General features: G+C 61.6%; 77 protein-coding genes and 3 tRNA genes (1 of these 80 running past the window's edge). 42 read left to right on the top strand and 38 right to left on the bottom strand.

What is annotated here, in order from left to right; genetic code table 11:
• From C8D82_RS04485 to C8D82_RS04460, 6 genes are all read left to right on the top strand, one after another.
• A protein-coding gene (locus C8D82_RS04485) for a prepilin-type N-terminal cleavage/methylation domain-containing protein (protein WP_116883075.1) crosses the window boundary here: on the top strand, positions 1–100 show its 3' end. It extends 605 nt beyond the left edge of the window; only the last 100 of its 705 coding nucleotides appear in the window; the start codon falls outside the window, past its left edge; it ends in the stop codon at positions 98–100.
• 56 nt (positions 101–156) lie between these two features.
• Positions 157–2,727 carry a beta-galactosidase trimerization domain-containing protein gene (locus C8D82_RS04480; RefSeq protein ID WP_116883074.1) on the top strand — a complete coding sequence of 857 codons (2,571 nt, stop codon included), beginning with the start codon at positions 157–159 and terminating at the stop codon, positions 2,725–2,727.
• Positions 2,724–5,807 carry a hypothetical protein gene (locus tag C8D82_RS04475; protein WP_116883073.1) on the top strand — a complete coding sequence of 1,028 codons (3,084 nt, stop codon included), beginning with the start codon at positions 2,724–2,726 and terminating at the stop codon, positions 5,805–5,807. The genes C8D82_RS04480 and C8D82_RS04475 overlap by 4 nt, the downstream gene beginning before the upstream one ends.
• 751 nt (positions 5,808–6,558) lie before the next feature.
• Positions 6,559–7,296, top strand: coding sequence for a DUF1559 family PulG-like putative transporter (locus C8D82_RS04470; RefSeq protein ID WP_116883072.1), 738 nt, complete (start codon positions 6,559–6,561; stop codon positions 7,294–7,296).
• Positions 7,297–7,308: 12 nt separating this feature from the next.
• Positions 7,309–8,400, top strand: coding sequence for a substrate-binding domain-containing protein (locus C8D82_RS04465; protein WP_116883071.1), 1,092 nt, complete (start codon positions 7,309–7,311; stop codon positions 8,398–8,400).
• 8 nt (positions 8,401–8,408) lie between these two features.
• Entirely contained in the window at positions 8,409–13,103 is a 4,695-nt protein-coding gene (locus C8D82_RS04460; protein ID WP_116883070.1) for a hypothetical protein, read from the top strand.
• Positions 13,104–13,113: 10 nt separating this feature from the next.
• Here the strand turns inward: C8D82_RS04460 and C8D82_RS04455 are convergent, their stop codons facing one another.
• The 4 genes from C8D82_RS04455 to C8D82_RS04440 are packed head-to-tail and all read right to left on the bottom strand — an operon-like array spanning position 13,114 to position 18,703.
• Entirely contained in the window at positions 13,114–15,999 is a 2,886-nt protein-coding gene (locus tag C8D82_RS04455) for a sugar-binding protein (protein WP_116883069.1), read from the bottom strand.
• Positions 16,000–16,560, bottom strand: coding sequence for a hypothetical protein (locus C8D82_RS04450; protein WP_116883068.1), 561 nt, complete (start codon positions 16,558–16,560; stop codon positions 16,000–16,002).
• Positions 16,557–17,690: a type II secretion system protein gene (locus tag C8D82_RS04445; RefSeq protein ID WP_116883067.1), complete on the bottom strand. Its 1,134-nt coding sequence runs from the start codon at positions 17,688–17,690 to the stop codon at positions 16,557–16,559. The genes C8D82_RS04450 and C8D82_RS04445 overlap by 4 nt, the downstream gene beginning before the upstream one ends.
• Positions 17,691–17,713: 23 nt before the next feature.
• Positions 17,714–18,703: a LacI family DNA-binding transcriptional regulator gene (locus tag C8D82_RS04440; protein WP_116883066.1), complete on the bottom strand. Its 990-nt coding sequence runs from the start codon at positions 18,701–18,703 to the stop codon at positions 17,714–17,716.
• Positions 18,704–18,995: 292 nt separating this feature from the next.
• On the opposite strand from C8D82_RS04440, the gene larC reads away from it, so the two are divergent.
• Genes larC through C8D82_RS04425 form a run of 3 tightly spaced genes read left to right on the top strand, consistent with a single transcriptional unit; the run spans position 18,996 to position 21,641 of the window.
• Positions 18,996–20,237 (top strand): nickel pincer cofactor biosynthesis protein LarC, encoded by a 1,242-nt coding sequence (gene larC, locus C8D82_RS04435; protein ID WP_116883065.1) that lies wholly within the window; start codon positions 18,996–18,998, stop codon positions 20,235–20,237.
• Between the two features lies 1 nt (position 20,238).
• Positions 20,239–21,057, top strand: a complete 819-nt coding sequence (gene larE, locus C8D82_RS04430; RefSeq protein WP_116883064.1) for an ATP-dependent sacrificial sulfur transferase LarE — start codon at positions 20,239–20,241, stop codon at positions 21,055–21,057.
• A complete protein-coding gene (locus C8D82_RS04425) occupies positions 21,054–21,641 on the top strand; it encodes a nucleotidyltransferase domain-containing protein (protein ID WP_116883063.1) in 588 nt (195 codons plus the stop codon). The genes larE and C8D82_RS04425 overlap by 4 nt, the downstream gene beginning before the upstream one ends.
• 127 nt (positions 21,642–21,768) lie before the next feature.
• Here the strand turns inward: C8D82_RS04425 and C8D82_RS04420 are convergent, their stop codons facing one another.
• On the bottom strand, positions 21,769–25,257 hold the full coding sequence (locus C8D82_RS04420; protein ID WP_116883062.1) for a beta-galactosidase trimerization domain-containing protein: 3,489 nt from the start codon (positions 25,255–25,257) through the stop codon (positions 21,769–21,771).
• 40 nt (positions 25,258–25,297) lie between these two features.
• A complete protein-coding gene (locus C8D82_RS04415) occupies positions 25,298–25,984 on the bottom strand; it encodes a DUF1559 family PulG-like putative transporter (protein WP_165832824.1) in 687 nt (228 codons plus the stop codon).
• Between the two features lie 214 nt (positions 25,985–26,198).
• Between C8D82_RS04415 and C8D82_RS04410 the strand changes: the two genes are divergently transcribed.
• The 9 genes from C8D82_RS04410 to C8D82_RS04370 all read left to right on the top strand — a co-directional run bounded on the left by C8D82_RS04410 (position 26,199) and on the right by C8D82_RS04370 (position 38,651).
• Complete coding sequence (locus C8D82_RS04410) at positions 26,199–27,575, top strand: extracellular solute-binding protein (protein ID WP_116883060.1); 1,377 nt, start codon at positions 26,199–26,201, stop codon at positions 27,573–27,575.
• Positions 27,576–27,884: 309 nt separating this feature from the next.
• Positions 27,885–28,940, top strand: coding sequence for a substrate-binding domain-containing protein (locus C8D82_RS04405; RefSeq protein WP_116883059.1), 1,056 nt, complete (start codon positions 27,885–27,887; stop codon positions 28,938–28,940).
• A gap of 37 nt (positions 28,941–28,977) precedes the next feature.
• A complete protein-coding gene (locus C8D82_RS04400) occupies positions 28,978–30,015 on the top strand; it encodes a hypothetical protein (RefSeq protein ID WP_116883058.1) in 1,038 nt (345 codons plus the stop codon).
• A gap of 1 nt (position 30,016) precedes the next feature.
• The gene (locus C8D82_RS04395) at positions 30,017–30,769 is read left to right on the top strand and encodes a sugar isomerase domain-containing protein (RefSeq protein WP_116883057.1); all 753 of its coding nucleotides are present in this window, start codon (positions 30,017–30,019) and stop codon (positions 30,767–30,769) included.
• Between the two features lie 445 nt (positions 30,770–31,214).
• Complete coding sequence (locus C8D82_RS04390) at positions 31,215–31,844, top strand: DUF1559 domain-containing protein (RefSeq protein WP_207776069.1); 630 nt, start codon at positions 31,215–31,217, stop codon at positions 31,842–31,844.
• Between the two features lie 14 nt (positions 31,845–31,858).
• Complete coding sequence (locus C8D82_RS04385) at positions 31,859–35,554, top strand: glycoside hydrolase domain-containing protein (RefSeq protein WP_116883055.1); 3,696 nt, start codon at positions 31,859–31,861, stop codon at positions 35,552–35,554.
• 3 nt (positions 35,555–35,557) lie between these two features.
• On the top strand, positions 35,558–36,196 hold the full coding sequence (locus C8D82_RS04380; protein ID WP_116883054.1) for a Gfo/Idh/MocA family oxidoreductase: 639 nt from the start codon (positions 35,558–35,560) through the stop codon (positions 36,194–36,196).
• On the top strand, positions 36,193–37,305 hold the full coding sequence (locus C8D82_RS04375) for a Gfo/Idh/MocA family protein (RefSeq protein ID WP_116883053.1): 1,113 nt from the start codon (positions 36,193–36,195) through the stop codon (positions 37,303–37,305). Before C8D82_RS04380 ends, C8D82_RS04375 begins: the two co-directional genes overlap by 4 nt.
• The gene (locus C8D82_RS04370) at positions 37,302–38,651 is read left to right on the top strand and encodes an MFS transporter (protein ID WP_116883052.1); all 1,350 of its coding nucleotides are present in this window, start codon (positions 37,302–37,304) and stop codon (positions 38,649–38,651) included. The genes C8D82_RS04375 and C8D82_RS04370 overlap by 4 nt, the downstream gene beginning before the upstream one ends.
• Before the next feature lie 8 nt (positions 38,652–38,659).
• Here C8D82_RS04370 and C8D82_RS04365 read toward each other — a convergent pair whose 3' ends face one another.
• The 3 genes from C8D82_RS04365 to C8D82_RS04355 all read right to left on the bottom strand — a co-directional run bounded on the left by C8D82_RS04365 (position 38,660) and on the right by C8D82_RS04355 (position 44,609).
• Positions 38,660–39,982: a Na+/H+ antiporter NhaC family protein gene (locus C8D82_RS04365; RefSeq protein WP_116883051.1), complete on the bottom strand. Its 1,323-nt coding sequence runs from the start codon at positions 39,980–39,982 to the stop codon at positions 38,660–38,662.
• A 65-nt stretch (positions 39,983–40,047) separates the two neighbouring features.
• Positions 40,048–42,201 carry a protein kinase domain-containing protein gene (locus C8D82_RS04360; RefSeq protein WP_116883050.1) on the bottom strand — a complete coding sequence of 718 codons (2,154 nt, stop codon included), beginning with the start codon at positions 42,199–42,201 and terminating at the stop codon, positions 40,048–40,050.
• Positions 42,202–42,302: 101 nt separating this feature from the next.
• On the bottom strand, positions 42,303–44,609 hold the full coding sequence (locus C8D82_RS04355) for a protein kinase domain-containing protein (RefSeq protein ID WP_116883049.1): 2,307 nt from the start codon (positions 44,607–44,609) through the stop codon (positions 42,303–42,305).
• Between the two features lie 260 nt (positions 44,610–44,869).
• Between C8D82_RS04355 and C8D82_RS04350 the strand changes: the two genes are divergently transcribed.
• The 3 genes from C8D82_RS04350 to C8D82_RS04340 all read left to right on the top strand — a co-directional run bounded on the left by C8D82_RS04350 (position 44,870) and on the right by C8D82_RS04340 (position 50,445).
• On the top strand, positions 44,870–45,970 hold the full coding sequence (locus C8D82_RS04350; protein WP_165832823.1) for a substrate-binding domain-containing protein: 1,101 nt from the start codon (positions 44,870–44,872) through the stop codon (positions 45,968–45,970).
• Between the two features lie 718 nt (positions 45,971–46,688).
• Positions 46,689–47,429: a DUF1559 family PulG-like putative transporter gene (locus C8D82_RS04345; protein ID WP_207776068.1), complete on the top strand. Its 741-nt coding sequence runs from the start codon at positions 46,689–46,691 to the stop codon at positions 47,427–47,429.
• A 19-nt stretch (positions 47,430–47,448) separates the two neighbouring features.
• A complete protein-coding gene (locus C8D82_RS04340) occupies positions 47,449–50,445 on the top strand; it encodes a sugar-binding protein (RefSeq protein WP_116883046.1) in 2,997 nt (998 codons plus the stop codon).
• 73 nt (positions 50,446–50,518) lie between these two features.
• Here the strand turns inward: C8D82_RS04340 and C8D82_RS04335 are convergent, their stop codons facing one another.
• The gene (locus C8D82_RS04335) at positions 50,519–51,640 is read right to left on the bottom strand and encodes a hypothetical protein (RefSeq protein WP_116883045.1); all 1,122 of its coding nucleotides are present in this window, start codon (positions 51,638–51,640) and stop codon (positions 50,519–50,521) included.
• Between the two features lie 208 nt (positions 51,641–51,848).
• On the opposite strand from C8D82_RS04335, the gene C8D82_RS04330 reads away from it, so the two are divergent.
• From C8D82_RS04330 to C8D82_RS04315, 4 genes are all read left to right on the top strand, one after another.
• Positions 51,849–53,543 carry an alpha-L-fucosidase gene (locus C8D82_RS04330; RefSeq protein ID WP_116883044.1) on the top strand — a complete coding sequence of 565 codons (1,695 nt, stop codon included), beginning with the start codon at positions 51,849–51,851 and terminating at the stop codon, positions 53,541–53,543.
• A gap of 233 nt (positions 53,544–53,776) precedes the next feature.
• The gene (locus C8D82_RS04325; RefSeq protein WP_116883043.1) at positions 53,777–54,922 is read left to right on the top strand and encodes a GntR family transcriptional regulator; all 1,146 of its coding nucleotides are present in this window, start codon (positions 53,777–53,779) and stop codon (positions 54,920–54,922) included.
• A gap of 20 nt (positions 54,923–54,942) precedes the next feature.
• Positions 54,943–55,635 carry a prepilin-type N-terminal cleavage/methylation domain-containing protein gene (locus tag C8D82_RS04320; protein ID WP_207776067.1) on the top strand — a complete coding sequence of 231 codons (693 nt, stop codon included), beginning with the start codon at positions 54,943–54,945 and terminating at the stop codon, positions 55,633–55,635.
• Positions 55,636–55,668: 33 nt separating this feature from the next.
• Entirely contained in the window at positions 55,669–58,758 is a 3,090-nt protein-coding gene (locus C8D82_RS04315) for a hypothetical protein (RefSeq protein ID WP_116883042.1), read from the top strand.
• Positions 58,759–58,761: 3 nt separating this feature from the next.
• On the opposite strand, the gene C8D82_RS04310 is transcribed toward C8D82_RS04315, so the two are convergent.
• The 5 genes from C8D82_RS04310 to C8D82_RS04290 all read right to left on the bottom strand — a co-directional run bounded on the left by C8D82_RS04310 (position 58,762) and on the right by C8D82_RS04290 (position 66,568).
• Positions 58,762–59,835, bottom strand: a complete 1,074-nt coding sequence (locus C8D82_RS04310) for an SGNH/GDSL hydrolase family protein (protein WP_116883041.1) — start codon at positions 59,833–59,835, stop codon at positions 58,762–58,764.
• Positions 59,832–60,614, bottom strand: coding sequence for a hypothetical protein (locus tag C8D82_RS04305; RefSeq protein ID WP_116883040.1), 783 nt, complete (start codon positions 60,612–60,614; stop codon positions 59,832–59,834). Before C8D82_RS04305 ends, C8D82_RS04310 begins: the two co-directional genes overlap by 4 nt.
• Positions 60,615–60,711: 97 nt before the next feature.
• The gene (locus C8D82_RS04300; protein WP_116883039.1) at positions 60,712–64,188 is read right to left on the bottom strand and encodes a hypothetical protein; all 3,477 of its coding nucleotides are present in this window, start codon (positions 64,186–64,188) and stop codon (positions 60,712–60,714) included.
• A 17-nt stretch (positions 64,189–64,205) separates the two neighbouring features.
• Positions 64,206–65,447 carry a type II secretion system protein gene (locus C8D82_RS04295; RefSeq protein WP_206212465.1) on the bottom strand — a complete coding sequence of 414 codons (1,242 nt, stop codon included), beginning with the start codon at positions 65,445–65,447 and terminating at the stop codon, positions 64,206–64,208.
• Entirely contained in the window at positions 65,441–66,568 is a 1,128-nt protein-coding gene (locus tag C8D82_RS04290; RefSeq protein ID WP_116883037.1) for a GntR family transcriptional regulator, read from the bottom strand. Before C8D82_RS04290 ends, C8D82_RS04295 begins: the two co-directional genes overlap by 7 nt.
• A gap of 325 nt (positions 66,569–66,893) precedes the next feature.
• On the opposite strand from C8D82_RS04290, the gene C8D82_RS04285 reads away from it, so the two are divergent.
• A complete protein-coding gene (locus C8D82_RS04285; protein WP_116883036.1) occupies positions 66,894–67,439 on the top strand; it encodes a hypothetical protein in 546 nt (181 codons plus the stop codon).
• Positions 67,440–67,448: 9 nt separating this feature from the next.
• Here the strand turns inward: C8D82_RS04285 and C8D82_RS04280 are convergent, their stop codons facing one another.
• Positions 67,449–68,288 carry an AraC family transcriptional regulator gene (locus tag C8D82_RS04280; RefSeq protein ID WP_116883035.1) on the bottom strand — a complete coding sequence of 280 codons (840 nt, stop codon included), beginning with the start codon at positions 68,286–68,288 and terminating at the stop codon, positions 67,449–67,451.
• Between the two features lie 153 nt (positions 68,289–68,441).
• Between C8D82_RS04280 and C8D82_RS04275 the strand changes: the two genes are divergently transcribed.
• On the top strand, positions 68,442–70,364 hold the full coding sequence (locus C8D82_RS04275) for an ADP-ribosylglycohydrolase family protein (RefSeq protein WP_116883034.1): 1,923 nt from the start codon (positions 68,442–68,444) through the stop codon (positions 70,362–70,364).
• A 30-nt stretch (positions 70,365–70,394) separates the two neighbouring features.
• On the opposite strand, the gene C8D82_RS04270 is transcribed toward C8D82_RS04275, so the two are convergent.
• Positions 70,395–71,765, bottom strand: a complete 1,371-nt coding sequence (locus C8D82_RS04270; protein ID WP_116883033.1) for a GH39 family glycosyl hydrolase — start codon at positions 71,763–71,765, stop codon at positions 70,395–70,397.
• A 21-nt stretch (positions 71,766–71,786) separates the two neighbouring features.
• The gene (locus C8D82_RS21545; RefSeq protein WP_116883032.1) at positions 71,787–72,926 is read right to left on the bottom strand and encodes a prepilin-type N-terminal cleavage/methylation domain-containing protein; all 1,140 of its coding nucleotides are present in this window, start codon (positions 72,924–72,926) and stop codon (positions 71,787–71,789) included.
• A 274-nt stretch (positions 72,927–73,200) separates the two neighbouring features.
• Between C8D82_RS21545 and C8D82_RS04260 the strand changes: the two genes are divergently transcribed.
• Positions 73,201–74,340 (top strand): GntR family transcriptional regulator, encoded by a 1,140-nt coding sequence (locus C8D82_RS04260; protein WP_116883031.1) that lies wholly within the window; start codon positions 73,201–73,203, stop codon positions 74,338–74,340.
• 3 nt (positions 74,341–74,343) lie between these two features.
• Here C8D82_RS04260 and C8D82_RS04255 read toward each other — a convergent pair whose 3' ends face one another.
• The 6 genes from C8D82_RS04255 to C8D82_RS04230 all read right to left on the bottom strand — a co-directional run bounded on the left by C8D82_RS04255 (position 74,344) and on the right by C8D82_RS04230 (position 79,990).
• Entirely contained in the window at positions 74,344–75,879 is a 1,536-nt protein-coding gene (locus C8D82_RS04255; RefSeq protein ID WP_116883030.1) for a glutamate ligase domain-containing protein, read from the bottom strand.
• 78 nt (positions 75,880–75,957) lie between these two features.
• The gene (locus tag C8D82_RS04250; RefSeq protein WP_116883029.1) at positions 75,958–76,143 is read right to left on the bottom strand and encodes a hypothetical protein; all 186 of its coding nucleotides are present in this window, start codon (positions 76,141–76,143) and stop codon (positions 75,958–75,960) included.
• A 26-nt stretch (positions 76,144–76,169) separates the two neighbouring features.
• Positions 76,170–78,026 carry a peptidoglycan D,D-transpeptidase FtsI family protein gene (locus C8D82_RS04245; RefSeq protein WP_116883028.1) on the bottom strand — a complete coding sequence of 619 codons (1,857 nt, stop codon included), beginning with the start codon at positions 78,024–78,026 and terminating at the stop codon, positions 76,170–76,172.
• A 25-nt stretch (positions 78,027–78,051) separates the two neighbouring features.
• Entirely contained in the window at positions 78,052–78,480 is a 429-nt protein-coding gene (locus C8D82_RS04240; RefSeq protein WP_116883027.1) for a hypothetical protein, read from the bottom strand.
• A 48-nt stretch (positions 78,481–78,528) separates the two neighbouring features.
• Positions 78,529–79,473 (bottom strand): 16S rRNA (cytosine(1402)-N(4))-methyltransferase RsmH, encoded by a 945-nt coding sequence (gene rsmH, locus C8D82_RS04235; RefSeq protein ID WP_116883026.1) that lies wholly within the window; start codon positions 79,471–79,473, stop codon positions 78,529–78,531.
• Positions 79,474–79,480: 7 nt separating this feature from the next.
• Complete coding sequence (locus tag C8D82_RS04230; protein WP_116883025.1) at positions 79,481–79,990, bottom strand: division/cell wall cluster transcriptional repressor MraZ; 510 nt, start codon at positions 79,988–79,990, stop codon at positions 79,481–79,483.
• A 1,404-nt stretch (positions 79,991–81,394) separates the two neighbouring features.
• On the opposite strand from C8D82_RS04230, the gene C8D82_RS04220 reads away from it, so the two are divergent.
• Positions 81,395–83,377 (top strand): glycosyltransferase family 39 protein, encoded by a 1,983-nt coding sequence (locus C8D82_RS04220; RefSeq protein WP_165832822.1) that lies wholly within the window; start codon positions 81,395–81,397, stop codon positions 83,375–83,377.
• Positions 83,378–83,445: 68 nt separating this feature from the next.
• Here the strand turns inward: C8D82_RS04220 and C8D82_RS04215 are convergent, their stop codons facing one another.
• The 3 genes from C8D82_RS04215 to C8D82_RS04205 all read right to left on the bottom strand — a co-directional run bounded on the left by C8D82_RS04215 (position 83,446) and on the right by C8D82_RS04205 (position 88,381).
• Positions 83,446–86,127: a glycoside hydrolase family 38 N-terminal domain-containing protein gene (locus C8D82_RS04215; RefSeq protein ID WP_116883022.1), complete on the bottom strand. Its 2,682-nt coding sequence runs from the start codon at positions 86,125–86,127 to the stop codon at positions 83,446–83,448.
• Positions 86,128–86,543: 416 nt separating this feature from the next.
• Positions 86,544–87,416 (bottom strand): class II fructose-bisphosphate aldolase, encoded by an 873-nt coding sequence (locus C8D82_RS04210; protein WP_116883021.1) that lies wholly within the window; start codon positions 87,414–87,416, stop codon positions 86,544–86,546.
• A gap of 95 nt (positions 87,417–87,511) precedes the next feature.
• On the bottom strand, positions 87,512–88,381 hold the full coding sequence (locus C8D82_RS04205; RefSeq protein ID WP_116883020.1) for an AraC family transcriptional regulator: 870 nt from the start codon (positions 88,379–88,381) through the stop codon (positions 87,512–87,514).
• 90 nt (positions 88,382–88,471) lie between these two features.
• On the opposite strand from C8D82_RS04205, the gene C8D82_RS04200 reads away from it, so the two are divergent.
• A complete protein-coding gene (locus C8D82_RS04200; RefSeq protein WP_116883019.1) occupies positions 88,472–89,173 on the top strand; it encodes a D-lyxose/D-mannose family sugar isomerase in 702 nt (233 codons plus the stop codon).
• Positions 89,166–90,167 (top strand): carbohydrate kinase family protein, encoded by a 1,002-nt coding sequence (locus C8D82_RS04195; RefSeq protein ID WP_116883018.1) that lies wholly within the window; start codon positions 89,166–89,168, stop codon positions 90,165–90,167. Before C8D82_RS04200 ends, C8D82_RS04195 begins: the two co-directional genes overlap by 8 nt.
• A 47-nt stretch (positions 90,168–90,214) precedes the next feature.
• Here the strand turns inward: C8D82_RS04195 and upp are convergent, their stop codons facing one another.
• Complete coding sequence (gene upp, locus C8D82_RS04190; RefSeq protein ID WP_116883115.1) at positions 90,215–90,835, bottom strand: uracil phosphoribosyltransferase; 621 nt, start codon at positions 90,833–90,835, stop codon at positions 90,215–90,217.
• Positions 90,836–90,976: 141 nt separating this feature from the next.
• Between upp and C8D82_RS04185 the strand changes: the two genes are divergently transcribed.
• Positions 90,977–92,794: a ribonuclease catalytic domain-containing protein gene (locus C8D82_RS04185; protein WP_165832821.1), complete on the top strand. Its 1,818-nt coding sequence runs from the start codon at positions 90,977–90,979 to the stop codon at positions 92,792–92,794.
• Positions 92,795–92,870: 76 nt separating this feature from the next.
• On the opposite strand, the gene C8D82_RS04180 is transcribed toward C8D82_RS04185, so the two are convergent.
• Complete coding sequence (locus C8D82_RS04180; RefSeq protein ID WP_116883016.1) at positions 92,871–93,563, bottom strand: polysaccharide deacetylase family protein; 693 nt, start codon at positions 93,561–93,563, stop codon at positions 92,871–92,873.
• A gap of 184 nt (positions 93,564–93,747) precedes the next feature.
• Between C8D82_RS04180 and C8D82_RS04175 the strand changes: the two genes are divergently transcribed.
• Positions 93,748–95,361 carry a hypothetical protein gene (locus tag C8D82_RS04175; protein WP_116883015.1) on the top strand — a complete coding sequence of 538 codons (1,614 nt, stop codon included), beginning with the start codon at positions 93,748–93,750 and terminating at the stop codon, positions 95,359–95,361.
• 374 nt (positions 95,362–95,735) lie between these two features.
• Here C8D82_RS04175 and nadA read toward each other — a convergent pair whose 3' ends face one another.
• From nadA to C8D82_RS04155, 4 genes are read right to left on the bottom strand one after another with little or no spacing between them, the layout of a single operon-like run.
• The gene (gene nadA, locus C8D82_RS04170) at positions 95,736–96,641 is read right to left on the bottom strand and encodes a quinolinate synthase NadA (protein WP_116883014.1); all 906 of its coding nucleotides are present in this window, start codon (positions 96,639–96,641) and stop codon (positions 95,736–95,738) included.
• Positions 96,622–97,716, bottom strand: coding sequence for a cysteine desulfurase family protein (locus C8D82_RS04165; protein ID WP_116883013.1), 1,095 nt, complete (start codon positions 97,714–97,716; stop codon positions 96,622–96,624). The genes nadA and C8D82_RS04165 overlap by 20 nt, the downstream gene beginning before the upstream one ends.
• Positions 97,713–98,825, bottom strand: coding sequence for a radical SAM protein (locus C8D82_RS04160; RefSeq protein ID WP_116883012.1), 1,113 nt, complete (start codon positions 98,823–98,825; stop codon positions 97,713–97,715). The genes C8D82_RS04165 and C8D82_RS04160 overlap by 4 nt, the downstream gene beginning before the upstream one ends.
• Positions 98,826–98,827: 2 nt before the next feature.
• Positions 98,828–99,601, bottom strand: coding sequence for a thiazole synthase (locus C8D82_RS04155; RefSeq protein WP_116883011.1), 774 nt, complete (start codon positions 99,599–99,601; stop codon positions 98,828–98,830).
• 1,043 nt (positions 99,602–100,644) lie between these two features.
• Here C8D82_RS04155 and C8D82_RS04150 point away from each other — a divergent pair.
• Together C8D82_RS04150 and C8D82_RS04145 are read left to right on the top strand one after the other, a co-directional pair.
• Positions 100,645–101,817, top strand: coding sequence for an efflux RND transporter periplasmic adaptor subunit (locus tag C8D82_RS04150; RefSeq protein WP_116883010.1), 1,173 nt, complete (start codon positions 100,645–100,647; stop codon positions 101,815–101,817).
• A 15-nt stretch (positions 101,818–101,832) separates the two neighbouring features.
• Positions 101,833–104,976 carry an efflux RND transporter permease subunit gene (locus C8D82_RS04145; protein WP_116883009.1) on the top strand — a complete coding sequence of 1,048 codons (3,144 nt, stop codon included), beginning with the start codon at positions 101,833–101,835 and terminating at the stop codon, positions 104,974–104,976.
• Positions 104,977–105,080: 104 nt separating this feature from the next.
• On the opposite strand, the gene C8D82_RS04140 is transcribed toward C8D82_RS04145, so the two are convergent.
• From C8D82_RS04140 to C8D82_RS04130, 3 genes are all read right to left on the bottom strand, one after another.
• The gene (locus tag C8D82_RS04140; protein WP_116883008.1) at positions 105,081–105,956 is read right to left on the bottom strand and encodes a class I SAM-dependent DNA methyltransferase; all 876 of its coding nucleotides are present in this window, start codon (positions 105,954–105,956) and stop codon (positions 105,081–105,083) included.
• A gap of 81 nt (positions 105,957–106,037) precedes the next feature.
• Positions 106,038–106,418, bottom strand: a complete 381-nt coding sequence (locus tag C8D82_RS04135) for a hypothetical protein (protein WP_133245055.1) — start codon at positions 106,416–106,418, stop codon at positions 106,038–106,040.
• Positions 106,419–106,532: 114 nt separating this feature from the next.
• On the bottom strand, positions 106,533–107,297 hold the full coding sequence (locus C8D82_RS04130) for an SDR family NAD(P)-dependent oxidoreductase (RefSeq protein WP_116883006.1): 765 nt from the start codon (positions 107,295–107,297) through the stop codon (positions 106,533–106,535).
• 144 nt (positions 107,298–107,441) lie between these two features.
• Here C8D82_RS04130 and C8D82_RS04125 point away from each other — a divergent pair, with 144 nt between their 5' ends.
• The 4 genes from C8D82_RS04125 to C8D82_RS04110 all read left to right on the top strand — a co-directional run bounded on the left by C8D82_RS04125 (position 107,442) and on the right by C8D82_RS04110 (position 112,658).
• Positions 107,442–108,761, top strand: a complete 1,320-nt coding sequence (locus C8D82_RS04125) for an efflux RND transporter periplasmic adaptor subunit (RefSeq protein WP_116883005.1) — start codon at positions 107,442–107,444, stop codon at positions 108,759–108,761.
• A 17-nt stretch (positions 108,762–108,778) separates the two neighbouring features.
• On the top strand, positions 108,779–109,483 hold the full coding sequence (locus C8D82_RS04120) for an ABC transporter ATP-binding protein (RefSeq protein ID WP_243402505.1): 705 nt from the start codon (positions 108,779–108,781) through the stop codon (positions 109,481–109,483).
• Positions 109,480–110,838 carry an ABC transporter permease gene (locus tag C8D82_RS04115; RefSeq protein ID WP_116883004.1) on the top strand — a complete coding sequence of 453 codons (1,359 nt, stop codon included), beginning with the start codon at positions 109,480–109,482 and terminating at the stop codon, positions 110,836–110,838. The genes C8D82_RS04120 and C8D82_RS04115 overlap by 4 nt, the downstream gene beginning before the upstream one ends.
• A gap of 173 nt (positions 110,839–111,011) precedes the next feature.
• Positions 111,012–112,658, top strand: coding sequence for an alpha-L-rhamnosidase-related protein (locus C8D82_RS04110; protein WP_243402506.1), 1,647 nt, complete (start codon positions 111,012–111,014; stop codon positions 112,656–112,658).
• A 66-nt stretch (positions 112,659–112,724) separates the two neighbouring features.
• Here C8D82_RS04110 and recJ read toward each other — a convergent pair whose 3' ends face one another.
• Positions 112,725–114,434 (bottom strand): single-stranded-DNA-specific exonuclease RecJ, encoded by a 1,710-nt coding sequence (gene recJ, locus C8D82_RS04105; protein WP_116883002.1) that lies wholly within the window; start codon positions 114,432–114,434, stop codon positions 112,725–112,727.
• A gap of 205 nt (positions 114,435–114,639) precedes the next feature.
• Here recJ and C8D82_RS04100 point away from each other — a divergent pair.
• The 3 genes from C8D82_RS04100 to C8D82_RS04090 all read left to right on the top strand — a co-directional run bounded on the left by C8D82_RS04100 (position 114,640) and on the right by C8D82_RS04090 (position 114,967).
• Positions 114,640–114,725 (top strand) — tRNA-Leu (locus C8D82_RS04100).
• Between the two features lie 78 nt (positions 114,726–114,803).
• Positions 114,804–114,877, top strand: a tRNA-Gly gene (locus C8D82_RS04095).
• Positions 114,878–114,882: 5 nt separating this feature from the next.
• Positions 114,883–114,967 (top strand) — tRNA-Tyr (locus tag C8D82_RS04090).
• A 76-nt stretch (positions 114,968–115,043) separates the two neighbouring features.
• Here C8D82_RS04090 and C8D82_RS21540 read toward each other — a convergent pair.
• The coding region (locus C8D82_RS21540; protein ID WP_207776066.1) for a hypothetical protein at positions 115,044–115,343 on the bottom strand (300 nt) is incomplete at its 5' end.

Genomic DNA, 115,343 nt, shown 5'->3' with positions numbered 1-115,343 from the left:
CGGAGAACGCTGGATCAACTCGACCGGAGTCATTTCTCCGATTATCCGCATGATCCGCCCCGGCGCGATCATTCCCGATGAACTGACGCAGGGGGACTGAACGGGAGCCGATCCCGAAGCGGCCGCCTGCGACGATAAACCTCTGAGGTGGTAATTATGAAAGACGGCAATATCAAAATCATACAGACCAGCCGCCGACGCTGCTTTTTCCGGAATGAACAACCGCTGATGCGCTTCGATGTGATGAACTTCGAGCCGCACAACTTCCACAACTGCTCGCTGACGCTGGAAATCGCCGGAATCGGGATCGTCGGCCGCCGGGATATCCCGAAGCTGAACCACCATGTCGGCGATCTGGAGTTCCGGATCGATACGGCCCGCCTCTGCTGCGGCAGCCACCTGATGGCCGCGGTGCTGGAGTGCGGCGGGAATACGCTGGTCCGGCAGGAGTTCCTGATCGACGTGGTGCCCGCGCCGGAGCCGGACCGCATGGAGTTCTGGCACTGGCCGTCGACGGTTCACTACGATGCGCTGGAAGCCGGCGGGGAGACCGCCGAGCGCGAACTGGACAAGCTCGAAGCCCTCGGCGTGACCTGGAGCCAGTTCCGGGCCGGCTGGGCGGTCGAGCACCCGGACGGCGCGGTTGCGCTGATTGAAAAGGCGATGAAACGCGGCATCCAGCTGGGAATCCTGATCGAAAACACCGCCGGCGGAATTTTCCGGGCCGGGCCGGACGCCCCGGCGGAAGCGCACCGGATCAATCCCGACGGCTCGCGTTCGGAATTCCTGAATCCGTATCATCCTTATACGCAGGAAAAAGCCCGTTTCCTGATCCGGCGGCTGATGGCGCTTTTCGCGGAGTTTCCGGCCTGTTCGACGATGTTCATGAACAGCGAACTGGAGGACAAGCTCAAGCTGCCCTGCGATCCGGAGTCGGTGGCGCATCATGAAGCGGCGATGGGCGTGAAGCTCTCCCGGCTGCGTTCGCTGGAACGGGTGTTCGCGGAGAGCTATCCCGACATTCCCGAACTGGCCCCCGGGGTGGTTTCCGCTTCCGACCCGGAGCTGAAGTACGCCCGTTACTATTTCGAGGAGGGCGACGGCTGGACCCCGATCAACCGGCTGATGGCCGAAACCGCCCGGCAGGCGCGGCCCGACCTGGCGACGATTGCCGATCCGCTGCGGCTGGCGCCGCTGCCCGCGCGGTTCGACGGGCTGGGGACGGTCAGTTCGTGGACCTATACCAATCCTGACCCGAAGCTGACGCTTTTCGTCGAAACCCTCGCCGCCGCCGCCCGGCGGGGGAACCGGGAATTCATCCATACGATCACCCTGTGGAATTACGCCGGGACCTTGACGCCGTGCGGCAGCGACCGGTTCGCGCGGGAGTTTACGTTGCGCATGGGGCCGGACCGCTGGAAGGAGTGCGCGTGGATCAACTTCTCTCGCGGCCCGCAGGCGCTCGGTTGCTACTTCGGCAGTCCGATCGAAGCGTTCTTTGAAGGCGGCGACCCGGCGATTTTTTCACCGGCCACCGAATCCGCGATTGCGGAGTTCAACCGGGAGGTGCTTAAGCCTTTCGGCGCGTTGGCCCGCGCCACTTGCAATTTGCCGCGCCGGGCGGCGGTATTGGACTGTTTCACTTCGAGGGTGTACGGCCGGGTGCCGCGATCCCACGCGCACTACCAGAACTATCAGATTTACGACTTCTATACCATGATGAATATGGCGCAGATTCCCGCCGACGTGATCTTCGAGGAAGATGTGCTTGAGGATGCGCTGGAACGTTATGAGCTGCTGGCGCTGCCCGCCGCCGACACGCTGCCGGAGCCGGTTTACCGCCGGATCGTCGAATTTGCGCGGCGGGGCGGCACGGTGATCGCCGACCGCTGGCTCCGGGCGGAGGTGCCGGGGGTGATCCGGTTCGGCTTCGATTTCTCCTACCGGCGCAATGTGAACGCCAACGCGATCTGCCGGGGCAGTGATTTCGCGGTGGCCGACGACACCAATTTCCGCTCGGAGTGGGGCGGCGAAGTCGCGGTCGACGGCGTGACCGCGGACGAGGACCAGCGCCGCCTGGAAACGTTCGCCGCCGAGATGCGCGAACGGCTCGACGGCGTGGTGCGGCGTGACTTCGATTGTTCTTCGCCGCGCATCCTCTGCAATATGCGCACCGGCGGGCGGCTCCGCTATTTGTTCGCGGTCAACGACCGCCGCACCTGGGACGAACGTTCCGGCAAATACCGGGCGATGATGGAAAAAGGCGTGCCGGAGCATGGCGTCTGGAAAATCGGTCCCTTTGCACAGCCTCCCTTTGTCCGGGAGCTCCTGACCGGACAAACTCCGGATTGCCGGAGCGTGGGCGGCGGTTTCTATGAATTCAAGCTGGAGCTTCCGGCAGCCGGAGGCAGGATTATGGCGATCTCCGAAACGCCGCCGGGAGAGCTTGTACTCCGGGCGGCGCCGCTGCCGGAAGCTTTCAGTCTTGATCTTCGGATCAAAGATGGCGAGGATACCGTAAGGCCGGTCCGGCTTGACATTTACCGGCCCGATGGTATTTTGAGTGAATACAGCGGAGTGCGGCCGGTCCGGGACGGAGTGCTGTCGCTGACGGTTCCGCTGGCGGCGGGCGACCCCGAAGGGCCGTGGCGGATCGAAGCCGCCGACCTGGCCGGAAAAGGAATGTGTTCGATCATCTGGGAAAGAAAGAAGGAGACGGAGCGATGAAGCATCTTCCGTTATTATTGATCGGCTGCATCGCATTGGCGACGGCGGCGCGGGCGGATAAGATCAGCCGGTGGGTGCCGGTTTCGGGCGACTGGGAGCAGACGGACGGCGTCGTCGCCGAACTTTCCGACTCCGCCGACGCGGGAAACCGGCCGCTCTGGATCGTGGCTCCCGGCCCGGAAACTCCGGGAGGAGAGAGCTTTTCGGCGACCGTGACCACGCGGGACGGCGTCGGGGATGTGTTTCTCGCGATCCGCTGGCGGAACCGGGATAATTTCTACGCGCTCCGCTACGGTGACCCGCACCGGCAATTGGAGTTGTTCAAGGTGGTCGACGGGCGGGAGACGGTCCTGGCCAAAACCGAAGGCGCCGGAAAGGCTTCGCCGCAGCAGGCTCCGCTGACCCTGTCGCTCTCGGTGTCGGGGAATGAGCTTACCGCATCCGCCGGCGGAACCACTCTTACCGCCCATGCGGAGAATTTCGCCTCCGGCTCGGTTGCGCTCGGCGTCCGCTACCGTCAGGCGGCTTTCCGCGATATGGAGCTGCGGAAACTGCCGGTTCCGCCGCCTCCTGCCGCAGCGGCAGTGGTCCGCGAAGGGTGGCGCACCGTCTTCCTGAACGATGAAAAGGAGGCGCCGCTATTGTTTCAGGTGAAGAACAACTCCGGGACGGAGTGGAAAGGCATCGAATTCTCCTTCCGGTTCGACGATGCGTTTCCGCCGGAAATCCGCACGGTCGCGGCGCTGAAGCCGGGGGAGCAGAGCACCGTGACCGTCAACTTTCCGGCCGCTTCGCTGCGGGTCGGCGACTACCGCGCCGTCTACCGGCTGACCGATGCCGCGAAACAGGTGCTGGCTTCGGGCGAGCTCGACCTTTCCGTGGCTCCCGTGCCGCGCGCCGGGCGTTTCGAGATGATCCTGTGGGACGGGATCGACTCATATTTGGAACTGGAGCGGCTCGGCTTCACCGCATCGTCGGCGCCGTTCTTCTTCGTGTCGAAGTATGTGCAGGAAGCCGGCTATCTCGAATCGGTGGCCGCCGCCGTGCGCCGTGCCGACGCGGGGCTGAAGCACGGGGTGCGTTCGCTGCTCAAGGTGGATACCCGGCGCTACTGGGACAAGAAGAAATTCGACGCGATGATGATGAAGGATGCCAGAGGCGGCAATCAGCTCTCCGGCGACATCTGCCACAACCACCCTGAATACCGCGGCCATCTGGAGAAATCGGTCGAGGCGCTGGGCGAGGCGGTGCGGGATGCGAAATCCCCGGCTTATCTGCTTTTCGACTCCGAAACCGAAAACGAGGAGCGCAAACTTTATCAGTGCTTCCATCCCGCCTGTCTGGAGCAGGCGAAGCAGGCCGGTTTCGGGCAGCCTCCCGCCCATGTGAACCGCACCTGGGGCATGGTGGGCGTGTCGCTCGGGGCGCAGGCGAAGCAGGCGAAGGAGGGTGTGCTGCCGGCCTCCACGCCGGAGCTGGACTATATCAGGTGGTGGTGGCTGCACGGCTCCGGCTATGTCGACAGCCGTGCGCTGGCGGCGGAGCGGCTGAAGCGGTATCTGCCGAAAGCCCGCGCCTTCCACGACCCGATCCTGCGCAATCCGGCCTTTCTCGGACGGGATCGCGGCATGGATTTCGTGAGCCACTGGACCTACACCAATCCGTCGCCGCTCGGTTTGCTGGAAAACATCGATGAAATGCGCGCCGCCGTGGACGGCAGAAAGCCGGTGGTGCCGAATATCCAGCTCTTCTGGTATACCAACGAAGTGGTCGGCAAGCTTGAAAACGCCGCCGATCGGGCCAAAGCCGCCAAAGAGGCCGACTCCTTTGTGGAAGCGCGCGACGCGGTGCATTTCGGCCGTTTCGTGACGATTTCGCCGGACCATGTGCGTGAAGCGGTGTGGCTGGCGATGTCCCGCCCGGTCGATGCGATCATGCTCGACGGCGGCAGCAGCATCAGCACCACGCCGGGAACCTACGCGAACACCAATCCCGACACCGCCGAGGCGCTGGCGGCGGTGTCCGATACGCTGGTCAAGCCCTACGGGCCGATGCTCAAGGCGATGAACCGCGGCCCCGGCCGGGTGGCGGTGCTGCAGTCGGCGGCAAGTTCGCTCTACGGGCGCACCGGCAACTACGGGAACTCCAACAAGCTCTTCGCGGATGTGTACAACAGCATCCTATTCGCGCAGCTCCAGCCGGATATCCTGTTTGACGAATCCGCCGGGCAGTTGGAACGTTACGACGTGCTGATCGTGCCGGACACCCGCTTCCTGACCGGGAGCGTCCGGGACGCGGTGGTGAAATTCGCGGCAGGCAAGGGAAAGCTTGTGATCGTCGACCAGACCTTCGGGCTGAACGTGCCGGGCGCGATCAAGATGATGTTCCCCGTCACCGAAAAGCTGAGCGCGGCGGAGCAGCAGAAAAGCTGGATCGCCTCCGGCAGGAAACTGAAGGAACTGTTGCTTGCGAAGGGGTTCCGCTATCAGGTCTCCTCGCCGGCGGAGGATGTGATCCTGAGCCGCCGCATCGGGGACGGCGATCAGGCGCTTTTCGTGATCAACGATGCCCGCCGCGCCGGAACCTACGTCGGGCAATACGGCAAAGTGCTGGATGCGGGAGTGCCGCAGACGGTCGCCGTGGAGTTTGCCCCGGAGCTGCTCGCCGGGGGCAGGGCGGTCTACGATGTGCTGACCCGCCGCCTGCTGACGCCCGGAAAGGACGGCGGAATCGACGGCCTGTTCCTCGGCGCCGGCGCGGGACGGCTGCTCTATGTCGCACAGAGTGAAATCACCGGAATCCGCGTGCAGGCCGAGCCGGAAGTGAAGCGCGGCGAAGCGGCCCGGCTTCGGATCACCCTCCGGAGCCGGAAAGGGGCCGCCGGAACTCAGGCGGTCCGGCTGAAAGTAGCGGACAGCTCCGGCCGCCCCAACGCCCTTTCCGGGTACTACGCACTCAAAGACGGCGCATTGGAGCTGCCGCTGCCGATTGCCCGGAACGATGAGCCGGGCCACTGGCAGGTGACGGTTGAGGACCTGATCGCCGGACACACCGCCGAAACCGCCTTTCTGGTGAAATAAACCGCTGATTCGAGAAAGGCGACTGCAATACGCCGGGGCATTGGCCCCGGCTTTTTCTTTGCTGATTCGGAGAATTCGGAAAATTCGGAAAATTTTTTCCCGGCATCTTGACATTTGCGGTTTTCTTTGTCATAATATAAACTGTAATATATCTGTAATATAGCAATCGCTGCCGGCGGCAAGGTGCCGCTGCCGGGTGCGCCCGCCAATGCCCCTCCGGGGGGCGTGCGGCGTCCAGCACAGGCAAGGCGAAGGTTGGTCTCCAAAACCTTTTATGCGGCGCACAACAAGCGCGGTCAGCGCCGCGAACGAATGTGAGGGAATTATTTTGCGGCAGCAAAATAACGAGGAACGATAGTGACGAAGCCGAACGTAGAGAGCGAAGCCTCCCTGGCGTAGTGAGCGTAGCGAACGTTGAAGGGTTGGCGGGCGCAGCCCGACAAGTAAGCGGCAAAGCCGCGCCCGCGAGCGGAAGTGCTCTGAAAGTTCGCGTGAGTCCAAATTCGGACGGGGAGGTCCGGAGGGCGCAACCGGGCCCTCCGGAGCCATCCGCAAATGACCGGCATTTAGTTTGTGGCCTGCAATGGTATGGAAAGGTAACGAAACGTATGAGTGACTGTATGGTCACGTGCGATTGGAAAGCGGAGCTGAAGTCGGCTTCGCCGCCCCTTCGGGCTCCGCACTCCAAGGTTGACGTCGGACGGCATTGGATTGGAGAGAAACCATGTACAATTCAGGAAAGGATGGGCAAATGCGGTACGGAAAGAACGTATGGTACGGGAAGCACCGCCGGAATTTTACGCTGATTGAGCTGCTCGTGGTGATAGCGATCATCGCGATTCTGGCGAGTATGCTGCTGCCGGCGTTGAACCGGGCGCGGGCTTCCGCGCGGGGGACGCAGTGTAAGAACAAGATGAAACAACTCGGCATCGCCCATCAGCTTTATGCGGCCGACCATCAGGATTTCGTGGTGCCGACCCGTCAGACTTATGCTTCGGGGGGCAGGCAGGATTGGGAGACGAGCCTTGGACCCTATGCGTCCCAGCTCTTTCTGGAGCGGTACAACAAGGGGGATTTCACGCCGGACAATCCTGAAGTGGAGAAGAACCGCTATTCGGTGCCGGTCTGCTCCGAATACGTCCCCGGCCCGACGCTGGACAACAGCCTTGAGCAGACCCGCAAACTGGCCGGCTGCGGCGGCATCGCACAGAACAATTTTCTCGGGAACGAACAGCCCGCCGTGAAATTCCCGGGCATCCGTCATGCGTCGAGAATCCTGCTGGCTGGCGAAGGACTGTATTTTTCGATCACCAAGTGGACCGGCGAGTGGGACGGGGCGTGGAATTCAGCCCGTTTTCCGCACCCGGACGGGATGGGGATGCTGCTGGCCGACGGCCACGTTTCCGCGCTGTACGGCAAATATCCCTCCGACGGCCTGCAGCACCGGATCAGCTGGAATCCGGACGGCTCCGACCTCTCCAAATACTGAAGGATACCTCCGATGCCTGATATCAAATACACGCAGCTCTGCATGGAGCTGGAGGAACGGCTGCTCGACGGCGCTTATTCCGGCAAGCTCCCCGGCGTGCACAAGCTCGCCGCCGAATTCAACACTTCGCCGGTCACGATGGGCAAGGCGCTGAAGCTGCTGGAGCGGCGCGGCTATATCGCGATCCTCGACCGGCGCGGCGCTTTCGTGACGCTGCGCAACCGGAACCGGCCCTGCCGGCGGCTGATCTGCCTGGTGAACAGCCTCGGCCATCCGGGGCCGGAGGATTTCATGTACCGGACCACCCTCGACACCGTCGAAAAAGCGGGCTACCGGCTGCTGGTGCTCGGCGCGGGATCGCTGGACATCCTGCGCAACGAGGATTTCCTGACCGCGATCAACGTGGACGGCTACGTCTTTTCCAACTCGGTGCTCGACCTTGAAATCGCCCGCAACCTGCAATTGAACGGGATTCCCTTTGTTTCGGTCAACCAGATCAATGAGCCTTCCACTGTGAATCTGGTCGAATTCGACCATGTGAACAGCCGTCCGGTGCTTTACCGCCATCTGTACGGGCTTGGACACCGCCGTATTGCCGAGATTATCCCGGCCAACCGGCTGGGGTTCTGGACGGAGCACTTCCGCGACATCTACCGCGATTTCATGACGGCGCACCGGATTTTCGACCCTTCGTACTATGTCGGGTATGACCGGCTGCTGCCGGAGCGCGGCGCGCCGGACGAAGCCGCCGCATTGGAACGGTTCAACCTCGACTGCATCGACCGGCTGCTGAACCTTCCTGCCCCGCCGACCGCGATCGTGGTCAACGACCTGCGCACCGGTGAAAAGCTGCGGCAGGTGCTGGCGGAACGGAAACTGCGCGTACCGCATGACATCTCGGTCGCGCTGGTCACAAGCTGGGATTCGGAGGTGCCGTGCGATCCCTTCTACACCCGGCTGATCGGCGACTGCCTGGAGCGGCAGCGGGCCGCGTGCGAGCTGCTGATCCGCCAGCTCGAACAGCCCGCCCCGTCGGTCAAACTCAGATGGCTTGACATGAAATTCCAGCCGGGAGCCGCGACCGGCCCGGCGTCGATGCAATGAGGTGCTCCATGAAACCGTTCTTGTTTCTCTCCATGCTGTTTCTCACCGCCGCCGCGTTCGCGGCGGAAAATCTCGCCTGTTCCCTTGACGGCGGCGGCAGGCCGCGCTGGTGGAACGGCGCCGGCGACACCCGGATCACCGCTCCGGGCGGCAGCCTGACCATCGCGATCGACGGCCCCGGCCACGCTTCGCTGCGGATTCCGGTCAAGCCGGAGTGGAAATTCCTGAAGCTCACCGCTTCGATCCGCACTGTGAACCTCGTCCCCGGCGGACAGAGCTGGCAGAACGGGCGGCTGGCGATGCGCTTTTTCAACGCGAAAAACGAGGCGGTCGGCCCATGGCCGGAGGTGTTCGGCTTCAGCGGCAACACCTCCGGCCGGAAGTGCGCGCGCCTCTATCCGATCCCGGAAGGGGCGGCTTATCTGGCCTTTACGCCGAGCAACTTCGGCAAGTCCGGGCTGGTGGAGTTCTCCGAAATCCGGGTTGAAGCCGTCACTGATCCGGCGGCGCTGGACAAGGACGCCGACCCGCCCGGCGGCGCGGCCGAAGCCGCCCTCTGGTCGCTCGACGACGCCGCCCGCGACGTCAACCGGCACCGCGAAACGGTGTCGCTGAACGGGTTGTGGCGGTTTTTCCCTGCGGCCGGAGCGAAAATTCCGGTGAAAGAGAGCGGCTGGGGCTGGTTCAAGGTTCCCGGCATCTGGCCGGGGCGCACCGGCTGGCTGGCGGCGGAAAGTTCCCAGAAAATCCACCTCTCGCCGCTTGCTCCCCCCTTCGATCCCGCCCGGCTCAACACCGCGTGGTATCGCCGCAGCCTCCACATACCCGGCACGTGGAAGGAACGCCGGATCGAGCTGGAAATCACGATGCTCCAGACCTGCGCGCAGGTGTTCGTCGACGGCAGACCCGCCGGCGAATTTTATTATCCGGGCGGCAGGCTCGACCTGACCGGAGTTCTGACGCCGGGACGGACGCACGAACTGGCGCTGCGGGTTTCGGCTGTTCCCGACGAGAGTGCGAAACAGGTTTTCATGGCGCCGGGGCGGCTGATCGACGCGACGCGCGAACTGAACTGCCGGGGCATCACCGGCGATGTGTTTCTGCACGCGTTCCCGAAAGCGGGCCATCTGACCGACGCCCATCTGATCCCGCTGCTGCGCGACCGGAAACTCGCGGTCGACGCGGGGCTGGCCGGAGTGAAGCCGGGCCGCTACTTTCTGGAGGCGGAGATCCGCGACGGCGATCAGCGCGAAACGGTGTTCCGTTCCGCCGAATTTTCCGTTTCCGCAGCCGATCCGGCGTTCCGCCGCGTCCGGTTTGAAACCGGCTGGGTCGCGCCGAAGCTGTGGGACACCGATGCGCCGCAAAACCTCTATTTCGCCGACATCCGGCTCAAGGCCGCCTCCGGCGAAACGGTCGACCAGTTGTTTGCGCAGGAGTTCGGCTACCGGGAGTTCCGGGTGGAGGGGCGCAACTTCCTGCTGAACGGTTCGCCGATCCACCTGCGGTCACTGGTCAACAACACGATCCGGCAGGGGGCCGAGATGTGCTGTGCCGCCCGCCAGAAAAATCTGGCCGAACGCGCCCGGGATGCCGGTTTCAATCATCTGATCGGCTACGACTACGATTTCGCCCCCGGCACGGTCGGTTACATCGACGCCTTTTACCGCGAAGCCAGCCGGGCGGGAGTGCTGACCTCCCTGACCATGCCGCACGCGAAGGATTTCCGCTGGAAGCTCGACGATCCCGCCGAGGCGGAACGCTACCGGGTTTACGCCGAATCGCTGATCCGCCGGTTCCAGAACCTGTCCGGCGTGGTGCTCTACGCGATGAACCACAACGCGACCGGTTACTTCGGCGACCAGAATCCGCGGAAGCTCGACGGCGTCTACTCTCCCGACGAGCGCATGAAAACCGAAGACCCGCGCCGCCGCGACCTCCAGCGCAGGCAGGCGCTGCTGGCCGCCGGGATCGTCCGCGGCATCGACCCGACCCGCCCGGTCTACCACCACGAATCCGGCAACCTCGGCGAAGTCTCCTCGCTCAACTGCTATCTGAACTGGGTGCCGCGCCAGGAGCGCAGCGACTGGTTCGAGGAGTGGGAACGGCACGGCACCAAGCCGCTGATGCTGGTCGAATGGGGCATGCCGCACACCGCGAGCTGGTCGAGCTTTCGCGGCCCCGCCTTCATCTGGAGCAGTCCGGCGGTACAGTGCGTGTGGCTCAACGAATTCAACGCCGCGCACCTCGGCGAGGAAGCTTACCGGATCGATGCGGCCAAAATCACGCTGTACCGGCTGGAGGAGGAGCTGTGCCGCGGCAACCGCCCGGTGCTCTACAGCCGGCTGCACCGCATGGGCAACAGCCTTGACCCGGACAAGGTGCGCGCGTGGATGACCGCCGACAACTTCCGCGCGATGCGGGCGCGCGGTCTTTCGGGGCTGCTGCCGTGGGACCAGTCGCTGCTGTGGAGTCACCGGGCAAAGGGGAACTTCCCGGCGCTCGATCCGCTGGCGGATCTGAAGCGGCCCGGCATTGTGCCCGATTACTTCGGCTCCAACGGCGGGCAGATGATCGAATCCTTCGACCGTTTCGTCCCCTCCGGCACCGGCGCGGCGGCGCTGCCCGCGCTGCGGGAGCTGACCGGCTGGATCGCGGGCAGATCCGGCGACTTCACCGAAAAGGGACACAACTTCCGCCCCGGCGAAACCGTCTGCAAACAGCTGCTGGTGCTGAACGACACCCGGCGGCCCCAGTCCGTCGAATGCCGCTGGAAACTCCCGGCGCTGAATCTCGCCGGAAGCGCGACGCTGAATCCCGCCCCCGGCACCCGCGCGGAAGCGCCGGTTGAATTCACGATCCCGGAGGGGACCCCGGCGGGGGAGCTGGAACTTCTGGCCGAATTCCGGTTTGCGGACGGTTCCGGCATCACCGACCGGCTGGCGCTCCATGTGATTCCGAAGCGCGCCGAACTGCCGCGGAGCAGAGTCGGGCTTTACGATCCGGCGGGCCGCTCCGCGCCGCTTCTGGCCGAACTCGGCGTCGCGGCCCGGATTGTCCGCACGCAGGCCGACCTTGCCGGAGTGGAACTGCTGGTGATCGGGCGCGAAGGGTTGAAGGAGTTTCCGCTCCGGCTCTCCGGGGCGCTGCGCGGCGGGCTTCGGGTGCTGGTGCTGGAGCAGGACTATCCGGAGCTGGCCCGGCTCGGCTTCCGCGCCAACATCCACGGGCTGCGCGAGGTGTTTGCGCTCGACGGCTCCGCGGTGCTGCGCGACTGGCGCGGCGCGGCGACGCTGGTGCCGCCGGTGCTCGAAACCCCGGAGCTGGAAACCGCCGATCCGACCTGGAACTGGAACGGCTTTGAGAACACCCGCGCGTGGCGCGCCGGCCATCGCGGCACCGTCAACTCGGTATTGTTGGAAAAGCCCTCCGTCGGCGATTTCCTGCCGTTGTACCACGGCGGCTTCGACCTTCAGTACGCGCCGGTGCTGGAGTGGAATAAGCAGGTGATCTTCTGCCAGCTCGACCTCTCCGGCCGCACCGAATCCGATCCGGAGGCGGCCGAACTGTTGCGTTCGCTGCTGCTGCGCCTCGACCGGAGCCGTCCCATTCCGCCGCTTGCGACTTACTATGCGGGCGATCCGCGCGGCGCAAAGCTGCTGGAACAGCTCGGCATCTGCTTTGTGCCCGCTCCCGCGCCGCTGCCCGACGCCGGCGTGCTGGTGCTCGGCCCCGGCGCGAAGCCGGAAGGCGTCGCCGCCGCGGTCGAACGCGGCCTTGCCGTGCTTGCCGTCGGCCTGAACCATGAGGAGCTGGAACGCCACTTCCCCGGCAGATTCAACGCTGCACAGGGAAAGTTCTTTTCGGATTACGTGGAGGGGCTTTCGCGGATGCCGGAGTTCGCCGGGATTTCCAACGCCGAACTGCACTGGCGCACCGAACTGCCGATGGCCGCCTTCGACGCCGCCTCACCGGGGGGGCGCGCACTGTCGCTGTACCGTTCCGGCAAGGGGAAAGCGGTCGCGGTGCAGATCGCGCCGTGGATGTTCGACGAAAAGGAGCAGGCGTTCCGCACCACCCGCCGCCGGACCCAGTTCCTGATTTCGCGGCTGCTGCACAACCTCGGCGCGGAGCCGAAAGCGGACGGCTTCGAGCTGCTCGACGGTTCCGCCGCCAACGGGGGAATCCTGCCGCTCCGCGCCGGCTGGACCGGTAGAGCCGACCCGGAAGCGCGGGGCTGGAAGCTCGGCTGGTTCCGGCCGGGGTTCCAACCGGATTCCGGCTGGAACCCCGTCAGGGTGCCCGGCAACTTCGAGGACCAGTTTGAAGAACTCAAAGAGTACGACGGGCTTTTCTGGTACCGCCTGACTTTCGACCTGCCGGAGGAGCCGCGCCCGGACCGCGATTACCTGCTCCGCCTCGGCGTGATCGACGATGAGTCATGGGTCTGGATCAACGGCCGTTTCCTCGGCGAACTCTCCGAGAAAACCAACCCGGTCGATCACTGGTCGCTGGACCGCAGTTATCCGGTCGGCGGCCGCGACCTGAAGCGGCGCGGCAACGTGCTGACCGTCCTCTGCAACGACCTGCGCATGAAAGGCGGGATGCTCGGCAAGCCGGAACTTCGGAGCGCCCCCGCGTATCCGCTCTACGCGGACACGCCGCAGGCCGTCGACGATCCCTACCGCTATTACCGCTGGTGAGGACGGGGGCTTATTCCGCCAGCACGGCTTTTTGGAACAGGGCGGGGCATTTGCGATCCGCGATTCCGCCGCCGAAGGTCATGTAGCGGCGAACCTTGCCCTCGTCCGCGTCGTTGAAGCAGAGCGCCGCGCCGAAGACTGTTCCGGGTTTCAACTTGAGGGGAGCCAGCAGCTTCCGGGGGATGGCGATCCGGTAAACGGTGGTGCCGCTCTCCTCAGAACGGGTGATGAACTGCCGGACGCCGGAGGCTTCCGCCGGAGTCCGGCGGGTCGGCGGGGCGTGATGGTTCCACGGCTTCTTATTCAGCGCGAAGGTGAATTCGGTGTCGTCGGAGCCGTAGCTGTTCCGGCCGTCGGCGTCGTTGTGCGAATCGATGCCGATCTGGATCGAATCACCCCGCCACGCGGCGTGGTCCGGATTCCGGTTCCGGTGCATATCGTCCCGCACTTCGCTGAAGATGTAAAGGTTTTCTTCGTCCCAGCCGAGCAGTGTGCGGTGCGACAGGTCCGCCGGGCCGCTCCACGGGATCGACGGGTCAGGCGGGAACAGGTGTTCGCGCGTTTGCTGAACGATGCTTCCCGGCCCGTTCAGTTTCGATACGAAATCGAACTTTTCCAGATCGGAAACCGCCAGTTTCGGAATCTCGAACGGCGCGGGCAGTTCGACCGGATTCCGGTACTCTTTGCCGTTCTCCCCCGCCAGTTTCACGGCGAACGCCGCCGGGATCGCGGCGGCGGTTTTCACCGTGACCGTTTCGGCGGACTGGCGCGGCACCGCCAGGATAGTTGCCTGAAGCACACCCGGAATCGCCACCGTCCCTTTCCAGTCGGAGAAGCTGCGGTTTTTCACCTCCAGTTTGAGGTGGTTGCGCTCCCGCAGCCAGGCGCGGACCGTCAGCGGCGGGCGCGAGTCGATCGCACGGAGCAGCGCCGCAAGCACCGTTCCGGCTGCGTTTTCCGAGAGGTAGAGTGGCGCTTCCGTGATCGCGGCTTCGCCCGGCCTGACCGCAGTTCCGTAGATCGAACGCGGCGCGGCGCCGGCGGGCAGCTCCCGGAGCGCCGTTTTCTCCGGCTTTCCGCCGGAATCCCACACGGCATAGGAGGTATGGTTTCCTCTGCGAAGGCGCAACAGCTTGATGTCGCCGTCCAGCAGCAGTTCCGCCGCGTCGGCGCGGTCGATTTCATGGGCGGCCTGCGCGCAGGCCGCGACCGCGGGCAGCGGCCGGATGCCGTTTTCGGTGCGCCAGATTCCGTACAGGAAAGGGCCTCCCTCCCAGCGGTCCAGCCCGGTGAACCAGACCAGCCGGCGGCACTCCGGGTAGCTGCGCGCGATCAGGAACATCCGCGCCAGCCACGCCGCGTGCCGGTGGGCTTCGGGGGCGTGGAACGGAATGCTCTCCTCCAGCGAATAGCCCAGTTCCCCGATCAGGAACTCCTTGCCGTACTTCCGGGCCAGTTCGCTGTGATAACGCATCGATCCGGCGAACTCTCCCTGTTCCGGCGGCGCGCAGTACCGGCCGTCCGCCGCGATGGAGCGGGGCGAACAGTACGGGTGCGGCCCGAGGATGTCGATGGAGCTGTGCGCCTCTGTCAGCACCTTCTCGGTGAAGTCGGAGCGGTTCCCCGATACGCCCGCCAGCAGCCTGATCCCGTATTTCCGGGCGATCGGCGCGGCGGTTTTCAGGAGTTCGCCGTAATACTCCGCGCCGTCCGGCATGTTGCGCAGCTCCAGATCCGGTTCGTTGATGAAGTCAAGGTATTCCGTCTTGCCCCGGAGCTGCCGGAACAGCTGTTCCATGAAAAGCGCCGCCTTCGCCGGATCGGCCTGTGTGCTCCCCGGCTTGCAGCCCCACGCCGGAACCCGTCCCGGCGTAAACTCGCTCTGGATGGTCGGGTGCCAGAACAGTTCCGGCGGCGGCAGGAACGCATACTCCCGGAACTCTCCTTCGCGCGGTTCCATCGCCTTCCAGACCGTGAAACCGCTGCGCAGGTACGATACGCCGATCCGGGGCAGCACCGACTGCGGCAGCGAACTGTCCTGCATCCCGAAAAAGCCCTCCCGCGACGGCGGCGGGAACGGGGCGGTGACCACGAACGGAGCGGCGGAGCTCTTTACTGTCCTTCCGGCATTGTCCAGCACTTCGACCTCTGCCGGATAGTAACCCGGCTCCGCCGCTTCGGCCAGCTCAAATTCCATTACGGCGGTTTTCCCCTTTTCCAGCCGGAAGCTGCGTTCGCGGCGGATTTCCGTACCCGGCACGCCGACGCGCAGCGTGAAGGGCTGCCCCTCCGGCGGAACTCCGGCGTTGAAGGCGTTCACCGCAAGGCGCGGAATCTCCGGCGTATGCACCACGCTTCCCGCGCCGTTCACTGACGGAAAAATGCTGAATGCTTCCGAATGGCGGTAGGGCGTCGCTTCACTCCCTTCTTCCAGCTGGATCGCGTCGATGCGGAACACGATCTCCCCCTGCGGCAGGAATGCCGGGTACAGCACCGTTCCCGCCCGGTCCGTGCGGATGCGGCAACGGTAACGCCTCCACTCGTCGGTGAGCCGGAACTGCGTGAAGCCGACCTGTTTCCAGTCGAGCACGCCGATCAGCGCAAAGGCGATCGTATCGCCGCCCGAAACCCGCCGCGCCGAGAAGCTGACCGTGTAGTCGGTATCTTTCCGGATCGCGTAACCCCAGCGCCCGTGCGCCCACGACACCGCCGAATCGATCTCCAGCGATGAATTTCCCGAGGCCGCGTCGCCGGAAACGGTGCGGATCGGCTCCGCCGAACGGTAGTAGCGGAAGTTCTGCGTGCCGGTCTCGAAGTCGGTGTCCTCCGGGAAGAGGTTGTTTCCCCATGCGGCGACGGCGATGCCCGCCACCACGGACAACAGCAGTTGCTTCATCTATTCGGTCTCCCACACGATATCGTCGAGCAGGAAAACCGACGGCCGCTCCGAAACCGCCCCGTAAAAACGCAGCGAATAGACCGCTCCCGGCTTGAACGGGAACGCCTTGCCGCGTTCCGGCCCGGAGCCGTATTTCATCGAGGCGAGCGGCACGGTGATCTTCTGCCAGTCATCTCCCGAAATTTTCAGATTGGCAACCGCCGTGGCCAGATCCTTGCCGTACCGCTCCTTGCGTTCGGAGAGCGCCAGCGCCGTCGGCGGCGGGCCCGATACCGGCTTGACCAGAAAGGAGACCGCCACCGCCTTTTCCGGCATCACCGGAACCTTGAAGAACTGGATTCCCTGATACCGGGTGCAGCCGCCCAGCATCACTTTCAGCGCGCCGTCGCCGCTGATCGCGTCATCCGTGACGGCAAGCTGCGCGGCGGGGCTTTTCGCGTCTTTGTAGACGGTCCAGCCGTCCGGTTTGCCCTTTTCAAAATCGTCGATTACGACCGGAGCGGCGGCAAGCCGCAGCACGCTCCCCGACAGGATGGCAGTCAGAAACAGTTTTTTCATCGTTCGATCACCCATGTAAATGTGCTGTAGGTTCCGGTATCGGGCGAGAGCCGCTTCGCCGGGATATTGGTCATCCCCGCCGAACCGTCGCCGAACAGCAGCGACAGCCGCCGGTTGTGGAACGCGCCCCCGAATGCCGGGTTCAGCGGATTTTCGCTCTTGTCCCCGAAGCCTTCGATATTGCACCGTACCGCGCCCGAAGTATAAGGCGCCGCACAGTAGAGCAGCGCCACGCCGCTGCCGTACATCATCGCCAGCCGGGGAGTTTTATGACCTTTGGAATTGTATTCCAGATACGCCTGGCTCTTTCTGCCGATGTTGTTGTTGGCCAGCGTGGTGTAGCTGTAGGTACAGCTCCATTTCGTCAGGTTCGTGACCGTCGCGGCGCGCGCCGCCGGACAGACCAGCGGATTCGACGCCGGACGGTACAGGTCGACTCCCCCCAGATAGGAGGCAAGGTTGTGCCGGTACGTGGTTTCAACCGTGATCATATTGTAGCTCTTGCCGTCGGAAGTCGGCTTGGAAGCCGGATTCGGCAGGAAATCGGCGTTGTCCGCGCCATAAAGCGCCAGCGCGGTTCCGGCCTGCTTCAAGTTGGAGGTGCATTGGATCGCCCGCGCCTTCTGCCGCGCCGAGTTCAATGCCGGAAGCAGCATACTTGCGAGTATCGCAATGATCGCTATCACCACGAGCAGCTCAATCAGAGTAAATCTTGCGGTAGTCGGCCTTAAGCGGCGGTATGCGGGGGGCGTGTCCGCCTCGTGCCGCGCCCCCTGCGTCCGGCAAGGTGCCGGTGCCGGGTACGGGACGGTCGACTGGCGGGAGCGCGGTCGGCCGGCGGGGAAGGAAGATCCGCAGTAACGTGAAGTTGTCTTCCCGCTTTTCTGCGGAAAGGCAACTTCACGTTTTTGCTCCGACTTGCCGCTTGCAGAGCATTGACGGAGGCGTGAGAGCTTGCGGAGAATGAGAGAGATGTTCAGATTGCTTGGTACGGGGAGAAACGCGGCGCAAGTCGCCGCTTTCTCTCCCCCGAACCCCTCTCTTTTACGCAGAGCGGTATATGGAAAGAGATTGTATATTTGACAGGTTTTAATAATGAGCAGCTCAATCAAAGTGGATTTCCGTTTCATGTTTGTTCTCCCTGAGTAAGGTTTTATTGCAGCGGACGGGGGGCCTGCAGCACGAACGCTTCCGGGATGCCCGGCTGCTCCATGCGCCAGAACAGCATCTCCAGCGCCCGCTTCGCCATCAGCGGCAGGTCGAGGTCGATCAGGGCCGGATTCGGCCAGAAGTCCCGCAGCAGGACGCTGTTGTCGCAGACGATCACATTTGTCGGGCTGTACTTCTGGAGCAGCCCGAGGCTGTCCAGCCCGCAGCAGAGCTTCACGCCGCAGCGGGCGTTGAAGCCGAAAAAGCCGATCCGCTCCGAGCCTGCTTCGATGTACTGCTTCAGCCGCCCGGTGAAATCGGTGTCGTACTTGCCGAACCGGAACTCCGTCGTCTCAATGCCGAGCGCGTTCATCTCCGCCAGAAACCGGGTGATGCGGGGATGGTCCGGGATTCTCACGATATCGTCGCGCCAGAAAATCGCGCTGCGTTCAACTCCGGCTTTGCGCAGAAACTCCACCGCAAGCGCGACGATCTGCCCGTCGTTGGCGGTGATGCGGTCGCAGTTCCGCCGCTGCTTCTCCCAGCCGAACACCTGTACCGCCGGAATCCGCTCCGGGATCAGCTCCAGCACCGGCGGGTCGTTGTAGAAGAAAAGCGCGTCGAACTTTTCCAATGTCTCCGGTTGCGCCGCCAGCTCCCGCTGGTTCACCACCTGGAAGTCGACGCCGTACTCATTCATCATCGGCCCGAGCGCCGCCAGCAGCGCCGCCCCGATCGGATCGGTTTCATCGACGCTGTTGTCGAGGAACAGCACCGGGCCGAGGTGGGAAAAACGCTTGCCGGGTGCGTTTTCCTGCTTGCGGTTGTAGCTGCGCGGCGTGAAGCCGTCCTTTTCGGCGATCCGCCGGATCCGCTCCTTGACCGCTTCGGAAAGGCGCGGCGAATTTCGCAGCGCCATCGACGCCGTCGCCGCGGTCACGCCCGCTTTTTCCGCAAGGTCGTGCAGGTTTCTGGTTTTTCTCTGGTACGCCATCGTCGTCTCAACTCCTGATGATTGCTTTTATTTTTATTATACCAAAAAACGGCGGCGATGTCAATAGTTTAATAACCGATTTTATAAATTAATTTTTAAACATATTTTAAACAATTGCCGTGATGCAAGTGCGTTATTCGGGACTTCGCCTTCGGCGAGCAGGGGCGAAGCGCCCTGCTCGCTCCAACAGGAGCGAAATCCCGAACGCCGCTTGTATTTCCCTGCCCAAGCCATTATATTTTCCAAACAACCTACCGTATTGTATGAAGTGAATCCGGGGAAAGAAACTGCGATGAAAAAAATACTGTATCTCGATTGTGCGTCCGGCATTTCCGGCGACATGTTCGCCGCCGCGCTGCTGGATCTGAAACTTTGCGACGGGCGGCAGGTGCTCGATGAGCTACGCGCGCTGAATGTGGATGGATTTGAACTGGAGGTTTCTCCGACGCGGAGTTACGGGCTGGCGGCGCTGAATTTCGACGTGAAGCTGGAAGAGCATCACCATCACCATGAGCATGGACATGAAGAAGACAGCGGGCATCATCACCACCATCACGAACACCGCCATCTCGCGGATATTTTCGCGATTTTCGACCGTTCCGGGATGAGTTCCGGGGCGCGGGAACTGGCGAAGCGGATCTTCACGATCGTCGCGGAGGCCGAGGGCAAGGCGCACGGTCTGCCGGTGGAGCAGGTGCATTTCCACGAAGTCGGCGCGGTCGATTCGATCGTCGATATCGCGGCGGCGGCGATCCTGATGGATAAGATCGCCCCCGATGCGGTGGTGATCCGGGAGATTTCGGAGGGGAGCGGTTTTGTGCATTGTCAGCACGGCGAACTGCCGGTCCCGGTTCCGGCGGTGGTCAACATCGCCGCCGCCCATGCGCTGCCGCTGCGCTTCACCGATGCGAAGGGCGAGATGGTCACGCCGACCGGGGCCGCGATCGCGGCGGCGATCCGCACCGCGGACCGGCTGCCGGAGCGGTACACGGTCGCCGCGGTCGGTCTCGGCGCGGGCAAGCGCGACTTCGGCCGCCCCAACATCCTGCGCGCGATGCTGTTGCAGGTGGAGGAAGCCGAAGTCCCCGCCGAGGGGAACGGTATCTGGGTGCTGGAGAGCAATCTCGACGACTGCACCGGCGAGGCGCTGGGGCTGACGATGGAGCGGCTTTTTGCCGCCGGTGCGCGCGACGTGCATTTCCTGCCCTGTTTCATGAAAAAGAACCGCCCGGCGCAGCTGCTGCGGGTGATCTGCGACGAAGCGTTGATCGGCAGGCTGGAATCGGTCATTTTTGAAACCACCACCACCATCGGCATCCGCCGCTCCCGCTGGGAGCGCACGGTGATGGCGCGTGAATCGGTCACGGTCGAATCGGGATACGGCCCGGTCGCGGTCAAACGCTGCCGTCATGGCGAACTGGTGCGCTGTTACCCGGAGTTCGAGAGTGTGCGCGCGGTCGCGGAGGCCTCCGGCGTACCGTACCAGACCGTCTTCGACGCCGCCCGGTGCGAAGCGGAAAAACGGGAGCGTTGAGATGGAGCGCCTGACGGAGCTGCGGACCGAAATCGCCCGGCTGGTGAAGCAGGGTGTCTGCCTTGCGTTTTCCGGCGGGGTGGACAGTGCGCTGCTGCTGGCGCTGGCGGCGGAAGCGCAGCGTTCGGGCGGCGGCGAAATCCAGGCGGTGACTTTTTCCACCCGGCTCCATCCGCAGTCGGATATCGACAATGCGCGGCGGATTGCCGGCGAGGCGGGAGTGCCGCTTCACGTGATCGAGATCGACGAGTTTTCCGACCCTGAGATCGTGCGGAATCCGCCGGACCGCTGTTACCGCTGCAAGAAACATCTGTTCAGCCGTCTGAAGGAGTTCGCCGGGGCGCTGCATTTGCCGGTGGTGATGGACGGCACCAACGCCGACGACCTGCTGGAATACCGCCCGGGCCTGCAGGCGCTGAAGGAGCTGGGGATCAGCAGCCCGCTTGCCGAGCTCGGATTTCCCAAGCGCGAGGTGCGGGAGCTGGCGCGCGGACTGGGGCTTTCGGCCGCGTCGCGCCCGTCGACCCCCTGCCTGGCCACCCGGCTTCCCTACGGCGCCCGGCTGGAGCCGGAGCTGCTGCGGCGGATCGGGGAGGGGGAGGCGCTGCTGCGGGAGGCCGGATTTGCGCAGGTCCGGCTCCGGGTGCATGGCAACATCGCCCGGATCGAGGTTCCGGCGGCGGAGCTGGCGCGGCTGGCGGAACGCGCCGCGGAGCTGGTTCCGGAGCTGAAAAAATTGGGATTTCTCTATGTGACGCTCGATCTGGAGGGGTTCCGGTCGGGAAGCATGGATCTGACCCTGAAAGGGATTCTGAAATGAACGATGTTCTGGCGCTGGCGGAGGAAAATCAGGGAAAGGCGTGGCGGGTGGTCGAAGCGAGCGGCCTGATCGCCGCATGGGAGTCGATCGGCGCCGAGGTTCATCTGGTCGGGTCGCTGAAGACCGGGCTGCTGATGAAGCACCGCGACATCGATTTTCACATCTACACCGCGAAGCTCGAACCGGAAAAGAGTTTCGCGGCAATGGCGAAGATCGCCGCGAACCCGGCGGTGGAACGCGTGACCTACGGCAACCTCGCGGCCACCGACGAGCACTGTTTCGAATGGCACGCGTGGTTCCGGGACGCGGACGGGGAGCTGTGGCAGCTGGATATGATCCAGATCGAGCGCGGCACCTTCTACGACGGCTATTTCGAGCGGGTCGCGGAGCGCATCTCCGCGGTGCTGACGCCCGAATTGAAGCTGGCGATCCTGACCGTGAAGAACGACACGCCCGAAACCGAAAAGGTGATGGGGATCGAGTACTGTCAGGCGGTGATCCGCGACGGAGTCCGCACCTGGCCGGAGTTCGCCGAGTGGCGCAAACTTCATCCCGCCGGCGGCATCGTCGACTGGATGCCGTGACGCTCAGCCGGCTGCGGAATGGAAGTCGATTGCGGCAGAATATTGAAGCGCTGCCGGAAGATAGTCATGCCGTTTTTTCAATTTTTCTCTTGCGGAAGGGGGGGACAGAGCATTCGGCCGGTGAGTTTCAGGGAAGTTCTGTCAACAGTTCGCAGGTGATCCCGAGAATTACGGGGACCGCTTCCCTGCCGCCGGAAACCGCCTTGACTGACTTTACGTTTTTCGCCGGATTCGGATTGTTCCAGCGTGTCACGTAAGCGCCGACGGTGAAACCGGCCGGCCGCTTTTTTTCCCATGCGATATAACCGTTGTTCAACGGCTGCGGGTTGATCCAGTCAGCACATTCCGCAGTGCCGTTTATCGGAAACGCGCAGGTTGTTCCGTCATCATAGGTAATGAGATATTCGAATAGTTTCCCGCTCTTGTTCCCCCAGGCGGCGGCATGTAGAAAATAGAGATTGGCGATTTTGGCGTTTACCGGAATCTCCGGAGTTTCCGTCGGAAAATATTTGATCGTACCTGCCAGTACCGCACAGGATTTTCCGTCGTTGTCCGCCGGATCAATCACCTTGAACGGGACGTTTGCCAGAGTAATTCTGCCGGTCGGGAAATCCCGGGCGTCCAACTCTCCCTGATCGGTCCAGCCCCCTTTGCGGTCGCCGGCAGTTTCATCCTGAAATCCCATGTTGACAGCTCCGGTCATATCCAGTGCGCGGCACTTGGCCGAATCGACTTGATACCCGGCTCGCGCCTGAGCGTGTGCTGCTCGCTTTTCCGCCTCGATTGCTTTGAGTTGCGCGTCGAGTGCGGCCAGACGTTCCGCCAGCTCCCGCTGTATTGCGGAGTTTCTCTTCTGTTCATCGGCCCGGGTCCTTGCATTTTTTCCCGGAGCCGCTGCCGGTGTGGTTGAGACGGCCAGCAGCACCCGTTCCTGTGACGGAAGTGCCAGAAAGATCCCGGCACGCAGTTCTTCGCGCTTCCATTCAAGCCTGCCGGATGGAGCCGCGAAAGGTTCCCGGGTAACCATGTCGGTGACGTAGAAGGAATTGTTCCGGCGGGAACCGGGGAGAGGCGGGATAAATTTCACGGCTCCGGTTTCGCGTCCGTTCCAGTTGCAGAGGAAATAGAGATCGCAATCGTCGCGGCGGATCGCCCGGACTTCAAGTTCATGGGTCTGCCACGCATCTGCCGGGATGATTTTCCATGGGGAAACGTAGCCGGAATCTTGCAGGGCACGATATATTGCATTGCGTTCGCTTTCCGCATCTTTCAAGGCCGGGACGATTCGGAAACCGGCATCCTGCGGAGAGAATTCGGGCAGACTGCGTCCATACTGGTCGAATTTGCCGGAATTTTCTCCCCACAGTACAATACCGCCCGCCGCTGCGAATTTTTTCAGCGTCTCGCGGGTGGCCGGGAAGATGTGGGAAGGGTTCGGCACCGCGATCACTTTGAATGTACCCGCTCCGCGCTCATTGAGTTCCTGCTCCGTCGTTACGCCGACCGGAAGCTGGCGGGACAGGAAGGCGTTGTACCAGTTGAAGCATTGCTGCTGGTATGCGAATTTCTGATCGCCGCGTACCGCGTGCGGCTGACGCCACACCGAGGGCAGGGAGTAGAGAATACCGATATCGTTGAGTGTGCGCGGATACGGCAGCGCGATTTCTGCCAGCCGGGCGATTTCCTGTGAAAAATCTTTGATGCCTTTCAGCGTGTCCAGCGGATAATAATAGGGGTTCAGCAGGGCCGGCGGGTTTCCGATGCCGCTTCGGCGGGCATCATCCAGCGTTTTCCATGGGAAATTGCGTCCTCCTTTCCACCAGCAGTAAATCTGGGAGCCGGAGTAATTGTGAAAAACTTCAAACCACAGCATGGTGGTGAAGTCCGAACGGCGAACCGGAATGCGGCCCAGCGCGCCGTGGTTGCGGGAAACATAACTTTCCTGATTCATGATCGGTTTCTCTCCGGCAAATGCGCGGGCCAGATCGTAAAAGAACATCACCGAAAGAAATTTGTTGTTGTAAACATCTTCCAGATAATTGCCGGAAGTGCCGGAAAAGAGTCCGAATGGCATGCCGCCTTCGCTGCCGAAAATATCCGCAGTTTTCATCAGCTTGTGGTAATCGATGCCGTTTTGTTCGTACCAGAGCGAACTTACGGCGATTTCAATGTCAAAATAGACATTGGGGCGCGGGTCGACTTCCCGGATTGCCGCTTTGCCTGCCTGAAAGATTTCGACGAAACGGTCGCCGAGGAAATCCATCCAGTCCGCTTTCATGCGGCCGCCGGTCCATGGCGAAGGTTCCGCGGCCGCTTCAAAATTTTTCGGCGTTTCGTTTCCCCATACCGCACGGAGCTGTTCCAGGTCGTGATTGTACTTACGCTTCAGCCAGCCGGCAAAAAGTTTTTTGTTTTCCGGATGTTTGGAGTGATACCATTGGACTTCGTTGAAAAGTTCATAGACCCATGGATTGGATTTGCCGCTGTTGAGCCAGAATTCCGCCCCGCCTTTGAAGTAATATTTATAGATATCCTTGCCCGGACGGGTTTCCGGCACATACGGCATGAAGCCGCCGTCGTGCCGGGTATCGGCCGGAAAACCGGCTTGGGAGAGACGGCCGGGCAAATCATTCATCGTGAATAAATGAAGCAGAGAGTAGTCCACAACCAGCGGCATCCCGCTGATCCGGTCGCGGTGGCGGAAGCGGTTCGCCCAGTGTTCGCGGTAAGGGCTGCCCAGCAGCAGGTCCGCCTGCGCGTGGGTCAAACCCATCTCCGGCAGATACTCTTCCGCCACCTGACGGGCAAATGTATAGGTATGGTTGACATTGAATCCCATTTCTCCGGCAATGCGCAGGTCAAGCTGGTCGGTCAGGAGGTCATTGGGTTCGTAAGGAGGCCGGGCGTTGTCGGGAGTGAATTCCCAGAAATTGTTGCCGGCGTCATTGACTCCGAGCATGAAAGTGGGTTTGCCGTGGTAAAAGAAGGTCCCGTTACGGATGACGGGACGCTCGAAGTTGTCCGTTACCGGAACTGCTTTTCGGGGCGGAGGCGGCAATTGTTCCACTTTGAGATCGCTGACTTCAAAATCGGAGTTCCAGGTGCCGCCGAAAGCGATTCCGCCGGAAAACGGGACATCTGATCCGGTTTCCGCGACGAGTTCGCCATTGATATGCAGCGAGGCCTTTTCCGTGAGAACCGTGACGGCGCATTTCAACTCCTGCCCGGCGGTAAACTTTTGGGGCCAGCGGCACTCTTTCAGTTTTTCGGATTTGCCGCCGGCGGTTCCGCGGGAAACCAGAATCTTTCCCTGATGTACCGGAGGAAGGGAAAATTTTATGAAGTGCGGATACCGCCATCCCGCATAAATTTCAAAATAAGCTCCTCCGCGCCGGACCAGCGTAAAACTCACACGGTAATTTTTCCAGTTGTCTTTCGCCAGATAGAAAACCGGGTTGGCGGATTCCGATCTGATTTTCAGCACGCTGTTTTCAATGACCGGATTGCCGCCCCAGCCGGCTCCCGGATTGTCCGCCGGGAATCCGTTGAACAACATCTCCGCTGCGCCCAGCACGAATGCCGGAGCAAGTGCGATGGAGGTCAGAAATTTCTTCATGTCATGATCCTTGAAAATTATAAACGGAATAAACAGTCCGTCAATCCTTCATATTCTTCCCCCACATATAGTGGTGTTCGCCGCTTTCAACGGCAGTATGGAAAAACATGGAAGCGTGTCCGTCGCCATAGCCGACAATACTGCCTTTGCCGTTGCCGTGGCGAACTCCGAAATGGGCGCGATGTTCCAGAATCGGCAATCCGTCGGTTCGTTTATTATCGGCGATGAGCAGCCGCTCCGCAGGGCGTTTGACACGTTTCAGGTAGGTATTGTTTGTGGCCGTCGCCCATCCCATATGGAAGTTCATGCCGTAGTTTTCCTGAAATAAACGATCTCTGGTATTGTTTGACGAGTCCCGGCTGGGACATTGAAAGAGCGGGGAAACCGGAGTGGCAATCCAGACCGAGCCTTGCTGCTGCGAAGTATACCAGTTGTTGTTGACCAGGCCGATACCGACATACCGGGCGATTTGCCCGATCCAGATCACGCTGTCGCCGGAACTGTTTTTCAAACTGCAGCCGTATCCGGAGTATGGCATTAAATTGCCGTTGTTGTCTTCCGTGTATTGGATCATCCCCAGTGCAAGCTGCTTCACATTGTTGAGGCATTTGGCCCCTTTCGCTTTTTCCCGTGCCTGATTCAAAGCGGGAAGCAGCATCGAGGCCAGAATTGCTATGATTGCAATTACGATAAGAAGTTCAATTAATGTGAATTTGATTCTACTCATAATTTCTCCTCTTCCGGCACTTTTGAGAGTTATATTCCGCATGTTCATTACAGGATATTATAGCAAAAAAAAATGATTTTGCCACCTGTCATTTTATTTTTTTTCTGAAAATATAACACATTATGCGAAAAGTGTTATGAATTTATCCAGGGAAGGGTTTATATTATCGATGAGTGGATGTTGATGGCGTCCAAGGCAATAATCGGAGGAGCCAATGCCTGGGAAATTGAAAAAAATAGTACCGCTGACGAAACAGATCGTAAGGAGACTTTCGGACGAAATCCTTTCCGGAGCGCGTCCGGCCGGAGAGCGGCTGCCCAGTCTGCGGGAATTCGCCGGGCTGTACCAGTGCAGTATCGCGGTGATCAATGGTGCATATAACTGTCTGGAAGAGAAGGGATTGATCCGGCGGAGCCATGGGGCCGGCACTTTTGTCGCGGATGATGTCAGATTGGAACATAAAAATTTTTTCCACGCATGGCAGGCGGTATTCGATATGGAACCGTTCAGGAAATTTGTGGAGCGGGCGGCGCCGGAACTCATCATCAATGAGTTCCCTTCCCGGGAATACTTGGGCAACCGCAACTATCTGGAATGGCTGATTCAGCAGAATACCGGACTGGCGAAACATCCCGGACTGATTGCGTTGGACGAGGGGCAGTTGCCGATTCTGGCCGACTGCGGCGTGCTTGAGCCGCTGGATGAGCTGCTGTATCGTTCAAAAATCCTGAGTCCGGAGAAATTTCCGAACTCACTGCTTGACGCCATGCGCTACAACGGGAAACTTTACGCTCTGCCGGTGAATTTCTGCCTGCCGGTGTTATTGTATAACAAGCTGCGCTTCCGACAGGCGGGGCGCCCTTTCCCGGATGACCACTGGGGATGGAACGAACTCCTGGAACATGCGGTCGTACTGGGAAATCAGGAGCTTTCTTTGCAGAGCCTCGGGATTCTGTTTACCGTAAGCATGTATGCGTCCTTTATTTTTCAGAGCGGCGGCTGCTTCTTCGACCTCAACCGGAACTGCGCCATCGCGCGGGATGAAGCGGCGGAGGGACTCATGTTCTTTTCCCGTCTCATGCGGCAGGAGGGCGTCGTCTGGCATCATTACGGAGATCCCCGTGACATTCTGGTGAAGAAGCTGGCTTCCGGCGAGTTGGCGATGGTGCTCGGCGACAGTGTGGATTATACATTGCTGACCCGCATCGCACCGCCGGGAGAGTGGGGTGCGCAGCCGGTTCCGCACGGGAGCTGCCGTGCCGCGGCGGTATCGCTGCGCGGTATCGGAGTGACTTCAAATCATCCGGCGCCGGAAAAGCTCCTCAGAAATCTGGAACTTTTATTCATTCGGAACCATTATGCCGATTTCTGCCGGGAGTGCCTGGCGCTTCCCGCCTATGATCCGGTCGGGCTAGGAGTTGAAAATTTCTGGCTGGAGTGGTTGAAATACGCCAGGCCGCCGATTCAGAACCCCAGTCTGAATGTCATTCCGATGGTATTTGAAACATTGAATCAGGCGCTGGCGCAAAAACGCGAACTGGATCGGAGTCATCTGCTGGAGTATCAGCGCATGATCAATGCCGGATTGTAGATTGTTCCGCGCCGCCCGGAAACGGGGCCGCGCCGGGTTCCGGCCGCGAAGAAAATCACGGCGGTGCTGCTTCCCGGTCCGTCTGGATATTCTGCTGTGATTTTACTTCAGAAGCGGTAAAAAGACAATCCTCATTTCCGTCCTGCCTGACGGAAAAGCGGATATCGGGACCGATGAAAGTGAACATCAGCTGCAGGAGAGGCGGGGGCACATACCGCGCCGGAATTTTTTCGGACTTTATTGTTATACTTCTCTTGGAGGTTTGTTATGCTTTGGGTATAATAAATATTGAAACAACCGGAGGGTATCATGTCGGCCACCAAATGCGCGGAAATCGTAAAGGAGATCGGGGCGGAGATCCGCAACGGCGAACACGGCGCGCCCGGAACCGCGTTCATGACGGTGCGCGAGCTGTGCGATGTATTCGATATTTCTCTGGTCACCGCGCAGCGGATCGTGAACCGGCTCAAGGAGGACGGGCTGCTGGTGCGCAGCGGCAGGCGGACCAGCATCGCCGCGCGTTCGATGCACGGCGCGGCGGCTTCATGCCGGATCGGCGTGGTGGTCACCAAGATCGACAATCCGTTCTTCTCCCGGCTGCTGAATGCGCTGGAACTGGCCGGGAGGCGACGGGGGCTGGAACTGATTTCGGCGGGCAGCGACTACAATGTGCGCCATGAGGAACACCTGTTCCGGATGCTGGAAAACAGCGGTGCTGGCGGTTTTCTGGTCTGTCCCGCGCACGACATCGATTCGGCTCCGGCCCTGCGGAATCTGACGTTGCCCTTCGCGCTGATCGGCCGCCGGGTCGCCGGGGTGGACGCCGACACCGTGATGACCAACGACTTTGAAGCCGGGAGGCTGGCGGCGATCCACCTGATCGAACAGCGCTGTTCGGATTATCTGTACATGGGGATCAGCAACTTCCGCAACGACATGCGGTTCCGCGGCTTTGCATTCGAGCTGCACCAGCGCGGCGTGGAGCTTCCCGGGGAGCGTCATCTGCGCGTCGACGTCGACCGCGACGAAAGCGACCTGCCGGAGTACCTCGCGCGGCTCCACCGCGGCGGCAAGACCGGGGTGTTCTGTTATCACGACTTGTTTGCGCTGCGGATGATCCGGGCGGCGCGGCTGTGCAAATTCTCCATCCCGCGCGAGGTTTCGGTGGTCGGCTTCGACGATCTGCCGATCGCGTCGGAGGTGTATCCGTCGCTGACCAGCATCTCCTATCCGCTGGCCGGAATCGCGGAAAACGCGCTCGAAATGCTGCTGCGCCGCCTGCACGGCGCGAATGACGGGCCGGGGGCGACCAACTATCTGGATCCGACTCTGGTGGTGCGCGAAAGCTCCTTTGATCTGCCGTGACCTTTTTACTTTACATATAACAATATCGGGAGGAACCATGTCAATCACGCGAACCGCCGTCAGCTATTACAACCTCGGCTATGTGGAGCACGCCGAAGCGGATTTCCGCGAAATGCTCGATCACGGCTGTACGACCGTGATCCTGGCGGTCACCGAATTCGATTTCGATTTCTGGCGGCCGAACATCCCGCGCATCGTGGAGGCGGCGCACCGCCTCGGGCTTCAGGTGCTGATCGACCCGTGGGGGATCGGCAAGTTTTTCGGCGGAGAGCAGGTCAGCAAGTTCCTGCAGGACAACACCGGGAACCGGCAGGTTTCGGCGCTGACCGGGGAGGCGCTGCCGTATGCGTGCTTCAACACGCCGAGCTTCCGCGACTACTTCGCGCGGTTCTGCCTGACGCTGGCGCGCGAGGCGGGGGCGGACGGCTTCTTCTGGGACGAGCCGCACTATGCGTTCCCGAAATCCTACGCTTCGATCACCGGCGGCGCGGGCGAGGACTGGACCTGCCGCTGCCCGGTCTGCATGGGGAAGTTCCGGGAGCATTACGGCTATGAGATGCCGAAGGTGATGAACGACGACGTGAAGCGGTTCCGCCGCCGCGAGGCGCTGTTCATCCTTGAGGACACCTCGCGCCGGATCAAGGAGCTGGACCCGGCGCAGGAGATCACCTGCTGCGTGCACGCGACGCTGAACAGCTATTACGTGACCGAACACCGCGGCTACGACGACTGGGACGAAGTCGCGGCCAGCCCGTACTTCGACGTGTTTTCGACCACGATCGTCGCGTGGAACCTGCCGCGCGGCTTCTTCGAGGAGATCACCCGCCGCACGGTCGCGGCCGCGAGAAAGTACGGCAAGCAGTCGGAACGGTGGCTGATGGGCTATTACAGACAGCCGGAGGATTTCGCCGAGATCGACCGGACGGTGGAGCTGTACGAGTCGCTGGGGGTGGACCGGCTCGGCACCTGGACCTACCGGGGCGGCTACGGCACCGTGCTGGCCGCGCCGGACGCGCTGAAACTGTGGGACCGCATCGGAGAGAACTACAAACGTGTCATCGGAAAGGGGAAATGAGATGTTGAACGATTTCGGATATCTGGAACAGATCGAGGCGAACCTGCGCCGGGTCAAAGAGGAGCAGGCCACGAACATTCAGGCCGCCGGGAAGCTGATGGCCGACGCGGTCGAACAGGACCGGCTGATCAGCGTGTACGGCGGCGGCGGGCACACCACACTGGTGATGGGCGAGATGTTCTTCCGGGCGGGCGGCCTCGCGAACATCAACCCGGTCATGGAAACCGGGCTGTCGGTGTTCAACCAGGCGCTGAAGTACCTCGAACTCGAACGCTCCGAGAATTACGGTTCGGCGATCATGAGATATTACGATCTTCAGCCGGGAGACCTGCTGATCATCTTCCACAACATCGGGATCAACGCGGCGACCATCGACGCGGCGCTGGAGGCGAAACGGGCCGGTGCGAAGATCGTCGCGGTGTCCAGCTCGCACTGGCAGAAGGAGATGCCGCCGGACCACTTCATCCGGCACAGTTCCGGGAAGAACCTCTTCGACCTCGCGGACGTCTGCATCGACGACTGCAACCCGGTCGGCGACGCGCAGGTGAAGGTGCCGGGCTTCGATACGCCGATCGCACCGGTGTCGAACGTGGTGGACTTCACCATCGCCCACTGGCTCGAAATCGAATGCGTCCGGCAGTGCGTGGAACGCGGCCTGACGCCGCCGGTCTGGCGCAGTGCGAACGCCCCCGGCGGCGACGAATACAACGCCGCGAACCTGAAAAAATACCGGCCTCTGGTCAAGAACCTGTAAAGGAGGGAAGATGAAGAAAAACAATCATTTTACGCTGATTAAGCTGTTTACGAACATAATTTGTAAAATATACAATCAGTCCACGGCTGCCGCTCTGCGTAAAAGAGAGGGGTTCGGGGGAGAGAAAGCGGCGGCTTGCGCCGCGTCTCTCCCCGTACCAGATAATCTTAACATTACCCAGATGTTCGGCAAGCTCTCACGCCTTCGCCAATGCTCTGCAAGCGGCAAGTCGGAGCAAAAACGTGAAGTTGCCTTTCCGCAAAAAAGCGGGAAGACAACTTCACGTTATTGCGGATCTTCTTCCTTCGCCGAGCGACCGCAGCTCCGCCTGTCGACCGTCCCGTACCCGGCACCGGCACCTTGCCGGACGCAGGGGGCGCGGGGGGCGGCGGATACGCCCCCCGCATCCCGCCGCTTAAGATCATTCACGCTTATTGAGTTGCTCGTGGTGATAGCGATCATCGCGATTCTGGCGTCGATGCTGCTGCCCGCGCTGAACCGGGCGCGGGAGAAGGCACGGGCGATCAGCTGCGCATCCAACCTGAAACAGCTCGGTTTGTATTTCATCAGCTATATCAACGACAACAAAGGGATCCTGCAGGGGTATCAGGTGACGCCGGAACGGTATTGGAACGATTTTCTGAATGGAGGCGAGATCGTGACCGAGAAGGACAAGGTGTTTTTCTGCCCGTCGATGCCGCGCAATCCCAAGGTGTTGGCCGGGCGCTTCGTCACTTACGGCGGCATGCAGACCAATACGGTCTGGCCAATGCCGAAATACCGCGACTGGCGGAAAGTCCCCCATCCGACGGAAACCGCGTTCGCGGGCTGCTGCATGAGTATCAAGCCGGGCGGCAGAGTCGGTTTCTACAACTGTTATATCGGCTCCGGCGACGGGGGCAGAGGCGGTTTCAGCAACATCCACAGCGGTCTCGGGAATCTGGGATATGCGGACGGGCATGTCGGAGCCGTCTCTCCGGCCCGCTTCGGAGAACTGGTCCGGCAGGGGTGGGAAGACCCGGCCAAGGAGGTGTATTATTGCGATGTCGAAGCCGGATGGCGTAAAACCAATTAAGGAAGGAAAGAAAAATGGCAATCAGACGACTGTTACTGGCCGCCGTGCTGCTTCTGGCATGGAGTCTGGCGGCGGAGGTGTATTATCAACAGGATTTCAGCAAGGGGGGCATTCCGTCGCACCACCTGATCGGCATTGTGCCGGTAGAGGGGAAACCGGAATTCAAACAGGCGATGGAATTGCGTTCCCGGCTGGAGCCGGACGGCGGGAAACCGGAACAGGGCAGTTGGAATGCCCGGCTGGCGGTTCCGGCCGGGAAGCCGGTCGAAATCGATTATTGGTTCTGTCCGGTTTCCGGTGACGCCCGCTATGGGCTGCTGGTCAACGACACGGCGGGAAAGAAGCTGGTCACGCTGGTCTGGGACGGCAGACGCCTGCTCGCCGCCGACGGCCAGGCGGGCAAATGGCGCCCTGCCGGGCCGCTGGCCGCCGGGGAGTGGGCGTATATCCGGTATGCGGTGGGAGACGGCGGATACGATCTCTATGTGAATGATATGGAGTATCCGGTGCTGGCCGGAGTGGAATTCCGGGAGGAAGGGCCGGGAACTCCGGGCAAGATCTGGACGCTCGGCTCCGAAAAGGGGGAGTCCGTCAGCCGCTTCGCCGCGATCGAAGTGCACGACGCTTCCCGGGAGCGGGCCGCCCGGCGGCTGCTGGTGCGGGAGGATTTCCGCAACTACAGCCCGCAGGGAAAGCGGCAGCGGATCGTGGAATCCGGTTCGCCGGAGTTTCCGGTCGCGCTGGAAGTCTCGTCCGTCAAGGAAGGCGGCAAGGTGTCGGAGGGAAGCTGGAGCTTTCCGCTGCCCGGTCCGGGCGACGCCGTCGAGCTGGAGGTCGACTATTGGTTCAAGCCGGTTGCGGAGAGCTCCCGCTATGCGCTGCTGGTCAACGCCGCAAACGGCAAACGGATCGTGACGGTGGTTCAGGAAAAAGGAAAGCTGCGCGCGCTCGACGGCGGCGCGTGGGTGAATGCCGGAGCGGTGAAGATGAATGAGTGGAACCGCGTCTGCTACCGGCTGAACCTGTTGAAACGCACATTCGACCTGCTGGTGAACGGGGTTCCGGTGCTGCGCGACGCGAAATTCCGGGATGCGGACGCGGATGCGCCGGGCCGGCTCTGGACGCTCGGCAGCCCTTCCGAAAACTCCGCGACGCTGTTCGGGCCGGTCACGGTGACCGCCGCGACCGGGGAGTTTCCTCCGGCGGCGGTCGGCGAAGCGCCGTTCTTTTTACACGCCGCTCCGTCGTCCGAACCGCAGGCGGGGATGGAACTGCTTCCCGCCGGCGGAGCCGCGAAGGAGACGGCCGAAGTGAAACTGTGGAGGGATGACCGGAATCTGTACGCTCGTTTCGGCCTGAAGGCCGCCGACATGGCCAAACGCTCCGGCGGGACGGCCGAAACGGACGGCAAGGTCTGGCGCGACGACTGTTTCGAACTTTTCCTGCAGCCGGACCGGACCGGCAAAGCCTATTTCCACTGGGTCGGCAATGCCGCCGGAACGCTGTACGATGCCCGCTGCGAAGGTTTTGTGCGGGATAAAAGCTGGAATTCCGGCGCAACCGTGGAAGTCGCAAAGCAGGCCGACGGCTGGAGTGCGCTGCTGACCGTGCCGTTCGCTGCATTGGGCGGCGCTCCCGCGCCGGATGCGGTGTGGGGCTTCAACGCCGGACGCGAGAATCCGGTGACCAGTGAGGTGCTGTCACGGGTGCCGATGGTGCAATTCCACCAGCCGGAGCGGTTCGGCAAGCTCTGCTTCCCCGAAACGGGCGACCGCCGCACGGTCGAAGAACGTACCGCGCGGCTGATGGAGAACGGCTTCGATCTTGCCGCCCTGCGCGGCGAACTGGCCGCAATGCAACAAAAACTCAAAGAAGCCGTGCCGGAGCAGCTCGAAGCGCGCCGGGCGAAGATCGAATCGGCGGTGCGCGGCGCGGCGGAACGGCTTGCCGCTGCCCGGAGTTTTCCCGAATACGCCCGGAGCATCGCCGAATGCCGCCGGCAGTTGGAGGACGGTGAGGCGCTGCTGCTGGATGTGAAGCGGATCGAGGCGTGCTTCGTTCCCGGTTCCGCCGCCGCCCGCCGCGGCTATGCGGTGCTGGTCGAGTCGCCGATGGTGAAGGTGAAGTCCGGTTACGGCGGCAACGGTTCGGACTGCGCCGGATTGCGGCTTTCCGGCAACGAATACGGCAGCTTCCAGACGGTGCTGCTGGCCCGGCCCGGGCAGAGCTTCTCCGGCGTCAAGGCGGAGCTTTCCAGGGTGACCGGCCCGGACGGCAGGGAGGTGAAGGGCGCGAAATTCGCCTCGTATCTGGTCGAGCCGGTGATGACCGCGAAGGCCGCGAAAACGCCGGAGGCGTGGCCGGACATCCTGCGTCCCGGCGCTGCTTTCAAGGTGTCGGGCGGCCTCGTGACGCTGTGGTTCGATCTGTATCTGCCCGCCGGAACTCCGGCCGGGAACTATGCGGCGTCCGTGACTGTGACGCCGGAGGGAATGGAACCGGTCACGGTGCCGGTTACAGTGGCGGCCACCGGGCTGTCGCTGCCGGAAAAGGCGTCGCTGGATACCGCGTTCTGCTTTGCGGACGCGTGGGCGAAGATGTTCTATGGTGCGGATACGCCGCCGGAGAAGCGGCGCGGCTTCCTCCGCTTTCTGCTCGACCACCGGCTCGAACCGATGAACCTGTGGGGCGGCGGGATCGACATCGGCGAGGAGTATCTCGACTATTGCGCCGAAAACGGCAAGGCGATGCTCTTTTTGCCGGTCAACGAGAAGATCCGCGACAATGAGGTGAAGTATCGCGGACTCATCAGGCGGTATGAAGGAAAACTGCGTCCGGTCTTCTTCGGCTACGACGAAGTGCTGGCGGTCGGCACGCCTGAAACGATCGAAACAAGGCTCAAGGCGATGCGGCGGGATTACGGGATCGCGAAGGAACTGTTCCCGGAAGTCCCCCGGCTGAACACCGCCGCAATCGACGCGCGGCTGTACGGCAAGGTGGATATCTGGTGCCCGCTGTTCGACCACCTCGACATGGCGCTGGTGCGCGAACGTCAGGCGAAAGGGGAACTGGTCTGGTGGTATCCGACCGATTATCCGTCCGCTCCGTATGCGAACTTCAACCTCGATTCGCCCGGCATCGACCCGCGCGTGATTCCGTACATGACCTGGAAACTCGGCCTTTCCGGGCTGCTCTACTGGGGGCTGAACCGCGAGTGGATGAGCAATTCCCCGAAGGAGGCGCAGGCCGCGTCGCAGCAGGATTACCGGAGCCGCTCCGTGACGTGGATGACGCCGGAGATCCAGGCGAAGATGGCGCGCGGCGAAGTGCATTGGCCGCAGATTCCGTGGCTACCCTATTTCCGCAGCGCCTTCAACCAGCAGATCAGCGCGACCAACGGCGGCGGCAACCTGATGTATCCGGCCCCCGATTGGGAACCGTGGGCCTCCACGCGGCTCAAGAACCTGCGCGACGGCATGCAGGATTACGAGTACTTCACGATGCTGAAACGCAATACGGAAGCGTTGAAAAACGGAAGCTCGCATCCGGAGCTGGTGAAACGGGCCGAAGCCGCGCTGCAAATCGACGACGATGTGGTCGCCGGAGCGACCGGCTATACGAAAGACCCGGCGAAGCTGCTCGCTTTCCGCGACCGGCTAATCGACCTTGTGCTGGAAACCGGAACGGCCCTCAACGGAAAGGCGAACTGAACCATGCTGCCGATCATCACCCCATCGGAGGCCGCCGGACGCACCGGCGACGGCTTCGTGACCGCCTTCTACTGGCGGATGAATCCGGTATTGGAACGCATTCAACAGGCGATTGCGGAAAATTGCTGCGGGGAACTCTGCTCATTGCGTTTCACCTGGAGCCGGCCGAAACGCTTCGCAACCGGCGAACGGGAGTTTTTGTACGACACCTTCGCCGCGATGCTGGACGGCGCGCAGCAGCTGGCGGGCGCGGAGTTCCGTTCTCTGTACGTCGAGAAGGTTCCGGGCATGAACAATCTCTTTGCGCTGGTCCGGTTCGGCAACGAAGTCGTTGCGGAATGCGAGCTGAACGAATGCCTGCCGGAGACCATGCCGGACATCTGTTTCGTCAAAGCCAATTTCAGCAACGGCCATGTGACCAACCAGCCGCTGGTCGGATATTTCAACGAGGAGGGCATGGTGTTCGCCACCGACGAAATTCTGGAGTTCCCGGTCGCGGAGCTGGCTTCGCTGCCGCCCGCGAACGGTCCGGTTGAACAGATGAAACAGCGGTTCACGGAGGCGGCCCGGCTGGGGCTGGTGCCGCCCGGCCCCGGCAATGCGGCGGCAATTCAAACCATGATCAGGGAGGCTTTGCGATGAATAAAATCAGAATCATGGTCGCCGGAACCGCCAACCCCCACGTGCCTGCCTATCTGCGCGGCGCGGGGCGGCGGGTGGACACAATGGAGGTGGTCGCGGTTTCGGATTTCGACGCCGCCCGGCTGGAACAGGCGCGCGGCTTTCTGGAAAACCGTCCGGGAGTGCGCTTCTATTCCGACTATCGCGAGATGTTCGAGGCGCATCCCGAAGCCGACGCGGTGATGATCGGCAGCGACAACATCGACCACTTCGAAATGTTCAAGGCGGCGGTCTCCCGCAAGCTGCACATCTATATGATGAAGGTGATTTCGATGGATGAGGATGAGTGCCGGGAGATGATCGCGATCGGCCGGAACTATGACCGGGTGATCCAGTGCGAGCTTGAGCTGCACTTCAATCCGCAGTTCGCGTACGCCCGGAAGCTCTTCCGGTCCGGCGCGCTCGGTAAGCTGAAATCGGTCTATCTGACCAATATTTCACAGAGCCCGTGCAACTACTTCCCGAACTGGGGCGACCCGGTGCTCTCCTACGGCAGGCGCGTGCCGCTGCGGCCCGGCTCGGAGACCTGCCGCGGCGGCGCGATCACCGACCATCCGCATCCGTTCGACCTGATCCGCTGGATCACCGGGCGGGAGTTCCGCACCGTCAGCGCGGTTTCGGCCCGGAACCAGCGCGCCCACCTCGCGGTCGAGGATCACGCCGCCATCACCGGCGAACTGGACGATGGCGTGAAGTATTTCATCAATCCCTCCTACTCCAATCTGGAGGAGAAGGTGCCGACCCGGCGGCTGCTCTGGCCGAAGTCGCTGGAGTGCAACCTGAAGCTGACCGGCACGAAGGGATACTTTTCGTGCGACTTCTTCGACCGGCACATCTATATCGTCGGCAACCGTTACGTATCGCCCGACCGGCTGATCGTGGACGGCACGCCGCGGCTGCCGGGCGACCCGGCGGATTCGCTGATCGGCAGTTTCGTTGCGGCCATCGCCGGGGAGCGAAAGCGCCCGGAAACCACGTTGGAGGACAGCTACGCCGCGATCCGGGTGATGAACGCCGCCTACGAGTCGATCCGGCTGGAACGCGAAATCACGCTGGAGGCAACACGATGAAAGAGGAGGGGGGCGAGGTCCTCTACCGCTGCGGGACACTGACTTACACCCGCCTCGGGCTGCTGAATCTCTTCATCTGGCTGCTGTGGGGGGACTTCTGCTTCTCGATGATGGAGACGGTGTCGCCGTCGCTGACGCCGCTGCTGCTGAAGATGCACAATGCGAGCAACCTGACCATCGGAATCCTGATGGGCAGCATCCCCGCGCTGTTGAATTTCATCATCAACCCGATCGTCAGCACCCGCAGCGACCGCACCCGCAGCCGGTGGGGCAGGCGGATTCCGTATCTGCTGTTCACGCCTCCCTTTACCGCGCTCTTTCTGATCCTGCTCGGCTGGAGCGATCAGATCGGCGCGTTCTTTTACAATCTGCTGTGGGGGGACGGCGGGAGTCCCGCGACGTTCACCATCTGCCTGATCGCGTTTTTCGTGATCTGCTATCAGGGATTCGATTTGTTTGTCGGGTCGGTGTTCTACTACATTTTCGCGGACGTGGTGCCGCAGCAGTTCATCGGCCGCTTCATGTCGCTGTTCCGGATCGCCGGAACATTGGGCGGCATGTGCTTCAATCTGCTGGTGATGCCCTATGCGAAAACCCACATGTCGGTCATCTTCACGGTGGTCGCGCTGATCTACGTATTGAGCTTCACCGGGATGTGCCTGAACGTGAAGGAGGGGGAGTATCCGCCGCCTCCGCCGGTGAAGCCGGGGCTGAAGGCGATGGTGGCCGGTTATTTCCGCGACTGTTTTTCGGTGCCGTTCTTTTCGATCCTTTTCGTCGGGCTGGCGTTCAATTACGTGTCGACGGTCTGCCGCAACATGTTCAATCTGCTGTTCGCGCTGAATGACCTCGGGCTGACCACCGCGCAATTCGGCCGGGTCGGCGCGGTCGGCGGCATCGTCGGCGTCGCGCTCTATCTGCCGATGGGATACCTCGTGGACCGGTTCCATCCGCTGCGGATCTATCTGGCCGGGGCGCTGCTGGTGATCTTCGTGAACCCCTTCGGATTCTTTTTCGTGCACGGCTACGGCACGTTCATGGCGATGGGAATCCTGCTCGCCGTCGTCTATACGGTGCAGAACTCCTCGCTGCTGCCGCTGTGCGTGAAACTGTATCCGAAAGAGCAGTTCGGCCAGTTCTGTTCGGCGGCGGCGATGGTCAAGGCCCTGCTGCTGGTCGCCGCCAACGCGGCGGGCGGCTGGTTCATCGATCTCTTCGGCTACCGCTGGCTCTATGTGTGGGATTTCCTTTTTACGATCCCGTGCTTCGTGCTTCTCTTGTGGATCTATTTCCGCTGGAAAAAGCTCGGCGGCGACGAGGGCTATCAACCGCCGCTCAGGCCCTGACTCCGGAGTCAGGGACGGGAGGCGGAGCGGGGGAAGCCGAGCGCGATTGCGAGTATCAGGAAGAAGGCCAATACATAGGGATACCACAGGAACGCCAGCACGTCGAAGGCGGAGACCGCCGCCCCGGCCAGCCCCACCGCCGCCAGCACCTGCGCGCCGTAGGGCAGGATGCCCTGCACGATGCAGCTGGAGGTGTCGAGGATGCTGGCCGATCGGGCCGGCGCGATGCCGTAGCGTTCGGAGATGTCCCGGGCGATCGGCCCGGCGATCACGATTGCGACGGTGTTGTTGGCGGTGAAGACGTTCACCGCCGAAACCAGCAGCGCGATGCCGAATTCGCCGCCGCGCCGCCCGCGGATGTGCCGCTCGATCAGGCCGAGCAGATAGCCGATGCCGCCGTTGTAGCGGATCACTTTCAGCAGGCCGCCCGCGAGCAGCGCGACGATCAGGGTTTCGGACATGCTCAGCGCGCCGTCCCCCGCGCCTTTCAGGAAGCCGAAGAAATCGAAGCTGCCGTTCAGCAGCCCGACCGTCCCGGCCAGTACCGAGCCGAACATCAGCAGCGCCATCACATTGACGCCGAACAGCGCCAGCACCAGCACTGCGAGGTATGGCGCCACCTTGCAGCAGTCGATGAAGGTGATCGGCCTGACCTGCGGCGCGGTTCCGGCGTGGGTGGCGAAAATCAGGTACAGCAGTATGGTCAGGATGGCGGCCGGGATCACGATTTTGATATTCGCGTAGAATTTGCGGTTCATTTCGACCTGCTGGGTGCGGGTGGCCGCGATGGTGGTGTCCGAAATCATCGACAGGTTATCCCCGAACATCGCTCCGCCGACTACCGCTCCGAGACAGACGCCGATCGGGATGCCGAGGTTCTGGGTTACGCCCGCCGCGATCGGCGCGAGCGCGACCACGGTTCCGACGGAGGTGCCGATCGACAGCGAAATAAAGCAGGCCACCAGAAAGAGTCCGCCTACAAGCAGGTTGGGCGGGATGAAAGTCAATGCGAGGTTCACCGTCGCATCGACCGCCCCCATCGCCTTGGCGGTGCTGGCGAAGGCTCCGGCCAGGATGAAGATCAGGCACATGGTCATGATGTCCACGTTGCCCATGCCGTGCGCGAAAAGTTCGATCTTGCTTTTCAGTGAAGCCCTGCGGTTCAGCACCAGCGCGGTCGCCGAGGCGACCAGAAAGGCCACCGGCATCGGAACCTTATAGAAATCTCCCGATGCGATCGAGAGCCCGAGGTAAAAGACCAGGAACACACCGAAAGGGATCAGCGCTTTTGCCCGCGGCTCCCGGTCCTGTGAAAAATCTTCAATATCCATCTCGTATCCGTCCTGCGGTTATGCGTTGTTGAAATTGCATAATATACAGGAGGAACCGGCTTCTTTCAATTTTCATTTTCATAATGATGGCGATGGGTGCGGAAGGCGTTCTCCTCGATCATCTGAACCAGCGTGCCGCCGACAGTCTGGATCGGCGCTCCGGAAACATAGTAGTGTTTGCCGTTGAAATCCGCCTCGAACTGCTGGTAGCGGTTCCGCCGCAGCCGGTTTGCGAAGCGGACCAGCGGCTGAACCGGGGGGCCGCCGGGCAGCCTGCCGTCCTCGTTCGCGAGGAAAAGACCGTCGCCGGTGATCGCGACCACCTGATTGTGGCGGCCGACGAAATAGAGCTCATGAACGGGATCGGCGCGGTGCGCCCGGACCAGCGGGCCGAACGTTTCCTCCAGCCGCAGTTCCAGCCCGGCGATGCCGAGGAACTCTTTGGCGGTGGTGTACAATGGATAACGGCAGTTGATCCGGTGCCGGTCGAGTACGCCCCGGTAAGGTTTGGACCAGCTGATCGCCTGACTGCCGGCGGTCTCTTTGAGCTTGCTCCAGCACTGGGAAAAGGCGGAACTGGCGGGGTCCTCGTAGGTGCCGGGATAACTGTAGCGCACCCCGTCGGCCCACGCGACGAACAGCCGCTGCACCTGATTCTGCGCGCTGAACAGCAACTGATGGATCTCGCGGGTCGGCATGTTGATGTTGTGGCTGCTCAGGTCGTAACGGATGATCTTGTTGCAGATCTCGACATACTGTTTGGCGCCGAGCAGTTCGAGCCGGACGGCGGAGGGATGCTCCGCCGGAATGCGGACCATGTACCGGAGGTTGACCGGATTCGGATAATAGTCCGAACTCTGCATGCCCGGCGGCGAGGTTTCGGCGGAACGGAATCGGTCGTTGTCGTAGAAGGCGGAAGTGCTGCGGTACGGCTCGGCCATATCCTCGATCAGGTTGTCCGCGAAAAGCAGCAGTTGAGCCTGCGCCAGCAGGAATTTCTTCTCCACCGCGGCGGCGAGCTGGTCGGTGTAGGACTGGAATTTGAGGTGCTGGGCCAGGGCGCGGCTGCGCAGCTGTTCCTGCTCGCTGGCGCGGTAATACGAATAAAAAAGCCAGAGGCCGAGCAGGGCGAACAGCGCTCCGAGGATCAGCAGGGATTTGATCCGGTTGCGGTAGACGACCCGGGAGAATTTACGCACCGGCCCGTCCGGAGCCGCCGAAACCTCCTCGTCGTAGATGAAGTGGCGCACATCGGAGGCCAGCGCGCTTACGCTTGCGTAACGCTGTGCCGGATCGGGATGGATCGCCTTGTAGATGATCGCCTTGACCGTGTTGCTGATCTTCAGCTCCGGCAGGTAGTGGCGGTAGCTGTCGGAGTCGCGGATGTCGCTGCGGGTCACGGTGGCGGACGTGCCGGGCGGTGCCGATCCCTCCTCGGATACATTGCCGCTGCTGCTCCGGCGCAGGGTCACGATTTCAAAGAGAACCATGCCGAGCGAGAAAATGTCGACCTGCGGCGTGGTCCGGCGGTCGCGCAGGAACTCCGGCGGCAGGTAGTTGGGGGTTCCGCTGAGATGTTCCGGCACGGTGTCCAGCGCCTGGGCGCTGCCCCAGTCCATCAGGTAGACTTCGCCGAATTCGCCCATCATGATGTTGCCCGGCTTGATGTCGCCGTGCATGATGCCCTGGCTGTGGCAGTAGGAGACCACCTCGCACACCTTCAGAAAGTATTCCAGCCGGGAGATCAGCGCGTGCTGTTCCTGGCGGCTGCTGACCTGTTTGTGGAGATAGGCTTCGCGGGCGGCCTTGATGAACTGGGCGAGCGAGGTGCCGTTGATCAGCTTCATCATCACTTCCCAATGCCCCGCGCTGTCCTTGCCCATCGCGTAGACCGGGACGATCGAAGGATGGTCGAGCCGGGCGTTCAGGCGGCATTCTTCGAGGAAGGCTTCGATCGCGCGCGGATCGTCCCGGAACTTCTCGTTCAGGCTTTTGACCGCGACGATGCGGTCGAAAAACAGGTCGCGGGCCTTGCCGACGCAGCCGACTCCCCCGGCGGCGAAGTTGCACAGGAAACGGAACTGGCGGCTGCTCTCCGGCACCTCCGCCCGGCTTTCTTCCGCCGGTTCCGTCCGGGTGGTATTTTGCCGCGCGTTTCCCGCCAGCACGACGGTCGCATCGATTTCATCGGTATCGACCGGCTTCTTTTCGGAACTCATCTGAAACCTTCCGCTGTATATTGATATTCATTCTGAAAATACAGCATCTCCGGCGAAATTACAAGCCGCGAGCGGGCGGAGCGACGGAATTCCGGCAGTTTTCACTCCTCCGGGTGGCGGTGGGAGTGGAACGCTTTGTTTTCGATCAGCTGCAGCAATACGCCGCCGGAGGTCGGAATCAGAGCGCCGTCGACATGGTAGCGTTTCCCGTTGAATTCCGCTTCGAACTGGCGGTAGTGATTCTCGCGCAACCGTTCTGCGAAGCCGACCAGCGGCTGAACCGAAACGCCGTCGGGCAGCGTGCCGTTCCGGCCGGTCAGGCTGAGACCGTCGGTGTCGAACGAGATCACATGGTGGAACCGCCCGACGTAATAAAACTCGTGAACCGGATCGTCCCGGCGGGCCTGAAGCACGGAAGCGAACAGCTTGGAGACCCGCAACTCTATTCCGGCGAAGCCGAGGAACTCCTTCCGGGGGCTGTACAGCGGATAACTGCAGTTGATCAGGATGCGTCCGGCATTGTTGCGGTAAGGTTTCGACCAGGAAATCTCCTGCTTGTCCGCGGAGTGTTCAAGCTGTTTCCACCAGGCGGAATGGATGGAGTCGTTGAAAACCGTCTGCTGGTAGGTGCCGGGATAGCTGTAGCGCGTTCCGTCGGCCCAGGCGATGAACAGCCGCTGGATCAGGTTGTTCTGATCGAAAAGCTTCGCGTGGAACTGCCGGTCCAGCAGGCTGACCTTGTTGCTGTCGAGCGTGTAGCGGATCACTTTGTTGCAAAGCTGGGTGAACTGCCTCGGGCCGAGCAGGTCAAGCCGGACCGCTTCGGGGCGCTCCGCCGGAATGCGGACCATGTGCCGGAGGTTGACCGGATTCGGATAATATTCCGAATCCTGCATGCCGGGCGGCGAGGTCTCCGGCGACTTGTACTGTTCGTTGTCGTAAAAGGCGGCATCGGCCTCGTGCGGCCTTGCCATCTCCTCGATCAGGTTGTCGGAAAAAAGCAGCAGCTGGGTCTGGGCCAGCAGGAATTTCTTTTCCACCGCGGCAGCCTGGCGGTCGGTGTAGGATTGGAACCGGAGCTGCTGGGTCAGGGCGCGGGTGTGGATGCGCTCCTGCTCGCTGGCGCGGTAATAGGAGTAGAAAAGCCAGCCGCCGAGAAATGCGAAGAGCGCGCCGAGCACCAGCAGCGTCCTGATCCGGTTCCGGTAGACGATCCGGAACAGTTTGCGCACCGGCCCGTCCGGCGATGCCGAGACCTCCTCGTCATAGATGAAATGGCGCACGTCGGAAGCCAGTGCGCTCACGCTCTGGTAGCGCTGCGCCGGGTCGGGATGGATCGCCTTGTAGATGATCGCCTTGATCGCCTTGCCGATTTTCAGCTCCGGCAGGTAGTGCCGGTAGCTGTCGGAGTCGTTCACGTCGTTGCGGGGGCCTGAGGGCTGGGCGCTTTTCGAAGCGGCAGCGGTGTCGGGGACCGCGCCGTTGCCGCTGCGCCGCAGCGTCACGACTTCGAACAGGACCATGCCGAGCGCGAAAACATCCACCTGCGTTGAGGTGCGGCGGTCGCGCAGGAACTCCGGCGGCAGGTAGTTGGGAGTCCCGCTGAGGTGTTCCAGCACGATATTCAGCGGCTGGGCGCTGCCCCAGTCCATCAGGTAGACTTCGCCGAATTCGCCCATCATGATGTTGGCGGGTTTGATGTCGCCGTGCATGATGCCGCGGCTGTGGCAGTAGGAGACCGCTTCGCAGACTTTCAGGAAATATTCCAGCCGGGAGGTTAAGGCGTGGCGCTCCTGACGGTTGCTGATCTTCTTATGGTCGTAGGTCTGGCGGGCGGCCCTGATGAATTGGGCGAACGAACTGCCGTTGACCAGTTTCATCATCACTTCGAGGTGGCCGGATTCATCCTTGCCCATCGCGTAGACGGGCACGATCGAAGGATGGTCGAGCCGGGCGTTCAGGCGGCATTCGTCGAAGAAGGCGCTGACCGCGCGCGGATTGTCCCGGAGTTTTTCATTCAGTTTCTTGACCGCGACGATGCGGTCGAAAATCAGGTCGCGGGCTTTGCCGACCTGTCCGACTCCGCCCGCCGCGAAGTTGCACAGAAAACGATATTGACCGATGCCGCCGGGGAGCTCCGGAACCGCTTGCGCTTCTCCCGCTGCCGGCTGTGTTGACACATCGTCGTTGTGCGCGCCGTTTGCCAGAATCACGGTGGCGTCGATTTCGTCGGAGTCAGTCAGGGTTTCAACCGGCTGCATCCGGGGGCTGTTGTGCTGCGCATCGCCCGCCAGTACTGCGGAAGCGCCGATTTCATCGGTATTGCCCAAACCCTGCACATCGTCCGCCGGCACTACGGCGGCATCGATTTCATCGGTATCGGTCAGTCTCTCTTTTTCGGAACTCATAGTCGGAATTCTCGGCTATCCTTTCATGGTGAAATGATGAAAACAGGAGCGTATGCCGCCTGTTCCGGCATCTGGAGGACTATTGGGAAATAAGCCTCCTGCCCGTTATTATTATACAGTGAAATTCCATGTTTGCAAAGAGGGGCGCCGGAAAAAAATTCTGATAATTTCACAAGCGCCTCTTGACATGGGACCGCTTATCGGGTATAATTAATGTATAGACAACTTGAATTATTTTTTATGAGGGTAAGGAGATGGCGGTGGCATCCGGTCAGAGGAACACCCGGCACGGCGAGCTTAAGGAGATGCTGCTCCGGGAGATACGGAACAGCGGGATCAACACGCGGCTTCCGTCGGAAAACGAGCTGTCACGGCAGTTCGGCGTGTGTCGCGCGACGGTGAACAAGGTGATGGTCGAGCTGGAGCGGGAGCGGTACATCATTCGCCGCCGCGGCAAGGGAACCTTCGTGATCCCGCGCGACCAGAAGCTCGAAAACGGCAATCCGCTGCTCGGCGGAGGCAGGATCGTATCGGTCTATCCCGATTTCTTTTCTTATTCGGACTGGGAGATGACCCATCGGATCGAGCTGGCCGCGCTGAAAAACAACTGCGAGCTTGTTTCGCTGAAGCTGCAGCCGGATTCGGACCTTGAATCCTTATTTGAACTGCTGGAGCGGGAGGAGAGGATCGCTGGAGCGATCATCCGGATCGGTTTCAACCTGACCGGAACGCTGGTGAAGCGGCTGGAGGCGGCGGGGATTCCGATGGTGGTGCTGCTGCCGCCGCCTGAATTCGGTGGAAAGCTGGCTTTCGTCTACGGCGACAACCGGCGCTCGGGCTATCTGAAAATGGAGTGCCTGCTGCGTCACGGCCACCGCCGGATCGGCTACGTTTCCGACCAGCCTTTGCAGAGCGCGGGCGCGCTGCATCTGGAGGGGGTCAAGCAGGCGCTGTACGAATACAAGCTGAACTACCGCGACCTGAAGCGTTCGGAACTGCGGATCGGGAACTGGAGCAATCCGCTGACCGCCGGTTACCGGATCGCGGCGGATCTGCTGGACCGGTACGACCTGACCGCGCTCCTGACCGATTCGCTGCCGGGCGCGTTCGGCGCATTGCGGGTGCTGTACGAACGCGGCCTGAACTGCCCCGGAGATGTCAGCATCGTGACGGTCGGCAAGTTTTTCGGACTGGAGGAACTGGGATGCCCGGCGCTGACGACGACGGAAGTGCCGGGGCAGCAAGTGGTTGACCGGGCATTTGAACTGCTGCTCAAGCCGGGGCAGGGCGGGCTGGTCAATCCGATCGAACCGGTTCTGGTGGAACGTGAAAGCGTTCGCGATTTACGCGGCGCACAATAAGCGCGGGCGGCAAGGTGCCGCTGCCGGGTGCGCCCGCCAATGCCCCTTCGGGGTCGCGCGGCGGCTGGTACTGGCAGGCATTGGTTGGTCTCCATGACCATTTACGCGGCGCACAACAAGCGCGGGCGGCAAGGTGCCGCCGCCGAGTGCGCGCTCTACGCCCTTCGGGGTCGCGCGGCGGCTGGTACTGGCAGACATTGGTTGGTCAGCCAAGCCATTTACGCAGTGCATAAATAAGGCTACGCCGCCATTTACGCGGCGCACAACAAGCGCGGTCAGCGCCGCGAACGAATGTGAGGGCATTACTTGCGGCAGCAAGTAACGAGGAACGATAGTGACGAAGCCGAACGTAGAGAGCGAAGCCCCTCCGGCGTAGTGAGCGCAGCGAACGATGAAGGGTTGGCCGCCGCAGGCGGACAAGTAAGGCCCGCTAGGGCCGCCCGCGAATGGAAGTGCTTCGCAAGTCAACGGGAGTTCCGAGGCGAGCGGGGAGGTCCGGACGGGCGATCGTGCACGCCGCAGGCGGGCAGGCCTTGAAAAGGCCCTCCGGAGCCATCCGCAAACGACTGGCACCCAGTTTGTGACCGGTAACGATACGGAAAGGCAGATTAAACTTATGTATCATGATACAGTCATGTGCGATTGGAAAGCGGACGGCATGAGGCCGGCAGGTAAACATGGCTTTTGAAACAGACAACCCGTTTATCAAGGAGGGAATATGGATAACGTAAGAGAAAATAAACAGATGCAGCGTGGAAACAGGCGTGACGGCAGGGATCATAATTTTACATTGATTGAGCTGCTCGTTGTAATAGCGATTATCGCCATACTGGCGGCGATGCTGCTTCCGGCTTTGAACAAAGCGCGGGATTCGGCGCGGAGCACTGCCTGCCTGAACAACCAAAAACAGCTCGGCACACTGCTGAATATGTATGCGAACGACTTCCGGGATTTTTTTCCGAGCGCGCGCGCCTATGACGACGGCGGGGCGTGGAGTTATGTGATGGTGAAAGCCGGATATCTTCCCGAACCGAAAGTCGGAGGCAGCTCGGCGCTGCTCTGTCCGGGCTTCGCTCCTTTCCGTTACAGGAATTATAAAAGCGTTTACGGGCTGGCCAACGGTTATAATTGCGACAATGCGGTGGGATCGGCCATCAATGCGAATTTCTTCTGGTTTCCGCGCAGCCGGGTTGACGCGAGGATGATTCTGCTGGCCGATGCGGTTCGCGCCGGGGGAGGAGCCGGAAACGAGCAGATCTGGTATCTGGATACGGCGGCCCATCCGACGGATGGACGGGGGGTGATGGAAACGGCTCCGGCGAATAAGGTGGTTCATCTGCGCCACTCCGGCATGCGCCGGGCCAATGTGCTGATGCCCGCCGGAAACGCATTGAGTGTGGATCACCGCTGGCTGGGTGAAAACAAGACGGCCAATTGGGCGGTAACTGCCGGTTTTTAACGATCGGGAAGGGATTGCAATGAAGATCGGATTATTCGGAACGGTTTTAGCCGCGGCTTTCTGTGTCGCGGCTGCGGGACCGGCGGCTCTGGTGGATTTCGGCGCCGAAACTCCCGCATTGGAAATTCACCGTGCGGCGGAAAACGGCCAGACCGGAGTGTATCGGACATTGCCGGACGGAAAGAGGGGATTGCGGTTCGAGTGGGACAATGGCAGTGCGAACCATTTTGAATTTGTATTGAAAGAGTTTCGGAAACTGCCGGAGTTCGACGCCGCCGAAATCCGCGTGACGGCGTACCTGCCGCCGGAGGGGACGCCGCGTACTTTGAATGTCCGGCTGCGGGACCGGGACGGCGAGATGTTCCAGTTTTCGCAGCCGGTTCCGGCGGAGGCGTCGGGGTGGCGTGAGTTCCGTTACCGGATCGACCCGCTGAAACCTGATGCCGGGAGCTGGTACGGCGGCAAAAAGGCGAATAAGAAGATCGATTTCCCGGCATGTTTCGCCGGGTTCGCGGGAGATTTCCGCTCGCACGCCGGAACGGGTTGGATCGGTTTGGAAAAGGTGGAGTTCACCGTGACCAGCGCGCCGCCGCTGCTGTCGCTCGATACCGGCAAAGGTTCCGCGATCGGCGTGCTGACGCCGGGCGAGGAAAAGCAGTTGTCGCTCCGGCTGGAGAACCGCCGCCCCGGCACATTGACGCCGGAGCTGTCGTGGAGCATCACCGATGTTTCCGGAAAGGCGGCCGGGGAGGGAAAGTGGTCGCAGGTGCTGGAATCCGGGAAAACGGCGGAGATTCCGCTGCCGCCGCCCCGGAAGTTCGGCGTATACTATCTGGACCTCCGCCTGAAGGAGAGCGCCGGAGCCGCAGCGGATGTGCGCCGTCTCAGCTATGCGTATCTGGCTCCGGCCGGACCGGTCGCGGGGAAGCGGGAGGAATTCGTATTCGGCATCTGCGCGCACCTGCGCGGCAAACCGGCGGAGGAGCAGCGCCGCGAGGCGATGGCGGCGGCGTGGTGCGGGGCCACGCTGATCCGCGACGACGCGAGCTGGGGACGGATTCAGCCGAAGCCGGGAGAGTGGCGGTTTGAGGTCTACGACCCGATCCGGGAGCTGCTGGCGGAGTACGGGTTGGAGTGGGCGCCGATCCTGAATTTCCCGCCGCTCTGGTCCAGGGCGGCGGATTCCCGGCCGCGACGCAAAGGCGGCTGCCACCGGCCCGAATATCACGACTGGGCGCGGTTCGTGCGCGGATTCGCGGCTCATTACCGCGGCAAAATCCGTTCCGTCGAAATCTGGAACGAGCCGGATCATCCCGGTTTCGCGAATTTCTCCGGCGAGGAGTATGTGGAGCTGCTGAAAACCGCATACCGGGAGATCAAGGCGGTTGCGCCGGAGCTTTCGGTCCTTTCCGGCGGCGTCGCCGGGCTTCAGTCCGAAGAACAGAAGCGGCTGTTCCGCCTGATTCTGGAGTCGAAGAGCTGCGACATGCTCGCGTTCCACGGCCACGGCGGGCTGGGCGGCTACCGCCCGCAGGTCGCCAATCTTCTGAAACTGCGCCGGGAAGCCGGCGCGGATACGCCGTGGTTTGCGAATGAGACCGCGATTTCGGCGATTCTGATCGGGGAGCTGCGGCAGGCGGAGATCCTGTTTCAGAAATTCCTGTACAGCTGGGCGAACGGCGCGTCCGGCTACAACTGGTACGACCTGCGCAACGACGGCGACGACCCCGGCAACAACGAGCACAATTTCGGGCTGCTGACCCGCGACATCCGCCCCAAAGCCGCCTATGCGGCCTACAATATGCTGGCGAACCACTACCGGGGGGCGGAGTTCCTGCGGCCGCTCGCTTTCGGCAACGGGGTGGAGGCGTTCCTGTTCCGGGGGCGGGACGGGAAACTGCTGCTGGCGGTCTGGAGCAACGACGCCGGAGCCGACGGCATTCCGCTGCGGCTGGCCGGCGTGACGGGCATGGCGGCGGAGATCGACCTTTTCGGCAATATGACGCCGCTGCCGGTGCGGCGGGGGGAACTGGCGTTCAAGGCGGGACGGCGTCCGGCGACGGTCCGGGTGGAGGCGGATGCGGCCGGACTGCAGCCAGGCGGCGCTTTCCTGCGCTCCGGCGCCGAATTCACCGTCACCCCGGGGAGCGAGAGCACGGTCACGCCGGAATTTGTGAATCCGACCGGCCGGCCGCTTGCGGTGAAGCTGGCGTGGAAAACTCCCGCCGGGGTCACGGTGCGCGACGCGGTCCGCTCGCTGCGCCTGAAGCCGGGCGAGGCGCGGAAAGTGCCGGTCCGGCTGGCCGTGGCGGAAACCTTCACCCCGCCGGAGCGGGAGCCTGCCGTGCTGCAGCTCGGTCTTGAACTCGGTGCGCTGTGGAAGGGGAGCGTCGGCTGGCCGCTGCATCCGGTGGTGCGGCTGGCTCAGGGAGTGCCCCGGACGCCGACTTTCGTGCTGCGCGATGCTTCGCAGGTGATTCCTTTTGTGCCGAACGTACCCGATAAAGCGCATCTTTTCTGGAAGAACGCAGCGGACCTCAGCGCGGAAATCCGTCTGGGCCGTGATAAGGAGGCACTGCTTTTCGAGGCGGCCGTCACCGACGACGTCCACCATCAGCCGTATGCCGGAGCCGAGGCGTGGAAAGGGGACAACATCCAGATCGCGATGAAGCTGCCCGGACAGAACGGCCTGTGGGAGCTGGGGCTTTCCCGGCTGCGGGACAACTCCGGCGAGGCGTTCTGCTGGCTGGCCCCCGCCGGATTTCCGGCGGAGAAAACCGCCGCGGCGATCCGGCTGGAAACTTCGCGGGACGAGAGGGCGAAGCGGACCGTCTACCGCGCGGCGATCCCCTTCCGGGCGATCGGCCTGACGGAAGCGGCGGCCCGCCGCGGCTTCCGCTTCAACCTGATCGTGAACGACAACGACGGCGAGATGCGCGAATCCTGCATCGGCATCGCGCCGGGCATCGCCGAGGACAAGGACCCGGAGCGTTATCCGACGCTGGTAATTCCGTAGTCCCTACTGCCGGGATTTCGCCCTGCTCGCCAAAGGCGAAATCCCTGATGCCCTGCGGGGGGCCCGGGGAGGTTTATTGTTTCCAGCTTTCGACGATGGCGCGCACGCTGTCGTCGGGGGCTTCCCGGGTCATCGCGTCGAGGCGGGCGGAGGTGCCGTAAGCGGGGAAGTTTTCCAGCCATTTGCGGATGAGCGGTGTAAAGGCTTCCGGCCAGTCGTGCCCGACGCCGGGAACCTTTTCCACGAAGAGCTTTTCCGGGCGGTTCCTTTTCAGGCCGTCGACGGCTTCGTCGAGCCACTTGTGGCGCATGGTGTCATTCGCGCCGATGATGAAGAGGGTGGGACGGTCGGCGATTCGGGCGCTGCCCGCTTTGGAGCCGCCCGCGATCGCGCAGAAGCCGCTGAATGGCTGCCACGCCTTCGGATTGTTTTTCAGGTTGTCGGTGATCGAGTACGCACCGGAGGAGAAGCCGGTCAGGATCACGGTTTTCGGATCGGTCATAGTGGAGTTGCGCAGAATCTGCAGGGCGTGAAAGGCGATCTTCGAGTTGAAATCCCGGCAGGTGCCGATTTTGAGCAACCCTTTTTTCTCGTTTTCGTCATGGTTGTAGTCGGCGGTGACGATGATGAAATTTTCCGGGCCGGTGATCCGCCGCCAGTGCTGCCAGTCTCCGGTGCCGCCGGTGCCGCCGCCGAAATGAATGATGACCGGATGGGGCGTGGCGCGCTTGTAATCGGAGGGGAGGCTCACGCACATCTTGATCGGAGCGGAGCCGCCGGAGGAGGCGGAGTTGCCCAGTTCCGGGAGTTCAAGGGTGAGCAAGGCTTCCGGCTTGAGTTCCGTTTCGGGCAGAGTCCGGGCGGTTTTCGCGTAGGTGTTGCGCTGTTCCGGCCGGAACTGAACGCCTCCGGTGGGAGGCTGCCAGGGGATGGCTCGGGTGATCACGACCCGGCGGACCTGTCCTTCGCGCAACGGTCCGACCGGAATCAGCCGCCCTGCGACCAGCAGCTCCTGATTGAGCAGAGAATCGGTGAAGCGGCTGCCGCTGACCGGATACCGGATGCCGTCGCTGGTCCAGAGTTCCACCGTCTCGCCGTTTTTCACCGCCACGGCCCGCCATACCGCCGCCCGGATTGCGCTGAGCGGCAGCAACGCCGCCAGTCCGCCGATTGCCAACAGTTTACCGTATTTCATATCAGCTCCTGTCATTGGGGGTTTCTAATCAATATCGTATGCGGCTGCCGCAAATGCAAATTGGAAAGATACAAAGAAACGACAAAAAGACATGTCGGAACGGTTTCCGCCGGAAAAGAGCAGCCCCGTATTTGAAACGGCCGCTTTGACCGTTATATTAGAACTCCCGTGAACCTGAACGTCAACCACAGGATCGGGAGTTTTTTCGATGAACGCACTGGAGCTTTTCAATCCGGGCCGGAAGCCGCAGCCGCGCATGGTCCGCCGCGCCGGAATCCGCATCTGCGGAATCATGCATTTCGGACTCAACACCTTTTCGGGCCGCGAGTGGGGATACGGCGACGAATCGCCGGAGCTGTTCAATCCGGCCGCGTTCGATCCCGACCAGATCGCCGCTAGCTGCAAGGCGGGCGGGCTGGACGGCCTGATCCTGGTCTGCAAACATCACGACGGCTTCTGCCTGTGGCCGACGAAAACCACGGCGTATTCGGTCGCGGCTTCGCCGTGGCGCGGCGGCAAAGGGGATTTCGTCGGGGAGATGGCCGCCGCCTGCCGCCGCGCCGGGCTGGAGGTCGGCTTCTACGTGTCGCCGTGGGACCGGCACGACGCGCGCTACGGCAGACCGGAATATGTGACCGAAGTGTTCCGCGAACAGCTCCGCGAGGTGCTGGGCAATTACGGCCCGGCCTTTGAAGTGTGGTTCGACGGGGCCAACGGCGGCGACGGCTGGTACGGCGGCGCGTGCGAAGAACGGCGCATCGACCGCGGCTCCTACTACGGCTGGGCGGAAACCTGGCAGCTGGTCCGGGAACTTCAGCCGGAGGCCGCGATCTTCAGCGACGTCGGCCCCGACCTGCGCTGGGTCGGCAACGAGCGCGGCTACGCGGCGCCGGAGTGCCGCGGCTGCATCACGCCCCGGCCCGCGCCGGGCTCCGCGGGGGAACCGGCCCCCGGCAGCGTCGACGAGGCGAATCTCGGCTGCGGTGACGTGGACGGGCGCCTCTGCATTCCGCCGGAGTGCGATGTGCCGCTGCGGCCGGGCTGGTTCTATCACGAGACGGAAAATTCCAGCTTGCGCAGCGTCGCGCATCTGGTCGAAATCTACGAGCAGTCGGTCGGCAACGGCGGCTTCCTGAATCTGGGGATCTCCCCGGACGCCTCCGGGCGGATGCACCCGGTCGATGTGAAGCGCCTGGCGGAGTTCAAACAGGCGCTGGAGGCGATCCGGGGCGGGGAATTTGCGCGCGGTTCCATCGCGTTGAATGGCGGCGAGGCGGTGCTGGAATTCGGCGGATGCCGCCGGATCAATTTCGTCGAGCTGGCCGAGCCGGTTGCGGAGGAGGAAAAAGTGACCGCCTATACGGTATCGCTCCGCAGCGGCGGGAAGTGGAGCGAGGTGTTTGCCGGCGAATCGATCGGCCTATGCCGTATCCGGCGGTTTGCGGAGACGGAGGGCGATGCGTTGAAGGTCGCGGTGAAATCGGCGCTCGCTCCGGTGCCGGAACTGTCGGTTTGCGTCGCGCTCGCCCCGGAGTTCCGGCGCGACGAGCGCGAGACGCTGCGTCACCCGGACTACCGGAAGCTGGAAAATCCGGCGGTCTCCGGCATGGAGATGGTGTTCGAGCTGCCGGAGGAGACGGAACTGCACGGCTTTGTGTTCACGCCGGTTGCGGGCCGTCCGGCGGGGACGCCGTCACACTGCCGGATTTTCGCCTGGCGCGACGGCGAATGGCAGTGCATCGGCGGCGCGGAGTTCTCCAACGTGCGCGCCAATCCGGTGCCGCAGGTCGCCTATTTCTCCGGCACCCGCGCGAAGCGGCTGAAGTTCGTCGCGACCCGCCTGCTGGAGCCGGCTCCCGAACTGCTCTGCGCCGAATTCGGAATCCTCTCCTGTTCGCATTGAGCCGGTTTCAGCTTTTGTCGAGAATCGGAAATCCGGAGGAGAAAAAACTCCTGAAAAGTCAGCATGCACAGTATGCTTAACTGGCTTACTGTAATCAGATTGTGCAGATAGTTCCGCTTATTGTCCTGTGTCGTATTTATGCTTCTTGTATGCTTTGGTATTGACATTGAGCATGAATTAAGGTATAATTATCGGTGAACAAACGATACATTGCAACAGGGCGGAACAGGGTTATGGACTGGAAAAGCATCCGGATCGAGCAGGGCGACAACCTGCCTTATTACATGCAGCTGGCGCGCGAGATTCGCCGGCTGATTCTGACCGGACGGATTCCGCTGGGGGAGAGGATTCCGGTTTCTCGCGAGCTGATGAAGATTTTCAAATTCAGTTCGACGACGGTGGAAAAGGGGATCGGCATTCTGGTGGAGGAGGGATTTCTGGTGCGCCGTCCGCGCATCGGCACCTTCGTCGCCGAAACGCTTCCGGTCAAGCCGCGCCGCCAGCGGAAGCACTCCGGCAAAGTCAAAGTGCTTTTTACGGATATCTTTCCATACGGGGATTTCTGGTTCCAGATTCTCTTCGAGCTTGAGCGCGGTTTGAGCGAGCTGGGATGCGAGCTTGTTTTCCTGCGCCGTGAGAATTCCGCCGTGATCGATCCGAAGGAACTGGCCTCCGATTGTCTCGGCGTCGTGATGTGCGGCACGAACTCCCTGAGGCTCGCCCGCGAAGTGCAGGCGTACAAGACGCCGCTGGTGCTGATCGGCGGGCTTGATCACGATGTGTCGCATGAGTTCGGACTGGATTTGCTGATGCACGACGATGCCGAAGCCTGTTATTGCGGGGTGAAGCACCTGCTGACCCTCGGACATCGGGGAATCGCCGTACTGACGCCGTGTATCGGCAGCCAGTACGGGAACCGCCAGCGCGAAGGCGTCGAGAGGGCGATGCGCGAATTCGGATTGACGGACCGGGAAATCCGTATCGTCGGTTCTGAATTCGCGACTGTTGAATCCGGGGAGGAACTGACGAAGGAGGTGGTCTCCAGCTTTCCTGACACGACGGCGATTTTCGTAATCGATGCACCGATGGCGATCGGATGTTTGCGGGCCGCCGAGCAACTCGGCCTTTCCGTTCCGCAGGATTTGAGCATTCTGACTGCCGGCAGCCAGTGGCTCTGCTCGATCGTGAATCCGGCGTTGACCTCGCTGACGGCATACGATGAGGTGAAAATTGCCCGGCACGCGCTGGAGAAGCTGTTCGGGCAGATCGACAACCCGGAATATCGCAAAAGTATCACGGTGCTGCCGCGCGACAATAAAGTGGTCTTTCGCCGCTCCGTTCACGCTTTCCGGCGCGCCGGAATCAAATCGGCCCTTTAACCCAATCAATGGAGATTGATATGAAACATCGTTTTACTTTGGTCGAGTTGTTGGTTGTGATTGCAATCATCGCGATTTTGGCTGGAATGTTGTTGCCGGCGCTGAGCCAGGCGCGCGGCAAGGCGCGTTCCATGACTTGCGTGAACAACTTGAAAAATCTCGGTTCCGCAAAGCTTCAATATTCCATGGATAATCACGACAATGATGTTCCATTGACTGTCACCAGCAGTTGGGCAGGACTCTGGCATGAGAATGCCGCTCTGCACATCAACTATCTCGGGATATCCATTCCGAATGTGCAATATGAGTTCTGGAACCGGACGATTCTGGTCAAGCCCGGTCAAGCTTATGTGCCTTTCAAAATGCTCTGTCCCGAAAAGAATTTGAAGTCGGATGACACCTCCGGACTCTATACGCTGGAATCCTATGGGCTGAATGCGGAGGGGTTATCAGGTACACAGGCTTGGAAATTCACGAGAATCAAGTCGCCGTCTGACCGGGTTCATCATGCCGAGTCGGCAAAGGAGTCGGCAAGGAGCGGACAATGGAATATTTATCCTGGAAACGCTTCGTCTGAAACCGGTTATATAACCGGATCAGGAATCCATTTTATCCATTCCCGCCGTGCCAATGTCCTGTTTTTCGACGGGCATACGGCCGCCGTATCCCAGCCGGAGCTGTACGATACAAAACGATGGCAGCCTTACAATTGATCTTCGCCTAAACTAACTTTGAAAGGAAATGAAATGAACCGTTTTCTGTTAATTGCCGGGATGCTGCTCGGAATCTGCGCCGTGCTTCGGGCCGTTGAACTGCCGCCCGGAAGCGTGCTGGAGTCGAACGGCATCCTGAAAATCGGCAATGTGACATTGAGCCTCCGCGCCGCCACCAGCTCCTGGAGTGTTCCGGGAAATGCCCAGTGGCGGAACCTCAAGAGTGAAGCCGGATCGGATTTACGGAACTTTTCCGGGGAGTTTGAATTTTCCGGTGTTCAGGCTCATGCTTCCGAAACGGTACGTCGGACCGGGCCGAACAAATACCGCATTGAAGGGGAATTCAAATTTGCGTCGCCGGTGTTCGCGAATGCCGTTTTCGCCGACTTCGATCTCCCGCTTCCCGGCGTGAAACTGCTGGTGGACGGCAAGGCGGTTATTGTACCGGAAGTCGCCGGAAATCCGGAATTGTTCGATCACCGTCAGGTTCGTTCGATCCGGGTGGAAATGCCGGGAGGAACGGCTTTCGTCATTTCCGGGAAACTTCGCCCCAGAATACAGGATAACCGGAAGTACAACGGCAACTCGGTTTCCATCCGGCTCGCCTGTATCAGGCAATCTGCGCCCGATGGTTTGCTGAATGCCGCAAAGATCGAGTTTGATCTCGAAATTCTGCCGTCCGGGGCGCTCCCCGTTGAATTGGGAAAAGTCGCCAACGGCGGCGTCCCGGATTTTCCGCCTCCCGGTGAATTGAAGTTCAACGGTTTCCCGTTCCGAATTCGTGCGGACGGAAAGACGGTTGCGGTCGGACGCGGCGTTTCCGCCGAACAGGTAAAACTTCCGTTGCCCGCCAACCGGGCTCGGGCGGTCAATCTGCTGCATGCCGTCGATTGGAATCTGCTGGCCGGCTGGCTGCCGGAAAAAGGCAGGCCGGTCGGATTTCTCGATATCACTTATGCCGACGGGAAATGCGAATCGATTCCTGTCAGGAACGATGTCGATTGCGGCAACCGGACCGCGCCGAATAATTCGTGTCCGAATGCGGCATTGGCGATTACGAGCGCAGAGGGGGCTTCTCCCGCCGGATTCTACGCTTCAAGTTTTGCGCTCTCAGGGGAGCGCCCGGTGGCGGTGGCGTTCCGTTCCGCCATGCCGGAAAACGTCACCTGGACGGTCGCCGCGGTGACGCTGAGCGACCGTCCCATCCGTTTCCCGGCACGACCGAGCCGTCCATTTACGATCAAGGAGGGGGAACAGTGGAAACGGCTTCGTTTCGAGCGGAACATCATCCCCGGCAGTCCGCTGGATTTCTCGCGGATCAGCCCGCTGGACGCTCCTGCCGGCAAATACGGTTTTGTCCGTTCCACCTCCGACGGAGAATTCACTTTTGAAAATGCGCCGGACAAACGAATCCGATTTTACGGCGTCAACCTCTGCTTCAGTGCTAACACGCCGGACAGGAAAGATGCGGATGAACTGGTGGAATATCTGGTGCGGATGGGGTATAATACGGTCCGGTTTCATCATCAGGAATCCGAGCTTATCGACAAAAATGCCGCCGATTCGCTGACTTTCGACCCTGTCGCACTGGATAAGCTCGACTACCTTTTCGCAAAATGCAAAGAACACGGTATTTATCTGACTACCGACCTTTATGTGAACCGGCAGTTCAAGCCCGGCGACAACATCGGCGTGAAGAACCCTCAAACTTTGAAAAATGTCAAGGGCCTGCTTGCGGTCAACCGCGCGGCGATGGAAAACTGGAAGGAGTTCGTCCGCCGCTGGATGAACCACAGGAATCCCTATACCGGTATGACCTGGGGCGAGGATCCGGCGCTGGCCACGCTGGCGATGGTCAACGAAGCGTCGCTGGCCGGCAGTTGGGGAGGAAGCCCCGAACTGATTCCGATTTATCGGAAGAAGTTTGAAGATTGGAAAAAAGTGAAAGGGCTGCATGCGGGAGACAACGCCTCCTTCAGCCGCTTCCTGGCCGAATTGGAACTTGAAATGAGTTCCGAAATGCTCGATTTCGTCCGGAACGAACTGAAACTGAAAACTATGTTGACCGGATTCAACTGCAACTATAAACTGGCCGATCGCGCGGACTACACGGATGAACACAGCTATTTTGCCCATCCCAGCTTTCCGGTGAATCCGTGGAATCCGCCGATCCAGTTCGATACCAGTTCTCCGATCCGCAACAATGCGCTGCTGCAGCGGGAGCTCATGCCGCGCCGTTGTTTCGGTAAGCCGTTCACGGTCAGCGAATTCAACTATTGCTACCCCAATCCGTTCCGTGCGGAACAGGGACCGTTGATCGGCGCCTACGCCGCCTTGCAGAACTGGGGAGGATTGTGGCGCTTTACCTGGTGCCACGGAGCGGGCGGGCTCAAAGGAATCAATACTCTTTTCCCTTTCGACGCCGTCAACGATCCTATGCAGCAGCTCAGTGACCGGATTGTGATTGCACTGTTCCTGCGCGGTGACATGGCTCCGGCGAGAGAGAAGATTACTTTCCCGCTTCCCCGTGATTTTGCCGTTCGCGGTTCTCTTCCGCCGGAATCGGGGGAGATCGGACTGAACGCACAGGTCGGCTGGCATATCGACGGAGAACCGCTTCCTGACGGCGCCCGGCTCTTCCGGCCCGGCATGGCCGTTGCTCCCGATCCCCGGCTCAGGTTGGTTCCTGCCGATGGAACTTTCGCGGTCGTCACGGAACGGACGGAAACCGCCACACTGCCGAAAGGGTCGCTTGCAGCGGGAGTGCTCCGGGTGAAAAACGCTGACAGATTCATGACCGTTGCCGCGATCTCCCGGGACGGAAAGCCGCTGGCCGAAAGTGGAGACCTTCTGATTATTCACCTGACCAACCTCTCCGGCAGCAACGTTCCATATGCTGCCAACGATATCTGTAACAGCTGGGGAACGTGGCCGCTGCTGGTCGAACGCGGTACGGCAGAACTGGAATTGGCCGGTCCGGCGCCGTGGCGGGTTGCCGCGCTGGCGACGGACGGTTCGGAACTCGGCGAGGTTTCGGGAGAATTCAAAAACGGAATTTTCCGGTTCAAGGCGGATACCGGCTGTTTTCCCGGCGGGGTGATGGCCTACCACCTGACCCGCTGAAACTCATGCTCCGGTCATCTCGGCGAGGAGCGGCAGCATGGTGCGGTACATCCGGTAGAAGCCGAGATCGTTCGGATGGCAGCCGTCCACGGTGCAGGCGTCGCGCTCCTCGGCGCCGAACAGCAGTTCGCCGTCGAGAAACCGCACGTGCCGGTCGCCCGCCGCGGCCGCGTGTTCCCAGGTCGCGCGAATGATCTCCCGGCGGCGGATGTCGGCGGCGGTGCCGTGGAAGTCGCATCTTGACACGAGTAACACCGGCAGCTCCGGCCGCCGGTTTCGGATCGCCCGGAAGAACGGTTCGTGGGTCGCTTCCAGGTGGGCTTCGTCCGGCGCGTTGTGGTCGTAGTCGAGCACGACGGCGGCGAGCTCCAGTTCGCCGATCGCTTCGGCCAGCGCGATTTCCCCCTTGCCGCTGCCGGAGAAGCCGAGGTTGATCTCCTCCGCATCCAGAGCGCGGCAGAGCAGATTGGCGTAGGAGTTGCCGGGGCGCGACGCACAGCCTCCCTGTGTGATGCTCGAACCGTAGAACAGGATCGGTTTCGCTATCCGGTGCGGTGCGGGCGGCAGCACCGCGCTGCCCGGAGCAACGCCGATTTCAACCGAGGCCGCGCCGCCGTAGAGCGGCAGGTTCAACAGATATTCGGTCATTTTGCCGGAGCCGTCGCGCAGCAGCGGCAGCTCCAGCAGTTGCTGGTCGCGGTTCGGCTGGGCGGCGGCCTGAAAGACGAAACCCCCGCTTTCTCTCCGGTAGAGGTCGAAGCCCGCGCTGCCGGTGCGCGGCATGTGATTCATATCAAAGGAGTAAGCCAGTTGCGCGCGCAGCGCAAGGCAGGGCGAATCGGTGCGGAAACGGATCGTGCCGCCCGAGGTGTGGTGCGCGAGATCGAGGGCTCCCTGATTGATTTCGGCGGTGGTGAAATGTTCCGGCAGCCGATAGAGCGGGGCGTCGGGTTTGCGCCACGCGAAGCCCTCCGCCGCAAACGGCGGCTGCAGCGCATCGCGGAACTCCACATCCAGCTCGCCGACGGAGGCGATTTTGAAATTCCGGTCGATTTCGGAGATATCGCGCGGTTTCATTTCAGCTCCGAAACCTTTCCGGTTGCGGTTTCGACCTGATAGTGGCGGGTGTCATTCAGCGGGGCGGTGTTGTCCAGCCGGGAGCCGTCCAGCTGCCAGTGGCTGCCGTTGAGTGTTGCGGTGAACGGCAGATAGGCCGCCGCTTCCGGGGTCGCCCGGATCAGGGCCTGGACCGCGGCCCGGCTGTCGGAAATTTTCGCTCCGGCCGGGGCGGAGGCCGCCGGTTTGACGAAGGAGTCGACGAATTTCAGCAGCCGCGCATACTCCGGCGTGCCGATCGAATTGGTTTTCAGCAGATAGGTGAGCACGGCGTTGTCGCCGATCCGCACCATGCCGCAGGTCAGGTATCGCCACTCTCCGGCGGGCGGGAGCTTTTCGGCGTATTTGCGGTCGGTCAGATAGAGCAGCGCGGCGGGACGGCCCGCCGGGTTGGCCGGGTAAACCCGGAAAAGCTGTTCCACGCACTGCGGCAGAAATTCGCGTGCACGCACCCGCAGCGCGTTTTCCAGCTTGTCGGCGTCATTGAGCACTCCCTCCGAAGCCAGCGACGCGAGAAAGGTCAGCTGCATCTGATACTGCTGCTGCGGGCCGGTGATTTCGGCGACCGCGATGCGGTTGGGCATGTATTTTTCCAGCTTGAGCTGCGCGCCCTGCGGCGGTTGAAGCCGGAAGCGGTCCTCGCGCGACATGCGGATATTGATCGGTTCGGCGACGGCGGCAATGGCGAGAAGCAGCAGTACGGCTGTCGCCGGAATTTTCGGAAACGTTCTCATCTTCATGGTATCCTCTCCGGGAGATGTTGGATCTTCCTGTCTTATTCAATATAATACCATTTCGACGACTTTTAAATATGAAAGCCGGACAAATCGCGGAATTTCAGGGATTCCGAGGCGGAGCGGCGGCGAAATTCCCGACCTCCTGTTCAAACAGAATAAAGGGGAATCGTTCCGGATTCTTATTCTCGCCGATGCCGGGGGCGATGTGAATCCAGCCGTCGCGCCCTTCGCCGTCGTTGTCGTTGATCAGCAGGTTGAAACGGAATCCCTGCCGGGCGGCTGCCGGAGTGAGGGCGACCGTTTTCAGCGGAATGGCCAGTTCATATCCGGTCACGTTTTCTTTCCGGGTGGTGACGAGCTTCATCTCCTGTGCCGCCTCCGGGGCGAAACCGTCCGGAGCCTGGTAAAGGAACACCTCGGACCGGCCGGTGTCGAGCCGGGAGAGTCCGAGTTCCCAGCAGCCCCGCTGTCCCGGCAGTTGGAAGGCGAGCTGGATATTGTCGCCTTTCCAGACGGAGAATCCCGTAAAGGGCTGGACGTGCCTGTCGTCGGTCACCAGAACCTTGATCCGCAGTTCGCCGCCATCAAGTTTCAGGAAAAGTTCGGCGCTGAGGTCGTCCGGGCCGCGCCAGAGGCGGTGGGCCAGCGCCGGGTCCGCCGCGGTCAGCGAGACCACCTGGGAGATATCGCGGAGCCGGAAGTCGGGGGCGCGGTCGAAATCCGCCCGGGCCGGAATCACGACCGCCGAATTGACCGGAATGTCGAGGCTGCCCCGCCACGGCGTGCCGTGCAGCTCGTAGGCGAGCCTGAGTTGGCAGGTGTGTCCGTATTCCGGTTTGAAGCCGGGGAGGGCGGAGAGTTCAAATTCGACGGTTTCCGTCCGGTTCGGCGGGACGGTGAGGTGTCTGGCGTTCCCGGAAACCCGGAACTCCTCCGGCAGGTTTTCCAGTTTGAGCCGGAACTCTCTTTCCCGGTCGAACGGGTTGAAAAGCCGGCAGGCGACCCGGAAGCTCCGGCCGGGAGCGGCCGCGCCGGAAGCCGCCGCTTCCAGAAGCCGTCCGGCCAGTTCGACACGGCTCGCGCCTTTCAGTTTCAGCGTGGCGGGCATCGGAGTCAGCGAAAGAAGCGCCACGCCCTGTTCCGTCTCCTGTGGGACTTCGTTCCCCATCAGGTCGATGACGGAGGCCGCGGCGGCGTCGGTGCGGAGAGCGACGGAGAGCGTACTGCCGGAACCGGATTCGTTCCAGGCGGGAATCAGGAGGTTTTTCCCGTCCGCAAAGACGAAGGCCGGAAAATCGTCGCCCGTTTCGAGCGGGCGGAGGAATCGCGCTTCCCGGAACGTGCCGGCGAGCATATTGAATACGGAGTAGACCGGCTTGGGCTGGAAATCGAAGCTCATCATCCCGTAATTGTGTTCCGCGTTCATCGGGTCGAAACCGTCATTGCGCAGGTTGTACCAGTTGTAGCCGACCGCGCCGCGCGCCCATGCGAAAATCAGCTTTTTAAAGAGGGTCAGTGCCTGGTTGCGTTCGGTGCCGTTCATGGAGCTGACCGCCGTTTCGTTGGCGTACCACGGGACGTCGGTTCCCGTTTCCCGGCGCATCGGCAGGAACTTGCCGTCCACCGCATTGCGGAACCGGTCGAAAGAACCGTGCTGGTGGTAGGCGTGAAGCTGGAAAGCGCCCCGGGCCAGCTTCAGGCAGTCGCGCTGGAAAGTGGGGCTTTTCAGGCCGGTGTGGCCGATGGCGGTCGCGAAGCCGCCGGTCATGACGACTGCTTCCGGCGCGTTCTGCCGGGCGATTTCTCCGGCGGTTTTCAGGAGGGCCGCGTACTCTTCGAGACTCATGCGGTTGAAGCCGGAGAGGTCCGGCTCGTTCCAGACCTCCCAGTAGCGGATTTTGCCGCGGTAGCGGGACAGCACGGTCCGCACATAATTGCGCCATGCGCCGGGATCGGGCGCACCCCGGTTCCAGCTTTTCCAGTCGGAAGCGTTGCGTCGTTCCGGGGGGGCGGCCCAGCGCGGGGTGAAGCCGAAGAAGCCCTGAAGCTCGATTCCGGCCGCCAGATGGCGGTCGATCAGGGAGTCGAGCGGCGCGAAGTTCCACCGGTCCGGCGCGGGCTGCAGACGCTGCCACTCGAAGGTGTTCCGCACGATCTTCGCGCCGCAGAGGGCCGCCGCCTCGATCCCTTTCTGCTGTTCGCCCGGACTCCAGGAGGCGGAGTTGTTGCAGATTCCGAACAGAAAGCCCGGCGCCCGCCCGGGAGTCGGACCGGCGGGAGCGAGGTAGGCGAAGTTTCCGGTTTTGCGGCTCCGGAATTCCGGCGCGCCGTGTTCGGTGATGTCGGCGGCGACTTCCCAATGGCCGAAAGAACCGGGCAACCGCCGGGGAGTGTGGCCGGCGGTCTCTCCGGCTTCCAGTTGGAATGTCGCGCGCTCCCGGAAACCGTTCCCGAAAAAGTCGCGGAATTCCAGATCGGCGGTGAATTCGCCGCCCCGGTTGGAGCGGTTGGTGAACTTCAGCTTGAATGCGTTCTCTTCGCCCCATTTCAGCACATGCAGGGCGTTGCCGGTGACGATTTCCAAGTCCAGCGCCCCGGAGGGCGGTTCCGCCGTGACGAGGGTTGCCCCCGTCAGCAATACGGCTCCCGGCGTATCGCCGTCGCAGGAGAGGGTGAAACCCTCCGCCCGGAACGGGAGGCGGGCGCCGGCAAACAGGGAGTCCAGATCGACTTCGAGCGTGTTTTTCCCCAGCTTCAGGGGAAGCGCCGGAGTTTTCAAAAGCCGGTTGCCCGCGTCCCGGAAACTCCAGCGGAGCCGGGGATTTCCGGCGAGAAGTTCCGCCGTGACTTTCAGCTTCCGCGGCTTTGCGTGGAAGGTGCGGACCGGGTTGCGGCGTTCAGTCACGAAACATTCGCCGACGATTCCGGTGACCAGCAAGGCTTCGGAACCGGGATGAAGTTCCCCGGTTCCGCTTCTGCGGCGGTGGATTTCGTCGGAGTTGAATGTGTGGAACGGCCGTTCTGCGGAGACGGTTCCGCCTCCGGCAACGCCGATTTCGACCGAAAGCAGTTCCAGACTCGTCCGGTTTCCCTGCCGGGCGTGGTCGATGCTGAATCCGTAGACGCGGGCGGGCTGGTCGAGCATTTTATTGCCGTCGCCGCCCCAGCCGTGCGGCTGACTGCCGGCGGGAATCTCCCAGACGGCTTCGATGAGGCCGTCCCGGACGACGGCGGGCCGGGAGAACTGGAAATTTTCGTTGCCGCTGTCGAGCAGGCGCAAACTCACCTTGCGAACCGGCGTATCCGCCGGAACCCGGAATCGGGCGGTAACCGAAAGCCGGGTGAATTCCGGCAGTTTCCGCTTCTCCGGGAAAGAGAGGGAGATGTACTTGGATTCCTGCGGATTCCAGGTGACCGCGACTCCGTCGCCGGAACGCGGAAAAAGAATCGGTTCCTTTTGGCCCGGAATATGCAGATACAGCCCCCGGTCCGGCGAAAGCCGGATGCGTTCCGCCGCGGCGGATGCGGCGATGAGCTGGAACAGCAAAAAAAGCGAAAGAAAAATGCGCGTTTTCATATCATGATCCTGCGGGATTAGGGGATGACGAGGCTCCAGTTGACTTCCTTGTAGCGGACCTGCGACACGTGGCCGTCGAACCACAGGACGGATTTTCTGGCGCTGTGGCGGAACGAGGCTTCAAAGCCGTTCTGGAACAGGCCGTTGTAGACGTTGTTCAAGTAAGTGCCGTTCCGGATGTTGCACGGGATGCCCGCGTTGGCGGCCATCTCCGCGCCGTAGCCCAGCTCCGAAACAAAGAGCATCCGCGAGGGGGAGGGCGGGGCGATCCCGCCGGAGCTTTTGGTGCAGCGGGAGTCCGGCTTGGCATAGAGGCTGTTTCCGCCGGGAGAATTCAAGTCGACTTCCGGTGGCGCGGCGAGGGCGGTCATGCGGAAGTCCTCCTTGTAGCGGCCGAAGGTGTTCATCGCATAGCAGGACATATCTTTCTTGCCGATCACAAGACCGGGACAGTTCAATACACCGGCGTTGCGGATGTCGGAGGCGTCCTGCCACACGTCGATTCCGTCATGCGCCCGGGGAACGCCGCGCTGCCCGAGATAGGGAGCCGTGCGGAATGTCCAGACGAAGGATTCCCCCGGATAAGCCGCTCCCGCCTCCTGCGAAGGTTTGGCCGCCGGATAATATTTGTGGTCCCCGGCATAGAACGCAAGTCCCGAAAAGACCTGTTTCAAGTTGCTGACGCATTGGATGCTCCGGGCCTGGTTCCGGGCTTTCTGGAGGACCGGGAGCAGCATCGCGGCCAGTATCGCGATGATCGCTATCACCACGAGCAGCTCAATCAGCGTAAATTTTGCGATGGCCGGCCTTACATGGCGGTATGCGGGGGGCGTATCCGCCGCCCCCCGCGCCCCCTGCGTCCGGCAAGGTGCCGGTGCCGGGTACGGGACGGTCGACAGGCGGGGCCGCGGTTGCTCGGCGGGGGAAGAAGATTCGCAATAACGTGAAATCATCTTCCCGCTTTTTTGCGGAAAGATGATTTCACGTTTTTGCTCCGACTTGCCGCTTGCAGAGCATTGGCGGAGGCGTGAGAGCTTGCCGGGAGTGTGCGAGAGGTTGAGATCGTTTGGTACGGGGAGAGACGCGGCGCTGGTCGCCGCTTTCTCTCCCCCGCGCCCCTCTCTTTTACGCAGAGCGGCAGTCGTGGACTGATTGTATATTTTACAAGTTGTGTTCACGAGCAGCTCGATAAGTGTAAAATTGCTTGTCAGTCTGCGGGAGCCGCTTACGGGGGAATGGGGGAATTTTTCGGTCAGCATTTGGAGTTTCCTTTGTTGTTGGACATGAGGAAAGAAGACCCCGGAACCGGCGCCGTCGAACCGCGTTCGACCAGTTCAAACCGGATTCCGGTATTGATCAATTCCGAATTGCGCAACAGTTTCTGCGCCGCTTCGTAGGTGCAGCGGACCATCTGCTGCATATCGTCGTCCACCGTGGTCAGCCCCGGATGGAAAAATTCGCTGTCGCCGGTGTTGCCGCAGCCGATGATGCTGACTTCCTCCGGGATTTTCACCCCGGCTTCATAAAAGGCTTTGTAGGCGCCCAGCACCGGTTCTTCGCTGATGAAGAAAAAGCCGGTCGCCTCCGGCCTGCCGTCGTGCAGCAGGTTGGTGATGGTCCGGTACACTTTCGGCAGGGAGTTTTCTCCGGGGGCGATGCCGCAGTCGATGACCTGCGGAGTGACGCCGTTGAGTTCGCAATATTGCAGAAAGCCCTTGCAGCGGCTCTCCACGGCGGATATGCGCGGTTCGGTGATGACCAGCGCCAGTTTGCGGTGGCCGAGTTCCAGCAGTTCCCGGGCGACTTTCATGCCGATGAACTCCTCGTCCCGCCAGACGCAATTCAGCCGGAGGCGGTTGCAGTCCCTGCCGAAAACGATGAAGGGAATCCCGAACGATTCGAGCAGCGCCGCGTCTTCGTTCCGCAGGTTGTCCGCGGAGGGCGACACGATCAGCAGGTCGATGCGGGTGCGCGGAAGCACCGGAATCACCCGGTATTTCTGATAGTCGAACGGCAGGAAAAGCAGCTCGAACCCATATTCGTCCTTCAACTTGTAAAAGTGATACTGCTTGAGCGCGTTGGACTTGCCCGGCCAGTTCGGGATGGACAACCCGATGACCGGACGGGCGCCGGGGCTGTACTTGAGCACTTCCTCGGTCACGAAAGTGCCGCTGCCGACGTTGCGCGAAAGCAGCTTTTCCTCCTCAAGGTCGGCGAGGGCCTTGCAGACCGTCGCCTGGCTGACGCCGTGCGACTTCATCAGTTCGCGCACGGAAGGAAAACTGCTGCCGGGAGACATGGCGAAGAGCTGTTCCTTCAACTCCCGGTACAACTGCTCGTACTTGTGGCCGGAGGACACGGCGGCGTTTTTTCTGACCATTTGAAAAGGCTTTCCCGTTTGGCTGATTCAGTTCCGTCTGGCATAGTATAATGTGTCGATACACTTAAATCAAGTCTCGATACATTGAAATTTTAAAAAAAATTGCCGGCAGGGAGCCGCTGCCGGGAGGGCACGCCAATGCCGCTCCGGAGGCATGCGGCGACTGGCACATGCAAGGTGAAGGCCGGTCTCCTCCCTCATTACGGCATTTGGCTGCGGGAGTATGGCGCGGAATCGGCGCCGCAGCGGGAATGGACCTTGTAAAACGTTGATTATGTAGTATATTGTAATAGGTTGAAAACGTTTCATACAAGGAATCGTGATTATGAAAAAGATTTTTCCGATATTCTGTATCCTGCTGCTGGCCGGCGGAAGTCCGCTGTGGGCCGCCTATGCGAAGATCGGCGACTACCGCGATGTCGAGGTGGTCAATGTGACCTGGCGCGGCATTGAGGTGCTCCACCGGGACGGCGGCTGCATCCTGACCGAAAAAGACCTCTCCGACGCGGACAAGGCGACGCTGAAAAAGGAGCTTGAACAGCACCGGCAACTGCTCAAGGAACAGCAGGCCCGCTGGGAGGAGCGCAGAAAAGAGCTGGAAAAAGAGAAGAAAATCGCCGAACAGCAGGCCAGGTCCGTGAATAACGTGATGAATCAGGCGAAGAAGAACAAGAATCTCGCTGCCCGGCTGAAAACCCTTGAAGACGCGAAACGGAAGTTTCCGAAGGCCGCCAACATGCAGGCGCTGAACAAACTGATCTCCGACACCCGCAAGGCCAAGAAAGCCGCCGACGACAAGGCCCGCAAAGCCCGGGAGGCCGCCGCGAAAAAGAAAGCCGAGGAAGAAAAGAAAAAGCGCGAGCAGCAATGAACCGGCCGTTTACCGTGGGGAGGCGAAGTGTCCGAGCTGCCGGTACTCTCGAGGGGAAAGCCCGGTCTTTTTCCTGAAAACGCGGGAGAAGTGACAGGTATCGTAGAAACCGAGCCGCAGCGCAATTTCCCCGATGGTAAGTTTTCGTTCTTCAAGCAGGCGGCGTGCTTGCCGGATGCGGAGGGCGCCGATGTGGCCGGGAACGGAGTTGCCCGTCCATTGCCGGAATGCGCCGGCGAAAGCCGGCGTGCTCATGCCCGCCACGCCGGCCAGTTCCCGCAGGGATATGGTACTGCCGAGATGGGCATTGATGTATTCAAATACTTTGGAGGCGCTTGGCCGGTGCCCCGGCGGGATGTGCCGTTCGCAGTTCCCGCGCCGCAGCAGCCGGACCAGAAAAACGGCGAACAGCGCGCGTACGGCCGCTTCATAACCCGGAAGGCGTTTCTTCAGTTCTACAATGATCTCCTGAAAACGGAATTCTTCCGCATCGGTTTCATCGTTTTCCAATTGATAGAGCTTCCGGTCCGTCCGGCTTTCCCAGTCGTCAAGCAGAGGAGTCAGCGCGGGTTCGTGCTGCAGTAGTTCGCGTCGAAAAAGAATGTTGTAAAAAGTACAGCTGGATGCCATCTCGTAACAATGCGTGTCGTGCGGATTGAGTATGTAAACGTCGCCGCGCAGCACCGGGTAGGACAGATCGTTGATCCGGCAGAGACCGGTGCCGCGCGTGATGAACACGAGTTCAAAACAGTCATGTCTGTGCAGACCGATCGCGCCTGCTTTCTGCACCGGCCAGACCGCGAGGGGCAGATCGGGAGAACAATAGTCGTTCAGATGATACAATTCCATTGAAAATACCGCCCTGTTTTTCTATAAAAATAGTCCGGGTTGAAGCGAAGTCAAGAAAAATATCGTATTGTACAACTCTTTCTTGAAATCATACAACTTTTCCCGGCGGTGCTGTGCTATACTATACCATCAACAACGAAAGGCGGAGCTTTCATGAATTATCAGACTTATTTCGACAAGGTCTACGGCTGTTGGCTGGGAAAGTGCGTGTGCGGTTCGATCGGTGCGCCGTTGGAAGGGTGCAAACAGGCTTTCGACTACCGGTTCCAGCCGGAATTCTGGCGGATCACGGAGCCGAACGACGATCTGGAGCTTCAGATTCTCTGGCTCAACGTACTGGAAGAAATCGGGCTCGATTTTGATTCGGACGATCTGGCGCAGGCGTTTCTGAACCACGTTCCCTACAATCCGGGCGAATATGCTTATTTCAAGCGCAATTTCCGGCGGGGGATTCATCCGCCGGTTTCCGGTTCCTACAACAATCATTTTTATCATCAGGGGATGGGCTGCTGCATCCGCGCTGAGATCTGGGCGTGTCTCGCGGCGGGCGATCCCGGACTGGCCGGGCGAATCTGCCGGTTGGACGGACAGATCGACCATTCGGAGGAGTCGGTTTATTCCGAAGCCTTTATCGCGGCGATGGAGGCGGCCGCCTTTGTGGAAGATGACCTGCAGAAACTGATCGACGCCGGCCTGGCGGTGATCCCTGCCGCTTCCAGGCTGGCCCGGCTCATCGCCGATACCCGCCGGTTCTGCCGCGAAGAGCCGGATTGGCGCGGGGTGCGCGAACGGATCATCCGCGATTACGGCCATCCGGACTGCACGAATATGTTTGAGAATATCGGCATTACGCTGACGGCGCTGCTGATGGGGGACGGCGATATGGAGCGGACCACCATGATCGCGTTGAACAGCGGTTTCGATACCGATTGCACCTGCGGAATCGCCGGAGCGGTTCTCGGCATCATCCGGGGGGCGGAAAAGCTGCGGAAGGATTACGGCATGGAAGATACCGGTTATGTGACGAATTTCGAGCTGCACCGCCGTTCCGACCGGATTGAGGACCTTGCCGCCGATATCGCCCGGCTGACGCTTGAGGCGGAGCGGTTCTGGAACAGGAAGCTCAAGGTGACGGAAATTCCGGCCGGGGTGGAAGCATTCCGGCTGCCGACGCGGAAGCGCGATTTCCGCTTTGAGGTGGAATACCGGGGTATGCCGGTGATCGCCGCAGGAGGTGAGGCGGAGTGTGTGTTGAAGATTTTCAATTTGTCAGACCGGTTCCGGGAAGGCGTGCTGACGCTGACCGGCAGTGAAGCGTTCCGGTTTGAATATGAAGCGGATGTGAGGATTGAGGCCGGTGGAAGTGCCGGGATTCCGGTACGGGTGCGGCATCTGGAGCCACACCGGATTCTGGATGGCGATCTGATCCGGGCGGAATTCGGCGGGACTGTTTTTCTGTTCGGATTCGCGGCGGCGGTGCCGTGGCAGGTCTACGGACCTTTCTGGGGGAATTTTGCGACGGTTCCGCAGGTGAAACTTGGCGAGGAGTCATATCTGCGGCATATTCCGCAAGGGGGATTCAACAATAATTGCACGGCAATTCGCAATTATCACTTGAATATGCGCGCCGGGTTGGATCTGGTCGGGCTGGATGAGGCGGCGCTGGCGGCCGGAACGCTTGAACTTCCGCCGCACGGCCGGGTGAACGCCGTGGATGACCTGATCCCGGTGGACCAGGTATTCGGCTTTCAGGGGCCGGCGGTGTTTTACCTCGTTTCGGAATTCGTGACGAAAGAGGATGGGAAGATCGGCATTTCGATCGGCCGTACTTCTCCGCTGGTGTTCTGGCTGGATGGCCGGGAGCTGGCGCGGGCGGAATTTGAGACTTACCTGACTCCGGAAAACATCAATCTGGACCCGGTCGATTTGCCCGCCGGAAAACATCGTGCGGTTTTCAAAGTGGCGAGGCAGAGCGACACGACGAAATTGAGCATCAATTATAAAGCCGCTTTCCGCCCGGGAGAGCGTATGGATGCCCATGTCGTCGGCTGGGAATTTCTGGACGGGACGGAATGAAAAAAACTTGTTATGGATTCACCCGGCCCGTTATCTCCGGAGGGTAAGCCCGGCAACCGAGAACGGCTCCAGCCGCACCGGTATGGTCAGATTGCCCTCCTCGTCGCTGCGGTGCGATTGCTCCTGCGGTGCGGATGCTCCAAGCCGGGAAGCTGAAGTGGAATCCTCCTGCGCGATGCTCACGGCATAGGCGGCATCCGGCCGCAGGTTGCGGAAACGGACCGGCACGGTCATCGCCGTCGCGTCACCGGCGGGAGCGTAACGGCTGATCAGTACCGCGGCGGCATCGGCGTTTCCGGCGGCGAGCACGGCGGTGTCTTCCGGCGAAACCGGGACTGCCAGTTGCTGCTCCGGCAGTTCGGCAAAGGCTTGCAGGACTCGCGACGCGGTGCGCCGGTTCCCCTGCGGGTCGAGCAGGCTGGAAGCCGGGTCGCGGTAGTGCTCGATGCGGAAGAAAGCCGCGCCGTCGATTTTGCCGTATTCCTGCATTGCCGCGAGCGCGTAGCCGGTCCACGCGGCGACCTGCGCGGCGGGAAAGCGGTTCACCGATTCGGCCGGAAGGTTCCATTCGGTGTAGAAGAGCGGCAGTTCCCGCCCCAGTTCCCGGCGGCACAGTTCCTGCATCCGTTCGGCGAAGCGTACGTAGTTCTGCGGTGCGGGAGTTCCGTTTTTGCCCGCCCAGTCGCCGTAATAGTGGATCGTGATGAAGTCCAGCGGTGCGGGGTTCTCTTTCAGGTATCGGAACCAGCCCGCATAATGTTCCGGGTACTGGGCGTTGTCGCCGAAACCGCCGACCAGCGCGCCGGGATCGGTCTGCTTGACCGCGTTGGCGACCATTCCGTAAAGCTCGAAGAAGCGGCGGTTTCCGTTCTTCCAGTCGGTCCAGAACCAACTGCCGGAGGGTTCGTTCCAGAACTCCCAATACTTGACGCCGTATTTTCGGTCGATATTCACGTGGCGGACGATTTCGGCGCAGAATTCCGCGTAAGCCCGGAAGTCCTTCGGCGGCGTGAAAGCCGGAACTTTCGCCGCCGGGTCGCTCGCCAGGTGTTGCGGCGTGCTGAAAAGGTTGATGATCACTTCGCCGCCGGCTTTTCGGACCGCCTCGATCTCCTCGTCAAGTTTCGTCCAGTTGAATTTCCCGGTTGACGCGTCATAGAGGGCGTGGGGACGGCTGTTGGTGATCATTTCGATACGGACGAGCGGAAGCGGCAGCCCCTCCAGCCCCTTGCGGATCGCCGGCTTGAAGAAACTTCCGGCGTTGCCGCCCTGCGACACCCCGGCGAGTTTGCGGTTGATCGTTCCCGTCTGTTTCGCGATATCGACCTCGATTTCCGGCGCAGCGGAGAGGGAGGCGGCGAAAGCCAGCGCGGCAACGCCGGTGCAGAATGTTCTGAGCATGTAAAAATCCTTTCCTGAAATTTATTTTTTGACGTAGGCGGAATTGATGACAAGGGCCTTGAAGCCGTATTCCCACAACTCGGTTTTTCCCTGAGCGGCGGCGTGTCCGTCGGCGAAACCGCCGGAGGCCCGGTTGCCGTGCTGCAGGGCGACGCCGACGCTTTCGGAACTGCTGATGGAGTGCGGGTCGAATACGGTATCCCCTTTGCCCTTGTTGCTTCCGGCGCAGTAAAGGGTGTCGGTCAGCAGCATCAGGCCGGAGGGATTCTTCATCCGGGCCGTCGCGTAGTAGATGCCGTCATTGGGCACCTCCTTCAGGTATTTGCCGAACCTCTCTTTATTCGTTTCATAGAATGAATAGTTGCCGAGGTTGGCGCGGTACATGCCGTAGGTGTTCCAGTAGTCGCCCCGGGCCGTGAGCGAAGGGCAGAAAAGCGTCTTCTGTGTCGTGAACTCCTGCTCCTTCAGCACCTGTCCCCACGGCCGGTTGGGCGGATTGGTGGTCTTGACCACCAGCCAGCCGTCGAAAGCGTCGGAGTAGAGGATATGCGCCCGCGTCAACTGGCCGATCTGATTCAGGCAGCTGATGCCGCGCGCCTTTTCCCGCGCCTGATTCAGCGCCGGCAGCAGCATCGCCGCCAGAATCGCGATGATTGCGATCACTACGAGCAGCTCAATAAGGGTAAACGGCCTTACATGGCGGTATGCGGGGGGCGTATCCGCCGCCCCCCGCGCCCCCTGCGTCCGGCAAGGTGCCGGTGCCGGGTACGGGACAGTCGACAGGCGGTGGCGCGGTCGGCCGGCGGGGAAGGAAGATCCGCAATAACGTGAAGTTGTCTTCCCGCTTTTTTGCGGAAAGACAACTTCACGTTTTTGCTCCGACTTGCCGCTTGCAGAGCATTGGCCAAGGCGTAAGAGCCTGCGAAGAATGAGAGAGATGTTCAGATTGGTTGGTACGGGGAGAGACGCGGCGCAAATCGCCGCTTTCTCTCCCCCGAACCCCTCTCTTTTACGCAGAGCGGCATATGGGGATAGATAGTATATTTTACAAGTTGTGTTCACGAGCAGCTCAATCAGGGTGAAATTTGCGATTGCCTGTTTCAGGCGGCAGACGGCGTCTGCTGACGGCGCGGCTGAAGTCGGATGCCGGAAGCGTTTCATTGTTTTGAGACTCCTGTATCAAGTTGGTTGGACTTTTGAATCTAAATGATTATGTTTTGTTTTTGTATTGTCTGCTATAAGTATACCAAACAATTATCGTTTTGTCAATATCGGAATGGATTTTTTTTGAGTTTTTTCTCTGTATTGGGCTGGAATGATGAATTTTTCGGAAAAAATCATAAAAGATTAGCAAATGACTTGCAAAAGCATGTTTTGTTTGGTATAATATACAAAGGAAATAAAATGATAACCTTTTAGCGAGGAAGCCGCATCCATGTCGGACAAACTGATTTATCTGCGCATCGAGGAGGAGATCCGGAACCGGATCGCTTCGGGGGTCTATCCGCCGGGCAGCCAATTGCCGACGGAAAAGGAGCTGGTCGATGAATTTCAGGTGAGCCGCCTGACTATCAGCAAGAGCCTCTCCAACCTGGTCGGGGAGGGGCTGGTCACCCGCACCCGCGGCCGAGGCTCCTTCATCAACCGTCCCGTGGGCGCCCCGGTGCGGCGGGCGGAGGGCAGGCCGGAGAAGGAACCGGGGATTTTCAAATTCATCAGTCCGCCTGTTTCGGTCGGGGACGACGCGCAGGTGCGGCACGGCATTCTTGAGGGGATGCGCGACACGGTGCGTTCGGCGGGTTATACGGTGGGTGTTGATTTTTTCAACAGCGTGGATGAGGAACTGGAGCTGCTGCGCGAGTATTCGCGTCCGCTGAACGACGGATTCGTGATCTGGTCGGTCCAGCATCCCGCGATCGCGGAGCAGCTGGCGGCGCTGCGGCAGGAGGGTTTTCCCTTTGTGCTGGTGGACAGCTTCTTTCCTGATTCGCCGGGGGACAGCGTGCTGACCGACAATGCGGCGGGAGCCGAGACGGTGGTCCGCCATCTTTATGAACTCGGCCACTGCCGGATCGCCTATCTGAGCGCCCCGGTCAGCCGGGTCAGCCTCTCCGAGCGCCTGGCCGGGGCGGTCGGCGCATTCGCCCGCTGCGGCCTTGAAATCGACGGACGGCTCGGCATCATTCCCGGCGCTGAAACGGTCAACGTGCAGGAGATGAATGGCTCCCAGCAGGAGTTCGTGCGCAACTGGCTGCGCGGCCAGCTCAACGGACCGCTGCCGCCGACCGCGGTTTTCTGCAGCAACGACACGCTGGCGGTGACGGTCTGCCGGATGCTTGAAGAGTATAAAATCCGGGTGCCGGACGAGGTCAGCGTAGTCGGCTTCGACAACATCAACCTCGGCGCGTGGCTGCCGGTGCCGCTGACCACGGTCGCGCACGACTTCTACCGGATCGGCCGCCTGGCCGGAAGCATCCTGCTCAAACGCAGACAGGGCGGCGACCCGATGCCGCTGCAGTACCGGGTGCCGCCCGAGTTGATCGTGCGCGGTTCCACCTGCGCCGTCAGGGCGTGAACTTCAGGGTTTTTCGCCGGTCAGTGAAGCGGCGTAGTCGCTGAGCGAATTGTCGCGCGCCCCCATGATCACGATCGTGTCGCCGGGCTTGCTCTGCAGCAGCAGGAAATCGGTCAGCAGTTCCCGGTTCGGGAAGTACATGAAACGCTCCGGGCGGCGGCAGCGGCTCTGCCAGTCGGCCAGCACCTCCTCCGGCTTCGGCCTGAAGCTGGAGGTGCCGCCCGCATAATACGGCGGCAGCAGGATGAAGCGGTCGTTATTGCGCAGTTCCGGCTCGATTTCGAGATAGAGCTGGTCGCGCATGAAGCCGAAGGGGGCGTAGCCGTGCGGCTGGAACACCGCGTAGATATTGCCGTCGCCCATCTCGCGCATCGCGCGGAAGCAGGAGACGATTTTTTCCGGATTGTGCGCGTAGTCGTCGTAGACCGTCGCCCCGGAAGCGGTAAGCCCGGCGTAATCGTTGCGCCGCCAGACGCCGTCGAACCGTTCCAGCGCCTCAATCGTTTCGGCGGGATCAAAGCCAATCCACTCCAGCAGCGCGTCGATCGCGAGTGCATTCATCGCCATGTGAAAGCCGGGCTGCGGCAACTCCAGTTTGCGGCCGCCGGTGAAACGGGCCACCGGGAGGCGGCTCTCCAGCCGGAACCCTTCGGAACGCATTCCGTAGATCGACAGCAGATTGGTCGCGCCGATGGTGTCGGTGACCGCCCGGTCGCCGGAGGGGGCGAGCCGTTCGCGCCGCCCTCCCTGGCTGTAGATCGCGTCGGTGCGGGTCAGGATGCGGTACTCCTCGATTGCGAACTGCGAATCCGGCCGGGGAGAGGCGTCGATGACCCGTACCGGAAAGCCGGGCTTCAGGCGGGGCCGGACCAGTTCATAGACCTCGCGTTCCAATACCGCGCCTTTTTTCACTTTTGCCAGAAACTCCCCGAACACCCGGACCAGCTCGTCTTTTTCGTAGTGGTCGCAGCCGAGGTTCAGGATAATCGCGTAGTCGGGGGAGTAGTTCACAAGGCTCTTGTCGCTCTCATCCGCTTCGAATACGAAGTACTTTCCGGCTCCGTGACGGTAATTGCCCGCGTACCTGCCGCCGGTGAAGCGCTTGATCAGCGCGCCGTCGAGGCAGGAGGGATCGGCCCCGAGATTGGTCAGCGCCTCGGCCAGATAGGCGGTCACGGTGCTTTTGCCGCAGCTGCCGGTGACGGCGATGGAACACTCGAAACCGGATTCGCGTATCACGCGCTCAAGCAACTGCGAACGGTGGATGCGGTCGATTCCGGCGCCCGCGACGAAGTCGGCGTTGCCTTCTTCGATCGCGGTGGAATAGACCAGGAGATCGGGGCGGCCGTCCCGGATATAGGAGCCGTCCTGCGGATAGATGCGGATGCCCTGAAGTTCGAGCGCGTCGATGATACGGCGGTTTTTGGGGCGCTCCGCGCCGCGGTCGCTGCCGGTCACGGTGTACCCGGAATCCGCGCACATCGCGGCCAGCCCGCTCATGCCGATTCCGCCGATTCCGATAAAATGCAGATGTGTCATAGTCAAACTCTTTATCTGTGATGCAGTTTTCCGGTTGTCCGGCAGGCACGTTCCGCACGGACGCCATGCCGCCTTTTCCTACTTGAGCGCGAGTGCGAGCGCGAGCAGCGCGGCAGGGGCGCTGAGACGGAACAGCGGGATCAGGCGGGCGAAGTTCAGCGTGCCCCCGAACAGGTGGGATTTGCGGGGGATCCAGAGCCGCCGGTCCCTGGCGTTGCAGTAGAAAATACGGTTGCTACTTCGCGGTTTTCCTTTGTCGTTCACGGTGAATATCTCCTTTGGTCTGTAAGTTACGGTGTGGTGCGGTTGTTTTCCAGCAGGGCGGGATCGGGCTGGATGTTCAGGTGCCGGAGCACGCGGGTCATGGTCGCTTTGAAGGTCGGCGCGGCGACGGTCGCGGCATAGTAGGAACCTTTGGGTTCGTCCATCGTGACCAGCATCACGAGGGCGGGATTGCGGGCCGGGACGAAACCGACGAAGCTGGAAAAGTACTTGCCGGAGGCATAATGGCCGCGTTCGATGATGCGGCCGTTGGAATCGCGTCTGGTCGGGATGTATTTGCGGCTGGTTCCGGTTTTGCCGGCGACTTCGTAGCCGGGGATGGCGGCTTTCACGGCGGTGCCGCCCTTCTGGGTTACTTTGATCATCATGCTGATCAGCGTCGCGCAGGTTTCCGGGCGATCGAACATCTGCACCGGCGGCGGCGAGGGGATGCGGGTCACTTCGCCGGTGACGGGGTCTTCGAGCCGGTCGATCAGCCGAAGCTGCGGCATTTTGCCGTTGTTGGCGAGCGCACAGTAGGCACGGATCATCTGCAGCGGAGTCACGCGCACGCCGTAGCCGATCGGGAAGCGGGTGATCGAGAGGCCGTCCCATTTCTTGACCGGCAGCACGAGGCCGGATTCCTCGATCGGGAAGGGGAGGCCGGTCTTGTCGCCGAACCGGAAGGTTTTCAGTGCCTGATAGACCCGTTGTTCGCCGAGCATCATCGCGACCTTGGCGGTGCCGATGTTGCTGGATTTCTGGATCACGCCTTCGACGGTCAGCTTGTCGTAGGGATGGGAATCGCGCAGCGGTTTATTGAGGTAGATCCAGACGCCGTGGTTGCAGTCGATTTCGGTCTGGGGGGTCACGAAGCCCCAGTCGAGGGCTTTGCCGATGGTGAAGGGCTTGATGATCGAACCCGGCTCCATGCTGTCTTCGGCGATCCGGGTGCGGGCCGCTTCGGCGGTGAAGGTGGAGCGGATGTTCGGGTTGAAAGTGGGCCGCTGGGCGATCGCGAGGATATTGCCGGTTCTGGGATCGGCGATGGCGGCATACAGGGTGGCGGGCTGCCACTTCTCATAGGAGGCGTCCAGCTCCTCTTCGAGAATCGCCTGAATCGGTTCGCTGATGGTCAGGTAGATGTTCTTGCCGTCGCGGCTCTGCTCGAATTCATGGATGCCGTAGCTGAGGGGAGCGCCGTCGCGGGTGCGCTCATAGCGTTCGCGCCCCTCTTCCGGATTCATCTGGGCGTTCATCTGTCTTTCGAGTCCGATCTGGGGCACGTCGACGTCGTCGACCACGTTGGTGTAACCGAGAACGTTGGAGAGCAAAGACCCTTTGGGATAGGTTCGCATATAGGAGTCTTTGTAGACGAGGGCGTAAATTTTATTGAGCTTGGTCTGCTCCTTGATTTTAGCGGCGGCCTGCAGCGAGGTGTTGCGGTCGATCATCGCGTACCGGTTCGGGACGAGGTCGGGGGAGCCGTCCGGCCGGTAGAGCAGCTTGCCGTCGCGGCCGCGGCGCTGCCGGACCGGGTTGAGCTTGCGGTAAAAGGAGTCGTAGGTGTCGTCCAGATGTTTCGCCAGGATGAACGCCAGCTTGCGGCGCTGCGCGTCGCCGGTCAGGTTGAACGGATCGCAGGTGATGCTGACGCAGGGACTGTTGCTGACCAGCAGATTGCCGTGAACGTCGAAGATTTCGCCGCGTTTGCCGGTGGTGACCCGGGTGGTGGTGTAGCGTTTGCGCGCTTCCTGCAGGTAGAATTCATGATCGATGACCTGGACATAATAAAAGCGTGCAATCAATCCGAGCATGATCGGGATCAGGATCACTGCCGCCAGAATCCTGATCCGTCTTCGTATTTTGTCGTTGGTACTGAGCATGAAAGGGGAACTCCGCAGGGGAACGTCAGTTGCGGATCACTCCGCTGCCCGGGGTGCGGACCGCGGCGACCGATTCCAGCGGAATGCGGGCGGCCTGGTCAGGGGTCAGGATCGACATGGTCGCGACCTGTCCCGGATTCGGACCGTGCAGTTTGAGATCGAAACGCGCGATCATGTTCTTGATGTGCGGCCACGCCATCAGCTGCTCGCGCTGAATGCGGAGCTGGGCGATCTCGCGCTCGGTTTCATGGAGCACGCGTTCGGTTTTGCGGATCTGCCGCTGGGTTTCGGCGATCTTCTGGTTGAGATAGATGTAGACGTTCAACAGCGCCGCGACGGCGGCGGCGGCGAACAGGAATTTCCCTACCATGGCCAGCTTGCCGCTGACCGGCGAATGCTGCGGCGTACGCACTTTCGTCCGTGTGCTCCTCTGATTGGCGGATTGGATGTTCATGACTGTGTTCCCCCTCGTTCCTCTATATGCTCAAATAATTTTTTCAATTCAAACCAGTTTTTCGGCCGCCCGAAGCCGGGCCGGAGCCGAACGGCGGTTTTCCGCCAATTCATCTTCCCGGGCCGTGACCACCTTGTTGGTCAACACCTTCAGCGTCGACTGCTTGCCGCAGACGCAGACCGGCAGCCCGGGCGGACAAATGCAGCTGGCCGCCGCGTCCCGGAAATAGTTCTTCACAATCCGGTCTTCCAGCGAATGGAAGCTGATCACCACGATCCGGCCGCCCTTTTTCAGCAGCTTTTCCGCTGCCGGAAGCGCCCGCTCCAGTTCGCCGAGTTCATCGTTGACTGCGATCCGGAGCGCCTGAAACACCAGCGTCGGGGCCGGCAGCTTGCCCGGCTTCGACTTGCCCAGCACCTCGTCGCACAGCCCGACCAGATCGGCCGTGGTCGCGAACGGATGCGTTTCGCGTTTTTTCACGATCGCGGCGGCGACGCGGCGCGATTTGTCCACTTCGCCGTATTCGCGCAGCACCCGCTCCAGCTCCTGTTCGCTTGCGCGGTTCAGGAACCGGCTGGCGGTCAACTCGCTGCGCTGGTCCATGCGCATATCCAGCGGACCTTCGGCGCGCCACGAAAAACCGCGTCCGGCATGGTCGAGCTGCGGCGATGATACGCCGATATCCAGCAGGATTCCATCCACTTCCTCCCAGCCGTGTTCCGCGGCCCGTCCGGCCAAACTGGAATAATCGCCGCGCACCAGCGTCACCCGGTTTCCGGCGAAAGCCAGCGTTTCGGCCGCCTTCGCCAGCGCGTTTTCGTCGCGGTCGATGCCGAGCAGCTCCAATTGCGGATACCGCCGGAGCAGCAGCGCACTGTGCCCCCCGCCGCCGACGGTCCCGTCGATCAGCCGGGCCGGCCGGTCCGACGGAAAAGTCAGATACTTAAGCACCTCCCGCCGGAGTACCGGTATGTGTTCAAATGCCGCTTCCATATTCCCGTCACGCTTTCCCGAGGATGCCGCCGAGCAATCCGGCGATGTCGCTGTTGTCGTCGCTCACCTTCTGGATCTCGTCCAGATACATATTCAAACTCTCTTCGTCGTTCGGCATCGTCCAGTTTTCCGGCGCCGTCAGCCGGATATGGGTCAAGGCGCCGATCAGCTTCAGCTGCCCCTTCACGCCGATTTCGTCGAGCATCCTGCGGTCCAGCGCAATGCGTCCCTGCTTGTCGCAGCGGCACTGGCGCGAACGCGAACCCAGATAGGCGAATGCCATCTGCATTTTCGGATTGGCGATCGCGAGCTTCTTCGCTTTTTCCACGAATTCGAGAAAGGTCGCGATCGGCAGCAGCACCAGCGCCTTGCCGCGCGCCGGAATCATCACCAGTTCGGTTTCCCCGTCACGGCTCCGCCAGTCGCTCGGCAGAGAGACGCGGCACTGCGCATCAAGCGCGTGATCGTACTCCCCGAGAAACAATCCCGAAAAAAGACTGGTTTTGGCGGACGGCATACCTAATTCTTCCTATTCATCCCTATCTATACCTATTTTACTACAAAATCCATTTTTTTCAACCGCACTTTCCCTTTTTTTGCAGAGTTTTTCCCGTTTTAAGCCCTTGATTTTTACATCATTCGGAAAACCGTACCGTAAGCCGCCGTGAAAAGGTTCCCCGGCGTCCTCGCTCTTTGCATCTCCCGATAGCTCAAAGTCCCCTCCGAAAATCCCCCGGCCAACCTTGGAGTGCGGAGCCCGAAGGGCTTGCTCCCACTCTGCGGGAGTAAGATTCATCTCCGCTTTCAAGTCGCACATGAGTTTTATGGTTGGCTTGTCATTGCATCAAGAACAGGCGGAGCTGCCCGGAGGTATTGCTTTTCTTAAGCACAAGAACAGGCAAGCTGCCCGGAGGGTAGTGAGCACCGGGCCTCCGGCCTGCGGATGGCTCCGGGGGACGTCGCGCACGTCCCCCGGACCCCCTCGCCGGTGGCGGAGGCCGGTCCGGTTGCGGAGCACTTCCGCTCGCGGGCGCGGCTTCGCCGCTTACTTGTCCGCCTGCGGCGGCCAACCCCTTCAACGCCCGCGTTGCGGGCTACGCCAGGGGGGGCTTCGCTCACTACGTTCGGCTTCGTCACTACCGTTCCTCGTTACTTGCCGGAGGCAAGTAATTCCCTCACATTCGTTCGCGGCGCGAACCCGCGCTTGTTGTGCGCCGCGTAAGCGGTATTGCGGCCTTATTTGTGCGCTGCGTAAGTGGTTATACAGACCGCCCCGATACCTTGCGCGTGCAGGGACATTGGCGTGCGCACCCGGCAGCGGCACCTTGCCGCCGCACCCGGTATCGGACCTTGCCGCACGCGTAAATGGCTTTGCTGACCAACCTTCGCTTGCCTGTACTGGTTGCCCGCACGCCCCCCCCGGAGGGGCATTGGCGTGCGCACCCGGCAGCGGCACCTTGCCGCCGCACCCGGTATCGGACCTTGCCGCCGCTTTGCGTTATCGAGCGACGTGAGGAGCGAGGGTGCAGGGTTGCCCCCCTGCCGAGGGGTGGTCAAGGCGGGGGCGAGGAGCCCCCGGCCTTGCGACGGCGAGGAAGCGGGCATCTTTCCGCAAAAAAGCGGGAAGATGCGCAAAGCGGACGCTGTCCGGCGGGTCCCCGGCTTCCTGGCCTTATTGGCTCTATTACCGTTTAAGTCCTTACCCCAAAGTCAAGCAGGGTGTTTTTCGGCATTGCCGAAAAACACCCTGCGCCCGCACCGGCACGTTGCCGGTCTGGGGGGGCGGGGGGCGAAGCGTCCCCGCTGGGGGCCGGGGGCAAAGCCCCGGGCCGCCGGAGGCATTCCCCCGTAATTTTTGCGTATGGAGTATTGCAAAGGGGAAGAGGGGGGGATATTTTATCGGGTAAAACCGAAAGGGTGGATGATGGGTTTTCTGCATGATATGCTGCGCCGACTGCCTTGGCCGCTGCTGGTGCTGGGAGGGATGCTGATTGTTTATGCAATGCTGCTGAAAGTGTATCTGGTGCCGACGACGGGCGGAACGGATCAGAACGGGTATCATGTTTCGGCGCGGATGTTCAACCTGAACGGAGTGTTCTACCAGAAGACGGCGGACGACCTGCAATTCGTCGGCAGCATGTGGGTGGTGAACGAACGGGGCGAATACTATCCGAAATATCCGCCGCTGTATCCGCTGCTGGCGGCGGGGATGAACCGGCTGATGGGGCCGGGGGGCGGATTCTACGCGACCTTGTGGGGGGCGATTCTGGCGGCGGCGGGCATGTACGTGCTGGCGCGGCGTTTCGTCGGGGAGTGGTACGGAGTGCTCGGGGCGGGGCTGGTGATGCTGTGCCCGGTGTTCACGGCACTCGGAATCACGCGCAATTCGCATACGCCGAGCGTCGCGTTGCTGGTATGGGGGATGGCGGCGGTGATCTATGGCGCGACCGCGCGGCGGAGGCTCTGCCAATGGCTGCTGCCGTTCGCGGGGGGAGCCCTGATCGCATATACGACCGGAATCCGTTACACCGATTTCCTGATGATCTTCGTGCCGGCGGCGTTTGCGGTGCTGTTCACGCGGGGGGCGAGGCGGTGGCGGGTGCTGGCGGCATTGGCGGCGGGAGCGGCGGTGCCGTTCTGTGTGCTGGCGCTGTTTTTGTGGCAGGCCTACGGCGCGCCGTGGCGCACCGGGTATTCGCTGACGGATGAATCGAGTTCATTTGAGCTGCGGTTCGTGTGGGATAATCTGCTGATCTATCTGCCGGAGTTCTTCATGCTGGTGGTCGGCCCGGTCGGGCTGGCGGCGCTGCCGGGCTGGCGTTGGCGTTGGCGGCGGGCGGTGTTCTGGGCGGTCTGGATTCTGCCGACGTTCCTGTTGTATCTGACTTATTACTGGGCGCCGGACGGGGAGTCGACCGGCGCGATGCGTTTCCTGATGCCGCTGATGCCGGCGGTGTTCCTGCTGGCGCTGCTGGGTTTGCGGCGGTTGCTGCGGCTGCTGCCGGACCGGCGGCTGGCGGCGTCGGCGCTGGCGCTGCTGATCGCGGTGCAGGGCATCTGGGGAGTGACCCGGATCACCCGGCTCTGCGAAGGCAAGGCGGCGAACGACCTGCAATATCTGGTGCTGCTCGAATCGATGAAAAACCATATCCCGGACGGTGCGGCGGTGATCGCCTCCGGCGGGCTGCTGAACGAAGCCGATTTCGAGCGGCGCTGGCGGCTCTATCCGAGTTATCTGCTGACGCCGTGGGGGATTCGCAACACGGTGGAGCGTTCGCTCGGCGTGCAGGCGGCGGGTCTGCAGAAGGAACGGGCGCTGGCGCTCAAAGAGAAGCTCGGTTCACTCAATTCCGGGAAGCTTCAGGAGTATTTGCGCGGTTTCTTTGAAGAGTTGGCGGCGGCGGGACATCCGGTCTATTTCGTGGGGCGCGGCAGCGAGGTGAACCAGTTCCGCCGCAGTTTCCACCGCTGGTTCGAGCTGGAAGCCGCCGGGACGGTGGCGGGGGAGCGCCCCGCGTACCTGTTGCGTCCGGTAAAGCGCGACGCCAGCCGGTATCAGGAGGCGGAAAAGAGGCATAAGCCGGTTCCGATGCCGGTCTGGGAGATCGTGCGCCTGGGCGCGAAACGGCCGAAGGCGTTGACCAGCGCCGGAACCGAACAGGAGCTGCGCGAGGAACGCCGGGAGATTCTCGACCGCCTGAACCGCGACAACGATCCCGAACTTGCCCGCGACCTCGCCCGCCTTGAAGCGATCCGGGACGAATCGCAGGAGATGCGCCGCCAGATCCAGCAGCAGAAAAGGGCGGCCGAGGCGCGGCGCAGGGCGGCGGAAAAGCGCAAGGCCGAAGCCGCGAAAAAAGCGGCACAGGCCCGGCGGAAAGATGAGGCGAAGCCGCAGAAGTAGCGGGAGCGGGCCGAACCGGGACTTTGTTGCCGACGGAACGAAATCCCGGGCCGGTTTGCCACCGCGGGTTACTCCCACTCGAGGCGGAGGGTGCGGATCTCGCCGGGATGGAACGTCAGGTTGAGACCGGATACTTCTTCGATTTCCGTTTCGTCGAGGCGGCAGAGCGCGATGCGGCGCGGAGGCGCGGCAAAGCCGAGCTCCCCGGAGACCGGGCAGGCCGTCGGATTGCAGAGCCGCAGGACCGCCGAACCGGGTTTGCCGTCCTCCGCCGGTTTGAGCGCGGAGTAAACCAGCTCGCCGGAAAGGGTGAAGAAACTTTGGTCCGGCCTGCTTTCGACCAGCTCAGAAGCGATCAGGTAGGAGGGAAGGTCCACCCGGAGCTTCTGTTCCGCCCGGACCAGCTCCGCAAACGTGCGTTCCGCCGGGAAGAGGTCGAGCGCGTAGTCGAACTCCCGGTCTCCGGGGAGCTGGCCGTCGGTTTCGCCGTCGGTCTGGACAGTGCGGCGGAAGGCGCGCAGCAGCGTGACCGCGATGGAACGGTTTTCATCTTCGAGGAATCCGGCTTCATGCAGCCCGGCGCGGCTCAGGAAGGCGATGCCGCCCGCCGCGTCGCGCTTGCCGATGATCCCGGCGAAGTTCTTTTCGACCATCTCCGGCTCCGGCCACGGTTCGGAGAGGGTGCCGTGAGTGCGGCCGTCGGGGCGTTCGAGGCAGGCGAACGCCTGCTCCGCGAAGCCGCCTCCGGCGATGCCGGTCGGGAGCAGCAGCTGCAGCCGGTAATCGCGCACGTTGTTATGCACGACGGTGTGCATGCCGACCCGTTCGGAATTCCGGTCGAGGGTCACGGTGGTCACGATTTCGAGGGTGGCGGATTCGCGGCTCTCGCGGATTCCGGCGTAGGATTCGTGGATGGTCCCGGCGAATTCCAGCTCCTGCGGCACTTCGTACTGACGGGTGATTTCAAATTGAATCCGTTCCGGGCCGTCGCAGACCAAGGCGGTCTGGGCGCGGCTCGCGGCGGCGATGCGGCGGTTGCCGACCGGGCGGACGTGGTTCCAGCCGTCACCGATTTCGCGGTCGATGCGGTAGTCGTTGAGCCTGCGGTAAGCGCGCCCGCTGCGACGGTCGGTCAGGTCGAAGGTGCCGTCCGGGTTGATGTCGAGCCGGAGGAGTCCGTTGTCGGCGGAGGTCGGCCCGACGGCAAGCGTCGCGAAACTGCGGACCACATCTTCAGAGGGGCGCAGCTGCACGGTGGTCCAGCCGGCCGCCCGCAGCCGGGTGCGGAATGCGACCATGTAGAGGTCGCAACTGCGCGCATCCTGCCGGTGGAACGAACAGGTCTGGTTGCGGCGGATTGACTTGAGCTGATAGACGATTTCGCCGCCTTGCTCATCGTACAGCCGGAAGCTGTTGAAAAATTCGTAGCCGAACGGCTCAGCCTGCCGTTTCGGATAGGCCGTGTCGGCCGGGAAGACCAGTTCGACCTCGCGGATCTCATCCAGCTCGAAAGGCAGCGGGTTGTAGAGCCGCAGCGTGTAGCAGCCGTCGGCGGCGGCGCGGTTCGGATCGGCGACGCCCGGCTTCAGCAGTGCGGCGCGGTCGGTGGTCTGAATCTCCTTGACCAGGGTGCGGCCGATGTCGCGCACCTCCTCGAAACGGCTCAGGATCTGCCGGTGCACCCGGTCGATCGAACAGCCGCAGATGGAGTCGTGGGCATGGTTCTGCAGCAGGTGTTTCCACTGGTAGTTCAACATCGGGAGCTGCTCGGTCTTTCCGGCGGCGGCGAAGGCGGCGAACGCCGGATCGAGCAGCAGTTCAAGTTCGTTCTGGCACAGGTCGTTGCCCTGCTTGACGTCATAACGCGAACTGAGCGTGGCGCTGATCTGCCAGCCGTTGTGGTCGGCGTGACAGGCGGGCTGGATCTGTTCGCCGCGGATCACCGGGCGTTCGGCGCAACCGAACTCATGGTCGAAAAGCTCGGTGTAGTCGGTGTGGATCACCCCGGCGTCGGGATAGGCCTCCTGAATCCAGCGCAGCATCTTCGACGTATCCGGCGACGGACAGGCATGGTCGAAGCCGTCGGAGAGGATGAAGCTGCCGTTCCAGCGGTTGCGGTCGCGCTCGACATATTCCCGGAGCCGGGTCTTGAACGCCTGTTCGTCCAGCGGTTCGGCGGAGTGATTGCCGCGCACGTCGAAGGTGAATTCGGAGTAACCGCACCACTTGCCGAGGTTGATATGCGGCAGCCGGGTGCCGTCGGGCGCTTCCCACCAGAGCAGGTGCTCCCTGCCTTTGTCCTCCGTGCCGCGCCACGCGACGGAACCTTTGAGCCGGAATCCGGCCAGAATCTGCGGAAGCTGCGCGATATGGCCGAAGATGTCGCACACGTAGCCGACCGGCCACGGGGCGTGCCCGAATTCTTCGGCGACCTTTTTCCCAGTCAGCAGATTGCGGATCAGCGCCTCGCCGGAGACCAGGAACTCATCCGGCATCACATACCACGGGCCGACGTTCAGTTTGCCCGCTCGGATCAGCGCCTCCAGCTTCGGCCGCCAGTCGGGGCGGATTTCGCAGATATCCTCCAGCACGATGGTCTGCCCGTCGAAGGTGAACCGGCGATAGTCGGGATCGCGCTCGAAAATTTCCAGCAGCACCCGCGCGGTGTCGACCAGATACTTGCGGAACTCCTGAAACGGCTGATACCACTCCCGGTCCCAGTGAGTCGAATTGAAGTAGTAGAATTTCATCGTCGCATCTCCTTGGATTACATCGTCCTTGAAATTTCAAACCGTATCCATCCGGCAGGCGGAGGCCAAGTAACGCCGGGGAAAGCCTGCCGTTTTGAAGGCAGGCGGGTCTGCCCGCTCTGCCGGGCAGCAGACCTTGTGCGCTACGCGGCCTGATTTTCAATCAGGCTCCGGCAGCTGGGCGCTGCGCACACAAGTGTCTCCGACGGGCAAGGCGCTTCGCCCTTGCAACCCGACCGGGTAGCACCCGGGGGCAAGTACCGCTGGTAGAGCTGACCCATCCCGTTATTAATACCCCCGGTTTTGTAATTTTTACGCAGTAAAAATTCAAAGCCGAACCCGGCGCCGGCACCTTGCCGGTCGGGGGGACCGGGGGGGGGGGCGAAGCGCCCCCGGCCGCCGGAGGCACTCCCCTGTTATTTGCGATTGCTGCCGAACAGGCGGATTTTGGCGCGCATCACTTCGCGGATCGCCGCTTCCGGTTTCACGCAGGCGGTCACGTCCCAATAGGAGAGGTTCGGGGCGGCGGCCAGTTCGTCGAGCATGGTTTTGTGCCAGGCGTGCATCACCTCCGAACAGATGTTGATCTTCGCAATGCCGTTGGCGATCGCGTTGCGCAACTGATCCTCCGGGGTGCCGGAGCCGCCGTGCAGAACCAGCGGAACAGGGGAAACGGCGTCGATTTCCCGGAGCAGGCCGATTTCGAGTCTGGGGGCGGTCACGTAGACGCCGTGGGCGGTGCCGATGGAAACGGCCAGCGCGTCGCAGCCGGAGCGTTCGACGAATTCCGCGACGGAGGCCGGATCGGTGTAGACGTTGTGCGCTCCGGCGTTGCCGGTGAGTTCGCCTTCGCCGCCGACGGCCTGCGCGTCGCCGACGTGGCCGAGTTCGGCTTCGACGCTGACGCCGCGTCGGTGCATCAGCCCGGCAACCTCCCGCACCGCCGCGATGTTTTCATCGAAGGGGCGGCTGGAGGCATCGAGCATCACGCCGGAAAAGCCGGCGTCGGCGCAGCGCACGCACAGTCCGGTCGTGGCCGCATGATCGAGCATGATCGCGACCGGAACTCTGGAGCGGAATGCGGCGAGCCGGGCGGCGGCGCTCCAGTATTCGATCATCGAGCCGACGAGGTCGGGTTCAATTGCGGCGAGGATCACCGGGGAGTTCTCCTCCTCGGCGACTTCGACCGCCGCGCGGATCATCGCGGCGTTGGAGACGTCGAACATCGGCACGGCGTAGCACGCCCGCCGCGCATCCTGCAATACTTCCTTTAGAGAAACCAGTGACATGAGAGCTGCCTTTCGGATAAAATGTGTCCTTTTTCACAATATACAATGGAACGGCGGCGGCGGCGTTGCTTCTTTTAATCGATTCCGATACTTTTTTACGCGAGAGAGCGTCGGTGGCGGCGGCGGTAGTCGCGGGGCGAAACTCCTTTGTCCGCGAGAAAACGGCGGTTGAAGTTGGAGAGGTTGGGGAAACCGGACTCCTGCGCGATGTCCAGCACCGAGCGGTCGGTGCGGATCAGCAGCTGGGCGGCGCGGTTCAGTTTGAGGCCGAGGATATATTCGATGAACCGCCGCCGGGTCGCCTTGCGGAAGTAGCTGCTGAACGCCGGGGGCGTCATGCAGGCGACGGCGGCGGTTTCGGCGAGCGTGACCGGCATCCCCCGGTCGAGGCGGCGGTGGATGAAGCCGAGCACCCGGTTCAGCCGCTCGTCGGGCGGCGGCGCCGCTTCGGTGGGCGGGGCCGGATTCAGCGAGCGCAGCGGCAGCCGGGCGATTGCGTCGAGAATTTCCAGCAGCTTCAGCAGTTTCGGAAGTCCTTCGAGGTCAAAGAGCGAACGCAGCGGTCCGAGCAGCCCCGGCACATGTTCCGGCGGGACGTGCAGCCCGCGGCCGGCTTCGCCGAGCAATGTGCGCAAAGCGGCGGCTTCGGGGCGGTCGAGCAGGTCTTTGCCGCAGAAGCCGGGCAGGAATTTGACGGTGCGGGTGCGGCTCCACTCCGGCCCGGTGCTGTCGGCGGCGCGGGTCAGGTAGTGGTGCGGCACCATGCCGCCGATCAGCACGAGGTCCAGCTCCGAAAAGGGTTCGAGCGAACTGCCGATGAAGCGCGTGCCGAAGCCGGATTCGACCAGCGTGAGTTCGCACTCCGGATGGACGTGGAACAAACAGTCCAGCACCGGCCCCGTGTTGAGTTCGGTGCTGAACGAAGCCCCCGGCGGAGGCAGGACGGTTTCAAAATGGTACTTCATATTAAAAAAATATCATAAGCGGATAAGAAATCAAGAGTTTTTCCGCGGTTTCCCGCTATAATAATGGTAAAAAGCCAAAAGGAGATTGCCATGAAACGATCCGAAATCAACCTCCGCATCCGGGAGGGCATCGCGTTTTTCGACCGGATGGGATTCAAGCTGCCGCCGTTCGCGTTTTTCACGCGGGAGGATTGGCAGAAAGAGGCGGCGGACGCGGCGGAGATTTTCGACCTCCAGCTCGGATGGGACGTGACCGCGTTCGGCGGCCCGGACTTCCTGCGGACCGGGCTGCTGCTCTTCACGCTGCGCAACGGCAGGGCCGGAGACGGGCGCTACCGCAAACCTTATGCGGAAAAGATCATGATGGTCCGCGAAAATCAGGTCACCCCGTGCCACTTCCACTGGAAGAAGTGCGAGGACATCATCAACCGCGGCGGCGGCAACCTGGTGGTCGAGCTTTACCACGCCGATCCGACCCGGAACCGGCTGGTTTCCGGCAGCTTCCCGATCAGCGTGAACGGCCTGCGCCGCACGATGGAGCCGGGGGAGAAACTGATCCTGACTCCCGGCGAAAGCGTCTGCCTCGAATCGATTCACGCCCACCGCTTCTACGGGGAGCCGGGCAGGGGGGAGGTGCTGGTCGGCGAGGTGTCGATGGTCAACGACGACGAAAACGACAACTGCTTCCTCGACGGGGTGATCCGGTTCGATCCGGTCGAGGAGGATGAGCCGCCGGAGTGGATTCCGGCGGCGGATTACCGCAAATTCGTGACGGAGGCGGATCATGCGTGACGGAATCATCGGCGCGGGCAACTGGATTCTGGACAAGGTCAAGACCATCGACCGCTGGCCGGGCGAGGGGAATCTGTGCAATATCCTCGCGGAAGAGCAGGCGGGCGGAGGCGGCCCCTGCAATGTGCTGTTCGACCTGGCGGCGATGGACCCGGCGCTGCCGCTGTACGCGGCGGGACGGATCGGGGCGGATGCGGACGGCGATTTCCTGCTCGCCGAAATCCGCCGCCGCGGGATCGACGACCGTTTCATGGCCCGTTCGGCCGCCGCTCCGACCGGCTATACCGACGTGATGTCGGGGGAGGGCAGGCGGACGTTCTTCCACTGCCGGGGAGCCAACGCCGAACTCGCCCCGGAGGATCTGGAACGGATCGGGCTTCCGGCCCGCTTCTTCTACCTGGGCTATTTGCTGCTGCTGGACCGGCTGGACGCGCCGGAACCGCGGTTCGGCACCGGAGCGGCGCGGGTGCTGGCGGCGATGCGGCGGAACGGCTGCGAAACCGTGGTGGACTTCGTGTCGGAGGCCCCTGAAAAGTTCGCGAAAACGGTCTGCCTAGCGTTGCCGCAGATCGACATATTGATCATCAACGAGCTGGAGGCGGCCTGCTGTCTCGGGAAACCGGTGCGGAAAACGGATGGTTCTCTTGATGAAACCCGGCTGCGCCCGGCGGCGGAGTGCCTGATGGCGGGCGGTGTGAATTCACTGGTGGTGCTGCACTACCCGGAAGGGGCGGCGGCGCTGGACAGACAGGGAAACTTCCTGACCGTTCCGTCGTGCGAACTGGAGCGCGCCCGGATCGTCGGAACCAACGGTGCCGGGGACGCCTTCGCCGCCGGGGTGATCTACGCACTGTACCGCAACCGCCCGCTGCGTGAAGCATTGGAGCTGGGCAGCGTGTCGAGCTATTACAATCTGCTCTCGCCGACCGCCAGCGGCGGCGCGGTCGATTTCGCCCGGATGGAGGCAAAGCGCCGGAACTGCTTCGGCGGCTGAAGCGCGGCTTGCGGTTTGTCGAAACGGCGGAACGCGGCCGGGGAGTTTCAAAGCGTGCCGTAGATGCGGTCGCCGGCGTCGCCGAGGCCGGGCACGATGTATTTGTTTTCGTTCAGCCCGGCGTCGAGGCAGCCGGTGTAGACCTTGACCTCCGGCGAAGTTGCTTCGATCGCGTCGCGCCCCTCCGGGCTGCTCACGATGGCCAGCACCAGAATCTGCCGGAACCCCTCGCGCTTCAGAAGATCGATCGCCGCCGCCAGCGAGCCGCCGGTCGCCAGCATCGGGTCGACCACCACCGCGACCGAATCCGGCCCGGCCGCGGGCAGCTTGCAGTAGTATTCGTGCGGCAGTTTGGTTTCATGGTCGCGTTCGAGGCCGACGAAGCCGACTTTCGCATCCGGCACCAGCCGCAGCAGCCCGTCGAGCATCCCCATTCCGGCGCGCAGAATCGGCACGATCACCACGTCGTTCCTGATCCGGTAGCCGGTGGCGGAGGCGATCGGTGTCTCCACCGGGACGGTTTCCACCTCCAGATTCTTCAGCGCCTCGTAGGCGATGAAGGCGGTGATCTCCTCGACACATTCGCGGAACTGTTTGGAACCGGTCGCGCGGTCGCGCAGAATGGTCAGTTTCGCCTTGACGCAAGGATGATCGACGACGTGGAACATGATTCAAAGGCCCTTTCTGTGGATATTTTCCTTACCATACAGCCGCGGCGGGATTTTTCCACCCTTCCGGCCGGGAATTATTTGACAAACTTGCCTCTGCCCAGTATTGTAACGGATGTTTTACAGAAAGAGATCAATCCTATGCAGCATTTGAATACCGGCGCGCTCGCCCTCTATCACGGCAAAGCCGCCGTGATCACCGCGATCAACAAAGACAAGATCGACATCCGCATCGAAGGCGGTTCCGCCAAAAGCGTCCGCCCCAAAGATATTGAAGTGATCCATCCGGGGCCGGTCGCGTCGCTGCCGCCCGCCGCTCCGAAAGAGCCGGATTTCGCCGAGATCCTCGAATTGACCGAGGGCGAAACGCTTCCTTTCGGAGAGTTTGTCGAACTGGCTTACGGCAGCAATACCGCCGGAGCCGCGTGGGCCGCCGTGCAGGCGCTGGCCGATGGCACCTATTTCACCGGTTCGCCCGCCGCCGGAGTCACCGGGCGCAACCCGGAGGAAGTCGCCGCCGCGCTGGCCGCGCAACGGGCCAAAGCCGAGGAAAAGGCCGCCCGCGAAGCCCTGCTTGAGCGCATCCGCAACGGCGCCGTCACTCCCGATGACCGCACCAGCCTGCGTGAAATCGAACAGGTCGCATTCGGCAAGGCCCCGTCCAGCAAATTGCTGCGCGACCTCGGCATGGAAGCGACGCCGGAAAAGGCGCACGCACTGCTGCTGAAACTCGGCGTCTGGGACAATCAGGTTGATCCGTGGCCGGCCCGGTTCGATGTCGCGCCCGACAATCCGGCGATTCCGCTTGGGCCGCTGCCGGAGGAAAAGCGCGCCGACCTGACCGGCATGGTCTCCTATGCGATCGACGACGAAGGGAGCAACGATCCCGACGACGCGGTCGGTTTTGCGGACGGGCTGGTCTGGGTGCACGTCGCCGATCCGGCGGCGGTGGTCACGCCGGATTCCCCCGCCGATCTCGAAGCGCGCGAGCGCGGCGAGAACCTCTATCTGCCTGAGCGGATCAGCCACATGCTGCCGCCGGAGGCCACCGATATTTTCGGATTGGGATTGCAGGAGATCAGCCCGGCGATGAGTTTCGGAATCCGCATCACCCCGGAGGGGGAGGCGGTATTGGAAAAGATCGAGCTTTCCACCATCCGCGCTGAACGGCTCACCTACGAATCCGCCGCCGCTCACTGGGAGGAGGAGCCGCTGGCGAGCCTCCGCGCCGAACTTGAACGTTTCAAGGAGAAGCGCCGCGCCGAGGGGGCGTTGTTCATCCAGCTTCCCGAAGTCAAAATCCGGGTCGTCGACGGCGAGGTGAAAATTTCCCCCTGCGCGATCACCAGAGAGCGCGAACTGGTCGCCAATGCGATGCTGGCCGCCGGTTCCGCGGTCGCAAAATACGCCGAAGCCCATGACATTGCGCTGCCTTTCGTGGTGCAGCCGCCGCCGGAGATTGAAGAGCGCGGCACCTCCTTCACGGATATGTACGCATTGCGCAAGGCCTGCGCGCCGAGCGTGGTGCAGACCGTCGCCGGAAAGCACTCCGGGCTTGGACTCGAACCCTATGTGCGCGTGACCAGCCCGCTGCGCCGCTACGCCGATCTGCTCGCGCACCAGCAGTTGCGCAAACACTTGAAGGGAGAGGAGCTTTTCACCTCCGACGAACTTGAAGCGCGCCTGTTCACCAGCGAAGCCGCCGCGCTGATCCGGCGCAAGCTGGAGCGCTCCGCCAACGAGTTCTGGACTCTGGTCTATCTCGACCAGCATCCGGAGTGGAGCGGCGAGGCGATCCTCGCTTTCCGTCAGGACGACCGGCTGACCTTCGTGATCCCGGAACTGGCCTACGAATTCAAGAACCGGTTCGGCGGCAGGATCGCACTGGGCGAAACGGTCAAGGTGACGCTGAGCGCCGTGGATCTCGCCGCTTCCGCCGCCCGGCTGCGCATCGGCTGATGCCTCCGGCGGCCGGGATTACTATCTATCAGTTTATTGGCTCTATTGGCAGCTCTCCGCTCCGGCACGTTGCCGGTCAGCGGCCGCATTCCGGCACGATGTCGATCACATCGGCCCAGACGGCGTCGGGATCTTCGCTGATATAACGGATCTTCGCTTCAAGCTGTTCCCAGAGCGGATCGTATTCGTACATCTCGTAGCTGTGCCCCCAGAAGTAGAAAACGCCGGTCTGCTTCGCGTGTTCGTATTTCTGCATGAAATCGCACGCCTGAAAGTGGCAGGAGGAGTCGAGCGTCATCGGTTCCTGGCACGCGGCCACATCGTCGGTGTTGCGGGTGGTGCGGCCATAGGCGAAACCGAGTTCGCGCAGTCCCCTGACGGTGGACGGCGTGAACGCGCCGCAGGGCCACGCGAAGCCGCGGCACTCCCGCTCGAACAGCTCTTCGAGAAAGTTCCGGGCGTCGAGGGCGGCCTTGAAAAACACGTCGTCCGGCACGCTTCCGGCCACCTCGTGCCGGAAACAGTGGGAAGCCACCTGAAAGCCGTCATAGATTTCGCGCAGCTGTTTCCGCCCGACCCGGCCTCCGGCGAAGCCGTGGTGACTCCAGCCGACGTGGTTCAACGGCTGCCAGAAGGGCTTGACCGGTTCGTCGGCGAGAAAGCCCGGATTGAGATTGAATGTCGCCTTGGCGTTGTATTTGCGGAGAAGTTCCGTCAGGCGGAGATCGGTGTAGACTCCGTCGTCCCAGCATTGCACGACCTTGAGCATCGCTTTGTTTCCCTTATTTGCTGTATTGCTGTTCCCGGTTTCCGGCTTTACATTTCCGGCAAACGGAATATATTACCATAACGCTTTTACAATCTTTTTACAATCGTTTTTCATTGTTTTGACAAATTTTCGCCGGATGCGGCTATGTTAGAGGATAGGAACCAACAACCTGAGGAGGTAAACCATGAATAAAAGTTATCTGTCACTTCTTTGCTGCGGCGTCACGGCGCTGGCGGCGGCGGTCGAACCGATCGTTCCGGCGCCGATCACCGGACTTACGCTTTTCAAGAACGGCCTTGCCGTGGTCGAGCGCGTCGCGAAGCCCGGCCCCGGCCCGTTCCTCGTCGACGAGGAGATCGAGCCGCTGCACGGAACGCTGTGGTTCAGTCCTGCCGACGGCCTGACCGTGGCGCGGGTCAACCGCAGGCTTTCCACGCCGAACTATCAACCGTTCAACAACTTCACCGCGACCTACGAGAACTGCCGCGTGACCGTCGAACTTCAGAGTTACGGCAATCAGCCCGCCCAGACGCTGACCGGAACTGTGGTGAATCCGGTCAAGGCCCGGCCGCCGAAGCGGTTCGGGAACCGGCAGGAACAGATTTACGTGCAGCCTTTCCTGACGCTGAAGCTGAATTCCGGCGAACTCGTGACCTTCCAGACCGGCCGGATCGCCTCCATTCAGGCGGCTTCGATCCGCGAAACCCTCGAAGTCGAACGTCCGGTATGGCTCTTCAATTCCCGGATCAAGATGGCGGGGCCGATGTACATCAACTACCTGACGCGCGGCGTCACCTGGGCGCCTTCCTACCGGCTTGCGCTGGGGCCGGAGGCGAAGCTCCAAATCGACCAGTCCGCCGTGATCAGCAACGAGCTGGCCGACCTCAAGGATGTGAATGTGAATCTGGTTTCCGGTTTCCCGAACATCCGCTGCGCCGATGTGACCAGCCCGATGTCGACCAAATTCGACCTGAACACCTTCTTCAGCCAGCTTTCCGGCGGTATGGGATACGCTCGTGACAGTTCCATGATGATGAATCAGGCGCGGGTGTATGAAGCTTTGCCTGTTTCGGCCAAAAGCAAAGGGCTTTCTCCGTTGCCGGAATCCGGCGCCACCGAGGACATCCAGATCACTCCGGCGGGCAAGGTCACGCTGGCGGCGGGCGACGCGCTCTATCTGCCGCTGGCTTCCGCCGAAGCCTCCTACGAGCGGCTGGTCGAGTGGAACATCCCCGACAACCGCAACGAATACGGCCGCCCGCTGAACCGCGACAGCCAGACCGCTTCCGGCGAACTGTGGGATGCGGTCCGTTTCAAGAACCCCTTCGAGCGCGCGATCACCTCCAGCCCGGTTGAAATCGTGGACGGCGACAAGGTGCTCGGCCAGTCCGAAACCGGCTGGGTCAACCCCGGCGAAAGCACGGTCGTGAAGATCACCAAAGCATTGACCGTCGTCGGCAAGGCGGTCGAATATGAAGCCGCCGGAGTTCCGAAAGCGGATTCGAGCCTGAAGCGGATCAACGAAGAACGGATCGTTCTTGCCGGATACACCTACCGCAAGCCCGAAGTGATCGGCGAACTCACGCTGAAGAATTACCGCCAGAGCAACGCCAGGGTGCTGGTCAACCTCGAATTCTCCGGCGAACTGATTTCAGCCGACGGCAACCCGAAACGCAGCATGCCCGAACGCGGCATCTATTCGGTGAACCAGCGCAACCGCCTTGAATGGGAAGTCGAACTCAAGCCCGGCGAAGAACTGAAGCTCAACTACAAGTATTCAGTGCTGGTGCGTCTGTAACCGGAGGCAGATCGCGGGGGAAAGCCTGCCGCGAAAGCGGCGGGCCTTGTGCGCTATGCGCACAAATTACCTCCGGCGGCAAGGGCACTTCATCCCTTGATCCCGACCGGCAACGTGCCGGTGCGGAGTACTGCCCATAGAGCCAATCTATTACCCCGGGGCAAAGTCCCGGGGAAGCCATGCCGCATTCGCGGCAGGCGGGTCTGCCCGCCCTGTCGGGCGGCAGACCTTGTGCGCTACGCGGCCTGATTTTCAATCAGGCTCCGGTAGCTGGGCGCTGCGCGCACAAATTACCTCCGGTGGCAAGGGCACTTCGTCCCTTGACCCCGACCGGGGGGCGAAGCGCCCCCGGCCGCCGGAGGCATCGCCGGGAATTACTTGACTTCGAGCATCCGGAGAATCGGGCGGACGGCGGCTTCGCGCAGTTCAGGGGCGATTTCGATCTGTTCGGTGAGATCGCGCAGCGAACGGGCGACGTCTTCAAGAGTGATCTTCTTCATATTCGGGCAGATCATTTCAGGCTGAAGCGGCAGAAACTCCTTGCCCGGATTTTCGTTGCGGAGCCGGTGCAGGATTCCCGCCTCGGTGCCGATGATGAACCGCTTCGCGTTGGATTCGCGCACGAATTTGAGGATGCCGCCGGTGCTGAGGGCCTGATCGGCGGCGGCGACGACTTCCGGGGTGCATTCGGGGTGGACCAGCACCAGCGCGTCCGGGGCGGCGGCGCGGGCCTTTTCGATCATTTCGACGGTGACGCGGTTGTGGGTCGGGCAGAAGCCGGGCCACAGGTCCATATCGACGCCGAGTTTGCCGGAGATGTTGCCGCCGAGGTTGCGGTCGGGCAGGAACAGAATCTCGCGGTCTTTCGGCAGGGATTGAATGATCTTTTCCGCATTGCCGGAGGTGCAGCAGATGTCGACCTGCGCCTTGACGGCGGCGGTGCTGTTCACGTAGGCGACGAAGATCGCGTCGGGATGAGCCTTGCGGTAGTTGGCGACCGGTTCGGGATCGGCCATGTCCGCCATTGGGCAGCCCGCGTCGGAATTGGGCAGCAGCACCATCGACTGCGGCGACAGCAGCTTGGCGGTTTCGGCCATGAAACGCACGCCGCAGAAGACGATCACTTCAGCGTTCACGGCTTTCGCCTTGATGCTCAGTTCGAGGGAGTCTCCGGTGAAGTCGGCGATATCCTGTACTTCGGGCCGGACATAGTTGTGGGCGAGGATCACCGCATGGCGCTCCTCCTTGAGGCGTTTGATTTCATCGGTAAGCGTTGACATCGACCACTCCTTTGCGGTTGGTTGCTTGAATAATACGAATGAAAGCGGCGGCGGCTTCCTCCGCCTCCGCGATGGAGGACTCCGCGCCGAAGGAGAAGCGGACCGCCCCGGCCGCGGTCAGCGCCGGATATCCGAGGTCCAGCAGAAGCCGCGACGGCTCCGAGCCGCGGCCGGAACAGGCGCTGCCCGCCGAGGCCGCGACTCCGGCGGCGTAGAGCGCGTCCACCAGTTTCCCGGCATCCTCTCCGGGCAATGAAACCAGCGAAGTGCCGGGGAGGCGGGGGCGGTCCGTCGCGATCAGTTCAAACGGGAGGCCGGAGGCCGCGAGCAGCTCTTCAAAGCGGTCCCGCGCGCAGGAAGAAAACCTTGCGGGATCGGCCAGCCGTGCGGCGGCGCCGAAACCGACGATGCCCGGCACATTCAATGTGCCGGAACGCCGCCCCCGCTGCTGGCCGCCGCCGTCGATCAGCGGCGGAAGCTCCACGCCGGAGCGGATATAGAGCGCCCCGACCCCTTTCGGGCCGCCGAGCTTGTGGGCGGAAAAACTCAGGAAATCGCAATCCAGTTCATGCACGTCCACCGGAATCTTACCGGCTGCCTGCGTCGCGTCGAGGTGGAACAGCGCCCCGGCGGCGTGAATCCGCCGCGCCAATTCGGGAACGCCGGCGAGCAGTTCGCCGGTTTCGTGGCAGGCGAGATTGAAGGCGACCAGCCTTGCGCCGTCCTTCAGGACTTCCTCCAATTCCGCCGGATCGGTCAGCCGGGCGCCGAGCGACCGGGCAGGGCGGTAGATCGAAGCGTGTTCATGCCGGGAGATCAGGAGGCCGCGCCTGCCCGCCCCCTGCAGTACGGTGTTGTTGCTCTCGGTGGCGCCGCTGGTGAAAACCAGCTCGTCAACTTCCGCTCCGATGCGCCGGGCGACCTGTGCCGCGGCCTGTTCGACCGCCTCCAACGCCCGCAGGCCGAATCCGTGACGGCTGGCGGGATTGCCGAACTCCTCCCGGAAAAACGGGAGCATCGCGTCAATCACCGGCTGCCGGCACGGCGCCGTGGCGTTGAAATCGCAATAGATCATTGGAAAGAGCGGTCCCAATCCTTGAATACCGGCACCATGCCGTGCTTGCGGATTCCGGCGCAGACCTGCTCGACGCTGGACTGGTCGTTCATCGAGAACTGGCCGAGGTTCTTGCCGTCGAGGTGGTCCTGATAGCCGCCCGGATCGACCTGCGAACCGGCGGAGAGGTGGCTGACCGCCGATTCGGCCATCCGCAGCCGGAACTCCGGCTTCTCGCGGGTGGAGAGGATCAGGTCCGCCTCGTGGAACGCGAGCCGGAAAGCCAGTATCATCTGTTCGAGGTCGTGGTCGGAAAGCGGCGCGGGCACGTTATAGCCCCACTTGGTCGGAGTGATCCGCGGGAAGCTGAACTGCGGATGGCTCTTCCAGAAGTGCTTCCTGATCCACAGCCCGTGGACCGCCATGTTGGAGGCTTCGAGCCGCCAGTTCGGATTCAGCCCGAGCAGCGCGCCCATCCCGAGGTTGTAGAAACCCGCCTTGCCGCCCTCGGCCAGCGCGTTCAGCCGGAACTGGTAGTTCGCCTTCGGCCCGGAGGGGTGGAACGACGGGTAAAGCTCGGGATCGTAGGTCTCCTGGAAGATGGTCAGTCCGTGGCAGCCCGCTTCGTAGAGCTTGCGGTACGACGGTTCGGTCATCGGATAATATTCGATGTTGATATAGGCGAAATCGTTTTTCAGCACCCGGATCAGATCGGCGGTGAAGTCCGGCGAAATCTTCGCGTCCTCGCCGGTGATCAGCAGCAGGCTCTCATGGCCCATGTCGCGGATGATCCGCGCCTCGTTCAACACCTCGTCGAAGGAGAGGCGGCGGCGCGGATAGTCGTAAGATTTGCGGAAGCCGCAGTAGACGCAGTTGTTCATGCAGTAACTGGAGATGTACAGCGGAGCGAACGTGCGCACCGTGTTGCCGAAATGGCGGCGCTTGATCCGCGCCGAAACCTCGGTCATCTCCGGCAGCAGGTCCGCTGCTGCCGGGCTGATGAAGTGCAGGAAATCGGTGAACTTGTGTTCGGCCTGCGACAGCGAACGCTTCACCTGTTCGGGCTTCACGCTTCTGATGTAGCCGTCGATCTCCTCGGCGGTGAAGTTGCTGTAGGGGAGCATTTTCATGATTACACCACCGCGTTGAAGCTGTCCATCGGGCTGGTGGCGCAAGCGCGGTCGAGCACCGCGGCCGGCCGGGCCGTCAGGGCGGCTTCGGAAGCCTTGACCGCCGCCGCGAAGGCTCCGGCCATCGCCGCCGGATCGCCCGCTGCCGCGACCGCGCTGTTGACCAGCACGGCGGAGGCGCCGAGTTCGATCGCGTGTCCGGCGTGGGAGGGCAGGCCGAGCCCGGCGTCGACCACGACCGGCAGATTGGATTGTTCGATGATGATGCGCAGCATCGCCTCGGTTTCGATGCCGCGGTTGCTGCCGATCGGGGAGCCGAGCGGCATCACCGCCGCGACGCCCGCCTCTTCCAGCCGCTTCGCAAGCACCGGGTCGGCGTTGATGTAGGGCAGTACGGTAAAGCCCATCGCGACCAGTTCGACCGCCGCCTTGTAGGTTTCGACGGGATCGGGCAGCAGGTAGTTCGGATCGGGGTGGATTTCGAGCTTGATCCAGTCGTATCCGGCGGCGCGGGCGATCTTGCCGATGCGGACCGCGTCCTCGGCGGTGCGCGCGCCGGAGGTGTTCAGCATCACCTTGACGCCGGCGGGAACGGCGGCGAGAATATCCTCGTCCTGCCCCTCTTTGCCGATTTCGACCCGGCGGAGCGCGACGGTGACAAGTTCGGTGCCGGAAGCCTGAATCGCGGCGGAAAGCTCCGCGTTGGAGGAGAATTTGCCGGTGCCGAGGAACAGCCGGGAGGTGAATTCCCTGCCGGCGATGATCAGCGGTTTCATAGTGATAATCGATCCTTTCCTCAAGAGATGAATTCCGCGCCGAACCGGCCGGAACAAAACAGGTGATAGATAAATTGAATGTAATATAGCACGTTTTCCCGAAAAAGAAAGTTGCGCCCCGGAGTTTCACGGAAACCCGTCCGGTGCCGGCATGTTTCAGGAGTCTGTGATCCGTTGAAGGTTCAGTTTCTCAATTCAATGAATGCCGTGTGCAAGTTTCCTGAAGTGGGATTTCGCCTTTGGCGAGCAGGGCGCTTCGCCCCTGCACCCCGACCGGCAAGGTGCCGGCGCCGGGTACTTAGAGCCGGGAAAACCGTTCCGGTTTTCCCTCCGGGTGGGGGAGACTCTACTGTGGACAGGCAAGCGGGTACCTGAGCGGCACACCGCTCCGGTCGGCACAGAGCCTGCTTTTTTGCAGGCTCCAGGCACTCCCTGCGCCTGCTGCCGCCGGAGGTCACGCTCGGAACTTCCAGATGCTGACCATCTGATGTGAAATTACTCTCATGGAGGCTGAACTCTACTTATCTTTTCCTACAGGTAAGATCCAGTAAGGCTCGTACTCAAAGATATGCTTGCCTGTGATATGACAATTGCATTGTTGCCTGACCTCGCTTTGCGTATATCGGCAGACAAACTCTTATCAGCCTCCATCAGGGTATCTTTCTATTACCCGGTCAGCATCTGGAAGTTCCGAGCGTGACCTCCGGCGGCAGCAGGCGCAGGGAGTGCCTAAAGCCTGCAAAAAAGCAGGCTTTGCGCCGACCGGAGCGGTGTGCCGCTCCTGTACAACCATGCCTGTCTCCATCAGGGCTCCCCCCTCCCGGAGGGAAAGGCGAAACGCCTTTCCCGGATCTCGTACCCGGCGCCGGCACCTTGCCGGTCGGGGTGCAGGGGCGAAGCGCCTTGGTCGCCAAAGGCGAAATCCCGGTTTGTCGCGCTGAAATCAGTATTTTGTCAGAATTCGGTCAAGGCTGTTGCAACCCGTTTCCCCCGTGTTACCTTATCTGCGGACAGATTTGAAAACCAGAATAACGGGGGGACACATGAACAGATTTTTCGATTCACTGGCCTGTACGGTACTGGCAGGAGTCGTATTGGGCTTCGCCGGCGGCTGTACTGAAAAAAAATCCAAAGCGGTCGCGGAGCGCGAGGTGCGCGTGACGCTCGAACCATTGCAGAAGCGCGTTTTCCGGCGGCAGATTCCGGTGCAGGGCACCGTCTGGCCGGTCGAATATGCGACGATTTCCGCCAAAATCAGCGGCACGCTGGAGCTGCTGAAAGTGGATGAGGGCGACAGCCGGAAAAAAGGGGATGTGCTGTTCGGCATCGACCGGCAGATCCTGAAGAATCAGGTGACGGTCCGCGAGGATGAGATCAAGGTCAAGCAGGCGGAGCTGGAGAGCGCCAGGTTCATGCTGGAGAGCGCCGAGATTTCCGAACGCAAGGCGATTCTGGACTACGAACGTTTCCTGACGCTGTGGCAGTCCAAGGCGACCAGCCAGACCGAATTCGAAACCTACGAAACCACCTATAAAAAGGCTGAGATGGATGTGAAGAGCGCCAAGGCCGCCGTGATCAACGCCGAAGCCCAGCTCAAACAGGCGCAGGGCAACCTGACCATCGCGCGGAAAAATCTGGATGACTCCGTGCTGCACGCCCCCTTCGACTGTGTCGTCGCCGACAAGTACGTCGAGGAAAACGAGTATGTGACTGCGGGGCAGCAGATCCTGAAGCTGGAAAACCAGAAACAGCTTGAGGTGATCTGCTATATCAGTTCCGTCTATTACGATCAGGTCGCCGCCGGGAAGACGCCGGTGCGGTTCGCGCTCGACGGCGTGGAAAAAGGGCAGGGGGTGGTGACTTACAAGGCGCCGAGCATCGATCCGGAAAGCCGCACGTTCAAGCTCAAGGTGCTGGTCCCGCCGGATATCTCGCTGGTCAGCGGCACCTTGTGCGACCTGAATCTGATTCTTGAGGAGAAAGAGGCCTACGGGCTGCCGGCCGATGCGCTTTTGCTCCGGGCGAACGACCGGTACATCGTCTACGCGGCCGGCAAGGACAACCGCGCGAAGAGCTTCGACGTGGTGCGCGGCATCGTGGACGGCAAATACTGCGAAGTGGTGAATGCCGCCGAGCTGCTGAAGGAGCGTTTCGTGGTGACCGGCCAGACCTTCGTGAACAACGGCTCGCTGCTGCGGGCGGTCAACGTGAAGTAACGGAGGGCTCCGGTCATGTTTTTGAGCAGATGGTCCGTACAGCGGCCGATCGCGATGACGGCCCTGATCATCGTACTGGTGATGATCGGTATCAGCCTCTATCCCCGGATCAGCATCGACCTGCTGCCGAATATGGAGATTCCGACGGTACTGGTGCGCTGCGAATATCAGGGCGCCAGCCCGACCGAAATCGAAGTCGAAATCGTCAAGCGGATCGAGGACGCCGTCTCCTCGCTCGACGGTATCAAACATATCACCAGCATGTCGATCGAGGATGAGGCGCGCATCCAGCTGGAATTCAACATGGGTACCGATGTCGACGTCGCCGCGACCGATATCCGCGAAGCGCTGAACCGCATCCGCGAGGACCTGCCCGACGGAGCGAACGAGCCGACGATCCGCAAGATCGACACCAACGCAACCACCGTGGCGCAGGTGTTTCTGGTCGGCGACCGCACGCAGGACGACCTCTATGACTACGCGGACGACGTGATCGCGGACCGTTTCTCCTCGGTGCCCGGCGTCGGCGAGGTCCGCGTCTACGGCGCGAATGAGATGCAGATTCACGTGCTGCTCGACCGCGAGAAACTGACCGCGATGAACCTGTCGATCAACGACGTGGTCGCCAAGCTCGAACAGAATAACGTGCGCGAACCGTTGGGCCGCATCCAGTTCGACAAGGGCGAGAAGAACGTGACTTTCGACGGCGACTTCAAGGATTTCGAGCAGATCAGGGCGCTTGAAGTCGGCAAGTTCAAGAACAAGCGCGTCTATCTGCGCGACGTCGCCGAGGTGAAGTTCATGAGCCGTGAAGTGCGCAGCAAGGCGTATGTGAACGGTCAGCCCGCCGCCCGCTTCCGGATCGTCAAAAAGGGCGAGGCCAACGCGATCGAGGTGATCAACGGCATCCGCCAGCGGTTCGACGCGATGGTGAAGAACGGCGAACTGCCGACCGGCATGGAGCTGGTCTGGTTCACCGACTCCGGCGCGTTCATCCAGGCTTCGGTGGACGATGCGTGGAGCAGCATCGTGACCGGCATCATCCTGACGGCGGTGTTGTTGTTTCTGTTTCTGCACGAACCGAAATCGACCTTCATCGTGATGATTTCGATGCCGATTTCGGTGGTGGTGACTTTCGCGGTGATGGCCTACTTCAATTATTCGTTCAACATCATGACGCTGCTGTCGCTGGGGTGTTCGGTCGGCGTGCTGGTGACCAACTCGATCGTGGTGATCGAAAACATCTTCAAGCATCTCGACCGGGGCGAACCGATCAAGACCGCCGCCGAGCGCGGCACCGGCGAGGTGATCGCGGCGGTCTCCGCCAGCGCCCTGACGAATGTGGTGGTGTTCGTGCCGGTGATGATGATGACCACCCGTATCGGCAGCATGATGGTGCCGTTCGCCGGAGTGATGGTCGGCGCGACGCTGGTGTCGCTCTTCATCAGTTTTACGCTGACGCCGATTCTGGCCTGCGTGCTGCTGAAGCGCAAGAAAAAGCGGGGCAGCGCGCCGGAGAAGCGCGGCTGGCTTCAGACCATGTTCCTGCCGTGGGACATGGGCTACGACTGGCTCTGCCGGAAGTTCGACCGGAGCATCGAGTGGACCGCGCGCCATCCGAAAAGCCTGATGCTGACGGTGCTGGCGCTGGCGGCGGGCGTATCCTTCTGGATCGTGCCGCAGGTGGGGCTGTCGTTTCTGCCTTTCTGCGACCAGGGCGAAATCCGGATCAAATTTGAATTCCCGACCAACTACAACCTCGACACCACGGACCGGCTGATCCGGGAGGCGGCGGACCACCTGAAGAAATTCGACTTCATCCGGGGCATGTCGATTTCGGTCGGCGATTCGGACGGCGGCAGCGGACAGGTCAGTTCGGCGGTCTACATGGGGCAGATCACGCTGCGCACCACCGACAAGTTTGAACGCGAGGAGACGATTTACGACCTGCAGGCCCAGTTGCGCAAGGAGCTTTCCTATCTGGACAACTGCCGGATCACGCTGTCGATCCCGGCGACTTTCGGCGGCAGCGGCGCGGAGATCCGGTGCGTGATGAACGGCACCGACCTTGACGTATTGGAAAACGCCGAAATGCAGGTGATGGAGAAACTTCCGGCGATGGGCCTGACCCGCGACCTCGACTCCAGCCGCCGCGAACGCAAGCCCAATATCAACATTACTCCCCGCCGGACCGTATTGCAGAATCTCGGAATGTCGGCCAACGAGCTTTACGAGTATCTGCTCGGTTCCCTCGACGGCATCGAAGTCGGCGATTATCGCGACGGCGCGCGTACCTTCGATATCCGCGTGAAGAATCAGAAGGAGTACGGCGAAGCGCAGTTGCGGCAGGCGGCTCCGGCGGTCAAGGACAACAATCCGCTCGGCGCGGAGGCGCTGGCCGAAATCACCGAGGATGCCCGTCCCGTGGTGGTCAACCGCTACGACAAGGTGCGCACGATGTGGCTCTACGCGAATACCGCCCCCGGAGCGGCGCTCGGCACGGTTTCGGAAGCGATCGGCAAACTGGCGCAGGAGTCGCTGCCGCCCGGCTACGGTGTGCGAATGAGCGGCAACGTGGAACTGATGAATGAGACGGCACGGGAGTTTATGCAGGTGATCGTGCTGGCGACGATCCTGACCTATTTGCTGATCGCCGCGATCATGGAGTCGTGGACCCGCCCGTTCCTGATCATGTTCACGGTGCCGCTGGGCTTCCTCGGCATGTATGCGACGCTGTGGGCGGCGGGCATGTCGATGTCGATGATGGGGCTGCTCGGCGGCGTGATGATGATCGGCATCGTGGTGAACAACGCGATCCTGATCATGGACGAATGCGCCGCACTGGTCAAATCCGGAGTGACCACCCACAAGGCGATGCTGCTGGCGACCCAGTCGAAATTCCGCCCGATCGTGATGACCAGCATCGCGTCGGTGGCGGGCATGCTGCCGATGGCGTTCGGAACCGGGCTTGGCTCCGAATTGCGCTCAAGCTGCGGCATGGGTGTGGTCGGCGGCCTGACGATCGCATCGCTGCTGACGCTGTATGTGATTCCGGCGCTGTACTTCATTTTCGTGCATGACACCGCGAAGCCGCGCCGCCGTTGGTTCCATCGGCTCCTGCTTCGGCTCTCCGGCAGGGGAAAGCGCTGCAAAGCCTAGAGCTTGTACCGAAAGTCGCGTCGATTTTATCAGGCTTCGCGTCTGACATTTCGGCGCGGCATCAGGCCAATTCTTTATTTCGGGATAAGCTCCCGGGAAAGGCTTCAGGCGGGAATGTGGCGCAACAGGAAGAACATGTAGCGTTTGTGCTCCTTGAAATTCTCCGGGTTGCGCGCGCCGCTGAAATACTTGTACTCCAGTTTTTCGAGCTTCTTGCGGAAGAACAGCTTGGCCAGCCAGCGGGTCGGAGTGTAGAGCAGTTTGTAATTGCTGGAAAATTCGTCGAGAACCATATCCCGGATCGGCACCGCGACCTGCTGCAGGGTTTCATCGACCAGCTGCATATTGGGCGCGGTGTTCTCGGTGATGTCGATTTCTTCGATCTGCCGGAACTCTCCGGCTTCGGCGAGCCGCTCCCGGAAACGGCTCAGGCGGTGGCCGCCTCCCATCGCGCTTTTCCGGCCGGAGTTGGATTCAATCCGGAAAAAGTCGGCGATCATGACCGCGCCGCCCGGATTCAGGTATTTTTTGAATCTCTCGAAGATGCCGTCAAGCTGGATGTACTGGAAACTCTCGCTGAAGAGCAGCATGTCGTACTTTTTCCCTTCCGGGAGTTCTTCGAAAATGCAGTTGTAGAGATGGCCGCGCCCCTTGAGCTTGCTTTCCGTGACCTCCGACAGATAGGGGCTTGGTGATACGCAATCGACCTGATAGCCGCGTTCGAGCAGGAGTTCGGCATTGTGCCCCGTCCCGCAGCCGACGTCGAGGATGGTCGTCACGCCTTCCGGCAGGTGGTCGCACAGGAACTGGCTGTAAAGGTCCTGCGCACGGGGCAGGTTTTCCAGGCTGACCGGCAGGTCCTCCGGCCAGAAACCGTAGTGCAAGTGATCGGTGTGCAGCAGGTAGCGGCCGCAGATATTGGCGATGCGCAGTCCGATTTCCTGGGAGCTCGGGTTGCTCTTTTTATTGGAACGATTCATCGGAAATTCCTTAAACTTTGGGGATATGAACAACTGAACGGAGAATGCAAAACAACGGAATGAGGCAAAGCCTTTCCCCGGTCAGCAGCGCAGCACCGCGCGTCGTCTGCAGCACTGCAGAAAACGCGGCGCGGGCCGGATTTCAGGCGGCGTCCCGATGCCGGAAAACGCCGGAACCGGGATTTCAGCATACGCGGGCATACCGACCGGTTCCGGCGCAAAAACACCCCTGCGGCTGTCGGTAAAGTCGGCCTGAAACTGCGTGAGTACACTCAGGCGGCAATCCGGCGCGCACTCCCCGTTCAGCGGAGACCGGGAAACACCCGCAAGCACAGCCGCGCTTCCGGTCGGCATTGCGATATAACTGTCGGGGTCCTGCGTCAAAAACGACTGCCCCCACAGAAAAATAAAGACACACCACAGGACGGCGCTCAGGCGGACTGCGGCGTGTAAACGATTCACGAATTGTAAAATCAAAAAGTACATAAGGGGGGTAATATACACCATCCGCGCCGTTTTTCAATCCCCGGCATTCCGCAGGAAATTACAGTTTGGCAACATTCGCGGTTACGGAAGCTAAACTATCGTGTAGCCTCCGTCCGCCATCAGGTTGCTGCCGTAGACAAAAGCGGAGTCCCCGCAGGCCAGGAACAGCACCACCCGCGCAATTTCCTCCGGGCGTCCGAAGCGCTTCAGGGGCTGGAGCGCCAGAAAACTCCGCAGTCCTTTCTCCACGTCTCCGGTATCGCGCGCCCCGTCGTACAGCCCGGGAGTTTCCGTTGTGCCGGGGGCGACCGCGTTGACCCGGATTCCGTGCGGCATCAGCGCGATCGCCGCCGCCCGGGTAAAACTTGCCACGCCGCCCTTCGAGGCGTGATACGCGATGTAGCCCGGCGAACCGACCACGGCGAAGGTACTGGAAAAATTCACGATCACGCCCCGTTTCCCCGCCGCAATCATCAGTTTGGCCGCGTCGCGCGTCATCCGGAATGTGCCGGAGAGATTCACGCTCAACACCCGGTCGAACTCCTCGTCCGTCGTCTCCAGCAGCGGCTTGTTGAGCTGCCATGCCGCGTCGTTGACCAGAATGTCGGGCGCTCCGAAACGGGCCGCCGCCGCGTCGAGCGCCTGTCGCGCCTGCGCCGCATCCCCGACGTCGCAGCGGAAAAACGCGGCATCGTGTCCGCCGCTCCGAAGCCCGGCGGCGGCCGCTTCGCCCTGTTCGGCGTCGAGGTCCAGAATGGCGACCCGCGCTCCCTCGGCCGCGAACAGTTCGCAGACGGCGCGGCCGATCCCCTTGGCGCCTCCGGTCACGATTGCAGATTGGTTCTCAAGTTTCATCGCTTTTTTCTCCGTTTATACATCGATTTTCAGCAATAAAATATCACATTTTCCCGCTGAATCAACTGACGCGGCACAATAAATCGGAAATCCGAAGCGTTAATGCAGGTAATGAAACGATAAAAAATCAGGGAGTCTTTACAGATGAAAAAGATGTTGCGTGTACTTCTGGTACTGGTCATTCTGGGGGCGCTGGCCGGCGGCGCTTACTGGGGGTATCAGCGATATGCCGGCGGCAAGACCACCGTCCGCTACAATACCGAGCCGGTCGTCCGCGCCGATATCGCCAGCACCATCAGCGCCACCGGCACCGTCGAACCGGAGGAACTGGTCAACGTCGGCGCGCAGGTGACCGGCAAGATCGTCTCCTTCGGCACCGATGCCGACGGCAAGAGCGTCGACTACGGCTCGCGGGTCAAGGCGGGCGCGGTGCTGGCCAATATCGACGACGCGACCTACGATGCGGAGGTCCGTTCGGCGAAGGCGGCCAAACAGCAGGCCGAAGCCTCGATCCTGAGCGCGCAGGCGAGCATCAAGCAGTCCAGGGCCAAACTGAAGCTGGCGGAAAGCAACTGGAAGCGCGCCCAGCAGCTTTTCCCGCAGAAAGCGATGGCGGAAAGTGAATATGACGATGCGCAGTCCGAATATTTCGCCGCCGTCGCCGCCGTGCTGGTCGCGGAGGCTTCGCTTGCACAGGCCAACGCGCAGCTCGCCACCGCCGAGGCTTCGCTGGACAAAGCGCAGCGGAACCTCGACTACTGCGTGATCTCCTCGCCGGTGGACGGCGTGATCATCGACCGCCGGGTCAGCATCGGCCAGACGGTGGTTTCGAGCATGAGCGCTTCAAGCATCTTCCTGATCGCGAAAGACCTGAAGCGGATGCAGGTGTGGGTTTCGGTCAACGAAGCCGATATCGGCAGCATCAAGCAGGGTATGCCGGTCACCTTCACGGTGGACGCCTTCCCGGACCGCACCTTTCAGGGGGAGGTCTACAAAATCCGCCTCAATGCGACGATGTCGCAGAACGTGGTCACCTATGTGGTCGAAGTTTCGACCGACAACTCCGACGGCGTACTGCTTCCCTACCTGACCGCCAACGTGAAATTCATCAAGGACAGCCGCAAACAGGCGCTGACCGTGCCGAACGCCGCGCTGCGCTACCTGCCCGAAGCCTCGCAGATCCGCCCGGAATACCAGGCGGCGCTGGCCGAAGCGGCTGAACTGCGCGGCACCGGCGAGCGCATCGTCTGGGTCCGCGACAACGACGAACTGAGGCCGGAAAAGATCACGGTCGGACTCAATGACGGCATCGTCACCGAAGTCGCTTCCGGCAATCTCGCCGAAGGCATGGAGATCGTCACCGGTTCGACCGTGATCTCCGCCGAGGAGCCGGGCGCCTCTTCCGCCGATGCGGGCAGCCCCTTCCTGCCGAAACCGCCGCACCGGGACAATAAGAAAAAGTAATCCGCCGGAGCATCGCCATGAAACTGATTGAACTGAAAGATATCACCAAGACCTATTTCCTCGGTGAGATCGACGTGCCGGTGCTGAAAGGCATCACGCTCTCGATCGACAAGGGGGAGTACGTCGCGCTGATGGGCGCCTCCGGCTCCGGCAAGAGCACGCTGATGAACATCCTCGGCTGCCTCGACCGCCAGACCACCGGCGACTACCTGCTCGATGGCGAGGAGGTGGGCCGCGCCTCGGGCGATCGCCGCGCGCTGGTGCGGAACCAGAAAATCGGCTTTGTGTTCCAGAGCTTCAACCTGCTTCCGCGCACGACCGCGCTGGAAAACGTGATCATGCCGCTCTCCTACACCGCCGGCAACCTCTCCCGCCGCGAATGCCGCGAGCGGGGGATCGCGATGCTCAGGCGGGTCGGGCTTTCCGACCGGATCTATCACTATCCGTCTCAGCTTTCGGGCGGCCAGCAGCAGCGCGTCGCGATCGCCCGCGCGCTGGTCAACCGTCCTCCGGTGCTTTTCGCCGACGAACCGACCGGCAACCTCGATTCCAAGACCAGCGAGGAGGTCATGCAGATGTTCAGCGAACTCAATGCCGAGGGGATTACCGTGATCCTCGTGACCCACTCGGTGGAAATCGCCAATTTCGCGAAGCGGTCCATTCACGTGCAGGACGGGCGGATCGTCAGCGGCACTTATGAAGGAAAGGCGGTGCAGTCATGACCGTATTCAGCACCATTCACGTCGCATTCAAGGCGCTGCTGCGCAATCCGACCCGCGCGCTGCTGACCACGCTCGGCATCGTGATCGGCATCGCGGCGGTGATCACGATGATGGAGATCGGCAACGGTTCTTCGCAGTCGATCAAAAGCTCGATCGAAAAGATGGGCGCGAACACCATTCTGGTGCTTCCCGGCGCTTCCCGGCGCGGCGGCGTCAGCCAGGGTTCCGGCAGCCGGATGACCCTGACGCCGGAGGACTGCGAAGCGATCCTGCGCGAATGCACCACCGTCGGGCGCGCCGTGCCGGTGGTCAACGGGCAGGGATATCAGGCGATTTCGGGCAACATCAACTACGCGCCTCGGCAGATTTCCGGCAGCGCGCCGGATTTTCTGGAGATCCGCAACTGGGAGATCGAGGAGGGACGCAACTTCACCGAACGTGAAGTCGAGGCACGCAGCCGGGTCTGCCTGGTCGGTTCGACGATCGTGCGGGAAGTTTTCGGCGGCCGTTCCCCGATCGACAGCGAACTGCGCATCAAGGATACCGCCTTCAAGGTGATCGGTGTGCTCAAGAGCAAGGGCGCCAATATGATGGGGGCGGATGAGGACGATATCATCATCGCGCCGTGGACCACCGTGAGGCTCCGCCTGACCGGCCTCAAGACCGGCACCGCCACCGATACGACCAGCATCGCCGCCACCAGCCCCTCCGACCTCTATCCTGCCGAAGGGATCGCGTTCTACCCGGAGCCGACCGAAAACGCGGAAACCGATACGCTGCTGGTTCCCAAATTCATTCAGGTCGACATGATCCTGATGACCGCGGTTTCGCCGGACAAGGTCGGCGACGTCGAGGAGGAGGTCACCGCGCTGCTGCGCGAGCGCCACCGGCTGAAAGCCGACGAGGAGAACGACTTCCATATCCGCAACTCCGCCGAATTCATGAAGATGCTGACCGGCACCTCGGCGGTGATGACCAATCTGCTGCTCGGCGTGGCGCTGATCTCGCTGATCGTCGGCGGCGTCGGCATCATGAACATCATGCTGGTTTCCGTGACCGAACGGACCCGTGAAATCGGCCTGCGCATGGCGGTCGGAGCGCGCTCGCGGGATATCCTGCAGCAGTTCCTGATCGAATCGATGGTGCTCTGTCTGGTCGGCGGCGTGGTCGGAATCCTGCTCGGGCACGGTTCGGCGCTGCTGGTGCAGAAATACCTGAACTGGCCGATCATCTCAAGCCCGGAGGCGGTGGTCGCCGCCGTGGTGGTTTCCGCCGCGGTAGGCGTGGTGTTCGGCTTCTATCCCGCCTGGAAAGCCTCGCGCCTCGACCCGATCGAAGCCCTGCGCTACGAATAACTTCCGGGCTTTTTCCTGCCGCGGGCCGGGTGCGTTTCACCCGGCCCGCGACGTTTCGGCTTCTCCAATGCGGTTCAATTTCTGAAAAAACGGAAAGGAGGATTGATTTCCGGCGATATGGCGGTTATCTTAAAGATAATTATTTTTCAAATCGATTGAATTTTGAAGTGAATATGCAGAAAAACAAGTTCCGCCTGAGCTATCCCGGCATGGTTCCGGATGACAAATGCCGCCGTTTCGTCCCCCCGGTGCGACTGGTCCGCGAATGCGGAAACGTGCGCAACGCCGCCCGCCTGCTGAACCGGGTGCACATCCAGAGCTTCTGCAGTTTTTCGCCTGATCCCTGTGTCATTCCGCCGGGCGGCGAACTCCTGCTCGACTTCGGGATCGAACTGCACGGCCAGTTGACGGTCAACTCCGATGCGATGCAGTGCTCCGCCTTGAAGGTCACGTTCGGCGAATCGGTTTCCGAAGCCCTCGGCACGCCGACCACCGATCACGCGCCGCATCAGGAGCTGCTGACGATTCCGATGCTGGGGCAGGTCAACTTCGGCAATACCGCGTTCCGCTTCGTGCGGCTTGAGGTTCCGGCGGACCGGCCGGAGGTGAAGTTGACCGGGGTCTGTGCGACCGCGATTTACCGCGACTGGGAATACGTCGGTTACTTCGACTCCGACGACGAACGGCTCAACCGGATCTGGCATACCGGAGCCTATACCGTACATCTGAATTGCCAGGACTACATCTACGACGGCGTGAAGCGCGACCGGCTGGTCTGGATGGGGGATCTCTATCCGGAAATCCGCACGCTGCTGGCGGTTTTTGAAGATACGGAGCTGATCGAAAAGAGCCTCGACTTCGTCCGCGACCGCACGCCGCGCGACAAATGGATGAACACCGCCAGCAGCTACTCCTGCTGGTGGATCATCTGCCTGCGCGATTTTTACCGCGCCCGCGGCAACTACTCCTACCTGAAAAGCCAGAAAGCGGAACTTTTCGCGCTGCTGAACCGCCTGCTTGCCTGTATTGCGCCTGACGGTTCCGAGGCCCTGACTGAATGGCGCTTCCTCGACTGGTCGACCGCCGAAGACGACGCGGCCAAGCACGCCGGACTTCAGGGTCTGCTGGCCTGGACGCTCGACAGCGGCACGGAATTGGCGCTTGAACTCAATCATCCGCGCCTCGCCCGGCGCTGTGCCGCCGGCGCCGCCCGGCTCCGTACCGTTGCTCCTGAATGCGGCGGGAACAAGATTGCGGCGGCGATGCAGATTCTGGGCAAAGTCGCCGATCCGGCACGGCTCAACGCCGAAATCATGCGGCACGAACCGGCCCGCGGCATCAGCACCTTTTACGGTTACTTCGTGCTGCTGGCGCGCGCGCACGCCGGCGATCTCGGCGGAGCGCTTGATGTGATCCGCGACTACTGGGGTGCGATGCTCGACTTCGGTGCGACGACCTTCTGGGAAGATTTCGATCTGGACTGGACGGAAAACGCCTACGGCATCGACCGGCTCCCGGTTCCGGGAAAACAGGATATCCACGGCGATTTCGGCAAGCATTGCTACCGGGGGCTGCGCCACAGCCTCTGCCACGGCTGGGCGGGCGGGCCGACCGCGTTCCTGTCGGAACACGTGCTCGGCGTCACGCCGGCGGCTCCCGGCTATGCGGCGGCGCGCATCTCTCCGGCGCTTCCCGGCCTCACCCGGGTCGAAGGCGCGGTGCCGACTCCGTTCGGGCCGATCGAAGTTTCAGTCCGCGCCGTCGGCAACCGGATCCGGAAGTGCGTCAAACTTCCCGGAGAAATCCGCGAACTTCGCTGAATCTGCCCGCATGAAAAACGCGCCGCCTCCATTCGGGAACGCGGCGCGTTTTTTGCGGTTTCAGGTTCAATAGACCTCGCGGATGTCGATGATATTCAACTGCGGAATCTCCAGCCCCTGATGCCGGTTCAACTGAGGCGTCGCCAGAACATCCAGCGTCTTGCCGTAGAAGGCGGAACTCGGCCGGTTGAAGGCGATGAAATCGATCTGGCCGGTCCGTCCCCGGAGGGTGCCGCGCGTATGCGCCCCTCCCACCACCGAGCAACGCTGCACCTGCACCTCGTTGAACCGGTAGATCGGCTTGACATTACTGTGTCCGAACGGCGAGAGCATCGCCAGATATTTGAAGAACTCCGGCGTCAGTTCATGCAGCGAGGCTTCGCCGTCATAGCTGATGAAGTCCTCCAGGTCCGCCGAGGAAATCTGCTTGCGCACCTCCCGGTCCATCGCCTCGAAGAAGTCGGCGATCCGGTCCGCCTTGAGGCCGATGCCGACCGCCATCGGGTGGCCGCCGTAACGGTCGAGAAGCTCCGAAGTATGGCTGAGCACCTCCACCAGGTTCAGGCAGGCGATGCTGCGGCCGGAACCGTAGGCGACATCCCCCTGAATCGTCAGCACGATGGTCGGGCGGTTGTAGTCGCGGGCCAGCCGCGAAGCCACGATCCCGATCACTCCCTGGTGCCAGTCGCGTCCGGCGACCAGCAGCGAATATTCGCTCTGCCACGCCAGATTGCGCTCGATCTGCTCGCAGGCTTCCTGATAGATCTCCTGCTCCTTCTCCTGCCGGACCCGGTTGTAGGTTTCCAGCTGGGAGGCGCACTGATACGCTTCGACGATATGCTCCGACTCCAGCAGCTGCAGCGCCACGTTGGCATCGCCGACCCGTCCGGCGGCATTGATCCGCGGAGCCAGCCGGAATGTGATATCCGCCGGAGTCAATTCGGAGCGCAGCTTGGAACTTTCGATCAGCGCCCGGACGCCCGGACGCAGCTGCTTGCGAAGTGTTTCAATGCCGAACTTGACCATTACCCGGTTTTCGCCGAGCAGCGGAACGATATCCGCGACGGTTCCCAGCGCCACATAGTCGAGCACCTCTTCCAGACGGGTCTGGAAACCGCCCAGATTGTGCTCCCGCCCGTATTTGATGAAAGCGTGGGACAGCTTGAAAGCCGCACCGGCTCCGGAGAGCAGCTGGAGGTCCTCCAATTCAGGATAGACCTTGGGATTGATCACCGCGAGCGCCTTGGGCAGTTCGCTGCCGGCCTCGTGGTGGTCGGTCACGATCACGTCGATCCCGCGCTCCACGGCGTCGTTGACGGCGTCGCAGCTGGTGATGCCGCAATCGACGGTGACGAGCACCTTGCACGGCCCGAAGGTGTCAAGCGCCTTCTGCAGCGACTCCGGAGTAAAACCGTACCCGTCATCGAACCGGTGCGGAATGAAGGAGTGGACGATCCCGCCGTTCTGCCGCAGCACGAGCGCGAGCAGTGCGCTGGCGGTGATGCCGTCGGTATCGTAGTCGCCGTGAATCAGGATGGGCTCTTTGTGCGCGATGGCATCCCAAAGCCGTCGGGAGGCCTCCTGAATTCCGGGAAACCGGTAAGGATCCGTCAGATTTGCGAGGCGGGGATTCAGAAAATCCTGGATATTGTCTTCGCCGATTCCGCGAGCGGCAAAGTAAAGCGCGATCGGATGGGGCAGAGAAAACTTCTGCTGAATCCTGTTGGCTTGTTCATCCAGATTATTCCCGGCAAGTTTCCAATTTTTTACACCCATGTTACTCTTTCCATTTAACAACTCATACTATACGATAACGCCAAAAGTAGCAGCCGCCAAATAGAAAAAACAGTTTTTTTTGATTTTTTCTCATTTTTTCCATTTGCTTTTTCTGAAATTCGGGATATCTTATGTACCAACGAAGCGAGGGAAACGCTGCAAAGCGGTGAGCTTGAGATCGTGAGTTGATAAAATAAAAATAAGTGCCGTCGTGGCGGAATGGCAGACGCGCTAGGTTCAGGTCCTAGTTCTTTCACCGGAGTGAGGGTTCAACTCCCTCCGACGGCACCAATTTTTGAATTTGATTCGGTTATGAGACCGGGTCGGGGAAGCAGACGCTTTTGTAGAGACAGTTTGCGTTCCGTATATGCGGGTATGGCATAACGGCTGTGCACCAGCCTTCCAAGCTGGTTATACGGGTTCGACCCCCGTTACCCGCTCCAACTTTGGTGGGATTCCCGAGTGGCCAAAGGGGGCAGACTGTAAATCTGCTAGCACGTCTTTCGATGGTTCGAATCCATCTCCCACCACCATTTTAGATTTTCGCCGTCCGTTGGACGGCTTTTTTATTGCTTTTGAGCGTAAAAGTGCCTGTTTCAAATCTCGGACTTACACCAACAAAATGGTGGTGGGATTTTTCATGGTACACATTTGGTACACAAATGGTACACAAAATCCTCTGCCGACAGAGGTGTAAAAATGGGAAAGGATTACCTTCTCGACCGGAACGGAACTTTTTATTTCAGGATGAGGGTTCCGGCTCTTTTCAGGAAACAGCTCGGCATATCCGAAATCCGACATGTTCTCAAAGATTGTTATTGTCCCAAATTTTGTGAAACACACTTGTAGTTTCCAACGCCGATAACGACGTTGCCGATAATTTGCATACGTTTTTGCCAGTAGTCCTCC

Origin of the sequence: Victivallis vadensis (assembly GCF_003096415.1) — a bacterium.
Taxonomy (GTDB): domain Bacteria; phylum Verrucomicrobiota; class Lentisphaeria; order Victivallales; family Victivallaceae; genus Victivallis; species Victivallis vadensis.
This window is presented reverse-complemented; position numbering and strand designations above follow the sequence as displayed.

Bases quoted from the DNA above. Each gene is read 5' to 3' on its own strand.
- C8D82_RS04480 (WP_116883074.1), top strand. From the start codon at position 157: ATGAAAGACGGCAATATCAAAATCATACAGACCAGCCGCCGACGCTGC.
- C8D82_RS04475 (WP_116883073.1), top strand. From the start codon at position 2,724: ATGAAGCATCTTCCGTTATTATTGATCGGCTGCATCGCATTGGCGACG.
- C8D82_RS04470 (WP_116883072.1), top strand. From the start codon at position 6,559: ATGCGGTACGGAAAGAACGTATGGTACGGGAAGCACCGCCGGAATTTT.
- C8D82_RS04465 (WP_116883071.1), top strand. From the start codon at position 7,309: ATGCCTGATATCAAATACACGCAGCTCTGCATGGAGCTGGAGGAACGG.
- C8D82_RS04460 (WP_116883070.1), top strand. From the start codon at position 8,409: ATGAAACCGTTCTTGTTTCTCTCCATGCTGTTTCTCACCGCCGCCGCG.
- C8D82_RS04455 (WP_116883069.1), bottom strand. From the start codon at position 15,999: ATGAAGCAACTGCTGTTGTCCGTGGTGGCGGGCATCGCCGTCGCCGCA.
- C8D82_RS04450 (WP_116883068.1), bottom strand. From the start codon at position 16,560: ATGAAAAAACTGTTTCTGACTGCCATCCTGTCGGGGAGCGTGCTGCGG.
- C8D82_RS04445 (WP_116883067.1), bottom strand. From the start codon at position 17,690: ATGAAACGGAAATCCACTTTGATTGAGCTGCTCATTATTAAAACCTGT.
- C8D82_RS04440 (WP_116883066.1), bottom strand. From the start codon at position 18,703: ATGGCGTACCAGAGAAAAACCAGAAACCTGCACGACCTTGCGGAAAAA.
- larC (WP_116883065.1), top strand. From the start codon at position 18,996: ATGAAAAAAATACTGTATCTCGATTGTGCGTCCGGCATTTCCGGCGAC.
- larE (WP_116883064.1), top strand. From the start codon at position 20,239: ATGGAGCGCCTGACGGAGCTGCGGACCGAAATCGCCCGGCTGGTGAAG.
- C8D82_RS04425 (WP_116883063.1), top strand. From the start codon at position 21,054: ATGAACGATGTTCTGGCGCTGGCGGAGGAAAATCAGGGAAAGGCGTGG.
- C8D82_RS04420 (WP_116883062.1), bottom strand. From the start codon at position 25,257: ATGAAGAAATTTCTGACCTCCATCGCACTTGCTCCGGCATTCGTGCTG.
- C8D82_RS04415 (WP_165832824.1), bottom strand. From the start codon at position 25,984: ATGAGTAGAATCAAATTCACATTAATTGAACTTCTTATCGTAATTGCA.
- C8D82_RS04410 (WP_116883060.1), top strand. From the start codon at position 26,199: ATGCCTGGGAAATTGAAAAAAATAGTACCGCTGACGAAACAGATCGTA.
- C8D82_RS04405 (WP_116883059.1), top strand. From the start codon at position 27,885: ATGTCGGCCACCAAATGCGCGGAAATCGTAAAGGAGATCGGGGCGGAG.
- C8D82_RS04400 (WP_116883058.1), top strand. From the start codon at position 28,978: ATGTCAATCACGCGAACCGCCGTCAGCTATTACAACCTCGGCTATGTG.
- C8D82_RS04395 (WP_116883057.1), top strand. From the start codon at position 30,017: ATGTTGAACGATTTCGGATATCTGGAACAGATCGAGGCGAACCTGCGC.
- C8D82_RS04385 (WP_116883055.1), top strand. From the start codon at position 31,859: ATGGCAATCAGACGACTGTTACTGGCCGCCGTGCTGCTTCTGGCATGG.
- C8D82_RS04380 (WP_116883054.1), top strand. From the start codon at position 35,558: ATGCTGCCGATCATCACCCCATCGGAGGCCGCCGGACGCACCGGCGAC.
- C8D82_RS04375 (WP_116883053.1), top strand. From the start codon at position 36,193: ATGAATAAAATCAGAATCATGGTCGCCGGAACCGCCAACCCCCACGTG.
- C8D82_RS04370 (WP_116883052.1), top strand. From the start codon at position 37,302: ATGAAAGAGGAGGGGGGCGAGGTCCTCTACCGCTGCGGGACACTGACT.
- C8D82_RS04365 (WP_116883051.1), bottom strand. From the start codon at position 39,982: ATGGATATTGAAGATTTTTCACAGGACCGGGAGCCGCGGGCAAAAGCG.
- C8D82_RS04360 (WP_116883050.1), bottom strand. From the start codon at position 42,201: ATGAGTTCCGAAAAGAAGCCGGTCGATACCGATGAAATCGATGCGACC.
- C8D82_RS04355 (WP_116883049.1), bottom strand. From the start codon at position 44,609: ATGAGTTCCGAAAAAGAGAGACTGACCGATACCGATGAAATCGATGCC.
- C8D82_RS04345 (WP_207776068.1), top strand. From the start codon at position 46,689: ATGGATAACGTAAGAGAAAATAAACAGATGCAGCGTGGAAACAGGCGT.
- C8D82_RS04340 (WP_116883046.1), top strand. From the start codon at position 47,449: ATGAAGATCGGATTATTCGGAACGGTTTTAGCCGCGGCTTTCTGTGTC.
- C8D82_RS04335 (WP_116883045.1), bottom strand. From the start codon at position 51,640: ATGAAATACGGTAAACTGTTGGCAATCGGCGGACTGGCGGCGTTGCTG.
- C8D82_RS04330 (WP_116883044.1), top strand. From the start codon at position 51,849: ATGAACGCACTGGAGCTTTTCAATCCGGGCCGGAAGCCGCAGCCGCGC.
- C8D82_RS04325 (WP_116883043.1), top strand. From the start codon at position 53,777: ATGGACTGGAAAAGCATCCGGATCGAGCAGGGCGACAACCTGCCTTAT.
- C8D82_RS04320 (WP_207776067.1), top strand. From the start codon at position 54,943: ATGAAACATCGTTTTACTTTGGTCGAGTTGTTGGTTGTGATTGCAATC.
- C8D82_RS04315 (WP_116883042.1), top strand. From the start codon at position 55,669: ATGAACCGTTTTCTGTTAATTGCCGGGATGCTGCTCGGAATCTGCGCC.
- C8D82_RS04310 (WP_116883041.1), bottom strand. From the start codon at position 59,835: ATGAAACCGCGCGATATCTCCGAAATCGACCGGAATTTCAAAATCGCC.
- C8D82_RS04305 (WP_116883040.1), bottom strand. From the start codon at position 60,614: ATGAAGATGAGAACGTTTCCGAAAATTCCGGCGACAGCCGTACTGCTG.
- C8D82_RS04300 (WP_116883039.1), bottom strand. From the start codon at position 64,188: ATGAAAACGCGCATTTTTCTTTCGCTTTTTTTGCTGTTCCAGCTCATC.
- C8D82_RS04295 (WP_206212465.1), bottom strand. From the start codon at position 65,447: ATGCTGACCGAAAAATTCCCCCATTCCCCCGTAAGCGGCTCCCGCAGA.
- C8D82_RS04290 (WP_116883037.1), bottom strand. From the start codon at position 66,568: ATGGTCAGAAAAAACGCCGCCGTGTCCTCCGGCCACAAGTACGAGCAG.
- C8D82_RS04285 (WP_116883036.1), top strand. From the start codon at position 66,894: ATGAAAAAGATTTTTCCGATATTCTGTATCCTGCTGCTGGCCGGCGGA.
- C8D82_RS04280 (WP_116883035.1), bottom strand. From the start codon at position 68,288: ATGGAATTGTATCATCTGAACGACTATTGTTCTCCCGATCTGCCCCTC.
- C8D82_RS04275 (WP_116883034.1), top strand. From the start codon at position 68,442: ATGAATTATCAGACTTATTTCGACAAGGTCTACGGCTGTTGGCTGGGA.
- C8D82_RS04270 (WP_116883033.1), bottom strand. From the start codon at position 71,765: ATGCTCAGAACATTCTGCACCGGCGTTGCCGCGCTGGCTTTCGCCGCC.
- C8D82_RS21545 (WP_116883032.1), bottom strand. From the start codon at position 72,926: ATGAAACGCTTCCGGCATCCGACTTCAGCCGCGCCGTCAGCAGACGCC.
- C8D82_RS04260 (WP_116883031.1), top strand. From the start codon at position 73,201: ATGTCGGACAAACTGATTTATCTGCGCATCGAGGAGGAGATCCGGAAC.
- C8D82_RS04255 (WP_116883030.1), bottom strand. From the start codon at position 75,879: ATGACACATCTGCATTTTATCGGAATCGGCGGAATCGGCATGAGCGGG.
- C8D82_RS04245 (WP_116883028.1), bottom strand. From the start codon at position 78,026: ATGCTCAGTACCAACGACAAAATACGAAGACGGATCAGGATTCTGGCG.
- C8D82_RS04240 (WP_116883027.1), bottom strand. From the start codon at position 78,480: ATGAACATCCAATCCGCCAATCAGAGGAGCACACGGACGAAAGTGCGT.
- rsmH (WP_116883026.1), bottom strand. From the start codon at position 79,473: ATGGAAGCGGCATTTGAACACATACCGGTACTCCGGCGGGAGGTGCTT.
- C8D82_RS04230 (WP_116883025.1), bottom strand. From the start codon at position 79,990: ATGCCGTCCGCCAAAACCAGTCTTTTTTCGGGATTGTTTCTCGGGGAG.
- C8D82_RS04220 (WP_165832822.1), top strand. From the start codon at position 81,395: ATGATGGGTTTTCTGCATGATATGCTGCGCCGACTGCCTTGGCCGCTG.
- C8D82_RS04215 (WP_116883022.1), bottom strand. From the start codon at position 86,127: ATGAAATTCTACTACTTCAATTCGACTCACTGGGACCGGGAGTGGTAT.
- C8D82_RS04210 (WP_116883021.1), bottom strand. From the start codon at position 87,416: ATGTCACTGGTTTCTCTAAAGGAAGTATTGCAGGATGCGCGGCGGGCG.
- C8D82_RS04205 (WP_116883020.1), bottom strand. From the start codon at position 88,381: ATGAAGTACCATTTTGAAACCGTCCTGCCTCCGCCGGGGGCTTCGTTC.
- C8D82_RS04200 (WP_116883019.1), top strand. From the start codon at position 88,472: ATGAAACGATCCGAAATCAACCTCCGCATCCGGGAGGGCATCGCGTTT.
- C8D82_RS04195 (WP_116883018.1), top strand. From the start codon at position 89,166: ATGCGTGACGGAATCATCGGCGCGGGCAACTGGATTCTGGACAAGGTC.
- upp (WP_116883115.1), bottom strand. From the start codon at position 90,835: ATGTTCCACGTCGTCGATCATCCTTGCGTCAAGGCGAAACTGACCATT.
- C8D82_RS04185 (WP_165832821.1), top strand. From the start codon at position 90,977: ATGCAGCATTTGAATACCGGCGCGCTCGCCCTCTATCACGGCAAAGCC.
- C8D82_RS04180 (WP_116883016.1), bottom strand. From the start codon at position 93,563: ATGCTCAAGGTCGTGCAATGCTGGGACGACGGAGTCTACACCGATCTC.
- C8D82_RS04175 (WP_116883015.1), top strand. From the start codon at position 93,748: ATGAATAAAAGTTATCTGTCACTTCTTTGCTGCGGCGTCACGGCGCTG.
- nadA (WP_116883014.1), bottom strand. From the start codon at position 96,641: ATGTCAACGCTTACCGATGAAATCAAACGCCTCAAGGAGGAGCGCCAT.
- C8D82_RS04165 (WP_116883013.1), bottom strand. From the start codon at position 97,716: ATGATCTATTGCGATTTCAACGCCACGGCGCCGTGCCGGCAGCCGGTG.
- C8D82_RS04160 (WP_116883012.1), bottom strand. From the start codon at position 98,825: ATGAAAATGCTCCCCTACAGCAACTTCACCGCCGAGGAGATCGACGGC.
- C8D82_RS04155 (WP_116883011.1), bottom strand. From the start codon at position 99,601: ATGAAACCGCTGATCATCGCCGGCAGGGAATTCACCTCCCGGCTGTTC.
- C8D82_RS04150 (WP_116883010.1), top strand. From the start codon at position 100,645: ATGAACAGATTTTTCGATTCACTGGCCTGTACGGTACTGGCAGGAGTC.
- C8D82_RS04145 (WP_116883009.1), top strand. From the start codon at position 101,833: ATGTTTTTGAGCAGATGGTCCGTACAGCGGCCGATCGCGATGACGGCC.
- C8D82_RS04140 (WP_116883008.1), bottom strand. From the start codon at position 105,956: ATGAATCGTTCCAATAAAAAGAGCAACCCGAGCTCCCAGGAAATCGGA.
- C8D82_RS04130 (WP_116883006.1), bottom strand. From the start codon at position 107,297: ATGAAACTTGAGAACCAATCTGCAATCGTGACCGGAGGCGCCAAGGGG.
- C8D82_RS04125 (WP_116883005.1), top strand. From the start codon at position 107,442: ATGAAAAAGATGTTGCGTGTACTTCTGGTACTGGTCATTCTGGGGGCG.
- C8D82_RS04120 (WP_243402505.1), top strand. From the start codon at position 108,779: ATGAAACTGATTGAACTGAAAGATATCACCAAGACCTATTTCCTCGGT.
- C8D82_RS04115 (WP_116883004.1), top strand. From the start codon at position 109,480: ATGACCGTATTCAGCACCATTCACGTCGCATTCAAGGCGCTGCTGCGC.
- C8D82_RS04110 (WP_243402506.1), top strand. From the start codon at position 111,012: ATGCAGAAAAACAAGTTCCGCCTGAGCTATCCCGGCATGGTTCCGGAT.
- recJ (WP_116883002.1), bottom strand. From the start codon at position 114,434: ATGGGTGTAAAAAATTGGAAACTTGCCGGGAATAATCTGGATGAACAA.